General features: G+C 72.1%; 112 protein-coding genes, 4 tRNA genes, 4 pseudogenes and 1 riboswitch (2 of these 121 cut by a window edge). Of the genes and pseudogenes, 65 read left to right on the top strand and 55 right to left on the bottom strand.

Translation table 11 applies throughout. The features are described 5' to 3' along the window. The 6 genes from SM611_RS27640 to SM611_RS27615 all read right to left on the bottom strand — a co-directional run. A protein-coding gene (locus SM611_RS27640) for a NucA/NucB deoxyribonuclease domain-containing protein (RefSeq protein ID WP_371953075.1) crosses the window boundary here: on the bottom strand, nucleotides 1-1,164 show its 5' portion. It extends 234 nt beyond the left edge of the window; only the first 1,164 of its 1,398 coding nucleotides appear in the window; its start codon is at nucleotides 1,162-1,164; its stop codon lies beyond the left edge, outside the window. 71 nt (nucleotides 1,165-1,235) lie between these two features. Then, on the bottom strand, nucleotides 1,236-2,057 hold the full coding sequence (locus tag SM611_RS27635) for a hypothetical protein (RefSeq protein WP_371953073.1): 822 nt from the start codon (nucleotides 2,055-2,057) through the stop codon (nucleotides 1,236-1,238). A 1,262-nt stretch (nucleotides 2,058-3,319) separates the two neighbouring features. Next, nucleotides 3,320-3,643 carry a N,N-dimethylformamidase beta subunit family domain-containing protein gene (locus tag SM611_RS27630; protein WP_371953095.1) on the bottom strand — a complete coding sequence of 108 codons (324 nt, stop codon included), beginning with the start codon at nucleotides 3,641-3,643 and terminating at the stop codon, nucleotides 3,320-3,322. 371 nt (nucleotides 3,644-4,014) lie between these two features. After that, nucleotides 4,015-6,006, bottom strand: coding sequence for an APC family permease (locus SM611_RS27625; RefSeq protein ID WP_371953071.1), 1,992 nt, complete (start codon nucleotides 6,004-6,006; stop codon nucleotides 4,015-4,017). Further along, nucleotides 6,003-6,296 carry a hypothetical protein gene (locus SM611_RS27620; protein ID WP_371953070.1) on the bottom strand — a complete coding sequence of 98 codons (294 nt, stop codon included), beginning with the start codon at nucleotides 6,294-6,296 and terminating at the stop codon, nucleotides 6,003-6,005. The genes SM611_RS27625 and SM611_RS27620 overlap by 4 nt, the downstream gene beginning before the upstream one ends. A gap of 216 nt (nucleotides 6,297-6,512) precedes the next feature. After that, nucleotides 6,513-7,022, bottom strand: coding sequence for a COG4315 family predicted lipoprotein (locus SM611_RS27615; RefSeq protein ID WP_371953068.1), 510 nt, complete (start codon nucleotides 7,020-7,022; stop codon nucleotides 6,513-6,515). A 325-nt stretch (nucleotides 7,023-7,347) separates the two neighbouring features. On the opposite strand from SM611_RS27615, the gene SM611_RS27610 reads away from it, so the two are divergent. From SM611_RS27610 to SM611_RS27590, 5 genes are all read left to right on the top strand, one after another. Then, the gene (locus SM611_RS27610; RefSeq protein ID WP_371953067.1) at nucleotides 7,348-7,728 is read left to right on the top strand and encodes a BlaI/MecI/CopY family transcriptional regulator; all 381 of its coding nucleotides are present in this window, start codon (nucleotides 7,348-7,350) and stop codon (nucleotides 7,726-7,728) included. Between the two features lie 4 nt (nucleotides 7,729-7,732). Beyond that, complete coding sequence (locus tag SM611_RS27605; RefSeq protein ID WP_371953065.1) at nucleotides 7,733-8,668, top strand: M56 family metallopeptidase; 936 nt, start codon at nucleotides 7,733-7,735, stop codon at nucleotides 8,666-8,668. 156 nt (nucleotides 8,669-8,824) lie between these two features. Then, nucleotides 8,825-8,973: riboswitch (cyclic di-AMP (ydaO/yuaA leader) on the top strand. A gap of 3 nt (nucleotides 8,974-8,976) precedes the next feature. Beyond that, nucleotides 8,977-10,020, top strand: coding sequence for an NlpC/P60 family protein (locus SM611_RS27600; protein WP_371953063.1), 1,044 nt, complete (start codon nucleotides 8,977-8,979; stop codon nucleotides 10,018-10,020). A 499-nt stretch (nucleotides 10,021-10,519) separates the two neighbouring features. Further along, nucleotides 10,520-13,036 carry a heavy metal translocating P-type ATPase gene (locus SM611_RS27595; protein ID WP_371953061.1) on the top strand — a complete coding sequence of 839 codons (2,517 nt, stop codon included), beginning with the start codon at nucleotides 10,520-10,522 and terminating at the stop codon, nucleotides 13,034-13,036. A gap of 397 nt (nucleotides 13,037-13,433) precedes the next feature. After that, nucleotides 13,434-14,054, top strand: coding sequence for a DUF305 domain-containing protein (locus SM611_RS27590; RefSeq protein ID WP_371953059.1), 621 nt, complete (start codon nucleotides 13,434-13,436; stop codon nucleotides 14,052-14,054). A gap of 179 nt (nucleotides 14,055-14,233) precedes the next feature. On the opposite strand, the gene SM611_RS27585 is transcribed toward SM611_RS27590, so the two are convergent. Both SM611_RS27585 and SM611_RS27580 read right to left on the bottom strand, forming a co-directional pair. After that, on the bottom strand, nucleotides 14,234-14,521 hold the full coding sequence (locus SM611_RS27585) for a hypothetical protein (protein WP_371953058.1): 288 nt from the start codon (nucleotides 14,519-14,521) through the stop codon (nucleotides 14,234-14,236). A 177-nt stretch (nucleotides 14,522-14,698) separates the two neighbouring features. Next, on the bottom strand, nucleotides 14,699-16,063 hold the full coding sequence (locus SM611_RS27580; RefSeq protein ID WP_371953056.1) for an MBL fold metallo-hydrolase: 1,365 nt from the start codon (nucleotides 16,061-16,063) through the stop codon (nucleotides 14,699-14,701). 310 nt (nucleotides 16,064-16,373) lie between these two features. Between SM611_RS27580 and SM611_RS27575 the strand changes: the two genes are divergently transcribed. The 3 genes from SM611_RS27575 (at nucleotide 16,374) to SM611_RS27565 (ending at nucleotide 18,932) form a co-directional block, all read left to right on the top strand. Then, nucleotides 16,374-16,643, top strand: a complete 270-nt coding sequence (locus SM611_RS27575; protein ID WP_371953054.1) for a metal-sensitive transcriptional regulator — start codon at nucleotides 16,374-16,376, stop codon at nucleotides 16,641-16,643. Nucleotides 16,644-16,930: 287 nt separating this feature from the next. Further along, nucleotides 16,931-18,295 (top strand): wax ester/triacylglycerol synthase family O-acyltransferase, encoded by a 1,365-nt coding sequence (locus SM611_RS27570; protein WP_371953052.1) that lies wholly within the window; start codon nucleotides 16,931-16,933, stop codon nucleotides 18,293-18,295. A 139-nt stretch (nucleotides 18,296-18,434) separates the two neighbouring features. Beyond that, the gene (locus SM611_RS27565) at nucleotides 18,435-18,932 is read left to right on the top strand and encodes a hypothetical protein (RefSeq protein ID WP_371953051.1); all 498 of its coding nucleotides are present in this window, start codon (nucleotides 18,435-18,437) and stop codon (nucleotides 18,930-18,932) included. A gap of 309 nt (nucleotides 18,933-19,241) precedes the next feature. Here SM611_RS27565 and SM611_RS27560 read toward each other — a convergent pair whose 3' ends face one another. From SM611_RS27560 to SM611_RS27550, 3 genes are all read right to left on the bottom strand, one after another. Further along, a complete protein-coding gene (locus tag SM611_RS27560; RefSeq protein WP_371953050.1) occupies nucleotides 19,242-20,285 on the bottom strand; it encodes an Acg family FMN-binding oxidoreductase in 1,044 nt (347 codons plus the stop codon). Nucleotides 20,286-20,436: 151 nt separating this feature from the next. Then, entirely contained in the window at nucleotides 20,437-20,640 is a 204-nt protein-coding gene (locus SM611_RS27555; RefSeq protein WP_371953048.1) for a DUF1918 domain-containing protein, read from the bottom strand. Nucleotides 20,641-20,680: 40 nt separating this feature from the next. After that, a complete protein-coding gene (locus SM611_RS27550) occupies nucleotides 20,681-21,421 on the bottom strand; it encodes an SRPBCC family protein (RefSeq protein ID WP_371953047.1) in 741 nt (246 codons plus the stop codon). Between the two features lie 110 nt (nucleotides 21,422-21,531). Between SM611_RS27550 and SM611_RS27545 the strand changes: the two genes are divergently transcribed. After that, entirely contained in the window at nucleotides 21,532-22,227 is a 696-nt protein-coding gene (locus SM611_RS27545) for an Rv1733c family protein (protein ID WP_443112145.1), read from the top strand. Nucleotides 22,228-22,319: 92 nt separating this feature from the next. Here SM611_RS27545 and SM611_RS27540 read toward each other — a convergent pair whose 3' ends face one another. Next, a complete protein-coding gene (locus SM611_RS27540; RefSeq protein WP_371953044.1) occupies nucleotides 22,320-23,195 on the bottom strand; it encodes a universal stress protein in 876 nt (291 codons plus the stop codon). A gap of 289 nt (nucleotides 23,196-23,484) precedes the next feature. Here SM611_RS27540 and SM611_RS27535 point away from each other — a divergent pair, with 289 nt between their 5' ends. From SM611_RS27535 to SM611_RS27510, 6 genes are all read left to right on the top strand, one after another. Then, on the top strand, nucleotides 23,485-23,844 hold the full coding sequence (locus SM611_RS27535) for a hypothetical protein (protein WP_371953042.1): 360 nt from the start codon (nucleotides 23,485-23,487) through the stop codon (nucleotides 23,842-23,844). A gap of 76 nt (nucleotides 23,845-23,920) precedes the next feature. Then, a complete protein-coding gene (locus SM611_RS27530; protein ID WP_371953040.1) occupies nucleotides 23,921-24,772 on the top strand; it encodes a universal stress protein in 852 nt (283 codons plus the stop codon). Between the two features lie 142 nt (nucleotides 24,773-24,914). Continuing rightward, nucleotides 24,915-25,367, top strand: a complete 453-nt coding sequence (locus tag SM611_RS27525; RefSeq protein WP_371953038.1) for a pyridoxamine 5'-phosphate oxidase family protein — start codon at nucleotides 24,915-24,917, stop codon at nucleotides 25,365-25,367. Between the two features lie 106 nt (nucleotides 25,368-25,473). After that, the gene (locus SM611_RS27520) at nucleotides 25,474-25,914 is read left to right on the top strand and encodes a universal stress protein (RefSeq protein WP_371953036.1); all 441 of its coding nucleotides are present in this window, start codon (nucleotides 25,474-25,476) and stop codon (nucleotides 25,912-25,914) included. A 27-nt stretch (nucleotides 25,915-25,941) separates the two neighbouring features. After that, on the top strand, nucleotides 25,942-26,628 hold the full coding sequence (locus SM611_RS27515) for a CBS domain-containing protein (RefSeq protein WP_371953034.1): 687 nt from the start codon (nucleotides 25,942-25,944) through the stop codon (nucleotides 26,626-26,628). Between the two features lie 132 nt (nucleotides 26,629-26,760). After that, on the top strand, nucleotides 26,761-27,441 hold the full coding sequence (locus tag SM611_RS27510) for a response regulator transcription factor (protein ID WP_371953032.1): 681 nt from the start codon (nucleotides 26,761-26,763) through the stop codon (nucleotides 27,439-27,441). Here the strand turns inward: SM611_RS27510 and SM611_RS27505 are convergent. The 3 genes from SM611_RS27505 to SM611_RS27495 all read right to left on the bottom strand — a co-directional run bounded on the left by SM611_RS27505 (nucleotide 27,410) and on the right by SM611_RS27495 (nucleotide 30,280). Next, nucleotides 27,410-28,324 (bottom strand): universal stress protein, encoded by a 915-nt coding sequence (locus tag SM611_RS27505; protein ID WP_371953031.1) that lies wholly within the window; start codon nucleotides 28,322-28,324, stop codon nucleotides 27,410-27,412. The two genes, SM611_RS27510 and SM611_RS27505, sit on opposite strands and share 32 nt — an antisense overlap. A 220-nt stretch (nucleotides 28,325-28,544) precedes the next feature. Next, the gene (locus SM611_RS27500; protein WP_371953029.1) at nucleotides 28,545-29,405 is read right to left on the bottom strand and encodes a universal stress protein; all 861 of its coding nucleotides are present in this window, start codon (nucleotides 29,403-29,405) and stop codon (nucleotides 28,545-28,547) included. 41 nt (nucleotides 29,406-29,446) lie between these two features. Further along, a complete protein-coding gene (locus SM611_RS27495; protein WP_371953027.1) occupies nucleotides 29,447-30,280 on the bottom strand; it encodes a universal stress protein in 834 nt (277 codons plus the stop codon). Between the two features lie 522 nt (nucleotides 30,281-30,802). On the opposite strand from SM611_RS27495, the gene SM611_RS27490 reads away from it, so the two are divergent. The 4 genes from SM611_RS27490 (at nucleotide 30,803) to SM611_RS27475 (ending at nucleotide 34,789) form a co-directional block, all read left to right on the top strand. Then, nucleotides 30,803-31,654 (top strand): universal stress protein, encoded by an 852-nt coding sequence (locus tag SM611_RS27490; RefSeq protein WP_371953026.1) that lies wholly within the window; start codon nucleotides 30,803-30,805, stop codon nucleotides 31,652-31,654. A gap of 244 nt (nucleotides 31,655-31,898) precedes the next feature. Beyond that, nucleotides 31,899-32,948, top strand: a complete 1,050-nt coding sequence (locus SM611_RS27485; RefSeq protein WP_371953025.1) for an NAD(P)-dependent alcohol dehydrogenase — start codon at nucleotides 31,899-31,901, stop codon at nucleotides 32,946-32,948. 145 nt (nucleotides 32,949-33,093) lie between these two features. Then, nucleotides 33,094-33,939, top strand: a complete 846-nt coding sequence (locus tag SM611_RS27480; RefSeq protein WP_371953024.1) for a universal stress protein — start codon at nucleotides 33,094-33,096, stop codon at nucleotides 33,937-33,939. 196 nt (nucleotides 33,940-34,135) lie between these two features. Then, a complete protein-coding gene (locus SM611_RS27475) occupies nucleotides 34,136-34,789 on the top strand; it encodes a CBS domain-containing protein (protein ID WP_371953023.1) in 654 nt (217 codons plus the stop codon). Nucleotides 34,790-34,961: 172 nt separating this feature from the next. On the opposite strand, the gene SM611_RS27470 is transcribed toward SM611_RS27475, so the two are convergent. Beyond that, nucleotides 34,962-36,236, bottom strand: coding sequence for an MFS transporter (locus SM611_RS27470; protein ID WP_371953022.1), 1,275 nt, complete (start codon nucleotides 36,234-36,236; stop codon nucleotides 34,962-34,964). Then, entirely contained in the window at nucleotides 36,233-36,592 is a 360-nt protein-coding gene (locus SM611_RS27465; RefSeq protein ID WP_371953021.1) for an MBL fold metallo-hydrolase, read from the bottom strand. The genes SM611_RS27470 and SM611_RS27465 overlap by 4 nt, the downstream gene beginning before the upstream one ends. Nucleotides 36,593-36,685: 93 nt before the next feature. Here SM611_RS27465 and SM611_RS27460 point away from each other — a divergent pair, with 93 nt between their 5' ends. The 7 genes from SM611_RS27460 (at nucleotide 36,686) to SM611_RS27430 (ending at nucleotide 44,864) form a co-directional block, all read left to right on the top strand. Beyond that, entirely contained in the window at nucleotides 36,686-37,363 is a 678-nt protein-coding gene (locus SM611_RS27460) for an ArsR/SmtB family transcription factor (protein WP_371953019.1), read from the top strand. 400 nt (nucleotides 37,364-37,763) lie between these two features. Then, a complete protein-coding gene (locus SM611_RS27455) occupies nucleotides 37,764-39,149 on the top strand; it encodes a hemolysin family protein (RefSeq protein ID WP_371953017.1) in 1,386 nt (461 codons plus the stop codon). Then, nucleotides 39,146-40,177, top strand: a complete 1,032-nt coding sequence (locus SM611_RS27450) for a CNNM domain-containing protein (protein WP_371953015.1) — start codon at nucleotides 39,146-39,148, stop codon at nucleotides 40,175-40,177. The genes SM611_RS27455 and SM611_RS27450 overlap by 4 nt, the downstream gene beginning before the upstream one ends. Before the next feature lie 390 nt (nucleotides 40,178-40,567). Then, entirely contained in the window at nucleotides 40,568-41,155 is a 588-nt protein-coding gene (locus SM611_RS27445) for a rhodanese-like domain-containing protein (protein ID WP_371953013.1), read from the top strand. Next, complete coding sequence (locus SM611_RS27440) at nucleotides 41,152-43,434, top strand: TSUP family transporter (protein ID WP_371953011.1); 2,283 nt, start codon at nucleotides 41,152-41,154, stop codon at nucleotides 43,432-43,434. The genes SM611_RS27445 and SM611_RS27440 overlap by 4 nt, the downstream gene beginning before the upstream one ends. A gap of 708 nt (nucleotides 43,435-44,142) precedes the next feature. Further along, entirely contained in the window at nucleotides 44,143-44,550 is a 408-nt protein-coding gene (locus SM611_RS27435) for a YidH family protein (RefSeq protein WP_371953009.1), read from the top strand. Beyond that, a complete protein-coding gene (locus SM611_RS27430) occupies nucleotides 44,547-44,864 on the top strand; it encodes a DUF202 domain-containing protein (protein ID WP_371953007.1) in 318 nt (105 codons plus the stop codon). The genes SM611_RS27435 and SM611_RS27430 overlap by 4 nt, the downstream gene beginning before the upstream one ends. A gap of 223 nt (nucleotides 44,865-45,087) precedes the next feature. Here SM611_RS27430 and SM611_RS27425 read toward each other — a convergent pair whose 3' ends face one another. After that, on the bottom strand, nucleotides 45,088-45,363 hold the full coding sequence (locus tag SM611_RS27425) for a metal-sensitive transcriptional regulator (protein WP_371953005.1): 276 nt from the start codon (nucleotides 45,361-45,363) through the stop codon (nucleotides 45,088-45,090). A 12-nt stretch (nucleotides 45,364-45,375) separates the two neighbouring features. After that, nucleotides 45,376-45,744: a thioredoxin family protein gene (locus tag SM611_RS27420; RefSeq protein WP_371953003.1), complete on the bottom strand. Its 369-nt coding sequence runs from the start codon at nucleotides 45,742-45,744 to the stop codon at nucleotides 45,376-45,378. 116 nt (nucleotides 45,745-45,860) lie between these two features. Between SM611_RS27420 and SM611_RS27415 the strand changes: the two genes are divergently transcribed. The 3 genes and pseudogenes from SM611_RS27415 to SM611_RS27405 all read left to right on the top strand — a co-directional run. After that, nucleotides 45,861-46,493 carry a PIG-L deacetylase family protein gene (locus tag SM611_RS27415; RefSeq protein ID WP_371953001.1) on the top strand — a complete coding sequence of 211 codons (633 nt, stop codon included), beginning with the start codon at nucleotides 45,861-45,863 and terminating at the stop codon, nucleotides 46,491-46,493. A 27-nt stretch (nucleotides 46,494-46,520) separates the two neighbouring features. Then, nucleotides 46,521-46,898 carry a DUF302 domain-containing protein gene (locus SM611_RS27410; protein ID WP_371952999.1) on the top strand — a complete coding sequence of 126 codons (378 nt, stop codon included), beginning with the start codon at nucleotides 46,521-46,523 and terminating at the stop codon, nucleotides 46,896-46,898. Nucleotides 46,899-47,168: 270 nt separating this feature from the next. Then, nucleotides 47,169-47,339 (top strand): annotated as a pseudogene (locus SM611_RS27405) (transposase); the annotation flags it as partial. Between the two features lie 113 nt (nucleotides 47,340-47,452). Here SM611_RS27405 and SM611_RS27400 read toward each other — a convergent pair. The 3 genes from SM611_RS27400 to SM611_RS27390 form a co-directional block, all read right to left on the bottom strand. Further along, nucleotides 47,453-47,674 carry a hypothetical protein gene (locus SM611_RS27400; RefSeq protein ID WP_371952997.1) on the bottom strand — a complete coding sequence of 74 codons (222 nt, stop codon included), beginning with the start codon at nucleotides 47,672-47,674 and terminating at the stop codon, nucleotides 47,453-47,455. A gap of 230 nt (nucleotides 47,675-47,904) precedes the next feature. Further along, the gene (locus tag SM611_RS27395) at nucleotides 47,905-49,737 is read right to left on the bottom strand and encodes a protein kinase domain-containing protein (RefSeq protein ID WP_371952996.1); all 1,833 of its coding nucleotides are present in this window, start codon (nucleotides 49,735-49,737) and stop codon (nucleotides 47,905-47,907) included. 386 nt (nucleotides 49,738-50,123) lie between these two features. Next, nucleotides 50,124-50,309, bottom strand: coding sequence for a hypothetical protein (locus SM611_RS27390; protein ID WP_371952995.1), 186 nt, complete (start codon nucleotides 50,307-50,309; stop codon nucleotides 50,124-50,126). Nucleotides 50,310-50,741: 432 nt separating this feature from the next. Between SM611_RS27390 and SM611_RS27385 the strand changes: the two are divergent. Then, nucleotides 50,742-50,999 (top strand): annotated as a pseudogene (locus SM611_RS27385) (dihydrofolate reductase family protein); the annotation flags it as partial. A gap of 111 nt (nucleotides 51,000-51,110) precedes the next feature. Here SM611_RS27385 and SM611_RS27380 read toward each other — a convergent pair. The 4 genes from SM611_RS27380 to SM611_RS27365 are packed head-to-tail and all read right to left on the bottom strand — an operon-like array spanning nucleotide 51,111 to nucleotide 55,590. After that, complete coding sequence (locus SM611_RS27380) at nucleotides 51,111-52,748, bottom strand: NAD(P)-binding protein (RefSeq protein ID WP_371952994.1); 1,638 nt, start codon at nucleotides 52,746-52,748, stop codon at nucleotides 51,111-51,113. Continuing rightward, nucleotides 52,748-53,755 carry a thiamine pyrophosphate-dependent enzyme gene (locus SM611_RS27375; protein ID WP_371952993.1) on the bottom strand — a complete coding sequence of 336 codons (1,008 nt, stop codon included), beginning with the start codon at nucleotides 53,753-53,755 and terminating at the stop codon, nucleotides 52,748-52,750. Before SM611_RS27375 ends, SM611_RS27380 begins: the two co-directional genes overlap by 1 nt. 7 nt (nucleotides 53,756-53,762) lie before the next feature. Next, nucleotides 53,763-55,016 carry a pyruvate ferredoxin oxidoreductase gene (gene porA, locus SM611_RS27370; RefSeq protein WP_371952991.1) on the bottom strand — a complete coding sequence of 418 codons (1,254 nt, stop codon included), beginning with the start codon at nucleotides 55,014-55,016 and terminating at the stop codon, nucleotides 53,763-53,765. Then, nucleotides 55,009-55,590: a 2-oxoacid:acceptor oxidoreductase family protein gene (locus tag SM611_RS27365; protein WP_371952990.1), complete on the bottom strand. Its 582-nt coding sequence runs from the start codon at nucleotides 55,588-55,590 to the stop codon at nucleotides 55,009-55,011. The genes porA and SM611_RS27365 overlap by 8 nt, the downstream gene beginning before the upstream one ends. Before the next feature lie 108 nt (nucleotides 55,591-55,698). Here SM611_RS27365 and SM611_RS27360 point away from each other — a divergent pair, with 108 nt between their 5' ends. The 17 genes from SM611_RS27360 (at nucleotide 55,699) to SM611_RS27280 (ending at nucleotide 72,116) form a co-directional block, all read left to right on the top strand. Further along, entirely contained in the window at nucleotides 55,699-56,820 is a 1,122-nt protein-coding gene (locus SM611_RS27360; RefSeq protein WP_371952989.1) for an NAD(P) transhydrogenase subunit alpha, read from the top strand. Continuing rightward, nucleotides 56,817-57,137 carry an NAD(P) transhydrogenase subunit alpha part 2 gene (locus SM611_RS27355; RefSeq protein WP_371952988.1) on the top strand — a complete coding sequence of 107 codons (321 nt, stop codon included), beginning with the start codon at nucleotides 56,817-56,819 and terminating at the stop codon, nucleotides 57,135-57,137. The genes SM611_RS27360 and SM611_RS27355 overlap by 4 nt, the downstream gene beginning before the upstream one ends. Further along, nucleotides 57,134-58,519, top strand: a complete 1,386-nt coding sequence (locus SM611_RS27350) for an NAD(P)(+) transhydrogenase (Re/Si-specific) subunit beta (RefSeq protein ID WP_371952987.1) — start codon at nucleotides 57,134-57,136, stop codon at nucleotides 58,517-58,519. The genes SM611_RS27355 and SM611_RS27350 overlap by 4 nt, the downstream gene beginning before the upstream one ends. 404 nt (nucleotides 58,520-58,923) lie before the next feature. After that, nucleotides 58,924-61,608: a GNAT family N-acetyltransferase gene (locus tag SM611_RS27345; protein ID WP_371952986.1), complete on the top strand. Its 2,685-nt coding sequence runs from the start codon at nucleotides 58,924-58,926 to the stop codon at nucleotides 61,606-61,608. A 339-nt stretch (nucleotides 61,609-61,947) separates the two neighbouring features. Beyond that, nucleotides 61,948-62,175 carry a HypC/HybG/HupF family hydrogenase formation chaperone gene (locus SM611_RS27340; RefSeq protein ID WP_371952984.1) on the top strand — a complete coding sequence of 76 codons (228 nt, stop codon included), beginning with the start codon at nucleotides 61,948-61,950 and terminating at the stop codon, nucleotides 62,173-62,175. Then, nucleotides 62,172-63,110 (top strand): DMT family transporter, encoded by a 939-nt coding sequence (locus SM611_RS27335; RefSeq protein ID WP_371952983.1) that lies wholly within the window; start codon nucleotides 62,172-62,174, stop codon nucleotides 63,108-63,110. The genes SM611_RS27340 and SM611_RS27335 overlap by 4 nt, the downstream gene beginning before the upstream one ends. Beyond that, complete coding sequence (locus SM611_RS27330; RefSeq protein ID WP_371952982.1) at nucleotides 63,107-63,874, top strand: DUF6390 family protein; 768 nt, start codon at nucleotides 63,107-63,109, stop codon at nucleotides 63,872-63,874. Before SM611_RS27335 ends, SM611_RS27330 begins: the two co-directional genes overlap by 4 nt. Nucleotides 63,875-63,890: 16 nt before the next feature. Further along, nucleotides 63,891-64,373 carry a Crp/Fnr family transcriptional regulator gene (locus tag SM611_RS27325; RefSeq protein ID WP_371952981.1) on the top strand — a complete coding sequence of 161 codons (483 nt, stop codon included), beginning with the start codon at nucleotides 63,891-63,893 and terminating at the stop codon, nucleotides 64,371-64,373. Then, entirely contained in the window at nucleotides 64,370-65,197 is an 828-nt protein-coding gene (locus SM611_RS27320; RefSeq protein ID WP_371952980.1) for an FAD/NAD(P)-binding protein, read from the top strand. Before SM611_RS27325 ends, SM611_RS27320 begins: the two co-directional genes overlap by 4 nt. Before the next feature lie 2 nt (nucleotides 65,198-65,199). Continuing rightward, complete coding sequence (locus SM611_RS27315; RefSeq protein ID WP_371952979.1) at nucleotides 65,200-65,988, top strand: NADH-quinone oxidoreductase subunit B family protein; 789 nt, start codon at nucleotides 65,200-65,202, stop codon at nucleotides 65,986-65,988. Continuing rightward, a complete protein-coding gene (locus SM611_RS27310) occupies nucleotides 65,972-67,267 on the top strand; it encodes a Ni/Fe hydrogenase subunit alpha (RefSeq protein WP_371952978.1) in 1,296 nt (431 codons plus the stop codon). Before SM611_RS27315 ends, SM611_RS27310 begins: the two co-directional genes overlap by 17 nt. Further along, nucleotides 67,264-67,779, top strand: coding sequence for a hydrogenase maturation protease (locus SM611_RS27305; protein ID WP_371952977.1), 516 nt, complete (start codon nucleotides 67,264-67,266; stop codon nucleotides 67,777-67,779). Before SM611_RS27310 ends, SM611_RS27305 begins: the two co-directional genes overlap by 4 nt. Then, entirely contained in the window at nucleotides 67,776-68,933 is a 1,158-nt protein-coding gene (locus tag SM611_RS27300; RefSeq protein ID WP_371952976.1) for a 4Fe-4S dicluster domain-containing protein, read from the top strand. The genes SM611_RS27305 and SM611_RS27300 overlap by 4 nt, the downstream gene beginning before the upstream one ends. Nucleotides 68,934-68,983: 50 nt before the next feature. Beyond that, nucleotides 68,984-69,766: a site-2 protease family protein gene (locus tag SM611_RS27295; RefSeq protein WP_371952975.1), complete on the top strand. Its 783-nt coding sequence runs from the start codon at nucleotides 68,984-68,986 to the stop codon at nucleotides 69,764-69,766. Nucleotides 69,767-69,792: 26 nt separating this feature from the next. Then, a complete protein-coding gene (locus tag SM611_RS27290) occupies nucleotides 69,793-70,122 on the top strand; it encodes a CBS domain-containing protein (protein WP_371952974.1) in 330 nt (109 codons plus the stop codon). A gap of 367 nt (nucleotides 70,123-70,489) precedes the next feature. Next, nucleotides 70,490-71,695, top strand: coding sequence for an NAD(P)/FAD-dependent oxidoreductase (locus tag SM611_RS27285; RefSeq protein WP_371952972.1), 1,206 nt, complete (start codon nucleotides 70,490-70,492; stop codon nucleotides 71,693-71,695). Nucleotides 71,696-71,723: 28 nt separating this feature from the next. Continuing rightward, entirely contained in the window at nucleotides 71,724-72,116 is a 393-nt protein-coding gene (locus SM611_RS27280; protein WP_371952971.1) for a proteasome activator, read from the top strand. Between the two features lie 686 nt (nucleotides 72,117-72,802). Here SM611_RS27280 and SM611_RS27275 read toward each other — a convergent pair. The 3 genes from SM611_RS27275 to SM611_RS27265 all read right to left on the bottom strand — a co-directional run bounded on the left by SM611_RS27275 (nucleotide 72,803) and on the right by SM611_RS27265 (nucleotide 74,384). Next, nucleotides 72,803-72,874: transfer RNA gene (locus SM611_RS27275), tRNA-Val, on the bottom strand. 62 nt (nucleotides 72,875-72,936) lie between these two features. After that, complete coding sequence (locus SM611_RS27270; RefSeq protein ID WP_371952970.1) at nucleotides 72,937-73,929, bottom strand: ABC-2 transporter permease; 993 nt, start codon at nucleotides 73,927-73,929, stop codon at nucleotides 72,937-72,939. Nucleotides 73,930-73,955: 26 nt separating this feature from the next. After that, complete coding sequence (locus SM611_RS27265) at nucleotides 73,956-74,384, bottom strand: TIGR02611 family protein (RefSeq protein WP_371952969.1); 429 nt, start codon at nucleotides 74,382-74,384, stop codon at nucleotides 73,956-73,958. A gap of 277 nt (nucleotides 74,385-74,661) precedes the next feature. Here SM611_RS27265 and SM611_RS27260 point away from each other — a divergent pair, with 277 nt between their 5' ends. Beyond that, the gene (locus tag SM611_RS27260) at nucleotides 74,662-75,075 is read left to right on the top strand and encodes an SsgA family sporulation/cell division regulator (RefSeq protein ID WP_067640416.1); all 414 of its coding nucleotides are present in this window, start codon (nucleotides 74,662-74,664) and stop codon (nucleotides 75,073-75,075) included. Here the strand turns inward: SM611_RS27260 and sthA are convergent. Then, complete coding sequence (gene sthA / locus SM611_RS27255; protein WP_371952967.1) at nucleotides 75,072-76,475, bottom strand: Si-specific NAD(P)(+) transhydrogenase; 1,404 nt, start codon at nucleotides 76,473-76,475, stop codon at nucleotides 75,072-75,074. The genes SM611_RS27260 and sthA overlap by 4 nt on opposite strands. A 68-nt stretch (nucleotides 76,476-76,543) precedes the next feature. Then, nucleotides 76,544-77,176 carry a TetR/AcrR family transcriptional regulator gene (locus SM611_RS27250; protein WP_371952966.1) on the bottom strand — a complete coding sequence of 211 codons (633 nt, stop codon included), beginning with the start codon at nucleotides 77,174-77,176 and terminating at the stop codon, nucleotides 76,544-76,546. Nucleotides 77,177-77,278: 102 nt separating this feature from the next. On the opposite strand from SM611_RS27250, the gene SM611_RS27245 reads away from it, so the two are divergent. After that, nucleotides 77,279-77,599 (top strand): DMT family transporter, encoded by a 321-nt coding sequence (locus SM611_RS27245; RefSeq protein WP_371952965.1) that lies wholly within the window; start codon nucleotides 77,279-77,281, stop codon nucleotides 77,597-77,599. A gap of 29 nt (nucleotides 77,600-77,628) precedes the next feature. Then, nucleotides 77,629-78,471: a polyphosphate--glucose phosphotransferase gene (ppgK, locus tag SM611_RS27240; RefSeq protein WP_371952964.1), complete on the top strand. Its 843-nt coding sequence runs from the start codon at nucleotides 77,629-77,631 to the stop codon at nucleotides 78,469-78,471. Here ppgK and SM611_RS27235 read toward each other — a convergent pair. The 4 genes from SM611_RS27235 to SM611_RS27220 all read right to left on the bottom strand — a co-directional run bounded on the left by SM611_RS27235 (nucleotide 78,468) and on the right by SM611_RS27220 (nucleotide 83,883). Then, complete coding sequence (locus SM611_RS27235) at nucleotides 78,468-81,203, bottom strand: glycoside hydrolase family 38 N-terminal domain-containing protein (RefSeq protein ID WP_371952963.1); 2,736 nt, start codon at nucleotides 81,201-81,203, stop codon at nucleotides 78,468-78,470. The two genes, ppgK and SM611_RS27235, sit on opposite strands and share 4 nt — an antisense overlap. Then, nucleotides 81,194-82,051 (bottom strand): CehA/McbA family metallohydrolase, encoded by an 858-nt coding sequence (locus tag SM611_RS27230; RefSeq protein ID WP_371953093.1) that lies wholly within the window; start codon nucleotides 82,049-82,051, stop codon nucleotides 81,194-81,196. The genes SM611_RS27235 and SM611_RS27230 overlap by 10 nt, the downstream gene beginning before the upstream one ends. A gap of 64 nt (nucleotides 82,052-82,115) precedes the next feature. Beyond that, nucleotides 82,116-82,952, bottom strand: coding sequence for an aminotransferase class IV (locus SM611_RS27225; RefSeq protein WP_371952961.1), 837 nt, complete (start codon nucleotides 82,950-82,952; stop codon nucleotides 82,116-82,118). A gap of 226 nt (nucleotides 82,953-83,178) precedes the next feature. Further along, a complete protein-coding gene (locus SM611_RS27220; RefSeq protein WP_371952959.1) occupies nucleotides 83,179-83,883 on the bottom strand; it encodes an ArsR/SmtB family transcription factor in 705 nt (234 codons plus the stop codon). A 125-nt stretch (nucleotides 83,884-84,008) separates the two neighbouring features. Here SM611_RS27220 and SM611_RS27215 point away from each other — a divergent pair. The 3 genes from SM611_RS27215 (at nucleotide 84,009) to SM611_RS27205 (ending at nucleotide 84,298) form a co-directional block, all read left to right on the top strand. Beyond that, a tRNA-Gly gene (locus tag SM611_RS27215) sits at nucleotides 84,009-84,080 on the top strand. A gap of 39 nt (nucleotides 84,081-84,119) precedes the next feature. Continuing rightward, nucleotides 84,120-84,190 (top strand) — tRNA-Cys (locus SM611_RS27210). Between the two features lie 33 nt (nucleotides 84,191-84,223). Further along, nucleotides 84,224-84,298: transfer RNA gene (locus tag SM611_RS27205), tRNA-Val, on the top strand. A gap of 104 nt (nucleotides 84,299-84,402) precedes the next feature. On the opposite strand, the gene SM611_RS27200 is transcribed toward SM611_RS27205, so the two are convergent. From SM611_RS27200 to SM611_RS27180, 5 genes and pseudogenes are all read right to left on the bottom strand, one after another. Beyond that, a complete protein-coding gene (locus tag SM611_RS27200; protein ID WP_371952957.1) occupies nucleotides 84,403-85,227 on the bottom strand; it encodes a maleylpyruvate isomerase family mycothiol-dependent enzyme in 825 nt (274 codons plus the stop codon). Beyond that, complete coding sequence (locus tag SM611_RS37650) at nucleotides 85,227-86,066, bottom strand: RNA polymerase sigma factor (RefSeq protein WP_504230287.1); 840 nt, start codon at nucleotides 86,064-86,066, stop codon at nucleotides 85,227-85,229. The genes SM611_RS27200 and SM611_RS37650 overlap by 1 nt, the downstream gene beginning before the upstream one ends. Beyond that, nucleotides 85,979-86,227: a hypothetical protein gene (locus tag SM611_RS27190; protein WP_371952954.1), complete on the bottom strand. Its 249-nt coding sequence runs from the start codon at nucleotides 86,225-86,227 to the stop codon at nucleotides 85,979-85,981. The genes SM611_RS37650 and SM611_RS27190 overlap by 88 nt, the downstream gene beginning before the upstream one ends. Before the next feature lie 16 nt (nucleotides 86,228-86,243). Next, nucleotides 86,244-86,348: pseudogene (locus tag SM611_RS27185) on the bottom strand (AMP-binding protein); the annotation flags it as partial. 37 nt (nucleotides 86,349-86,385) lie between these two features. Then, nucleotides 86,386-86,898 (bottom strand): DoxX family protein, encoded by a 513-nt coding sequence (locus SM611_RS27180; RefSeq protein ID WP_371952952.1) that lies wholly within the window; start codon nucleotides 86,896-86,898, stop codon nucleotides 86,386-86,388. Between the two features lie 176 nt (nucleotides 86,899-87,074). Here SM611_RS27180 and SM611_RS27175 point away from each other — a divergent pair, with 176 nt between their 5' ends. Both SM611_RS27175 and SM611_RS27170 read left to right on the top strand, forming a co-directional pair. After that, complete coding sequence (locus SM611_RS27175; protein ID WP_371952951.1) at nucleotides 87,075-87,557, top strand: alpha/beta hydrolase family protein; 483 nt, start codon at nucleotides 87,075-87,077, stop codon at nucleotides 87,555-87,557. An 84-nt stretch (nucleotides 87,558-87,641) separates the two neighbouring features. Further along, nucleotides 87,642-88,052, top strand: a complete 411-nt coding sequence (locus tag SM611_RS27170; RefSeq protein WP_371952950.1) for a VOC family protein — start codon at nucleotides 87,642-87,644, stop codon at nucleotides 88,050-88,052. 147 nt (nucleotides 88,053-88,199) lie between these two features. On the opposite strand, the gene SM611_RS27165 is transcribed toward SM611_RS27170, so the two are convergent. Beyond that, on the bottom strand, nucleotides 88,200-89,009 hold the full coding sequence (locus SM611_RS27165) for a helix-turn-helix domain-containing protein (RefSeq protein WP_371952949.1): 810 nt from the start codon (nucleotides 89,007-89,009) through the stop codon (nucleotides 88,200-88,202). Nucleotides 89,010-89,097: 88 nt separating this feature from the next. On the opposite strand from SM611_RS27165, the gene SM611_RS27160 reads away from it, so the two are divergent. Further along, nucleotides 89,098-89,715 (top strand): LysE family translocator, encoded by a 618-nt coding sequence (locus tag SM611_RS27160; RefSeq protein WP_371952948.1) that lies wholly within the window; start codon nucleotides 89,098-89,100, stop codon nucleotides 89,713-89,715. 162 nt (nucleotides 89,716-89,877) lie between these two features. Here SM611_RS27160 and SM611_RS27155 read toward each other — a convergent pair whose 3' ends face one another. After that, a complete protein-coding gene (locus SM611_RS27155; RefSeq protein ID WP_371952947.1) occupies nucleotides 89,878-90,375 on the bottom strand; it encodes an RNA polymerase sigma factor in 498 nt (165 codons plus the stop codon). Between the two features lie 107 nt (nucleotides 90,376-90,482). Next, nucleotides 90,483-91,418, bottom strand: coding sequence for a MerR family transcriptional regulator (locus SM611_RS27150; RefSeq protein WP_371952945.1), 936 nt, complete (start codon nucleotides 91,416-91,418; stop codon nucleotides 90,483-90,485). 145 nt (nucleotides 91,419-91,563) lie between these two features. Between SM611_RS27150 and SM611_RS27145 the strand changes: the two genes are divergently transcribed. Beyond that, the gene (locus SM611_RS27145; RefSeq protein ID WP_371952944.1) at nucleotides 91,564-92,061 is read left to right on the top strand and encodes a TspO/MBR family protein; all 498 of its coding nucleotides are present in this window, start codon (nucleotides 91,564-91,566) and stop codon (nucleotides 92,059-92,061) included. A gap of 29 nt (nucleotides 92,062-92,090) precedes the next feature. Here the strand turns inward: SM611_RS27145 and SM611_RS27140 are convergent, their stop codons facing one another. Further along, nucleotides 92,091-92,414: a DUF3140 domain-containing protein gene (locus tag SM611_RS27140; protein ID WP_371952942.1), complete on the bottom strand. Its 324-nt coding sequence runs from the start codon at nucleotides 92,412-92,414 to the stop codon at nucleotides 92,091-92,093. Between the two features lie 274 nt (nucleotides 92,415-92,688). Here SM611_RS27140 and SM611_RS27135 point away from each other — a divergent pair, with 274 nt between their 5' ends. The 3 genes from SM611_RS27135 to SM611_RS27125 are packed head-to-tail and all read left to right on the top strand — an operon-like array spanning nucleotide 92,689 to nucleotide 96,061. Then, nucleotides 92,689-94,161 (top strand): phytoene desaturase family protein, encoded by a 1,473-nt coding sequence (locus SM611_RS27135; protein ID WP_371952940.1) that lies wholly within the window; start codon nucleotides 92,689-92,691, stop codon nucleotides 94,159-94,161. Beyond that, complete coding sequence (locus SM611_RS27130) at nucleotides 94,158-95,069, top strand: phytoene/squalene synthase family protein (RefSeq protein ID WP_371952938.1); 912 nt, start codon at nucleotides 94,158-94,160, stop codon at nucleotides 95,067-95,069. The genes SM611_RS27135 and SM611_RS27130 overlap by 4 nt, the downstream gene beginning before the upstream one ends. After that, complete coding sequence (locus SM611_RS27125) at nucleotides 95,069-96,061, top strand: phosphate acyltransferase (RefSeq protein WP_371952937.1); 993 nt, start codon at nucleotides 95,069-95,071, stop codon at nucleotides 96,059-96,061. The genes SM611_RS27130 and SM611_RS27125 overlap by 1 nt, the downstream gene beginning before the upstream one ends. Before the next feature lie 5 nt (nucleotides 96,062-96,066). Here SM611_RS27125 and SM611_RS27120 read toward each other — a convergent pair whose 3' ends face one another. Further along, the gene (locus SM611_RS27120; protein WP_371953092.1) at nucleotides 96,067-96,720 is read right to left on the bottom strand and encodes a spheroidene monooxygenase; all 654 of its coding nucleotides are present in this window, start codon (nucleotides 96,718-96,720) and stop codon (nucleotides 96,067-96,069) included. Between SM611_RS27120 and SM611_RS27115 the strand changes: the two genes are divergently transcribed. Beyond that, nucleotides 96,719-97,372, top strand: coding sequence for a glycerol-3-phosphate acyltransferase (locus SM611_RS27115; RefSeq protein WP_371952935.1), 654 nt, complete (start codon nucleotides 96,719-96,721; stop codon nucleotides 97,370-97,372). The genes SM611_RS27120 and SM611_RS27115 overlap by 2 nt on opposite strands. On the opposite strand, the gene SM611_RS27110 is transcribed toward SM611_RS27115, so the two are convergent. The 6 genes from SM611_RS27110 to SM611_RS27085 form a co-directional block, all read right to left on the bottom strand. Beyond that, entirely contained in the window at nucleotides 97,323-98,447 is a 1,125-nt protein-coding gene (locus SM611_RS27110; RefSeq protein WP_371952934.1) for a glycosyltransferase family 2 protein, read from the bottom strand. The genes SM611_RS27115 and SM611_RS27110 overlap by 50 nt on opposite strands. After that, nucleotides 98,444-99,895 (bottom strand): phytoene desaturase family protein, encoded by a 1,452-nt coding sequence (locus SM611_RS27105; protein ID WP_371952932.1) that lies wholly within the window; start codon nucleotides 99,893-99,895, stop codon nucleotides 98,444-98,446. Before SM611_RS27105 ends, SM611_RS27110 begins: the two co-directional genes overlap by 4 nt. Continuing rightward, nucleotides 99,883-100,608, bottom strand: coding sequence for a carotenoid biosynthesis protein (locus tag SM611_RS27100; protein WP_371952930.1), 726 nt, complete (start codon nucleotides 100,606-100,608; stop codon nucleotides 99,883-99,885). Before SM611_RS27100 ends, SM611_RS27105 begins: the two co-directional genes overlap by 13 nt. Nucleotides 100,609-100,853: 245 nt before the next feature. Beyond that, nucleotides 100,854-101,852, bottom strand: a complete 999-nt coding sequence (locus SM611_RS27095; RefSeq protein WP_371952928.1) for a CU044_5270 family protein — start codon at nucleotides 101,850-101,852, stop codon at nucleotides 100,854-100,856. Then, on the bottom strand, nucleotides 101,849-102,346 hold the full coding sequence (locus SM611_RS27090; protein WP_371952926.1) for a SigE family RNA polymerase sigma factor: 498 nt from the start codon (nucleotides 102,344-102,346) through the stop codon (nucleotides 101,849-101,851). Before SM611_RS27090 ends, SM611_RS27095 begins: the two co-directional genes overlap by 4 nt. A gap of 141 nt (nucleotides 102,347-102,487) precedes the next feature. After that, complete coding sequence (locus SM611_RS27085) at nucleotides 102,488-103,477, bottom strand: ArsR/SmtB family transcription factor (RefSeq protein ID WP_371952925.1); 990 nt, start codon at nucleotides 103,475-103,477, stop codon at nucleotides 102,488-102,490. Nucleotides 103,478-103,704: 227 nt separating this feature from the next. On the opposite strand from SM611_RS27085, the gene SM611_RS27080 reads away from it, so the two are divergent. Beyond that, nucleotides 103,705-104,691 carry an alpha/beta hydrolase gene (locus SM611_RS27080; protein ID WP_371952923.1) on the top strand — a complete coding sequence of 329 codons (987 nt, stop codon included), beginning with the start codon at nucleotides 103,705-103,707 and terminating at the stop codon, nucleotides 104,689-104,691. A gap of 75 nt (nucleotides 104,692-104,766) precedes the next feature. Here SM611_RS27080 and msrA read toward each other — a convergent pair whose 3' ends face one another. Beyond that, entirely contained in the window at nucleotides 104,767-105,273 is a 507-nt protein-coding gene (gene msrA, locus SM611_RS27075) for a peptide-methionine (S)-S-oxide reductase MsrA (protein ID WP_371952922.1), read from the bottom strand. 9 nt (nucleotides 105,274-105,282) lie between these two features. Beyond that, nucleotides 105,283-105,750: a peptide-methionine (R)-S-oxide reductase MsrB gene (gene msrB / locus SM611_RS27070; protein ID WP_371952920.1), complete on the bottom strand. Its 468-nt coding sequence runs from the start codon at nucleotides 105,748-105,750 to the stop codon at nucleotides 105,283-105,285. A gap of 880 nt (nucleotides 105,751-106,630) precedes the next feature. Between msrB and SM611_RS27065 the strand changes: the two genes are divergently transcribed. Together SM611_RS27065 and SM611_RS27060 are read left to right on the top strand one after the other, a co-directional pair. Continuing rightward, nucleotides 106,631-107,548, top strand: coding sequence for an NADP-dependent oxidoreductase (locus tag SM611_RS27065; RefSeq protein ID WP_371952918.1), 918 nt, complete (start codon nucleotides 106,631-106,633; stop codon nucleotides 107,546-107,548). A 110-nt stretch (nucleotides 107,549-107,658) separates the two neighbouring features. Next, nucleotides 107,659-108,291, top strand: a complete 633-nt coding sequence (locus tag SM611_RS27060) for a TetR/AcrR family transcriptional regulator (RefSeq protein ID WP_371952917.1) — start codon at nucleotides 107,659-107,661, stop codon at nucleotides 108,289-108,291. 108 nt (nucleotides 108,292-108,399) lie between these two features. Here the strand turns inward: SM611_RS27060 and SM611_RS27055 are convergent, their stop codons facing one another. Next, complete coding sequence (locus tag SM611_RS27055) at nucleotides 108,400-109,821, bottom strand: amidase (RefSeq protein WP_371952916.1); 1,422 nt, start codon at nucleotides 109,819-109,821, stop codon at nucleotides 108,400-108,402. A 183-nt stretch (nucleotides 109,822-110,004) separates the two neighbouring features. Between SM611_RS27055 and SM611_RS27050 the strand changes: the two are divergent. Next, a pseudogene (locus SM611_RS27050) lies at nucleotides 110,005-110,250 on the top strand (low temperature requirement protein A); the annotation flags it as partial. On the opposite strand, the gene SM611_RS27045 reads toward SM611_RS27050, so the two are convergent. Continuing rightward, on the bottom strand, nucleotides 110,202-110,367 hold the 3' portion of the coding sequence (locus SM611_RS27045; RefSeq protein ID WP_371952914.1) for an SAM-dependent methyltransferase. 83 nt of this gene lie beyond the right edge of the window; only the last 166 of its 249 coding nucleotides appear in the window; its start codon lies off the right edge, out of view; the stop codon is at nucleotides 110,202-110,204. The pseudogene SM611_RS27050 and the gene SM611_RS27045 overlap by 49 nt on opposite strands.

The following is a 110,367-nucleotide window of genomic DNA, read 5'->3' as shown; positions in this document are numbered from 1 at the left end:
GTGCTTCTGGCAGACCCTCCGGATCTTGCGGCGCGAGGCGATCTTGGAGCGGGTGGTGTCGTAGCGGGAGATGAGGCGGGTGAGTGGCCTTTCGCCGACCTTGCCGGGGACTTTCTTGCCGATGATGCCGGGTTTGGTGAGGGTAATGTCGGTTTGGGCATCCCGGATGAACTGGGCGGACTCGGCGAAGCGGGTGTCGGTGGCGCTCATACGGATCTCGGATGAGACGTGGTGAAACACGCAGCGGGGGGTGGTGGCGACGTAGTCGGCGACGTCGCAGCGGAAGAACTCGGGCGTGAAGTGGTCAGAGGTGCCGCCGAGGGGGCCGGTGAGGGTGAGTTCGACGGTGAAGGTGAAGTAGCCGCGTTTCTCGTCTTGATAGAGGTCGTCGGGTACACGGTGAGTGGTGCCGGTGCGGTGCGACCACAGCGGGGCGCCGCCGCGGTCCTGCCACTGCTGGATCGTCAGTTCGGTGCCGCCGGCGGGTTCCTGGGGGTCGCGGTCGCAGACGCTGTGGCGGGTGGTGTCGTGGTTGGCGCAGACCAGGTTGATCCGCAGCCGGTCGGTTTTGCGGGGGAGGTTGTGGTCGGCGAGGTGGCGTAGCCGGACACCGAAGTTGATCTGGGTCTGGCGGTGCTGGGCGACGCCGATGAACTCGATCGCCACCAGCGATCGTCCCTGCTCGTAGATGACGCCTTGCTGGTCGCGGGCCAGGTAGACGATGGGGCGCTGTTCCCGGTAGCACATGCTGAACCGGTTCTTGAACCAGTAGTGGTCGTTGCCGCCGTGGTCGGCGCACTCGTCGAAGGTGACGGGGTCGTCGGCGGGGCCGCGCAGGCGGCGGCCGGTGGGGGGAGGCGTGGTGACGGCCCGGTACCTGCCGTCGTGGGCCAGCCGGTGCAGCCGCGTCCCGGTGGGCCCGGCAGCGAGTCCGCGCTGGAGCCGCCGCCCGCGGCGCTGCGGCGGCTCGATGCGTTCGGCGGTTCCTAGCGCCGGGCTCGCGGCGTGGTGACCCGGCCCCGGCGGCCCGGCGACCCGAGCGGAACCCGCGGAGGGCCCGGCGGCCGGGCCCGGGTCCGCCGCGCCCGCGGGCACGGCGGGGATCAGCGTCAGGCACAGCCCCAGCACGATCACACCGGCGCGCCAGGTGGGGACGTCACGCATGAGCACTCCAACAGGGCTGGGACGACAGGCGGAAGGCGGAACGGGAGCGGCGGCCGCGGGCCGGCCCGGGATCAGGTGATCATGTCGAAGCTGCTCCAGCCCCACCCGATCGTGACCGGGGGCCGCAGGGTGGCGGCGCCGTCCATGCGGCGGGTGTTGAGGTAGGCCCACAGCTCCCCGTTGACCTGGCGGCTCAGCACGTCCTCGTAGCCGTCGCCGTCGGCGTCTGCGAGCAGCAGGTAGTCGACCTTGTCGTAGGTGAACCACTGGTCGCCGCTGACCTGGATCGGCGGCGCGCTGGACCAGGTGTTCTCCCGCGCGTAGGCACGGTTGTGCGGAGACAGGAACAAGGTGCCGAGTTCGAAGTCGTGGTGCAGCAGGTCCGGTGCGTCGTCACCGGACCACTCGGTGGCCATCAACCAGCTGTCCAAGGGGTGCTCACCGACGCGCTCGCGCTCACCCCACGTGCCGACCCCTTGGAAGGTCCGGCTGTGGACGTAGACGTAGGTGCTGTCGTCGCCGTCGCGGCCCCACCGCACCACCAGGTCGTCGAACCCGTCCAGGGTGACGTCCTGGACCACGATGGTGCGCAGTCCGCCCCACCCGTGCCCGACCACGACCGGGTCGCCCCACGTCCGGTCCCCGCGGAAGGCGCCGGTGTGCGGGTACACCAGCAGGACCCCGTCGTCGGCGCGGCGCGCGATCACGTCGACCCAGTCGTCGCCGGTGACCTCGCCCACCCCGATCCAGTCCATGATCTGCCATCCGTGCCCGGCCACCACCGGTGTCGGCCAGCTCCCCGCGCCCTCCCAGCGGCCTACATGCGGGTAGACCAGCAGCTCTCCGGTCCCCGCCTGCCGCGCCACCAGGTCGGGCCACTGGTCCCCAGTCACGTCCTGGGCACGCGACCCGGTGTTCTGCACATGCGCCCCCACACGACCATTGGGCCCCATTCCCGGTACTTGTCCTAATTCTGATCTGTGCGGCGCAGCCTGCTCCAGCAACGATGTCCGCGCCTGGACGGCCTGCGCCGGCGCGGCCGCCGCGACGACGCACAGAACGCAGCAGACCAGGCCAGCGGCGACCCATGACCGAACTCTTCGCATGGCAATACCCACCTGTCCCAGGCCGCGTTTCGCGGCTCCCACACTGCGATTACCGAAAGTTAACACACAAACACTGTCGGCGTTAGTAGCGGTGGTGGGAGTAATGGTGCGGCGCGGGTGTGGCCACCAGGCGGACTATGAGTCGCTTTCGCCCATCCAAAGGCGAGGCGACCCCCGACCAGACCTCAACGATTTCGACCTATTACATCCCGAAAAGGCGCGTCCGGGAATGCTGCCGGCCGGCCGCTTACCCCCAGTGGCCAGCATGACGACGATGTCCGCACCTACCTGAGCATGGTCGGCATCATGCCCTCAACGAAGCCGGCGTGACCAGGAAGTGACCAAGACGATAGTGGGACTGGGCACCATAGGCAGCGTCTGAAGTCAGCCGAATCGCAAGATCGGAGGTCACGATGCATAAAGCCGAGCGCCACCGCACCGCGAGGTCTGGGTTCGCCATCCCTCTGACCGGCGCAGCGCTGGTCTTTGCGGCCGTCCTGGCAGGTCCCGCGTCCGCCGCCGGGACGCCCGGCCGTGCAGCGTCCACCCAGGCGGCGTCTCCAGCGGCGCACACCCGTGGGTCCGCCGCAACGCCCGCAGCGGCGGACCCCTGTATCAGGACGGTCCGCGTGTATCGGGACGATGAGGGGTTCTGGCACGGGGTCGGCTATAACTGCTCCCTGTACGGCGGAAATCGCTCTCTGCGGTACGCCGACGGCATGAACTACAGCCAGTGCGCTTATGTGGAAGGAAAGTCCTTCCATGATTGGATCATTCCTGACTGGGCGGCTCGGGGGCCGATCACGATCGTCGCCTACTGCATCTGAGCCCTCTGCGATCGCGTAGCCTGGGCCGACCACCTGATTCCATCGATATGGGTCACGGCCACTATCCGATACTGCACACCTACCGGCCACGGACGTTGCCGGATGGCTCGGCCATGGCCAGCAGAATCGGCCTTGCTTATCCTTCCGGAAACCTCGTCCGGGTGGCAGAGGGATGTTCGTACTGCACGACGACGCGTCCTGCGGCGCTGGGCGATCGGACGGTCACCGGCACGTACCGCCGGGCCCCGAGGCGGCGGTCAGCATGATCAGGTAGCTGCCCTCGGGCCACCCGGAGGTGGGCACGGTCAGCGACGGCCGCCACGGAGCCGACACCGTCCGGGTCGCCTTGTCGACATGGGCGCCCGGCTGCCGGACCCCCGGGGTGAGCCCAGACCGCCATACCCGGCGTGCCTGCGCGCCGCCGTACCAGCCCATCCTGAAGGCCTCGGCGGTGAACCCGGAGGTCGTGGTGAAACGAACAACCGGAAGCGCTCGCCCGGCAGCGCGCTGACGTGATCGGCATAGCCCTCGATCTCGTGCTCGGATCCCATGTCCCTGCGGATGATGCGCCAGTCCGCGTCACCGCGTTTCCCGTTCTCGGCCGGCGAGGCCGCGGCATTCACCGCCTCCTTCCCCTCGGCCCCCCGGAATCGCGGTGGTGAACGCTGGAGGAACAGGCCCCGACCAGGGTGACCGTCAAGACCAGCGCTGGCAGGACGCGTCCCCGAAGCGCACGCCGTGCCGCTGCGGGACGCCCGTTGGCGGCCCTGCGTCCGCCGGGTTCGATCCTGTCGCGTGCGCGGCTTTCCACGACTCCCCCGATGGTCGACTGCTGAGGGACTCCTCCCCGTCCCGGCGGGCTGGAAGCCACAGCGCCGATCAACGGACCCGAAACAGATGGTCATCGACCGCGGGGATCAGGACCGGTGGTCGCGGCGGCCGGTGAGTTCGGTGTGCTCGGGACGCTGGGCGAGCGCTTCGGCGGAGCCGAGCTGCCAGGGGACGCTGGTGACCATGACGCCCGGCCGGAAGAGCAGCCGTGCCGTGAGCCGCAGCGCGCTCTGGTTGTGCAGGAGCTGCTCCCACCAGTGGCCGACGACGTATTCGGGGACGAACACGCAGACCACGTCGCGGGGGCTTCTCCGGCGGATCCGGCCGACGTACTTCAGGACGGGCCCGGTGATGTCCCGGTAGGGGGAGTCCAGGACGGTCAGCGGCACGGGAACGCCGTAGCGGTCCCACTGCTCTTCGAGTTCCTCGGTCTCCCCGGCGGACGTGCGGACGGTCACCGCGGTGAGGGTGGACGGGTGGGTCGCGCGGGCGAAGGCGATGGCGCGCAGGGTGGGGGTGTGCAGCTTGGAGACCAGCACGACGGCGTGCACGCGGCTCGGCAGCGAGACGGCGTCCTCGGACGGCGCCAGTTCGGCGGCGACCTGCTCGTAGTGGCCGTGGATGGCCTTCATCATCATGAAGACGAGGGGCATCGCGATGACGACGATCCATGCGCCGTGGGTGAACTTGGTGACCAGGACGACGATCAGCACCGCCGCGGTGAGGACCGCGCCGACCGCGTTGATCAGGCGGGCGCGATGCAGCCGGGCGCGGTGCCGCCAGACTGTCCGCGGCCCGGTTTCGCCGCCCGGCGCGGGTCCTTGCCTCAGGAGTGCCGTCCAGTGCCGGACCATGCCGGTCTGGCTGAGCGTGAAGGAGACGAAGACGCCGATGATGTAGAGCTGGATCAGGCGGGTCGTGCTGGCGTTGAACGCCCAGATCAGCACGCTGGCGAGCACGGCGAGGATCACGATGCCGTTGCTGAACACCAGCCGGTCGCCGCGCCGGGAGAACTGCCTGGGCAGGAAGCCGTCCTCGCCGAGGATGCTGGCGAGGATCGGGAAACCGTTGTAAGCGGTGTTGGCCGCCAGCACCAAGATCGCGGCTGTGAACCCGGCGACGAGGTAGAACAGCACCGACCCGGAGCCGGAGACCGCGGCGGCGATCTGGGTGATCACGGTCTTCTGCTCGTAGCCGGCGGGCGCGCCGGTCAGCAGCCGGGGGTCGGCCGCGATCCGCACGTGCGAGGCCAGGGCGAGCCCGGTGATCCCGGTGAAGATCGTGATGGTCAGCGCACCCATGATCGTCAGGGTGGCGGCGGCGTTCGCGCTCTTGGGAGGCTTGAAGTTGGGGACGCCGTTGCTGACCGCCTCGACCCCGGTGAGCGCCGTGCAGCCCTGGGAGAACGCGCGCATGAGCAGCGCGACGGCCAGCAGACCGGTCGTGCCGTGCGAGGGCTGGACGCCGAAGTGCGCGGACTCGGCCTCCGGTGTGTGACCGGCCAGCACGCGCCCGGCGCCCAGAAGGATCATGATGCCCACCGCGGCGACGAACCCATAGGTCGGGATCGCGAAGACCGTCCCGGACTCTCTGATCCCGCGAAGGTTGATGATCGCCAGCAGCGCGACCAGGCCGATGCAGATCTGCACCGAGTGGGGCGCCAGCGCGGGCATCGCCGACGCGAGGTTGGCGACTCCGGCGGCCACCGACACCGCCACGGTCAGCACATAATCGACCAGCAGGGCGCTGGCGGCGACCAGCGAGGCGTTGACGCCCAGGTTCTCCCGGCTGACGACGTAGGCGCCGCCGCCGTTGGGGTAGCCGTAGCAGGTCTGCCGATAGGACAGAACGACCACGGCCAGCAGGATGATGACCGCGGCGGCGATCCACGGCGTGAGATGGATCAGCGCCAGCCCGCCCAGGCTGAGCGCCAGCAGGATCTCCTCGGTGGCGTAGGCGTTGGACGACAGCGGATCGCTGCAGAACACCGGCAGCGCGAGCTTCTTGGGCAGCAGCGTCTGGCCGAGTTGCCCGCTGCGCAGCGGCCGGCCGAGCAGGAACCGCTTCGGAAGGCTCATCCCGCGTCAGTTGCCGGACGCCTCCGCGCCGGGCGCATGCCGAGGGCCGCGAAGCCGAGTAGCACCGCGACGGCGGCGCCTTCCAGGGCTGGCGCGAGCACGAAGCCCGTCCGGTGGCCGTACTCGTGGAACCCGAACGGGCCGTCCTGGTCGCTGATCAGCAGGCCGACGATCGTGCCCAGCGCGAACAGGGCGCCGATGGTCGGGATGACCCGGTACTGGTCGGCGAGGTACTCGTGCGGATGGACGGCGCCGATGCCGAACAGCAGCACGCCCAGGTAGCGCGGCACAGGAGGCAATGCGATCACCCGCCCGGGACCGGGGAGCCGCCACTCACTCCGCTCTCGGCCTGCTGGCCCCGGGGTGAGACGGCGTACCATTCGGCGCCGAACCGGATGAGCCGGCCGGGGTATGGCGAGTTCGTCGCCGCCGCGCAGCCGGCGGCCACGCTCACCAGGATGGCGGCAGGCGCACCTTGGAGCCGGGCCGTGCACCGACGGCCCATGTCAGTAGCCGCCGCCGGTCGACTGGACCTTGTCGCCGGACGCCGACAGCACGTACCACGCGGCGCCGAACTGGTTGAGAGCCTGCCCCTTGGCGCTTCCGGGGGTGGTGCCGTCGGGCGCGTAGTAGTAGACCGGATGCCCGCTGTAGGTGACCTGCGTCGAGCCGTCCGGGCGCTTGGTGGTGCCCGGCTTCGCCGCGTCCGCCCCCGTCCCGGCCTTGGGCTTCGCCGAGGCGGTGACCGGGGGCCACACCGCCGCGCACGATCCGGTGCAGGACGACGTGCCGCCCTTGTCCTTCTCGAACAGGTAGACCGTCCGGCCTTGACCGTCCACCAGGATTTGCCCCAGGTTCCCCACGGTCGCCGTCTTGATCGTGTCACCGGAGGCCGCACCGGACGGAGGCGCGGACGTGGGCGCCGTCCGAGTGGGGGACGACTTGCCTCCCCCTCCCCCGCCGCACCCGGCGACCGCGAGGACGGCCGCCGCAACGACGGCCGGCGCCCCTGTCATCACTCCCGGTCGGCGCCGCCGTGACCGCGCGACCGGAACAGTCGCGCCGGCCGGGCCGGCCACCTGAGTCTTGGACATTCGCGAACCCTTCCCCGAAACGCGGTCCGGCGGGCCGATTTCGCTCGCTCCCGCCGCCACATACCCGCCGGCCCGGCTCGCGAACTGTCAGTTCCCAGCCATGACCCGCTCTTTCCTTACGGTCGTGATGACAGTTCCACACGACCTGCGGGGCCGAACCCCGGGTCACCTGCCGATAAGCACGAAAGCCTCCGTTCCCTCCCACAGCCGGTTGTCCGGCACAATGTGCGCAGGACGGAGGTGGCGCATGGCGGGACTGGGCGGAGCACTCGAGCGGTCCATCATGGACCTGCTCTGGGACGCCTCCGGTCCGCTGCGGGTGCGTGAGCTGCTCGCCAAGTTGAACGAGGACGCGGACAGGGCCCTGGCCTACAACACCGTCCAGACCGTGGCCGAAAGGTTGGCGCAAAAGGGTCTGCTGCGGCGCACCCCGGACGGGACGGCTTTCCGCTACGCCCCCACCTGTGCGCGGGAGGAGTACGCGGTCGAGTTGATGCTCGACGCGCTCACCGAGTCCGACGATCACGGCAGCATCCTGGCGAGATTCGCGGAAGCCGTCCCACCGGAGGACGCGCGCCGGCTGCTGGACGCCCTGCGGCGCCGGACGTCCGGCGGCCGAGGGGCGTGACGCCGTGATCTATTTCTTGATCAGCCTGGTCTCCACGGCGGTCGTGCTGAGCTGCCTGGCGGGGCCCGCGCTCGATCGGCTCCACCGCCCCGCCGCGCATCCGCTGATCGCCGCCGTCTGCTGGTTCGCGGCCTTGGCCGGCACCTTCATCGCCGACATCGGGCTCGTCGCGGTGGCGCTGCTGGCGCCGCCGGCGCCCGGCCACGGTCTTCTGGAGGGGCTGCGCGACTGCCTGCCGCACCACGGCGACGAGGCGATCATCCTGGCGGCCGCCGCCAGCCTGGCGCTGCTGGCGGCCTGCTGCTCCAGGCTCGCCCGCGGCCTGCCCCGGCTCGGACGAGCCGTGCGGCACCGGCGCCGGCACCGGGAGATGCTCCGGCTCGTCGCCAGGGAGCACGGACGGCACCCCGACGTGCTCGTCCTCGACCACCCCGTGCCCGTGGCGTACTCGTTGCCCGCTCGGGGACGCGCGATCGTGGTCAGCACCGGCGCCCAGGAGACGCTCACCCCCGAAGAGTTCGGCGCGGTTCTGGTCCACGAACGGACCCATGTGCGTCAGAGGCACCACATGATGCTGCTCGTGCTGGACCTCGCCTACGCGCTCCTGCCCTGGTCGCCGACCGTCCGGCGGGCCAAGGCGACCCTCCCCTCGCTGCTGGAGATGGCCGCGGACGACGCCGCGGCCCGGGCATGCGGAAGGCGGACGCTCGCCGACGCCCTGTGCCGGCTCGCGGCAACGCCGGGTGTCGCGGGCGCCCTCGGGGCGGCAGGCCCCTCCGCGGAAGCGCTGACGGAACGAGTGCGGCGTCTGGAGTCCGCCGAGATGGGGAAGCCGCGCCGGGCCGCTCGAGCGGCTGCCTCCACCTTCGTCACCCTCGCCGTCGCCGCACCTCTCCTGGTCGCCGCCGCCACCATCGTGCAGCTGTCCGACGTCTGCTGAGGCCGTCCTCACCAGACGCCGAAGTGACCGGCCGTTTTCCGAGGACGTCCTGAGATTGCTGAGGCTGTTTGTCGCAATCGCCCACTTGGGTGGCGTATGAGACCGCTATCTCCTACGCTCCGTAGGAGCCAACGCGCGGTGTCCCCGCCGGGGACAGCGGTGGCCACGCCGAATCCCGCGGACCTGCACCGTCCCGGGAACCGGGGAACCGTTCTCCATCTGGGGTGAATCCGCTCGGCATGAGCGGTAGGGCAACTCCGGCCCGAACCCGGCAGCTCACCCGGTAGGCGTAGAGGAGAGGACAGTGCATGCAGCGACGGGCTGCCGGAGAAAGAAGGCCGATCCACCGACGGCTCATCGTCAGCACGGCGTGGACGGCATCGATCGCCGTTTCCGCGACGCTCGTGGCTCCCCCGCCCGCCTGGGCCGAGCCCAAGCCGACCCGCAAGGAGCTGACCGCCCAGCAGAAGAAGCTCGCCGACGAGGCCGAGAAGCTCAGCGAGCAGTACAACGGGCTGCGAGTGCGCCTCCAGCAGGCCCAGCGGGCCGCCAAGGTGGCCGAGGGCAACGCCGCCCGCCAGAAGAAGGCGCTGGACGACGCGCGGGCCAGGATCGTCAAGCTCGCCGCGGACAGCTACAAGAACGGCCCGGTGGACCCGGCGGTCGCCTTCGCGTCAGCGGACGACCCGCAGTCCGTCCTGGACAAGTCGGCCACCCTCAACTACTTCGCCCGCCAGGACAGCGCGCGCGTCGCCCAACTGCTGCAGACGATGCAGGCGGCCGAACGCGCCCGTAAATCGGCCGGAACACGCGCGCAGGAGGTGCGCGAGCTCACCGACGAGGCGAAGAAGAAGCGCAAGGAACTCCAGACCAAGCTGAAGAAGGTCCAGGCCAAGCTCGGCGCCATGCCGGGCGGTCGCACCAACGCGGGTCCCGCCCCGAACGTGGACCCGGGCGGCGCGTCGGCCAAGGCCCTGGGGGCGCTCAGGGCGGCCCTGAGCCAGCGCGGTGTCCCGTACTCGTGGGGCGGCGGCAACGCCTCCGGCCCGTCCTACGGCACCGCGCAGGGCGCCAACATCAAGGGCTTCGACTGCTCGGGCCTGACCCTGTACGCCTACGCCCAGGTCGGCATCAGCCTCCCCCACTACACCGGGGCCCAGTACAACGCCGGCACCCGCGTCTCCCAGAGCCAGCTGAAGCCCGGCGACCTGGTCTTCTTCTACAGCGACCTGCACCACATGGGCATGTACGTCGGCAACGGCAACATGGTCCACGCCCCGCAGACCGGCGACGTCGTCAAGATCGCCCCGATCGCCGGCCGCCCGTTCGCCGGCGGCGTCCGCGTGGCCTGATCCGCGCCGCACCGGACTCCCCGAACCACGTCCCCGTCGCCCACTTGCTAGGGCGGCGGGGACGCTGTTTGGGATTTCGCTCCCGCGCTGGCACGAGTTGCGCGGCCGGACCCGCACGAGTGCCGCCCCCACTTGCACCCATGGCCATGGCCGGCGTCCGGGCGCCCGCGACGGCCACCAGCGCGGCCGTGATCACGGGCGGGCACGTCGGCCGGCGACTCCAGCAGTTCGGGGACCTCCGTCCGGGCCGCGCAGGAGCGGAACGACCGGACGCTCATCGGTCTGGCCCTGGACGTTCACCGTCCTCGCCGACGCCCGCTGAAACAGCCGTGTCGCGACGCGGGCCGACGCCGCGGCACAGCCTGCCCGGGCCTGCAGTCACGCGGGATACTGGGGAGGGGTCGTTGACGTCGCCTGGCGTGCGCATGAGGTGGCCCCGGCGGCGCCGCTCACCGCCGGCGGGCGGGAGGCCGGCGATCGCAGAATCGGGAGGCTTTCCATGCACGACGCCGAAAGCGGCCACGCGACTCTTCCGGAGGATTCGGAGGAGCGTCGGGGGCGCGGCCCGGGCAAGGACCGCAGCGTCGCCGTTCTCGACGTGGGCGGTCTGAACTGGGCATCGGAGAAGAACATCGTCGAGTCCGTCCTGGGACGCCGGCCAGGAGTGCTGGCGGTCGAGGCCAATCCCGTCTCGCAGACCGCGACGGTCGTGTTCGACCCGGCGCGTACCTCGCTGGCCGAGCTCAGACGCTGGGTGACCGAGTGCGGCTATCACTGCGCCGGGCAGTCGGTGCCGTCGCACATCTGTGATCCGATGGCCGGACCGGCCGCCGCTCCCCCACCGGAGGCCGGCACGGCCGTCGATCGGACCGGGCACCGCGCCCCGGCACCGCATTCCGCCGATGCCGAGGCGGCGAAGGCCCGGTCGCCGCATGAGGCGATGGGGCACGGCGGGCACGGGGCCTTGTCGATGGCGGCGATGGTCGCCGACATGCGGAACCGGTTCCTGGTCGCGCTCCTGTTCTCCATCCCGATCGTGATCTGGTCACCGATCGGCGAGGAGGTGCTCGGCCTGCACGTGCCCGCTCCGTTCGGGATCCGGCAGGACGTGTGGGCGCTGCTGCTGAGCCTGCCGGTGATCTTCTACTCGTCCTGGATCTTCTTCGACGGCGCCGTCCGGGCGCTGCGGGCCCGAACACTGGACATGATGGTGCTGGTCGCCGTCGCGGTCGGAGCCGGCTGGCTGTACTCCCTGGTGGTCACGCTCACCGGCGGGGGCGAGGTGTTCTACGAGGCGGCCACCGTCCTGGCGGCCTTCGTGCTGCTGGGGCACTGGTTCGAGATGCGCGCCCGGGGCGGCGCCAACGACGCCGTCCGCACCCTGCTCGACCTCGCGCCGCCCAAGGCCGTGGTCATCCGCGACGGCGAGCCGGTCGAGGCGCCCACCGCCGAGGTGGCCGCCGGGGACCTCCTGCTGGTACGTCCGGGAGCCAAGATCGCCGTGGACGGGGTGGTCGAGGACGGTGAGAGCGAGGTCGACGAGTCGATGGTCACCGGCGAGAGCCTGCCGGTGCACAAGGCGCCCGGGGACACCGTCATCGGAGCCACCATCAACGCCAACGGCACCTTGCGCGTGCGCGCCACCAGGGTCGGCGCCGACACCGCCCTGGCACAGATCGTCCAGCTCGTCCAGGAGGCGCAGAACTCCAAGGCCCCCGGCCAGCGGCTCGCCGACCGGGCGGCGTTCTGGCTGGTGCTCGTGGCCCTCCTCGGCGGCGGGGCGACGCTCGCGACCTGGCTGCTGACCGGCAGCGCCTTCGCGACCGCGATGCTGTTCGCCATCACCGTGGTGGTCATCACCTGCCCGGACGCCCTCGGCCTGGCCACTCCCACCGCGATCATGGTGGGTACCGGGCTGGGCGCCAAGCGCGGCGTGCTGTTCAAGAACGCCATGGCCCTGGAGGCCTCCGCCCGCATCCAGACGGTCGTGATGGACAAGACCGGCACGCTCACCAAGGGAGAACCCGAGGTGACCGACGTCATCACGGATGGGGCGGACGAGCCTGAACTGCTCCGCCTCGTCGCCGCGGTGGAACGCGAGTCCGAGCATCCCCTCGCACAGGCCATCGTCCGGCACGCCGCCGAACGCGGCCTGGACGTCACGCGGGCGGAGCGTTTCCAGAACGTCCCCGGGCACGGTGCCATCGCCGAGGTCGGCGGGCGGCGCGTTGTGGTCGGCAACCGCCGCCTGGCCGAACGCGAAGGCGTCGATCTCGGCCCGCTGGCCGACCGCCGCGATGAACTGGCCGCCACCGGACGGACCGCCGTGATCGCCGCGATCGACGGCCGGGCGGCCGGCCTGATCGGCATCGCCGACGCCCCGCGCGAGACCTCGCAGCCGGCCGTCGCCGCCCTGCACGACCTGGGCGTCCAGGTCGTCATGCTGACCGGCGACAACCGCGCCACGGCCGAACGCATCGCCGAGCGGCTGGGCATCGACACCGTGATCGCGGAAGTGCTGCCCGGCGACAAGGCGGCCGAGATCGCCGAGCTTCAGCGCGACGGGCGCAAGGTCGCCATGGTCGGGGACGGCGTCAACGACGCACCCGCACTGGCCCAAGCCGACCTGGGCATCGCGATCGGCGCCGGCACCGACGTGGCCATCGAGACCGCCGACGTCGTGCTCATGCGCTCCGATCCACTGGACGTGCCCACCGCACTGCGCATCGGCCGCGGGACGCTGCGCAAGATGCGGCAGAACCTCGGCTGGGCCATCGGCTACAACGCCATCGCCCTGCCCATCGCCGCCGGAGTCTTCGAACCCGGTTTCGGCCTCGTCCTGCGCCCTGAGATCGCCGCGCTGTCGATGTCCGGCTCCAGCCTCATCGTCGCGGTCAACGCCCTCGCTCTGAGGCGCTTGCGACTCCCCACCGCAAGCCCCGAGCCGGCACAGGGCATGCCTCAGTCCCCGTCTGTACCGGCCCGGGAGGGGGATCGGACCGGATTTTCGCGGTAGAGCCGACGCGTCCGGTTAGCGCGTGCGGCGGCGGTGCGTGCGGCGGCGGCCAGGTGTCGCAGCACCGTGTGGCGCAGTTGATGCAGCGTCCGGCCGCGGCCGTGCGGGCCGAGGTCGCTGGCGGCGGTTTCGTAGCGCATCCGCCACGGCACCCGCTTGCGCGGCGTCGGCCGTTCTGAGTCGCACCGGTGCCTCCGGTCAGCCGGTGCGTGCTCCGCGGGGTTCGGCGCGCAGGATGTCGATGGCGGTCTGGGCGCAGTTGCCGCAGATCCACACGCCGGGGCCGGCGGCCAGAGGGCCGAGGTCGGTGCAGCCGCAGAAGGAGCAGGCCCGGCCCGTGCTTTTGCTTCTGCCGACGCCGGACGTCACAGACACTCGACACGAAAGGTTCACGACCATGAAGCGCGCACTCGCGCTCGTCGCCGTCCCCGCCCTGGCGATCAGCCTGGCCGCCTGCGGCGACGACGGCTCCGACGACGCCAAGGGCCCGATGTCCGGCCGCTCGATGCCGGCGAGCGCTTCGCCGTCCGACGGCGGCTCGCAGGCACGGCACAACGACCAGGACGTCATGTTCGCCCAGATGATGATCCCGCATCACCGCCAGGCGGTCGAGATGGCCGATCTGGCCGCCACCCGCGCCGCGTCCCCTGAGGTGAAGCAGCTCGCCGCCGAGATCAAGAAGGCGCAGGACCCGGAGATCGAGCAGATGTCCGCCTGGCTGACCGGCTGGGGGGCTCCGGTGCCCTCGCCCGGGGTGAGCGACCCGGGCCACATGGGCCACGGCGGCATGGAGGGCATGATGACCGACGAGCAGATGAAGGACCTGGAGGGAGCCGAGGGCGCGGCCTTCGACAGGGCGTTCCTGACGATGATGATCAAGCACCACGAGGGCGCCGTGGCGATGGCCGGGACCGAGCAGACCTCCGGGCGGTCTCCCGAGGCCAAGAAGATGGCCGCGGACATCGTGACCTCGCAGTCCGCCGAGATCACCAGGATGCGGAAGCTGCTCAAGCAGTAGTAGCAGCAGGCGGCCGCGGCGGGCGGGGACTCCGCGAGCCCCGCCCGCTCCGCCGCGCGATCGCCCGCCACGCCGAAATGGGTACGTCGGTGCGGGCGGCGCGATCGGGACGCCCTACACGCGCCGAGAGCACCGCCGGCTCGGCAAACGCGATAGTCCCTCGCTCATGGAGGGGCCGGTCATTGCCTCACTCGATCCCGCGGGGTCGCGGGGTTTACCGGCCGGCCTTCAGGGGCTTTGCGCCTGTGCTTCAGGAGTGCGACGGTCGCGGCCAGCGCGGCGGTTCCCAGTGCCGCGTAGCCGCCGGGCGTGCCGAACAGGGCGTGGCGCGGTGCGGCCGGGTTGGTCTCGACTCCGGCCACGTAGACGAGGATCGGCACGGTGAGGATGGACCCTCCGCCGCCGAGCAGGCCGAGCGAGACGCCGACGGCGAGCATGGCGAGGAGGGTCAGGGCGAGTGTCATCATGACCGCCGTTCCCGCAGCGGCGCGACCGTGTTCTCGGTGTCGCGGGCCGGTGCCCGCAGGGACGCCGCGTCGATCTTCGAGGACAGGCTGGGCATATCGACCTTTCGTCTGGGCCCGGGGCGGGCCGGGTCCGGAAGCGGAGACCGGTGGTTCGGGCGGACGGCGGCGGGCCCGGGGTCAGGCGGCGGACGCGACGACCGGCAGGCCGGCAAGGGCGCCGGCGTCGTACGCGTCGTCGACGGCGACCACGCGGCGCCCGGCGGCGGCCAGGAACGAGGCGGCCACGGAGGCGCGGTAGCCACCCTGGCAGTGGACCCACACCTCTCCGCCGGGCAGCTCGTCCACGCGCCGCGGCAGGTCCTGCAGAGGGATGTGCACGGCGCCGTCGATGTGCGAGGCGGCCCACTCGTTGGCACGGCGCACGTCCAGCACCACGACCGGCCGGTGATGCCGCACGGCGGCCAATTCGTCGAACGACGCCCGGGGGAAGGAGGCCAGGCGCTCCTCACCGGCCCAGCGCTCCGGGCCGCCGGTGGCCGACGCGGCCGGGCGGTCGATGCCGATGCGGACCAGTTCGCGCTGGGCGGCGGCCACGTCCTCCGGCGTCTCCCCCAGCAGCGTCAGCGGAGTGCCCCACGGGACGAGCCAGCCGAGGTAGGTCGCGAAAGCGCCGTCCAGCCCGAAGTTGAGCGTTCCGGCCATGTGCCCGGCGGCGAACGCCGTCCGGGTCCGCAGGTCGACGACCCACTCCCCCGCCTCGATCCGCCGCCGGAGTTCGGCGGCGTCGGCCCGGCGCGGTTCCGAGAGGTCGGGCGCCTCCGGGCCCGCGCTGTTGGCCGGCCCCATCTGGGCGTAGTAGGCGGGCCAGGCGTCCAGCCCGGCCAGCAGCGTCTCCACGTACTCCTTCTCCTCGAGGGTGAGCACGGGATTGGTGCGCCTCTCCCGGCCGATCGTCGACGCCTCGGCCTCCGACTGGGTGGACGAGCAGAAGCTTCCGAACCCATGGGTGGGGAAGACCTCGGCGTCGTCGGGAAGCTCGCGCGCCAGCCGGTGCGCCGAGCCGTACTGGGCGGTCACCAGCTCGTGGGTATGAGCAGGTCCGAGCAGGTCCGGCCGTCCGGTGGACCCGTACAGCAGCGAGCCGCCCGTGAAGACGGCGGGTGCCCGCCCCGGAGCGTCCAGGACGTAGGCCAGATGCGTGAAGGTGTGGCCGGGGGTCGCCAGGGCTCGCACCCGCATCCGGGTACCGACGCCGACGACGTCGCCGTCGGCCACCGCGCGATGTTCGAACGCCACCGGATCGGCGGCATTGACGTGGTAGGCGGCCCCGGTGGCGCGGGCGAGCGCGAGCCCGCCGGTCACGTAGTCGTTGTGGATGTGGGTCTCGAAGACGTCGAGGATCTCCACGTCCCGTTGTTCGGCCAGTTCGAGCACCCGGTCGATGTCGCGCTGCGGGTCGATGACGAACGCGACCTCGCCGTCGGTGACGAAGTAGCTGCGGTCCCCCAGCGTGGGCGTGTCAATGGCAACGATCTCGATCATTGAACTGCCTCTCTCCAACTCGTCGTCAGGCGGCGGTCTCATGGAGCGCTCCGGCCGCCGGGCGCGTGTCGATGCCGGCCGCCGCCGTCCCCCCGGCGGCGGGCGTGCGGACATCGACCTCACCATCCATCTCCTAGATACCCTAGGGGGTATCCACGAAGCAGCGTAGGCGATGAGCGAGAGGCTGCGCAAATACGGGCGGGGGTATCCATGAGGGCGTCGCGCGAACGAGGTCCGGATGCGGACCTTCCGCCCGTCTGGGCCGATCCCGGCGCGGGCCCTATACCCTGGTAGGTATGAGGAGGACAATGTGAAATTCGAGGCGGACTCGCTGGCCGACGTCCTCGTGCGCCTGCGGCGCGCGCAGGGGCAGCTCGGAGGCGTCATCCAGATGATCGAGAACGAGCGCGACTGCAAGGACGTGATCACTCAGCTCGCGGCGGTCTCCCGTGCGCTGGACCGTGCGGGATTCAAAATCATCGCAACGGGCCTGGAGAAGTGCGTGCAGGAGGGCACGGACCCCGGACAGGCCGAACTGGACCGCGCCCAGTTGGAGAAGCTCTTCATGAGCCTCGCCTGACCGCGACTGCGGCAGCGGGATCCAGCGAACGGTCACCCCCTCGCGCGCTCCCCCTCACCGCGGAACGACGCGGAACCGGCGGCCTTACGGCTGCTCGTCCACGACGTCCACGCGCGGGGGTTCCGGCATCGCCGCTCCATCGTGGTTCGCCTCCGGTGTTCGCCTTCGCCCGGCACGGCGGGGCGGGACCTTCGGCCCGTCTCCGGGGGACGAACGCCGGATGGGACGGCGGCGCGCCCCGAGGTTGGCTCGAAGGAGACCTCACAGGGCGGTGCACGATGCAACGGATGAACGCGCTGGACGCCGGAATGTTCTTCGCCGAGAACGACACGAGCCCGCTCCAGATCGGGACGGTGACCGTGTTCGAAGGTCCGGCGCCCGACTACCCGGACCTCGTGCGGCAGGTGTTCGCCAGGCTGCGGCTCGCGCCGCGCTGCCTGCAGCGCGTGCGGACCGTCCCGTTCAACCTGGCGCACCCGGTCTGGGTGGACGACCAGCGCTTCGCGATCGGCGACCACATCCTGCACACGACCGCGCCCGAACCCGGCGGCCCGGAGGAACTGCATGAACTGGCCGGCCGGCTGCTGGCCCCGCCGCTGGATCTCGGCCGGTCACCGTGGCAGATGTGGCTGGTCGACGGGCTCGCGGACGGCCGCTGGGCGCTGATCTGCAAGGTGCACCACTGCATGGTGGACGGGCTGGCCGGAATCGACCTGCTCGCGGTGCTGCTGGACACCGACCGGGACTGGGCGCCCGAGACGCCGCGGGTCTGGCTGCCCGAGCCGGAACCGTCCGCCGCGGCCGTGCTCCGCGACGGGGTCGTGGACGGGCTGAAGGGCGTGGGACGGCAGGCCACCCGGCTGTTCCTGCCCGTCCTGCGCGACGCGCTCACCGTCGCGGGTTCGCTGCCCGGGTACGCGACGCGGCTCATGGGGACCGGCGCGTCGGCGCTCAACGGACCGACCGGTCCGCGCCGGCGCTGGACACGGGCCTACGCCGGGATGGACGAGATCGACCGGATCCGGCGCACGTTCGGCGGGTCGGTCAACGACGTGGCGCTGGCCGCGACCGCCCGCGGTTTCCGCGACCTCCTGGAGGCGCGGGGCCTGCTCGGCGAGGAGTCGGTCGTCCGCGCCCTGGTGCCGGTCTCGGTCCGGTCGGCGGACGAGCGCGGCGTCCCGTCGAACCGGGTGTCGGCGGTGCCGGTGGACCTGCCGTGCGGGGAGGCCGATCCGCTGCGGCGCCTGCACCTCGTCAGGGAGCAGATGGACGGGCTGAAGAACCGCGGCCAGGCCGCCGGCCTCGACGCCTTCGTCCAGCTCTTCGGCGGCGCCCCGACTCTGCTGGCCGCGGCCGCGCACACGGCGCTGCGGCTGCGCCAGCCGCTGATCCACACGATCGTCACCAACGTCCCGGGCCCGGCGTTCCCGCTGTACGCGATGGGCCGGCGGATGCTGGAGATCGACCCCTACATCCCGATCACGGCCGGCCTGCGCACCGCCGTCGGCATCGTCTCCTATAACGGCGCCCTGTCGTTCGGGCTCACCGCCGACCACGATGCCGTCCCCGACCTGGAGACCCTGTGCGCGGGAATCCGCGAGGGCATCGATGAACTCCTCAAAGAGGCGGCGCAGACCGCGCCGACCGCCTGAAATGCCTTTTCCCGGATGACGAACGTCCCTGCCGGGCGGGACCTTCGCGCGTACCGGTAAGACGCACCGGCCGGGACGCTGGAAGTGTCAACCCGCCCTGAGGTCCGGTGCCTCCCACCCGTGATAGCGAGGGACCGAAATGACCATACGGAGAGAGCCACCTCGACCGTACGGCCGGGGAGGCGCGGCGTCCGGCCCGTCGGGCCTGATCGTCGTGATCGGTGACGCCGAGGAGTCCCGCAGAGGCTACGAGGTCACCTCGCCCACGCGGCTCCTGCGCGCCTGGCGCCTGCTCACCGCCGTGAACGAGGAACTGCACGCCGACGGCGCCGACGAGGAGGGGGCCCGCCGGGCGGCCAAGATCTTCAACGCCGTCCGCGACGAGGCGGTCCACTCGATCTCGGCGCCGCTGGCCGAGGAGGTGCGTGTGCTGCTCCCGCCGCTGGACGAGGACGCCGGCCTGGCCGCCGCCCGCGTCACCTGCTCAAGCGCGCTCGGCTGGCTCGACGGCCTGATGGCCTCGATGCTCACGCAACTCGCCGGGCAAGGCGACCGGCTCGCCCACGACAACCTGCTGCCGCCCGGCGATCGGCCCCCGGGACGGACCTCGCAGAGCCGACCCGCCCCAGGCCGCTGAATTCGCCGGCTCGCACCGCGTCCGCGTCCGCCGATTCCCGGTCCGGGAGCCGGCAGGCCGAAAGCGGGAGAAGTCCTCCGCCGCTTAGGCAGCGTTTCGAGCTGGACGGTGCGCGGTCTCCCGCTTCTCCGTCCCTTTCCTTGGGCTTCTCCCGCCCGATTCCATTACACCCCACGGCTGCCGGGGACGGCAGGGACCAAGGTCCCGGGCTCGGAAAGGTGCGGCTCATGAGGCGGATAGCGGGAGCGTGACGGCGAGGCACGGGCCGAACTGATCGTTGGCCGCCCCTCGCCGGGGTCGCCGGCCGCCTCAGCGGCCCTGCCGCTCGGGCCGCCGGGACAGCCGGCCGGGCTCTCGTTCACCGCTGAGGACGTCCGCGACCGGGCGCCGCCGGCTCTGCAGGCGGCGGGCCGCGTGGCCGAGGCGCACCACCATCTGCGGGTGCCCGTACACCAGGTCGCGGCGTACCGCCGCCCGCAGGTAGGGCAGTTCCAGCGGCTGGGTGTGGAAGGCCGCGCTCACGTCCAGTGTCGTCGCGTGCAGGAGGACATGCTGGAGTGCCTGGCCGGCGAGCAGCCAGTCCACCCGCCTGTCCTCCCGGGTGGTCAGCACCGCGACCATCCCCTCGGCGGCCTCGCCCCCGGTCGGCCTGCCGCCCGCACCGTGCCGGAGCTCCCATGGCGCCCCGGCGTCCGCGTTCCGCGAGGGGAACCTGAGCCCGTCCGCGGGGGACGGGTCGGAGCCGGACGCGAGCCCGTCGGGACGCTCGCCTCCCGGCGGGACCGTCCAGGCCAGCAGCTCACCGGCGATGCGGGGGTCACGGAGCCGGACCGCCTCGGCGGCCTGGACGTGTTCGGCCAGCCGCCGGCGCTGCGCTCCGTCCTTGACGACGTGGAGGTCGGCGCCCTCGCAGCGGGCGATGCCGGCCAGCACGATCGCCAGCATGGGCGGCAACGGGGTCGCCAGGAACCGGCCGCGATGGGTGTGGCGGCGCGGGATCGTCCGGTACAGCAGCTCCTCATACGGACGCGGGGCCGTCCTGGTCCCCCAGGTGATCCGGGCCAGCAGGTCGGGATACGCCGGATCGGGCAGCAACCGCACCCCCGAGGTGAACCCCAGGCGCCGGACCGCCAGCCGCGCATTGAACAGCGCCGCACCACAGCTGATGAACAGCTCACGACCGGACGGATCGGCGACCGGCAGCAGCCGCGCACGATCGGCCCACAACTCCAGCCCGTCGGCACGCTCGACGAAACGCCACGGCTGGGTGTTGTGGACCGACGGCGCCAGGACCGCCGCCCGGACGACGAAACACGCCGCCAGATCAGCCCGATCCGCTCCGCGAGGTTTCACGGTCGCGTCCCGGCGCTCCGCCGTGAATCGTGTGGCGCTGACCATCTCGATTCGCCTCCGCTCAAGGCCGAATATCTTGTGCGCGAACTATGGGGCCTCCGTGCGGAGACGCCGCCCTCGCCGCGCCTTCCGCACACCGGTCCGGCGGGTGTCAGTTCAGGGAACGGGCCGCCGGGTGCTGTTCGATGACGGCGTCCGAGGACGGGTAGAACGTGCTCGTGTGCCCGTCGTCCCATTCGACGACATAGGGCGGCGCGCCGTCCCGGCCGTGCACCTCGGTGATCAACGCCTTGCGGTCCGGTTCGCCGACCTGGTGGCCGCGGACTATCACCCAGTCGCCCTTCTTCGCCTTCATCGGAATCCCTCCTGGTATCTCGTCCCTATCACCAGCCTCGTCAGGCGGAGCCCTCCCCGGCAGGGCCGAAGGTCCCCGCACCGGCCGGCTGTTCGACGTCCCGCAGGGCCGTCCGGGCGGGCCCGCCGTCCCGGCGGACGCGCCGGCGAAGGTTCCGGAACTGCCGGTGCTGCATGATGAAGTGGGCGGGTTCGCCGAAGAGGCGCGCCATGAGCCGGTCGGCGGCGGCCGGCTCTCCGCGGCCGCGGGTCCGGACGATCAGGCGTGTCCCGCCGTCGGGCAGCGGCCTCAGGTGGAAGGCCCAGATCCCGTCGGTGTACGCCTCGGGCACCGGGCCGCGCGGGTCGAACGGCCGTCCGGACGGCAGTTCCAGGTCGGACCTGAGCACCAGGGTCCGCGCGGGGTCGAGCAACTCGACGACGAAGTACAACGCGCCGCTGGGCACCGCGGGCAGGCGGGTGCCGACGGTCACGTCCTGCCATTCGGGAACGATCTCGCCGGAGCTGCGCCGTCCTCGGTTGTCCAGGAGGTCCCAGCTGTACCAGCCGGCCCGCTCGCATCCCATCTGGACCAGCCACGGCCAGACCTCCTCCGGCGGCGCGGGCAGCGAGACCGCCATGGTCGACTGCGCGGTCGCCCCCTGAATGAGATCGTCACCGGGATAGGACGTGCTCGCCTCTTCCCGAGTCGCGCCCCAGCGCAGCAGGCGAGGACGGACCAGGGCCGCGTAGGCGCCGGCCGTCAGAACGGCGAGCGCGGTTCCGCGGAGGGTTCTTCTCATTGTTCTCATCTCCTCTCGGCTGTCCCCTTCACGCTTCCCGTCCGTCCTTTGCACTTTCAGGGGCTTCCGCCCTGTTGAAAGACGGACCTTTGACCCTGACCGGGCGGGACATGGGTCGGTGGCCTTCGTCACCGGCATGGGAGATCCTGAATGCATTGCGGACCGGCTTCTGCGGCCCGGAATGGACTGTCCGCCGCCCAACGTCGCCTTGGAAGGGGGACGGTGTCATGAAGCCTCCGAGGATCCGGACGCGTCTGAGCCGATGGCGCCGCAGTTGGGGTTTCGACAGAAATGATCTACGTCGCGACGTGGACCGGGCCCAGATGTTCTACGGCCTGCTCCTTTTGATGATCTTCATCGCGGTCACTCCGCCCATTTCCATCCGCGCCGTCCAGGCCGTCCACCATTCCGGAGTCAAGGCCGAACGGTACGAGGCCGCCACACGTCATCGGGTCGACGCCACCGTGGTCAACATCGAACGGCGGCACACCGGCCGTGAAGTGACGGTGACCTGGATCGCCTCGGACGGAACGCTGCACAGCGGGCGCTACACCAGCTGGCGCGGAGCGAGCCTGGGCGACCGTCCAGCGGTCTGGGCGGGCCCCGGCGGCGTGGGCGAGGATCCCCCGCGCCCGCACGCCCGCACCATCGGCGACTGCGTGGCGACCGCGGTCACGGCGGTGGCGGCGACGGGGCTGGTGCCCGGGGGCGTCTACCTGCTGCTGCGCCGCCGCCTCGACAAACGCCGGTACCGCATGTGGGACGAGGCCTGGGCCGGCTTCGACCGCCGCCGCATCGGCCCCTGACACGACGGCCCCTGACGCGGCGCTCCGAGGACCACTGCCCCGCCGATCAGACGAGCAGCGCTCGGTCGCGATCGCCGGCGTCCGGACAGGCCCTAGTCACCGGTGTTCCGGGACGCGTGGACGACCGCTACCGGGCAGGGCGCGTACTGGACCAGGGCGTGGCTGACCGACCCCAGCAGGAGGCCGCGGAAGCCGCCCATTCCCCGCGAGCCGACGACGAGCAGGCGCGCGCCCTGCGCGGCCTCCAGCAGGACCTCGCGCGGCGGGCCGACCATGATCTCGGCCTGCGCGTCCACTCCCGGGTGAAGGTCACGCAAGGGGGCCATCAGCTCGTTCAGCCGCGCCGTGGCCGCTCCCCGCATGCCGACCTCGTCGACCAGCGGCGGAAGGTCCTGCACCGGCGCCGGCTCCCAGGCCGCCACCGCGTGCACGGACAGCCCGTGCAGGTCGGCTTCGGTGAACGCCATCTCCAGCGCGGCCCGGGACGCCGGTGAACCGTCCACGCCGACCACGGCACGCCCCGGTTCCGTCCCCGGGCGCCCGTCCGTGCCTCGGGCGATCACGACGGGACACGCCGCGTGCGCGACCACCTGGGCGCTGACCGACCCGAGGACCAGACCGGCGAACCCGCCGAGGCCCCGCGGGCCCAGCACGATCAGGGCGGCGCTCCTTCCCGCCTCGATCAGCTTCGCGGCCGGCCGTCCGCATTCGAGCACGCCCTGCACCGGCACGTCCGGCGCTTCCTTCCGGACGTGTTCGACTCCACCGTCCAGGGTCTGCTGCGCGATGGAACCGAGGTCCACCGTCGGCATGGCCATCGAGCCGCCGATAAAGGCCTCCCACGCGTGCATGACCGTCAGCGGCAGGCCCCGCACCCGAGCCTCGCCGGCGGCCCAGTCCAGGGCTTGGACGCCGTTCTGCGAACCGTCGTAACCGGCGACGACACCGGTGATCGCCTCTGTGCTCATGCCTTCTCCCCCCTCGCGCGTACCCGTCGGGTCCATACATCCCCAGCCTTGCCCCCGGTTCCCCTCCCGACAGGGAGCATCGGTCCTGAACCGAGGGGACTTCCGGTCCTCGCGACAGCCATTGAGCGGGCGTAGCAGAAGACGACCAAGAGCTCGGAACACGGCCTCGCCGGACGTGGACGCCAAAGCGGGTCGAACGGCGGCGCGGAGGAGGGCGAAGGTCCCTGGAGCGGACATCCGCCCAGGTCGACCCTGGAGGCACTGGTCCTTTCGCACAAGGAGGTCGACGTTGTCCCACACGGTCGCTAACCAGATCGACGTCAAGGTCACCACCATCCAGGACGTGCCTCAGGCGGACGTAAAGCGCGCCCGCGAGGTCATCGCCCGGGTACTGGCACACGCCCCACGTCCGGTCCTGTACGCCAAGGCCACCCTCAACGTCCTGCCCGACCCCGCCGTGGCCCGGCCGAACCTGGTCTCCCTGCGCATCGACCTCAACGGAGTCCCCGTGAGCGCCCACGCCTCGGCGACCACGATGCCCGAGGCCGTCACGCTCGCCGCCGCCCGCCTGCGCGCCCGGATGGAGCACACGACCCGGTACTGGACGACCCACCGGAAGGGGGACCGAACGAGCGCGGCAGCCGGCTAGCCCGGCATCGAGCCTCGCGGCGACGAGGCAGATCACCTCGCTTCCCCGTCGAAGCCCACCCCCAGAGGAGAGAGCAATGTCCACGCAACGATCAATGATCCTCGCCGGAGCCGACGGCTCCGCCCCGTCCGACCACGCCATCGACTGGGCCGCGGACGAGGCCGCGCGGTTCGGGAAGACGCTGGCCCTCGTGCACGTCGTCGAGACGGCCACACTGGACATACCCGGACACACGACCGACGTCATCTCCGAGGAACTCGCCGCGGCGGGGAGGCGGATCCTGGAGGACGGGCGGGCACGGGCGCTGCGGCGGCGGCCGGACCTCACCGTGGAGACCATCGTCGTCCACGAGCGGAGCGTGCCGGCCGGGCTCCGGCAGTACGCCGGCGACGCCGCCGAGGTCGTGGTCGGGCATCGCGGCCGGGGCGGTTTCGCGGGGCTGCTGCTCGGTTCCACCGCCCTGCGCCTGGCCGGGCACTACCCCGGCCCGGTCACCGTCGTCCGCGACCAGGCCGACGCCGCGGACGGCGAGATCGTGGTCGGGCTGGATTTGGTCCACGATGCCGAGGCCGTGCTCGACCACGCGTTCACCGCGGCCGGCGCACGCGACGCGCGGCTGCGGGTGCTGCACGCCTGGCGTCCCGCGCCGCTCGCCATGGAGGTGGGCATGGACCTGCAGATCACCGCCACCGCCCTCGCCGAGCACCTGGCCGCCGCCCTGGCGCCCTGGCGCAGCCGGTACCCGGACGTCAAGGTCACCGAGGACGTCGTCATCGGCCACCCGGTCGAGGCGCTCAGCGCGGCGTCCGCCGGGTCCTCCCTGCTCGTCGTCGGCTCGCGGGCACGGCCGGTGCCGCTCGGCTCGGTGAGCCACGGCGTGATCCACCACGCCCGCTGCCCCGTCTCCGTCGTCCGCTCCTACGAGTGATCGCCGGCCCCGAGCCCGCCCACCCCGCCCGCACCTAATCCGCCCGCTACCGGGAACCTTCCAGAGCATGGCCCGCGGCGCTCCGCCCGGAAGGTCGCGGAGGACGCGGGCACCGGAGAACAGCGACACGAACGGAGGGCTCATGAGCGGCGAACTGCAGGAGCTCGACCTGGCCACCTGCTTGGCCCTCGTCCGGCAGGTGGCCGTCGGCCGGATCGCGTGGGCCGGCGAGGACGGGACCGTCACCGTCCTGCCGGTCAACTTCGTCCTGGACGGTGAGGCCCCCGTCTTCAGCACGGCCCCGGGCGCCAAGCTCGACGCCATCCGCGGCGGGCGCCCGCTCACCTTCGAAGCCGACGACCTCGAACCGGCGCTCAGGACCGCCTGGAGCGTCCTCATCACCGGCCACGCCGAAATCGTCACCGACCCGGGCGAGATCGAACGCCTCCGGCAACTGCCTCTCACCCCGTGGATCCGTTCTCCCAAGGACGTCCTCATACGGTTGGCGCCGCGCCACATCAGCGGACGCCGCATCCCCCTGCACGCCGGCGGAGTCACAACAGAAGAGATCGACCCCACAGACGAACCCACGTGACGCCGGGCGCCCCATGGGGTCCAAGGTCCCGCGCCTGCGGGACGGTCGGCTCTGACCTGCGGGCGGTCCCCCGGGACACACTGGAGGTGACTCAGGGAGGTCACCGATGTGGGTCATGCCAGAGCACCGCTCGGTCGTCGCCGGGGTGGACGGCTCGCCCAACTCCATGGCCGCGCTACGCCGTGCCGCCCGCGAAGCCCTCGAACGCCACGCGCGGCTCGACGTCGTCCGCGTAGTGGAGGCCGACGGCGAACCCGGGCCCCGCCTGCTGCGCACCGCGCGCGAATGGCTGCGGCTGCGGCGACTGACCGCCGACGCCATCCCCCGAACCCAGCACCTGAACACCCGGCTCCGCGTCGTGCGCGGCGCCCCCGGCCAAGCACTCGCCCAGGCCGCCGAGCACGCCGAACTCCTGGTCATCGGCGCCCGCCTGCACTCCGAACACGGCAACCCACTCGGCGGAGACACCGTCCCGACAGTGCGCGAGCACGCACGCTGCCCGGTCGTGATCTGCGCCGACCACACCACCACGTCCGAGACCCCCTGAACCACACGAAAACCCCCGGAGGAAGCCATGAAACGCCGCACCGTCCAGGACGTCATGACCAAGAGCGTCGTGACGGTCACCGAAGAGACCCCCTTCGCCGAGATCGTCGACACGATGGCCGAGCACCGCATCAGCGGGGTGCCCGTCCTGGACGTCGCGCGCCGCGTCACCGGCATGGTCACCGAGGCCGATCTGCTGCGCAAGCAGGAGTACAAGGACGGCGGCGCCGGTCACGGGTCACTGCGGGCCAGGCTGCGGCGCCATGCCGACGCCGAGTCCAAGGCCGCGGCCGTGGACGCCCGGGGGCTGATGAGCGCCCCGGCCGTCTCCGTCGCCCCGAACACCCCGATCGCCGAGGCCGCCCGGCTGCTGAACGCCCACGGCTTCAAGGCCATGCCCGTCGTCGGCGAGGACGGGCGGCTCGCCGGCATCGTGGCCCGCCGCGATCTGCTGAGCGTGTTCCAGCGTTCCGACGCCGACATCCGCGACGAGGTCATCTCGGACGTTCTCATCCACAAGCTCTGGCAGGACCCCGCGGAACTGCACGTCCGCGTCCAGGAAGGCGTCGTCCACCTCACCGGGCGCGTCGAGGTCAAGAGCCTCATCCCGATCATCGTCCGGCTGACCGCCGCCACCGAAGGCGTCGTGGACGTCGTCCACACCCTCGCCTACGACCACGACGACGCCCGCCCCAGCGCGTATCCGAGAGCGTGAGGCCCCGCGCAGACGCCGCAGCCAGGGAGACATGAACATGCGCGTCCGTGCTCCCTGCGCCCGGTCCCCGCACCCTCTGCGATGATCTTCACCGGTAACGTCCAGGCGTTACCGGGAGATGAGGGTGATGAGATGACCGACCCGAGCCGTCAAGTCACCGGGCCCATCCGGGTGTTCCTGCTGGACGACCACGAGGTCGTCCGCCGCGGGGTGGCCGCGCTGCTGTCCGCCGAGGACGACATCGAGATCGTCGGCGAGGCCGGCACCGCCGAGCACGCGCTGGCGCGCATCCCCGCCGCCCGTCCCGACGTGGCCGTGCTGGACGTCCGGCTCCCCGACGGCGACGGCGTCAGCGTCTGCCGCGAGATCCGCTCCCAGATGCCCGACCTGGCCTGCCTGATGCTGACCTCCTTCGACGACGAGGACGCCCTGTTCGAAGCGGTCATGGCGGGCGCGTCCGGATACGTCCTCAAGCAGATCCACGGCTCGGACCTGGTCGGCGCCGTCCGCACCGTGGCCACCGGCCAGTCCCTGCTCGACCCCCGCTCCACGGCCCGGATGCTGCAGCGCCTGCGCGACCGGCAGGGCAAGCAGGACCCCCTCAAAAGCCTCACCGAGCAGGAGCGCCACATCCTCGACCTCATCGGCGAGGGCCTGACGAACCGGCAGATCGGCGAGCGCCTCTTCCTGGCCGAGAAGACCGTGAAGAACTACATCTCCAACATCTTCGCCAAGCTCGGCATGAGCCGCCGCACCCAGGCCGCCGCCCTCGCCGCCCAGCTCAAGGCCGACTCCATGAAACGGCACGTGTAGGGCTCTCAGGGGCGGCCTGCCGCGACCGCGGGACGATCGCCACCGCGCACGGAGCGTGGTGCAGCATGGTCGAACTCGTCGCGCCCAGCAGCAGCGGATCCAGGCTCCCGGTGCCGCGATCGCCGACCACCAGCAGATCGGCGTCCCTGGCCGCCGTCAGCAGGGCGTCGCGGGGACGCTCCAGCAGGAGCGATACCTGCACGCGGACCTCCGGAAAACGCTGCTTCCATGGCTGGACGGCCATGTCCAGCATGGCGGCGCGCGTCTCGCGCAGCTTGTTCTCGTCGGTGAAGAGGGGCAGTTCGAAGTCGGGGACGGCCCCGGGTTCCCAGGCCCCGTAGACCACGCGCAGGTCGAAGCCGCGGAGGGCGGCCTCTTCGATCCCGAAGCCGAGCGCCGCGTCCGCGCCCGCCGATCCGTCGACGCCGACGACGATCAGCCCGTACCGTCCGCCGGCGTCACGGACGGCTACCACCGGACGACGCGTCCGCGCCGGCAGTTGCACTGCCGTGGACCCGACGGGCAGCCGGTCCCGCTCATGGGAACCCACGACGATCAGTTCCGCGGCGCCGGACTCGTGCACGAGCGTCTCGGTGACGGGTTCGCGTCTGAGCAGCGTGGACACTGTGCCGCCCGCGCCCAGCCGGCGCGCCCGCCGAGCGCCTTCGCACAGCAGGTTCTCGCCCGCTCGCTGGACGATCGCCTCGACGCGCGCATCCACATGCCCTGGCGGGTAGGGCCAGCGCCAGCAATGGCACATGACAAGGTCGAGTTCACGTAGCCGGGACTCCTCGACCGCCCAGCGCAGCGCGGACTCATTCTCCTTGGTCCCGTCGTAGCCGAACAGGATGTTCGGCCGCTGGGCCCGTGCCGGTGCAACCATCTGGCCGCCCCCCTCCTCGCCCCGGGTGCTCACTTCCAGTCTCGGCAGGGCCGTGCACGTCTCGCTGGGGCCGAAGGTCCCGGAGCCGCCGGGTCTCGTCCGGCGCTGACCGGAAGGGCCGGCTGGTGAGAACGCGGCGCGGTAAGGGAACGCCTTCACGACGCCGGCCTCGGACGACGACTGTCCTGAGGCGGCGGACCGCGCCTGTTTCGCGTACCCCTTACGTCTCGGACGTAACCGGGACGACTGCGACCGGGCAGTGCGCGTGGTGGATGAGCGCGTGCGTCACGGCGTGGCTGCGCGGAGCCGTCAGCCCTGTGTGCGGGCGCGTGCCGGCGATCACGAGATCGACGTCCCGGGACGCGGCGACGAGGGCGGCGGCGGGGTTGTCCTGGACGATGTCCTCGGCCACGTCCACGCCGGGGAAACGTTTGCGGATCGGCGCGTGCGCCTCGATGACGCGCCACCGTGCCCGCTCCTCGATGCGCCGCAGGTCGGCTCCGGCGCCGGGCTCGTCCAGCGCTTCGGGGAACGGCCAGGCGTGCACGACCCGCAGCCCGGCGTTTCGCGCCGCGGCCGCCCGGAAGGCGTACTCCAGGGCCGCGGAGTCGTCCCCGAGGCCGACGCCCACGGCGATCTCGGCCCGCTCGGCCTTCGGCTCACCGCGTACCAGCACCACCGGACAGGCGGTGTTCCGGACGATTCCCAGCCCGACCGACCCCAGCAGGAGCCCGGCGAAGCCTCCGAGGCCGCGGTGCCCCACCACGACCTCGTACGCCTCCCTGGAGTGCTCGGCCAGCACTTGGACGGTCCGTCCGGACGCCAGTTCGATGCTCACCGGCACTTGCGGACGGCGGGCGTGCGCGACGCGCTCGGCGCTCGCGAGCACTTCGCTGCCCGCACGCGACAGCGAACTCGCCTCACCGGGCGCGAGGGTCAACGGGACGTCGAACGGCCACTTCTCCACGGCGTGCACGATTCTCAGGTCGCGCCTGTACCGGGCCGCTTCATCGGCCGCCCACGCTAGGGCGTGCTCGGACGGCACCGAGCCATCGGCACCGACCACAATCGGATCGGACATGGTCAGTTCCCCTTTCTCCCGGCTGCGACGGCTGTCGAACCTCAGTCGCTGTTGGGGACGACGACGACCGGGCAGCGCGCGTGGTGCAGCACCGTGTGGTTGACCCGGCCCAGCGCCATCGCGGTCAGCGGGCCGCGCCTGCGGCGAGCACCGATGACGACCAGCCCCGCGCTCTGCGACGCCTGCACCAGCGCCTGGGCGGGAGTCCGGTCCGACACCAGCCGGTCGACCGTGACGTCGGGGTAGTGCTCCCGGTAACCGGCCAGGGACTCCGACATCTCAAGGTCCTCGATCACCCGGCGGCGCGGGGAGAACTCACCGCCCACCGCGTGCAGCGCCAGGACGCCCGACCCCCGAGAGGCGGCCTCCTTGAACGCCCAGTCGATGAAGGTCCCCTCGTCGTCCACGCCCTCGACACCGATCACGATCTTCTTCGGCGCGTCCGTGGGGTAGGGGGCCGAACGCGAGACCACCAGCACCGGGCACCGGGCGTGCGCGGCGGTGTAGAGGCCCACCGAGCCGAACAGCAGTCCTTCGAAACCGCCCAGTCCGCGCGACCCCACCGTCACCAGGTCCGCGTCCTCGCTCTGCTCCACCAGGGCCCGTCCCGGATCGGCCGGTACCAGCCGCGTCTCCACCTCCAGCCCAGGCTGGAGCTTCAGGGCGTACTGGCGGGCCTCGCCGAGCAGATCCTCGCGTTCGGCGATCAGCCGGCGCAGCGCGTCCGGCGGGATCGCCCCCTCGTCCAGGAGGGCACGCGAGGCATGCACCAGAAGCAGCGGAAGACGCTGACGGTGGGCACGGTCGGTCGCCCAGTCCAGGGCCCGCCAGGCGTGCGCGGAGCCGTCGATCCCCACGACGATCGGAGCCGACATCGGTCATCCCTCCTAGGCTTCGTTCACGTTCACTCATGACGCTAAAGCGAAGCTCTCTGGATTTCTCCGGCCGAAGGTCCCGCCCTGAGCGGACGACGGTCATCCGCTCTCGGCGCCCTCGCGGTCCATCAGACGCAGCGTGGCCGCCGCGCCGTGCACGCCGGCTCGATCTGGACCGTCGGCTCCGCTGCGCCCATGCCCAGCCGGAACGTAGATACCGGTCGGTCATCAGGAAGGCATGGGCGGCCACCCGCTGCGCTCAGCGGTTCATGCCCATAACCAAGTCGAAGACACCGGGCGGGTAACGCGCGGTGAACAGCAGCGCGACGGCGGCGATGAGGACCAGCACCCCGACCAGGCCCGAGCGCTCCGGCCTCTTTCGGGGCCCAGGTCGTCGCGCACTCCTGGGGACGTTGGTCCCCGGTCCAGCCGGACCAACGGGGGTGGAGGGAGGGGCCGGCGGCGGAGACATTTGATAAGCCGGGAAGGACATCCATCCTGGCGAGCAGGAACGGCGGACGCATGATGAGAGCTGACCTGGACACCAGGCCCTGGAAAGATCCCGGCCTACTCGTCGGCTACGACGACTCCGACGACGCACGTTTCGCGCTGGGATGGGCGCTCGCCGAGGCACAGGTGCGGCACTGCGCGGTCACCATCTGCGACGTGTGGAGCCCGCCGTGGGACGCGGGCATCGACGACCTGACCGCCAACCTGTTCCGCAGCGGGGAGAGCCGCATTCTCGGCGAGGCCGTCGCCCTGGCCCGGCGCTGGCAACACGGAGTACCGGTGCGTCCCCTCCTCCTCCGAGGGTTCCCGGTGACCGAGCTGAGGCACGCGAGCTCGCAGGCGGACCTGCTCGTCGTCGGATCGCGCGGGCACGGCGCGATCGGCCACGTGCTGGGCTCGGTGAGCGCCGGTGTCGCCGCGCACGCGCTGTGCCCGGTCGTGATCGCCCGTCCTCCCCTGGCGCACCGCCCCGGCGCACCCATCGTGGCGGGGTTCGACGGCTCCAGGCTGGCGCGGGAGGCGCTCGAGATCGCCTATCTGGAAGCCGAACTGCACAGCGCCCCGCTCACCGTCCTGCGCGCCCTCCCGCCGGGCACCGGCCGCGACGGAGCGGCGGAACCCGGACCGGACCTGGAGATCGACAGGCTCGGCGCCAGGTATCCCTCGGTCCGGTGCAGGGTGGAGACGAGTTCCGGGAAACCCCGCGACGTGCTGCTGGAGGCCGCCCAGAACGCGAGGATGCTGGTCGTCGGATCACGCGGCGCCGGCGGAGTACGCGGTCTGGTGCTCGGCTCGGTCAGCCAGTACCTGGTCCAGCATGCGCCCTGCACAACGATCATCGCTCACCTCCGCGGCACGCCCTAGCGTGCGACGAAGATGCCTGGGAGTCGAGATCCCCGGGTAGGAATCAATGGATTCGGGCGCGAGATCTCATCACCGGCTGCGGATTCCAGCACTATCGCGGCCTTTCCTCGGCAGGAAGGCATGCGAGCCGCGCAAGGGGGCAGGTGGACGGCAACTCGCCACCGGGTTCCAGGCGGGACCTTCGTCCGTTGCGTACACGGTCTGCGACGTATTCCCTGGTAAGTAAGGGGAAGGAGCAAAGACGATGCGAGCATTGCGACTGCGGGAATGGAAGTCCGATCCGGTGTTGGTCGATGTCCCCGATCCCGAGCCCGGCCCCGGGCAGGTCGTCATCCGGGTCGGCGGCGCGGGGGCATGCCACTCGGACCTGCATCTGATGCACGAGTTCGAAGGTGGGCAGCTCCCCTGGGGGCCTCCGTTCACCCTGGGACATGAGAACGCCGGATGGGTGGTCGCCCTCGGTGACGGCGTGTCCGCCCTGCAGGTCGGGCAGCCTGTCGCGGTCTACGGGCCGTGGGGCTGCGGGAGGTGCGCGCGCTGCCGCCCCGGCGCGGAGAACTACTGCGAGGACCCGGCGAACGCCCCCGTGCCGTCCGGCGGCGGCGGGCTCGGCCTCGATGGCGGCATGTCCGAATACATGCTCGTTCCTGACGCGCGCCTCCTCATCCCGCTGCCCGACGGCCTCGACCCGGCGAGCGCGGCGCCGCTCACCGACGCCGGTCTCACCCCTTACCACGCCATCCGCCGATCCTGGGCGAAACTGCCGCCCGGCGCGACCGCGGTCGTGATCGGCGCCGGCGGGCTGGGGCACCTGGCCATCCAGATCCTCAAGGCCACCACCGCCGCGACGGTCATCGCCGTCGACACGCGCACCGAGGCACTCGATCTCGCGCTGAAGAACGGCGCCGACCTCGCCATCCCGTCCAACGACGGAACGACCGCGAGCATTCGGGACGCGACCGGGGAGCACGGCGCGGACGTCGTTCTGGACTTCGTCGGGACGGATGCGACCCTCGCCATGGCGGCGGCCGCTGCCCGGACGCTCGGGGACGTGACCATAGTGGGCCTTGGTGGGGGAACCCTGCCGCTGTCCTTCTTCTCCGTCCCTTACGAGGTGTCACTGCAGACCACCTACTGGGGCACCAGGCCCGAGCTCGTCGAGGTCCTCAACCTGGGTGCGCGCGGGCTGCTGCAACCCGAGATCGTCCAGTTCCCCTTGGAGGAGGCGATGGAGGCCTACCGGCAGATGCAGGATGGGAAGCTCGCCGGGCGGGCCGTGATCGTTCCTTCATGACGCCCGTGACGAACGCGCGGACATGCCGACCAGCATGGTGGCCGCCGTGGGCTGCCGGTCCATCCGTCCTCGGGCAGGTCCGGAGGAACTGCCCCCGATGAAGGAAGCTCGGCGGTCGCCGCGAAGATCGAATGAGGAGATCTCGTTGTCCGCACCGATCGTCGTCGGCACTGACGGTTCCGATGCGTCGGCACGTGCCCTCGAATGGGCCGCCGCCGAAGCCACCTTGCGGAAACGTCCACTGGAGATCGTCCACTCCGTCGCGAGCCGGCCGTACGAGAGGGCGCGCGTCTCACAAGGCGAGGCCGCCGGGGCCATGACCCGTGCAGGCCGAACGGTTCTGACGGCCGCCCTCGAACGCGTCCGGGAAAAGTGGCCGGACCTCGCGACGACGACCACTCTGGCGAGCGGCGAGCCTTGGAAGGCCCTGAGCACGCAGTCGGAGAAGGCGTTCGAGCTCGTCCTGGGAAATCGTGGTCAGGGCGGTTTCGCCGGGATGCTGCTGGGTTCCACAAGCCTGCGCTTGGCCGAGCACTCCGCCATCCCGGTGGTGATCGTGCGCGAAGGCGCCCCCGAAGAGGGCGAAATCCTGGTGGGCATCGACCCGGTGCGGGACGTCGGTGCGATCCTCGACTACGCCTTCGACGCCGCCGAGTCGCGCCATGCCCGACTCCGCGTCGTCCACGCGTGGCAGACGCTCGCGACCTTCATCGAGGCCGGTTACGCCGACGCCGAGGAGATCGAGACGGAGCTGAAGAAGGAGGTCGTGGCCGCCTGCCGGCCGCTACGACGTCGATACCGGGGAGTCGACGTAGTCGACGAAATCGTCCTGGACCACCCGGTGGCCGCGTTGTCCAAGGCCTCGCGCAGGGCCCGCCTGCTGGTGGTCGGCGCCCACGACTGGCGCTGGAGCTCGCCCCGACTCGGTTCCGTCAGCCACGGAGTCGTTCATCACGCGCAGTGCCCGGTGGCGATCGTTTCCGCCCGCTGATCAGCAGCCCGCCGCCCCGCGTTCGGTTCGCCCGCATGCCAGCACCTCGCGGGCCGCCCTCGGCAGGACTTTCGTCCAGGGTTTCGGGACCTCCATCCTCTGGTACGGCTAGTACGGTCCGATCAGGCTCGATCACGAAGGGTAGATTTTGGAGGAAGGGCCAGGCCAGATGAAGCGCCCGACAGTGGAGACGGTCATGACGTCCGATGTCGTTACGGTGCCGTCCGACGCCCCGTTCAAGGACGTGATCACAACTCTCGCCGATCATGCGATCAGCGGAGTCCCGGTTGTCGATGGGGAGAGGCGTGTCATCGGCGTGGTCACCGAAGCCGATCTGCTCCGCAGGGCGGCTGCCGACCGGGACGTCAGGCCGGGTCCGGGGCATCACCCCGTGCCGGAAGGGTCCGAGGCCCCCACGGCTGGGGAAGCGATGAGTTCGCCCGCCGTCACCACGTCCGCGGACACCACGGTCACCGAAGCGGCCCGATCGATGAGCCGCCACGGCTTCAAACGGCTACCGGTCGTGGACCCCGATGGCCGGCTTGTGGGCATCGTCAGCCGCGCCGACCTGCTGACCGTCTTCCTGAGAACCGACGCGCAGATCCACAACGAGGTGACCCACGAGATCGTCATCCAGAGTCTCTGGCTCGACCCCGCCGAGGTGGAGGTCGACGTGCGCGACGGTGTGGTCACCCTGCGGGGCCGCGTGCCGCTGGCCAGCCTGGTCCCGATCGCCGAACGCCTGACGGCCTCCGTCTACGGCGTCGTCCAGGTGGTCAACGAGCTCGACTACGACGAGGACGACAGCGCACATCCGCACCCGCGCCGCGCGGGCCCGGCCGCATTGTAGGCACCCCGCAGCGGGCAGTGCTTGCCGCAGTGTGGTCGGCGTTCCTGACATCGAGTGGCGCATCGTATGACGGTCCCGTGCTCCTCTCTCGAAGCGGCGGCCCTGGTCCTCGGCACGGCCGTTGACGGTGTTCACGGCAGGTGGATGGGGTGGAGTGTCCACTGGTTCGGTCTCATCCCCGTCGTTGCGGGGCGGGTACGGGCTGGTGGGTTTCGTACATGCGCACGGCCACGGTGATCGCGGAGACGGCGCTGACGGCGGCGGTCGCCCAGACCGCGGCGTGCAGTCCCAGCGCGTCGGCGACGATGCCGCCGACGACCGCGCCCACGGCGTAGCCGAGGTCGCGCCACACCCGGTAGACCCCTACGGCGCGGCCCCGCCAGATCGGATGCGCCACGTCCCCGATCACGGCGAGGAGCGTCGGGTAGACCATCGCGGTCCCGACGCCGAGCAGGGCGGTGCCGGCCGCCCACACGGTGAAGCCGTCGCCGAGGGCGATGACGGCCAGTGCTGCTGCTTGGGTCGCCATCCCGGTGGTGATGAGGTGTTTGCGTCCGATCCGGTCTGACAGCGCTCCTGTCACCAGTTGTCCGGCACCCCATACGGCCGGGTACAGCGCGAACAGCAGCCCGATCTGGCCGACGGACAGGTCGGCGGTGGCGAACAGCAAGGGGAACAGTCCCCAGGAGAGTCCGAAGTTGAGGTTGTTGACCAGGCCGGCCTGGCTCGCCGACGACAGTGCGGGTTCCTTCAGGCTGGTCTGGGTGAGGATCTCCCGGTTGGACAGTTCGGCGTGGAGGTGGTCGTGCAGGCCGTCGGCCCGTGCCCCGTGCCGTCCTGCGTCGAGCAGTGCGTGACCGCGGGTCTCCCTGACGAGGATGCCTGACAGCAGCAGCGCCAGAGCGGTGTAGCACAGGCCGAGGAGGAACGGCGCCGGGCGGAGTCCGTACTGTTCGGCGAGGTATCCGGCGACCAGTGAGGTAACGGCCACCGCGCCGTATCCGGCCGCCTCGTTGAGGCCCATGGCCAGCCCGCGCTGCCTGGGGCCGACGAGGTCGATCTTCATCACGACGGTGGTGGACCAGGTCAGACCCTGGTTGATGCCGAGCAGGACGTTGGCGGCCACGACCCAGCCCCAGTTCGGTGCCCAGATGAGCAGGAGCGGCACCGGCACCGCGAAGAGCCAGCCCGCCAGCAGCACCGGTCTTCGTCCGTACCGATCGGAGAACGTGCCCGCGACGTAGTTCGCGATCGCTTTGGTGACACCGAACGCGGCCACGTAGGTGAAGATGAACGTGTATCCGGTCAGCCCGAATACGTCGGTGGCCAGCAGGGGCAGCACGGTCTGCTGCTGGCCCACCATGCCGCCGACCAGCGCGTTGATCGCCACCAGGAGAGTGAACTGGGCGGCGTTGGCGCGCAATCCCAGCTGGATCGGCCGGTTCACCGGGGGTCGCCCTCAGGGCCGGCCACGAGCCGCTCGCCGCGGACGAAGGTGTCCTCGTCAGGTGCGACCGGCAGTGGATTGGTGCGCTTCTGGGCACCGATCACGATGGTGCGTTCGGCACCGGGCGGGGCCGAGCAGATGAGCTGGACGGCGCCGGAGACGGAATCGGCGTGCGGACGGGTGTCGGCGGCGTACGCGACCGTCAAGCCGCGCCGCTCGGCCGCGTCACGCGGGCCGCGCAGATCGCGGGCGGCGTCCACGGCCAAGGCGCGGCCATCGCCCGAGTCGAGCGGGTAGGCGCTGTTGCCCAAACCGTCATCGACCAGCGGAGTCAGATGCACGTCAGCGAAGCCCACGACACTCCTCCAAGATCCGGGTTGAGTCACGGCGGCGAGTGGTCACATCGTCGACCAGCCCCTACACTATTCCATGGATTTATGGAGGATGTCATGACGGAGAGCACCGCCGCGCACTCCAAGACGCGGTTGTACGAGGCGTTCGCGGTCGGCGGCAAGGCACTGGCCAGCGGAAAGCGCCTGGAACTGCTGGACCTGCTGGCCCAGGGCGAGCGCACCGTCGAGGCGCTGGCCGCGGCGGCCGGGCTGAACCTGACGACGGCGTCGGCGAACCTGCAGACCCTCAAGCGGGCCGGGTTCGTCGCCACCCGCCGCGAGGGGGTGCGCATCCACTACCGGCTCGCCGGCGACGACGTCGCCCGGCTGCTGGCGCTGCTGCGCAAGGTCACCGACGCCCACCAGCCCGCCGTCCCGGCCGCCCGCGACGCCTATCTGGGCAAGGACGGCGGCGCCGGGATCACCCGCGAGGAGCTGCGCGCCCGCGCCGAGGCCGGGGACGTGGTGGTGCTGGACGTCCGGCCGGCGGCCGAGTACCTGGCCGGGCACATCCCCGGCGCCGTCTGCATCCCGGTCGCGGAACTGGCCGACCGGATCAACGAACTGCCCGAAAGCGCCGAGATCGTGGTCTACTGCCGCGGCGAGTACTGCGTGCTGGCCTACGACGCCGTCCGGCTGCTGACCGACCGCGGCCGCCGCGCCGTCCGCCTCAACGACGGCATGCTGGAGTGGCGCCTGGCCGAGATGCCCGTCCACGCCGGAGACCTCGCATGACCGATTCCCCGCCGCCCGCGCGTCCGGGGCTCGCCGGCGGGCCGGTCCACCTGGACTACTGCGCCACCACGCCCGTGACCCGCGGGCGGCCGAAATGATACTGCCGCCCCTGGCGCCCCTGTTCGGCAATCCCTCCAGCGACCATCCCCACCGCGGGCACGGGATCTGCTCCAGGCGCGGCAGGCAGCGTCCGCCAGGCCGAATCCGGCGTCGGGCGACGCTCCACCGTCTACGCCGCATGGCCCGAGATGCCTTGGCACGCTCGCCGGGAGAGGTTTGAGCAGGAACCTGACCAGGTAGTTCGTCGTTGGGAGAGTTGATCCGTCCCATCAGAGAGGCCCATGGACCACCATCTCCCCGCTGAGGCGGCCGTTGCCGATGATCCGCGGGCGGGGCACAGTTGATCACTCTGTTGTCGCTCGTCCTGGGTGTGGTGGTGATCTTGCTGATCACCGCGCTGACGGGGTACTTCGTCGCCCAGGAGTTCGCCTACATGGCGGTGGACCGGTCGCGGCTGCAGGTACGGGCGGGAGCCGGTGACGGCGCCGCGGGTCGCGCCCTGCGGGTCACCCGCCGCACCTCGTTCATGCTGTCGGGCGCGCAGCTCGGCATCACGGTGACCGGACTGCTGGTCGGCTACGTCGCCGAGCCGCTCGTCGGCCGGGCATTCGGGGACGTTCTCGGCGGGGCCGGCGTCTCCACGGGCGTGGGCGTGGCGGCGGGCACGGTGCTGGCGCTGATGCTGTCCACCCTGGTGCAGATGGTGTTCGGCGAGCTGTTCCCCAAGAACCTGGCCATCGCGCGGCCCGAGCCGGTGGCCCGGTGGTTGTCGCGGTCGACGCTGATCTATCTGAAGGTGTTCGGCTGGCTGATCTGGGTGTTCGACCAGTCGTCGAATCTGCTGCTGCGGGTGCTGCGGATCGAGCCGGTGCACGATGTGGAGCATTCGGCGACCGAGCGGGACCTCGCGCACATCGTCGCCGACTCCCGGCGCAGCGGTGACCTGCCCGCGGACCTGTCGATCCTGCTGGACCGCATCCTGGACTTCCCGCGCCGGGACGTCGAGCATGCCATGGTCCCCAGGTCGCAGGTCGACACCGTGGACGACATCACCCCGATCGGTGAGGTCAGGCATGCGATGAGCACCGGCCATTCGCGCTATCCCGTCCTGGACGCCGACGAGCATGTGGTCGGCGTCGTGCACCTGGACGACGTGCTGACCGCCGCCGATCGCGCGGTCCCGGTCGCGTCGATCATGCGTCCGGCCACGGTCGTGCCCACGCTGATGACGCTGCCGACCGCGCTGGACCGGCTGGCGGAGGACCGCACCCAGCTGGCCTGCGTGATCGACGAGTTCGGCGGCTTCGCCGGCATCCTCACCCTGGAGGACCTGGCCGAGGAACTCGTCGGCGAGATCACCGACGAGCACGACGACGGCGCCGCCGAACCGGCCGCGCTCGCCACCGGGGAGGCATGGATCATCCCGGGCGGGTTCCACATCGACGAGGTCGAGCGCACCATCGACCACCGGTTGCCCGAAGGCGACTATGAGACCATCGCGGGCCTGGTGATCGCCGCGTACGGCGCGCTGCCCGAGATCGGCGCCGAGCTGGACATCGCGCTCCCGCCCGACCCGGCGGACCTCGCGCATATGGACGACCCGTCCGTCCGGTTCGTCCATATCGAGGTCTTGGAGGTCGACAACCACGTGCCCTCGTCCATCCGCCTTCAGGTCACCACCGGGCCCACCAGGGCCACGGCCGACCGCGAGGAGACGGATCGATGAGCAACCCGTGGGCGGTGTTGGTCGCCACCGTCGCCATCATCGCGTTCAGCGCCTTCTTCGTCGCTGTGGAGTTCGCGCTCATCGCCGCCAAACGCCATCGGCTGGAGGACGCGGCGCCCCGCAGCCGGTCGGCACGGGCGGCGCTGCGCAGCGCCTCGGAGCTGACGGTGCTGCTCGCCGGCGCCCAGCTCGGCATCACGATCTGCACGCTGGCCCTGGGGGCGATCACCAAGCCGGCCGTGCACCACTGGCTCACTCCCCTGATCAGCTCATGGAACGCACCGCTGTGGCTGGCCGACGCGGGGGGCTTCGCCTTGGCACTGATCATCGTGACGTTCCTGCATCTGGTGGTCGGAGAGATGGCGCCCAAGTCCTGGGCCATCGCGCATCCGGAGCGGTCGGCCACGCTGCTGGCGCTGCCGATGCGCGGCTTCATGCGGCTCACCCGGCCGATGCTGCGCGCGCTGAACGCATCGGCGAACTGGTGCCTGCGCAAGGTCGGCGTCGAGTCCGCCGATCAGGTGGAGACCGGGCAGGACCCGGACGCCCTGCGCCATCTGGTCGAGCACTCGGCCAACGTCGGCGCCCTGGACGCCGGGTACTCCGCCCAGCTCTCGGAGGCCCTGGACCTGCGCAACCTGCGGATCGGCGATCTCGTCGAGCGGGACTCCGAACCGACCGCCGTGACCACGGACGCGACCGTCGCCGAAGTCCAGGCCGCCAGCCACGCCTCCGGCCACCTGCGCATCCTGGTGCCCGGGCCCGGCACCGCTTGGCGAGTGGTACACGTACGGGACACCCTCACCGCGCCCGAGACCTCCGGCATCGCGCACATGACCAGGCCCGCCTACCTCATCGAGGCCGACACGCCCGTCTACACCGCGCTGACGCGGATGCGAGAAACCGGCAACCAACTCACGCTGGTCACCCAAGGAGAATCGGTTCTGGGCGTCGTCACCATCACCGACATGCTGCGGCGCTTGCTCTACCGGCCCCAGGGCGGCACACCCGCCCCTGCCCCATGGTGATCCGCGCGTCGCACGGATGATCAAACCCGGCGGTGAGTCTTCTTCAGCCTGGTCTCGACCGCCGATGGTGCCGGCGACGCTGCGGACGAACTCCTGTGCGACCTCCCCAGGGTTGTTGATCTACCTTCGGCCGACTGCCGGCCGAGGGTGGACGGCAGGAGGAGCGGAAGGGACGCCCCGGCGCAGGCGAGGGTGATCGTGTTGGTCACTGATGTGACGCAGGCGCGTCCCACCAGGTGATCCCGCCGCGCTGCGCCGACGGTCCGAAGTACCCCCGGGGGCATTTGTCGGATGGCCCGCCCATCGGCTACCTTTGGCACGAAAGGATACCCCCAGGGGTATTCACATGGCCCGGATGGCCATGTTCCGAATCCAGTGGAAAGAGGCCCGATGAACGACATGCCCACGCGACTCGACGCCGCGAGCCTGCGCGCCCGGCTGGACGGCCCCACGCCGCCCCGCCTCCTCGACGTGCGAACGCCGGGCGAGTTCGCCACGGCCCACATTCCCGGCTCCTACAACGTGCCGCTCGACATGCTCCGGGAGCACCGCGACGAACTGTGCCGGCACCTCGACGAGGATGTCGTGCTGATCTGCCGCTCCGGCGTCCGCGCCGGACAGGGGGAGCAGGCGCTGGCCGAGGCGGGCCTGCTCGGCACTCGCGTGCTGGAAGGCGGGATCACGGCCTGGGAGGCGGCCGGGGCGCCCCTCAACAGGGACGGGCGCAACCGCTGGGATCTGGAGCGCCAGGTCCGGCTGGTCGCCGGGGCGATCGTGCTGGCGGCCGTCGTGGGCAGCGTGGCCGTGCCCGGATTGAAGTGGGTGGCGGCCTTCGTCGGCGGCGGCCTGACGTTCGCGGCGCTCACCAACACCTGCGCGATGGGCATGCTGCTGTCGAAGCTGCCCTTCAACCGCGGCGCCGGCTGCGATCTCCGCACGATCAGCGCCCAGTTGGCGAGCGAGGAGCGACCGGCATGACCCTCGCGCTCACACTCGCCGCGGCGGTGCTGATCGGGGTCACGCTGGGGGTGTTCGGCGGGGGCGGCTCGATCCTCACCACCCCGGCGCTGATCTACCTGGCCGGCGTCGACGCCAAACCGGCGATCGCCATGTCGCTGTTCGTCGTGGGCGTGACGAGCGTGGTGGGGGCCGTCCCGCACGCACGGGCCGGGCGGATCCGGTGGCGCACCGGCCTGCTGTTCGGTTCCGCGGGCATGGCCGGCGCCTATGCCGGAGGCAGGCTCGCCGCGTTCGTCCCCGCGAACGTGCTGCTGATCGCCTTCGGGATCATGATGACCGTCACGGCCGCCGCGATGCTGCGCGGCCGCAAGGAGCCCGAACCCGGTCACCGCACCGGGAACAGGCCGCTCGCCAGAATCCTCCTGGAGGGCGCGGCCGTCGGCCTGGTCACCGGGCTGGTCGGCGCCGGCGGCGGCTTCCTGGTGGTGCCCGCCCTCGCCCTGCTCGGAGGGCTCTCGATGCCGATCGCCGTCGGCACCTCCCTGCTGGTCATCGCGATGAAGTCCTTCGCGGGACTGGCGGGCTACCTGCAGAGCGTGCACATCGACTGGACGCTCGCCCTCTCGGTCACCGCGCTGGCGGCCGTCGGCGGCCTGCTCGGCTCCCGGCTCGCCGGAAGCATCGACCCCGAACGCCTGCGCAAGGCCTTCGGCTGGTTCGTCCTGGTGATGTCCGTCTTCGTCCTCGCGCAGGAACTCCCCGCGCAGGCACGGACGATCTTCCTCGCGGCCGTCGCCCTCGCCGCCCTCATCGGGGCCGTCACCGTCACCGTCCGGTGGTCCCGCAACAGGACCGCCGCGCTCCCGACCCATGATCCGCGAAAGGAAACCGCAACGATGCAGACGCCGATGTACTTCGCCCAGCACTACCTGGAGTGCCTGTCCCAGGCGTCCTACCTGATCGGCGACAAGCGGACCGGACGTGCCGTCGTCGTCGACCCGCGCCGGGACGTCTCCGAGTACCTCGACGACGCCGCGGCCAACGGCCTGCACATCGAGGGCGTGATCAACACCCACTTCCACGCCGACTTCATCTCCGGCCACCTCGAACTGGCGGCCCGGACCGGGGCGTGGATCGGCTACGGCGCGCGCGCCGAGGCGGAGTTCCCCATCCGGAAGCTGCACGACCGCGAGCGCATCAGCCTCGGCGATGTGACCCTGGAGATCCTGGAGACCCCCGGGCACACTCCCGAGTCGATCAGCGTGCTCGTCTTCGAGCACTCCGGCGACGACACGCCCTACGGCGTCCTGACCGGGGACGCCCTGTTCATCGGCGACGTCGGCCGCCCGGACCTGCTGGCCTCCATCGGCGTCACCGCCGACGAGCTCGGCAGGATGCTCTACGACACCGTCCAGCACAAGCTGATGGCGCTGCCCGACCAGACCAGGCTCTTTCCCGCGCACGGGGCCGGCTCGGCCTGCGGCAAGAACCTGTCGACCGAGCTCCAGTCCACCATCGGCGCGCAGCGGCTCGGCAACTACGCCTGCGTGCCCATGGGCGAGCGCGAGTTCGTCGACATCGTCACCGAGGGCCAGCCCCCCGCCCCGAGCTACTTCGTCTACGACGCGATCCTCAACCGCAAGGAGCGGGAACTGCTGAAGATCGAGGAGCACCTGCGGGAGCTGCCGCTCGGCGACGTCCTGGCGCGCCGCGACGCCGGCGCGGTGGTCGTCGACGCCCGCGACCCCCAGGAGTTCGCCGCCGGCCACCTCGTCGGCTCGATCAACGTCCCCGCCGACGGCCGGTTCGCCGAGCAGGCCGGCATGCTCATCGAACCCGGACGCGAGATCGTCGTGATCGCTCCCGAGGACCGCGCGGAGGAGATCATCACCCGCCTCGCCAGGATCGGCCTGGACACGGCGGCCGGCTACCTGGCGGACCCCGAGGACGCCTTCCCGCGGGCGCCCGAGGGGAACATCGCCCTGGCCGAGCGGGTCACCTTCGCCGAGCTGCGCGACGAACTCGACGGCGCCGAGCCGCCGTTGCTCATCGACGTCCGCAACGCCGGCGAACTGGCGGCCGGCGCCATCGAGGGAGCGGTCAACATCCCGCTGGCCGAACTGCCCGAGCGCCTGGACGCCATCCCGGCCGCCCGGCGGATCGTCGTCCACTGCGCGGGCGGCGCCCGCTCCTCGGCCGCCGCGAGCCTGCTGCGCCGATCCGGCCGCACCCAGGTCGCCGACCTGATCGGCGGCTACGGCGCCTGGGCCGCCGCCTACGCCCCGGCCGAGAGCTGATCGGTGCCCGCCCCCGTCCTGCCGGGCCCGCCCCGGCAGGACGCCGTTGCGGGAAGGGAGTTCCTCATGTCCTCCACCTCCCCGAACCGATGCGGCGTCCCACCTGGCTCACCGACGGATCCGCGCCCCGCCCGGCTCCCCGAAGATCAACGGGGAGGCACCGGTGCGGGGCAGGTCCGGCGGCACGCGTCACCTCCTCGTGGGGGCTCCGGCCGGCGGCTCGTGCCCCAGGGCTGGCGGGCGACGGCCAGACCGCAGATCTGTCCCGCGATCGGGGCCGCGCACACGGGACGGCCGAGGAGGGGCGGAGTCCCCGTCGTCCGCGAGAACGCGTCCATGACGACGGGCAGGACGATCTCGCCGGCCGGCCGCATACCCGACTCGCCCGCCATGGCGACTGCGCAGCAGCGCCTCGGTGGCGGCAGCGCATGATGGACGACGGCCCTGAACAGCCGTTCCTTCATCCCGAAGTGGGTAGTGGATCACGGCGGGTCCACGTCAGCCAATGCTGCGATCCGCCGGCTCAAACGCCACCGGGGACCGGCCACCAGGGTCGACGAGCTCGCCGTCCGCGACCAGGCCACCGTCCCCATCGCCGTCGTCAACGAATGGCTCTGATCCACTTGATACAGGCCCTGGGCCGACAATGACGAGATACTGACTCAGGAGAGCAGGACGGCGTGTTCTCCTCTACGTCCGGAAGGCCGCATGAGCGAAGATCGTTCTCCATCTCCCGGCGCGCAAGGCGGAGGGAGCGCGTCGGAGGGTCCGCCCGAAAGGGAGCCGGACGCGCGATTCACTTTCGCCAACGAACGGACGTTCCTGGCCTGGAACCGGACGGCGCTCGCGCTGGTCATCGGCGGGCTGGCCGTCGGGCAGCTGCTGCCGCCGTTCTCCGGACTGCCGTGGGGCCGGCACCTGCTGGCCGTTCCACTGATCGTCTTCGGCGCCGTCCTGTCGATCGGCAGTTTCGTCGAGTGGGGCCGCAACCAGCGCATGCTGCGCCGCGGTGAGCCGCTGCCGCGATCACCGCTGCCCCGGATCCTTTCGATCACGATCGCCGCGGTGGCGGTGGCGGCCGCGGTGCTCGTCCTCCTTTCGGAGGCGCTCGATTGATCCCCGAGGACGTCGAGGACCTGGATCGCGGCCTGGCCCGGGAGCGCACGGAGCTGGCCTGGTTCCGCACCGCCATTTCCTTCGCGGCCGTCGGCGCCACCATGCTCAAGACGGCCCCCGTGGTCGGCGGGCTCGTCCTGGGCGTGAGCGTGCTGGTCTACCTACTGGGCCGCGTGTCGCGTCCGGACGAGCGCGTGGCCGAGCGCACGCGGCGCCCCGCCCTGCTGCTGATCACCGCCGCCGTGACTCTGGTGTCCGCGGTCGCCCTCATCACGGTCGTCTTCGCCTCCGACAGCCTGTTCCCGCTGCGCTGACCGCATCGATGACCGCGCGCGGTGGACGACACGGCCGGTCCTGGGGTCCGCCGACACCGCATGCAAATCGTCGCCGTCGCGGGCCGGGACGAGCAGCCGCCCGGCGGCCGCGGGTTCCGGCCCGCCGGCCAGACCGGTTGGCCGCTGGGGCACGGCGATCTCGCGCGGCCCGCCCACGGCCTCCTCTTGCGCTCTTGGAGCGAACCAGGGCTCGGCCGCCGCGTCAGGCGAGCGTCAGGAACAGTTTCTCCAGCTGGGCCCGGTCCAGCGCGGTCTGCTCCGGCCCCGCGTCCTCCTGGCGTGCCGCGCACTGTTCCAGGCCGCTGGCGATGATCTTGAAACTGGCGCGGTGGAGTGCGTGGGAGGCGGCGGCGAGCTGGTTGATCAGGTCGGCGCAGTCGCGCCCCTCCTCGATCATCCTGATGACGCCGCCGATCTGCCCCTGCGCGCGCCGGAGCCGCACGGCGACCTCGGCCAGTGATTCCTTGTCGAGTTCCACGCCGCGTCCTTCTCAAGCGCTGTGCTGGTGCTCGGCGGCGCGGCGGCGCACCTCGTCCATGTCCACGGCCCGCGCTTCCTCGATGAGCCTCTCCAGTTCCGGCTCGCGCAGCGCGCCGGGCTGGGCGTACAGCACGACACGGTCACGGATGATCATCAGGGTCGGGATCGAGGAGATCCGGAAGGCTCCGGCCAGCTCCTGCTGGGCCTCGGTGTCGACCTTGCCGAACACGATGTCGGGGTGCTTCTCGGAGACCCGCTCGTAGACGGGCGCGAAGAAGCGGCACGGCCCGCACCAGCCGGCCCAGAAGTCGATCAGGATCATGCCGTCTCCGGCGAGCACGTCCTCGACGTTCTCGCGCGTCAGTTCGGTCGCGGCCATGGCCGTCCCTCCTCGTCGATGGATACCCCTATGCGTATAAAAACAATCCCGTCCCCTCGCTGATTCCAGTGCTCTTGCATACGGGGTTGGGTATCGTGGAACCCGAGGGAGGGATCGTGACCGCTGGACGTCGAAGCCACCCGGACGCGCCCATGGATGGACGGGCCGTCCTCGCCGTGGTGGCCCATCCGGATGACGAATCCTTCGGGCCGGGCGCCGTCCTGGACCATCTGATCGAGGCCGGGGGGCTGTACTTCACTCACGGCGAAGCCTCGAACCCGCACCCGACCGCCGGTGTTCTGGCCGAGATACGGTCCGCCGAACCGGGTTCGGCGAGCGCCGTCCTCGGGGCCCGGCACACGGAACTGCTCGACTGCCCGGACGGGCGGCTCGACCAGGTGCCGCTGGACGACTCGGCCGAGCAGGTGCGCCGGTTCGACCAGACGGTGGAACCGAGCCGGCTGCCGGCCTTCGACCTCGGTGGCGTCACCGGCCACCCCGACCACGTGCCCGCGACCCGTGCGGCGGTGCGCGCCGCCGACGATCCAGGACCGCCCGTCCTCGGGTGGACGATCCCGCAGGACGTGGCCGAGGCGCTGAACACCGAGTTCGGCACCGGCTTCATCGGGCCCCGAGGCCGGCCGACCGGGCAGCGGCTCGCGGTCGATGCCCCCGTCAGCCAGAGAACCCGGCTGACAGGAAGCCGTCCGGGAAGACGACCACCCGGCACCTGCACAGACCGCCGATGAGGAAAGGACGATCTTATGAACTACGGCATGTCCATCAGACTGCGCCAGCCGTTCGCCGAGACTGTCGAACGGGTCAGGACAGCGCTCAAGGAGCAGGGGTTCGGCGTGCTCACCGAGATCGACGTGCGCGCCACACTGCAGGAGAAACTCGGCGAGACGATGGAGGACTACCTCATCCTCGGCGCCTGCAACCCGCCGCTCGCCCACCGGGCCCTGGAGGTCGACCGGCGGATCGGCCTGCTGCTGCCCTGCAACGTCGTCGTCCGATCCGAAGGCGGCGACACCCTGGTCGAAGCGCTGGATCCCCAGGTCATGGTCACGGTGAGCGAACAGCCCGGCCTTGGACCGGTCGCCGACGACGCCGCCGGGAGGCTCACCGCGGCGCTGGAGTCCCTGCGCCGCTGAGCCCGCCGGTCACCGCCGCGACGGTTCCGGCGGGTTCGCGCGCCCGCCGGAATGCCTCTCCATTCGTCAGGAGGCACTCTCTCGCAGCCCGTGAGCCACCGGCCCGCCGACCCGCGCCTCGTCGGCGGGACGCGGGACCGGACCGGGCAGCCGCCTGTCCCACCAGGTCCGGCGCGTGGAGCAGCGCGCCCTCATCCCCCGCGCCCCCAACCCCGACGACGCCCGCAGCTCCCCGCTCGCCCTGACCCCCGAGGGCCGCGCCGGCACCGTGAGGCGTTGCGGACCTGGATCCGGCAGGTCGAGGTCGATGGCGGGCAGCGTCCAGGGACTACGACCAGCGATGCGCAAAGGATCGCCGAGCTGGAGCGCGAGAACCGCGAGTTGCGGCGGGCGAACGAGATCTTGAAGGCCGCCGGCGCGTATTTCGCCCGGGAACTCGACCCGAAACTGCCGCGCTAGTCGAGTTCATCGATTCCCACCGGGAGCTCGTCCCCGCCGTCCTGGGGTCAAGGGTCCTGGGTTCAAATCCCGCCGTCCCGGCAATAGAGACCAGCTCAGAGGACGTTTCTCCACCACGGATAACCGGCCTCTTGATCGTTTATTTGCCGTTCGCCCCTTCCGTGGCAGCGGTGCTTGGCCGAGTAGTACGGCCGGTCGGACCGCACACGGTCGCAGGCGATGAGCGTGCCGTCCAGCACCAGCAGGTGCAGCCCGTCGTCCTTGGCCTTGCGCAGCGCCGCTCGCAGCTTCGGCGACCGCGCCGACAGTAGCGCCACCGCCTCCTGGACGTACCGCCAGGCCGTGCTCGTCGATATTCGAACCCGACCCTGACCTGGGTGAAGGTGTCGCCTTTGCGCAAGTGGGCCAGTACAAGCAGGGCCCGCTGCCGGGGTTGAGCAGCCGCCCGGCCGACCTGCTCGGCATGCACGTCGAAACCGCAGTTCGCCGGGTCGGCTCGCGCGCCGGGACCAGGTCGACTACGTCAGAGCCCCGAGTTTCAGTCGGTCTACGATGTGATCCGCATCTGGGGGTCGTCTACCCATGTCACCGGAACCTGCTGCTCGGCCAGTATCTGGCCATCGCCTGCAGGAGGAAGGAGGACAACGCTCAATTCGGCTGCAACGGCATGTCCCGTGGGGCGACCGGGGGGCGTTGTTACCGATAGGTGGTACTCACGCGTCTCGTTTCCCCAGACACCGATGGGGTATTCACCAACGTCCGGGCCGACAGGATATCGCCGATCGGATAGGTCTTTGATATCCGGTACCAACTCCTTGAGAAAGCGGAGCCGCCCTCCGGGCGTGGAGATCCGCAGGGCGAGGTCGCGAGGAAGCGCCAAACGCATCCTTTCGACGCGCGAGGTCAGTTCCCGCATAAGCTCGGGCCCAGAGGTAACGATCTCCAGGGTCCCGTTGAGCGCCGAGGTGATCGACCTCAGCTGGATCGGTTCCCAGTCAGTGCCGATGCCGAGGGCGTCGCAGGAGAAGCGGCCGGCACAGGCGCTCAGGACTGCGTTCAGGTCCTTGAGGCTCTCCGAGTCGGCGCGTTGGTCCGTCAGCAGAATCGCGTGCCGCACCGCGTCAGGATGGGCCGTGAACAACCGGTCGAGGAGTCGCAGCCAGCGGCCGAAGGCCGCGTTCTGGCAGGTGGTCAGGCCGGCCAGGGCGGTGCGCGCCTGCGCCTTGGTCGCCGCGGTCGCTTTGACCAGGCGCAATGTGTCGGGATAGACCATGTGCGCGTACTCCGAGCCCGCTACGACAGCAAAGGAGACTTGGTCCTCAAGGCGCTCGATCGCCTCAGCGACCGCATCCCTGACGATCGCGAGGTGCGCATTGTCGGACTCGCCGGACAGGCCGATGACGAATATCGCCGCACGGGGCGCTCCGGTGGCGAGCGAGGGCGGGACCTCGCCGGCTACCGACACCATCGCATGGACTTCACTCTCACCAGGCGGAAGATATTGGTTGTAGTGCAGGGTCAGGGTGAGCCCGGACGTTACCGAAGAGGCCACCTTGATGGGCGCCCCATCACGCAATGCTCGGAGTTTGTCCGCGACATCGCCTGCCCGGCTGGGACGATCCGCGGGATCCTTGGCGAGCAGCCACTCTATGAGCTGGTCCAGGCCATGTGGGAGGTCGGATCTTAGTGAACTCATGCGAGGAGGCGGCGAGTGGAGGTGATGAGCCATAACGGCCCGGAAGTCTTCCTCTGGCGGGAACGGCGGTCTTCCTCCAAGAAGGGCGAACAACACGCAACCGAGAGAATAGAGATCGGCTCGTTCGTCGACGCGTAGTCCCCGGCACTGCTCAGGTGCCATGTAGGCGGGGGTTCCGAGGACGCTCCCCTCGTAGGTGAGGTTCGAGTCGATCTGAGTAAAGCCGGCGATGCCGAAGTCGCAGAGCTTGACCTTGTCTCCGGGGAGCAGCATGAGGTTGGCGGGCTTGATATCCCGGTGGACGATGCCCTCCTGATGAGCCCGGGACAGGGCATCGGCCACCTGCGCCACCAGATCCAGAGTCCGGTGAACGGAGAGTCCTGAGGGGTGGTCAGCCAGCACCTTGCTCAGATCCCGCCCCTGGAGCAGTTCCATTACCAGGAACAGGTGCCGCTCATACTCCCCGAAGTCGAAGGCCCCGGTGATGCCTGGATGCTGCAGGTTCGCAGTGACCTGTGCCTCCCGATAGAACCTCTGCACTCGCTGCCTGTCGCCGCCCGGACGCGCCGGAAGAAGCTTGATCGCGACCGCACGCCTCAGTTGCGGGTCGAAGGCGCGCCAGACCTCTCCCATCCCACCGCGTCCGAGCAGTTCTTCCAGCTGGTAGCGTCCGGCGATCCGCATCCCCGCAACACTCACGTGCACACCACCTCTCGCTCGAAATGCTCCCCAGCGGGCGCAGAAAGGTCACGCCCACCACGATCCCACGAGTGGGTTAGGTCGTGCAGTCCCATAGGACGGTCATCAATGGGACGGTTACCAACTACAGCGGGTGACCCAATCCCCAATGTTCGACGAGGAGCTTGTAGCTCGAAGGGCTTTGTTGCATATTCGGTGGTGACGGAGAGTGGTGTCAGTTGAGCAGGATCCGGTGTCCAAGGAGCGGGAAGCCTGCGCGTCCGTGCATATGACGCTTGATCATTTTAGTCGTGGTGCTGACGCCTTCGGCAACGGCTCGCACCAGCCCAGGCAGGTCCTGGCCTCCGCCGGGGCGATAGAGGGGAAGGCCCCTACGTCGACCTCTGCCGCAGCACCGACTGGAGCGCCATCACCACCGCCGGGAACTGGGTTCCCTTCACCGGCGGCATCGCCGGGTTCCTCTTCGCCGGCCTGACGTTCCTCCTCAGCGCGACCCCAACCCACCAGCCCGCCGCCCGCGGATTCAAGCTCCTCCTCACCGCGTTCTTCGCGTTCATCGCCCTCGCCTACCTGTCCGCCGGGATCTCAGGCGACCAGGTCTGCCTACGCGCCCGCACAGCACACACCATCATCGGTGAGATCCTCGGCACGGCCATCATCGCGCTGTGTGTCGCGCTGTCCTGGGTCCTGGTCTCCTTCGGGAAGTACGCCCAGGATGCACTCACCTTCCTGACCGCCCTCATCTACTTCGCGCTCACCCTGACCGCAGTGATGATCACCATGTCCGCTCGGTCATCCACACCTCAGCGTGGGGCGCCCTCATCTTTCCGCTTATGGTTCTGCTACCTGCGGACGGAGCGATCGCACACCACGTCCCCGCCGGGGCACCGGCCTCAAGCAGTGAGCGAACCCCTGCGCCGGATGTCCCCGGCGCGACGAAGCCAGAGGAGACCGCCAGCAACAGGGGATCCGCCGACCAGCAAGCGACGGTCGACTGGAACACCCGCCTGGTCACCGGCGACGCGGTCACCGAGATCACCCGGCTCAAGACCGAGGACGGCGGCCCCATGGACATCGGCGGCGCCACACTCGCCGCGGCGGCGATGCGGGCCGGGCTGATCGACGAGTACGTGCTGGTCACCGCACCGGTCTTGGCGGGCGGCGGCACGCCGTCCTTCACCGCGCTGGACAGCCGGGCGAACCTGCCCCTGTCCGAATTCGGATGCGGCCTCTTCAGCTTCGGTTGACTAACTGAACGACTACGGGGCGTCGGCCACCCGGCGCGCACCGCGCCTCGACAGCGCCCGGCTGCCGCGGGGTCGCCGACGGGCGGCACGAGGGCGCGCCTCCGGAGGGTGTCAGGTTTCCTCGGGTTCCATCTTGATCGAGCCGCTCGGGCATTCGGCGACGCAGAGACCGCAGCCTTTGCAGTAGTCGTAGTCGATCTCGAACCGCTTGCCGGGCCCGAGCTTGATGACGGCGTTGTCGGGGCAGACGCCGAAGCAGTTGTCGCATTCGAAGCAGTTGCCGCAGGACAGGCAGCGCCGCGCCTCGAAGAGCGCGTTCGACTCGTCCAGGCCGCCGTGGACCTCGTCGAAGGTGGACGTGCGGCGAGCCAGGTCGAGCTGAGGCCGCACCGTTGCGGGCGCGTCGCTGTAGTACCAGGGGTTGAGCAGGTTGTATTCCGCGAGTTCGAGCCGCTCGCCTTTGGTGTAGGTTCCGCCTCGCAGATAGGCGTCGATGTGGCGGGCGGCTTTCTTGCCGTGCCCCACGGCCACGGTGACAGTGCGTTCGGCGGGCACCATGTCGCCTCCGGCGAAGACGCCGGGACGTCCGGTCATCAGGTCTGGCCCGACCTTGACGACGCCGTCGGCTAGCTCGATGCCGGGGAGGCCCTCCAGGAGGGCGAGGTCGGCTTCCTGGCCGAGGGCGAGGACGACGGAGTCGGCGGCCAGTTCCTCGAACTCTCCGGTCGGCTGTGGGAAGCCCTTCTCGTCGAGGGCCATCTTCTCGATGGTGATGGAGCCGCCGTCGGCGTGCGCGATGGTGGACAACCACTTCATCCGCACGCCTTCCTCGACGGCCTCCTCGACCTCGAAATCGTGGGCGGGCATGCGCTCGCGGGTGCGCCGGTAGACGACGACGGCGTCGGTGGCGCCGAGCCGCCGGGCGGTCCGGGCGGCGTCCATCGCGGTGTTCCCGCCGCCGTAGACGACGACGCGGCGGCCGAGCCGAGGGGCCTCCGTGCCCTCCATCCCCCGCAGCACGGAGACGGCGTCCAGGATGCGCGCCGAGTCCCCGGCCGGGATATAGGCGCGGCGGCCGATGTGCGCGCCGACCGCGAGGAAGGCGGCGGCGAAGGGCCCGTCGAACCCCTCGCCGCGCATCGCGGCGGGCAGGTCGGTCACCTTCCGGCCGGGGACGAAAGTGACGCCCATGTCGAGGATGCGGCCGGCCTCGGCGTCGAGCACCTCGCGGGGCAGCCGGTAGCGCGGGATGCCGTAGCGCATCATGCCGCCGGGAACGGCGCCCGCGTCGGCGATCGTGACGGCGTGCCCCATCCGGGTGAGGTGGTAGGCGGCCGACAGCCCCGAGGGCCCCGCCCCGATGACCAGGACGCGCTTCCCGGAAGGCTCGGCGGTGACGGGCACCGTCCAGCCGCGCCGGATCGCCTCATCGCCGAGGAACGCCTCCACGGAGTTGATGCCGACCGCCGCGTCGAGCTTCGCCCGGTTGCAGGCCGTCTCGCACGGGTGGTAGCAGACCCGGCCCATGATGGCCGGGAAGGGGTTGTCCTCCATGATCTGCCGCCATGCCTTCTCGTACGAGCCGTCCTCGGCGTCGTAGAGCCAGCGCTGGATGTTCTCGCCGGCCGGGCAGGCGTCGTTGCACGGCGGCATGCGGTCGACGTAGACGGGACGTTCGGTCCGCCACGCGCCGGTTTTGTTGGCCAGGCTCGACCCGGCGTCGAGCGTGATCGCGAACGGCTTTTCCATCACTGCGCCGCCTCGTCGTCTGCCAGGAGGCCGAACCTCCGGATGTTCTTGTCCGCCGTCGCCTGGATGCGGGCGATGACGTCGGTGCGGGGATGCTCCCCGAACAGGTGCGCGTAACGGCTCTGCAGCCGCAGGTAGTCCTCGACGGGAACGCGACGGCGGATCTTGGACACGCCGGTGATCTCGCCGCCCTCGGCCTCGAACACCGGGAACAGCCCAGACTCCTTGGCGAGCCGCGCCACCCGGATCGTGTCGCAGGCCGCGCTGCCCCAGCCCAGCGGGCAGGGCACCATGATGTGCAGGTAGCGGGCCCCGCGGAACTCCATGGCGCGCCGCACCTTGTACTCCAGGTCGCGCAGCTCCGCGACGGTCGCGGTGGCGACGTACGGGATCTCGTGCGCGAGCGCGATCAGCGGGACGTTCTTGCCCTGCCCGAAGGCGTTGCCCGGCTCGGGGCCGACGGCCTGCGTGGTCGTGGTCCGCGCGGCGGGCGGCGTCGCGCCGGACCGCTGCACGCCGGTGTTCATGTACGCCTCGTTGTCGTAGCAGATGTAGAGAACGTCGTCGTTGCGCTCGAACATCCCCGACAGGCACGCGAAGCCGATGTCGACCGTCCCGCCGTCGCCGCCCTGGCCGACGACGCGCACATCGGTGCGGCCCTTGGCCTTGAGCGCGGCGGCGACGCCGGTCGCGACGGCCGGGGCGTTGCCGAACAGGGAGTGGATCCACGGCACCTGCCAGGACGTCTCGGGATAGGGCGTGGAGAAGACCTCCAGGCATCCGGTGGCGTTCACGGCCACCATCTGCCCGTTCGTCGCCCGCATCGCGGCGTCCAGGGCATAGCGCGCGCCGAGGGCCTCACCGCAGCCCTGGCACGCGCGGTGCCCGGAGTTGAGCGAGTTGGTGCGGCGCGTGTCGGCCTGCACGGAGCGCTGCGCGGGGTCGAGCAGGCGGTTCCCGACCGCGAAGCTGCCGGTCTGGTAGAACTTGATCGGTTGGACGGGCATGGGATCCTCACACGGGTCGTGCGGCGACGGCGCCGACGTCGCGCAGGATGTTCTCGGCGGTCGGCCCTGACCGGCGGGTGGCGCGGGTCCGCTCCAGCTCGCGTTCGACGAGCCCGTGGTCGAGGTCGAGGAAGGTCAGCGGTTCGAGCCTGTCGGCGGCGGCGTCCTCGAAGAGCCGGTGCAGCGACGCCTTGGTGATGGGACGGCCGCCCAGCCCCGCGATGACGGTGTAGCCATGCAGGTGGACGCCGGACAGCGCCATCCGCACGTTGGCGGACACGATGCCTCCGATGCCGACCGCCAGCGCACGCTCCAGCACGACGACGCGCCGGGCGTGGCCGAGCGCGGCCCGCACCTGCTCCAGCGGGAAGGGCCGGAACGAGGTGATGCCCAGCGCGCCGATCTTGACGCCCTGCTCGCGCCGCTCGTCGACGACGTCCTTGACGGTGCCGAGGACGGAGCCGAGCGCGACGACGATGGTCTCGGCGTCCTCGGTGCGGTACGCGCCTGCGAGCCCGCCGGACCGGCGGCCGAACGCCTCGGCGAACGACGCGGCGACCTCGGGGATGAGTTCGAGCGCCCGCATCTGCCGGGCGTGCGCCAGGTAGCGCACCTCGGTGAACGCCTCGGGGCCCACCATGGCGCCGATCGAGACGGGCTCGTCGGGATCGAGGACCTGGCGCGGCGCGTAGGGCGGCAGGAACGCGTCGACCTGCTCCTGGGACGGGGTGTCGACCCGTTCCCAGGCATGGGTCAGGACGAAGCCGTCCATGCACACCATCACCGGCAGCGACAGTTCCTCGGCGAGCCGGAAGGCCTGGATGTGCAGGTCGAGCGCCTCCTGGTTGGTCTCGGCGTAGAGCTGGATCCAGCCGGAGTCGCGCTGCGACATCGAGTCGCTGTGGTCGTTCCAGATGTTGATGGGCGCGCCGATCGCACGGTTGGCGACCGTCATGACGATCGGCAGGCCCAGCCCCGAGGCGTTGTAGAGGGCTTCGACCATGTACAGCAGGCCCTGGCTCGCGGTCGCGGTATAGGTCCGCGCCCCGGCCGCGGACGCGCCGATGCCCGCGGACATGGCCGCGAACTCCGACTCGACGTTGACGTACTCGCAGGGCGCGAGCCGCCCCGCCTTCACCAGCCTGCTGAGCTCCTCGACGATGTGGGTCTGCGGTGAGATGGGGTAGGCGCAGATCACCTCGGGGCGGCACAGCGCCACCGCCTCGGCGACCGCCTTGGACCCTTCGGTCTGCTTAAGCATCGGCTGCCTCCCGGAGCCGTCCGGTCACGAACTGGTGGGCGCGCGCGGCGGCGGCGAGATTGCCGTCGGCGACCTTGCCGGCGAAGCGGTCGCCGATCGCCGCCCGCACCGATTCCAGCGACACGGCGCCGCTCAGCGCGGCGAAGCCGCCGAGAAGGACCGCGTTCGGCACCGGCCTGCCGAGGTGCTCCATCGCCAGCTCCGTCGCCGGTACTGTCAGGAGCCGCTCCGGCCGGAACCCGGTGGTGAACTCCGCCAGCCCGAGCTCGCCGAACCCGCGCGAGGAGTTGATGAGCAGGTAGCCGTCCGGGCCGAGGCCGCTGAACACGTCGACCTGGTGCAGCAGCGTCGCGTCCTGGACGATGAGGGCGTCCGGGGCGACGATGGGCTCGCGAACCCGGATCGGCCGGTCGTCGATGCGGCAGAACGCCACCACGGGGGCGCCGGTGCGCTCGGAGCCGAAGGTCGGGAACGCCTGGGCATGCCGTCCCTCGGCGAAGGCGGCGACCGAGAGCAGCTCGGCCGCCGTCACGACGCCCTGCCCTCCGCGGCCGTGCACGCGTACTTGGAACATGTCCCCTGTCTAACGGGCGCCGGTGGCGGTGAGGCAGGGCCAATCGACACCGCAGCGCGGGACCTTCGGTCCTTCGCACGACGGTGCGCGCGGCGGATCCTGGTGTGCATGAGCCCCCTCACCGTTGGCGTCATCAAGGAGGCCGCTCCGGGCGAGCGGCGCGTCGCACTGATTCCCGACTCGGTGGCCAAGCTCTCCGCGGCGGGGCTGCACGTGCTGGTGGAGCACCGCGCCGGAGCCGGCGCCTGGTTCGCGGACGAGGCGTACGCCGCGGCGGGCGCGGAGAGCGTGTCCGCCGCGGAGGTGTACGAGCGGGCCGATGTCGTGGTGGCCCTGGCCCGTCCCCGGATCGAGCTGCTGCACAGCGGGCAGGTCGCCGTGGGGATGCTCGCGCCGCAGGCCGACCCCGGTTACGTCCGGGATCTGGCCGCGGCGGGTGTGACCGCGGTCAGCCTGGACGCGCTGCCCCGCACTCTCAGCGCCGCGCAGGCGATGGACGCCCTGACGTCCCAGGCCAACGTGGCCGGGTACAAGGCCGCCCTGGTGGCGGCCGACACCTACGAGCGTTTCTTCCCCCTCCTGGTGACCGCGGCCGGGACGGCCCGGCCCGCCCGTGTACTGGTGCTCGGCGCGGGCGTGGCCGGGCTCCAGGCGATCGGCACCGCGCGGCGGCTCGGCGCGATCGTCTCCGCCTACGACGTCCGCCCGGCGGCGCGGGAGGACATCGCCTCGGTCGGGGCTGCGTTCCTGGAGCTGGACCTCGTCGCGGACGCCGCCGGGGAGGGCGGGTACGCCCGCGAGCTGACCGCCGATCGGCAGCGGGCCGAGCAGGACAGGCTTGCGGGGCGGATCGCCGAGCACGACGTGGTCATCACGACCGCGCGGGTGCCAGGCCGCCCCCCGCCGGTCCTCGTCACCGAGACCGCGCTGAAACGGATGCGGCCCGGCTCGGTCGTCGTCGACCTGGCTGCCGGAGACCTCGGCGGCAACGTCGAGGGCTCCCGGCCGGGCGAGACCGTCGTGACCGGCGGGGGCGTCACCGTGATCGGCGCGGACAACCTGCCCGCGACGATGCCGGCCGCCGCGTCGGCCGCCTACTCCCACAACATCTGCGCGCTGCTGCTCCACCTGACGCGCGACGGGGAGCTCGCACTGGACCTGGACGACCCCGTCCAGGCCGCCGTGGTCACCCTCCCGGAGGCCCCGGACGGGCGGGGAGGCACGTCATGATCGCCGATGTCACCGTCTTCGTGCTGAGCCTGCTGGTCGGCTTCGAGGTCATCAGCAAGGTCCCCACGACCCTGCACACCCCCCTGATGTCGGCGGCCAACGCCATCCACGGCATCGTGCTGGCCGGGGCGCTGCTCATCGCCGCCACCGCCGACGACCCGGCCGGGTACGCGCTGGCCTTCGCCGCGTGCGCGTTCGCCGCGCTCAACGTCGTCGGCGGCTACACGGTCACCGACCGGATGCTGGAGATGTTCCGGCCGCACCGGGAGACGCCCGAGAAGGCCCGTGAAGGGTCCCGTCCGGAGGAGCGGCCGTGAGTGCGTTCGACACGTCCGTCAGGCTCGTCTACCTGCTCGCCGCGGTCTGCTTCGCCCTGGGGCTGCACCTGCTGAACTCGCCGCTGACCGCCCGGCGCGGCAACGCGCTGTCGGCCGCCGGGATGATCGTCGCGCTCGGCGCCACCGTCGCCGTCCTCGTCCACGGCGGTTCCGTGCGGGCGGGCGCGTGGATCGCCGCGGCGGCCGGTGCGGTCGTGGGCGGGGCCGCCGGGCTGCGGGCCGCGCGGCGGGTCGCCATGACGGCGATGCCCCAGCTCGTCAGCCTGTTCAACGCGGCGGGCGGCGCCGCGGCGGCGCTGGTCGGCGTGCACGACTTCGCGCGCTCCGGGAACGCCTCGGCGGCCACTGCCCTGGACGTGGCGATCGGCTCGGTCACCTTCTCCGGCTCGCTGATCGCGTCCGGCAAGCTCCAGGGGCTCGTGCCGGGACGCCCCGTGGTCTTCCCCGGGGCCCGGAGCGTCAACGCGGCGCTCGGCGCGGCGATGCCCGTGGCCGGAGGGCTGCTGGTGTCCGGCCGCGGCGGGACGCCGCTCATGGTCCTGCTCGGCCTCGCCGCGCTGGCGTTCGGCGTGACGATGGTGATGCCGATCGGCGGCGCGGACATGCCGGTCGTCATCTCGCTGCTGAACGCCTGCACCGGCACGGCGGTGGCGATGGCCGGGTTCGTCATCGACAGCACCGTGCTCATCATCGCCGGAGCGCTGGTCGGCGCGTCCGGCGCGATCCTGACCAAGCTGATGGCCGACGCGATGAACCGCTCGGTCGGCGCGATCGTCGTGGGCGGCTTCGGCACCGGCGACGGTCCCGCGGAGGCGCCGGCCGGCGGGCAGGTGAGGTCGCTGTCGGCCGACGACGCCGCGATCCAGCTCGCCTATGCCGCGCGGGTCGTCGTCGTCCCGGGCTACGGGCTGGCGGCCGCGCAGGCACAGCACCAGCTGCGCGAGCTGTGCGAACTGCTGGAGCGGGGCGGCGTCGAGGTCTGCTACGCCGTCCACCCCGTCGCCGGGCGGATGCCCGGGCACATGAACGTCCTGCTCGCCGAGGTCGACGTGCCCTACGACCAGCTCAAGGAGATGGAGGAGGCCAATCCCGAGTTCCCGCGCACCGACGTCGCGCTGGTCGTCGGCGCCAACGACGTGACCAACCCGGCCGCCCGCCGGCCCGGCAACGCGATCTCCGGCATGCCCATCCTGGACGTCGACCGCGCGAAGAACGTCATCGTCATCAAGCGGTCGATGGGCCACGGCTACGCCGGCATCGACAACGAGCTGTACACCGCCCCCTCGACGGGCATGTACTTCGGCGACGCCAAGAAGGCCCTGTCCGAGATCACGGCCGCGGTGAAGGTGCTCGTCCGGTGAGCGCGGACCGGACGCCCCGGCCGCGCGGCCGAACTGGCTGGCGCGGGGCCGGACGCACCTGCCGGGACCGCCGGTTCGGTCCGCCGGACCTCACCGCCAACCTGCTGCCCGTCTCGCAGAAGTCGTGCAGCGCCGCGCGGCCCTCGCGCCGACGCAGGCTCGGTCGCGCATCGTAGCGGGCTCTCGCCATCCGAAGAGGTCAGTTCCCCCGACGGCAGGCCCGTGGCGGCCTTCTGGCACGCCCCGCAACGTCCCGTGTCCATGGGACCTCGGCCCCCGCTCCCGTATGGCTGCCCTGTCGGTGTGGGTGACCTTCTTCGTGGGTGGTGGGACCTTGGCCCCTCCTGCCGGGACGGCGCGGCTGGTGTCGTGGGGCGTGGTTACGGCTACTCCTGGAGGCAGGGATGTCGGCTTCTGACACCGGTATGACCGGCGCCGGTGAACACGCGCTGCTCCGTGACGGGGAGATGGTGCACATCCGTCCGCTGGTCCCGTCCGACCGCCCGGCCCTCCACGCGATGGTCGACCGGATGTCCCAGCACTCCGCGTATATGCGCTTCTTCACCGGAGGGTTCAGGACGCCGCACGCCTACGTCGATCGGCTGACCGGCGGCGAATGGCCGGGGCACGCGCTGTTGGCCCTCGCCGGGGACGAGGCGATCGGGATGGCGGAGATGATCCCCGCCGCCGACGGCGGCTCCGCCGAGATCGGCGTGCTGATCGACGAGCGCATGCACGGCCGGGGCCTCGGGACGCTGCTGCTGGAGCAGTTGGCGATCGAGGCGACCACGCGGGGCATCGGCGAGTTCACCGCCACGGTCCTTTGGGAGAACAGGGCGATGATGGACGTGCTGGCCTCGGCCGGTTTCGGGGTCGAGCGCAACATCTCCGACCGCCAGTTCGACCTCCGCTTCCCGCTGCACTGCACCGGCACGCTCATCCAGACGATCGAGGCCCGCGAGCACACCGCGGAGGTCGCCTCGCTGGCGCGCGTCCTGCGGCCGTGGTCGGTGGCGGTGATCGGCGCGGGGCGCCGCCCCGGCGGGGTGGGGCACACCATCCTGCGCAACCTGCGGGACGGCGGGTACCGGGGGCCGATCTACCCGGTCAACCCGCACGCCCGGAAGATCCTCGGCATGCCGGCGTTCCCCGGCATCGCGGCGGTCCCCGGCGCCGTGTGCCTGGCGGTCGTCGCCACCCCCGCCGCAACGGTGCTGGACGTGGCGCGCCAGTGCGCCGCCAAGGGAGTGAAGGCACTGGTCGTGGTCACGGCGGGGTTCGCCGAGACGGGCGCCGAGGGCGCCCGGCGCGAGGCCGAACTGCTGGCCGTCTGCCGGGAGGCGGGCATGCGCCTGGTCGGGCCGAACTGCCTGGGCGTCGTCAACACCGCGGAGGGGTTCAACGCCAGTTTCCTGCCGGCGATGCCCGCCGCCGGGCGGCTCGCGGTCATGTCGCAGTCCGGGGCGGTCGGCCTGGCGCTGCTGGACCAGGCCGGTGCCACGGGCCTCGGGGTCTCCAGCTTCGTGTCCGTGGGCAACAAGGCCGACATCAGCGGCAACGACCTGCTGCAGTACTGGGAGGACGATCCGGGAACCGCGGTCATCGCGCTGTACCTGGAGTCGTTCGGCAATCCCCGCAAGTTCGCCGCCCTGGCCGAACGCGTGGGGGCGCGCAAGCCCATCGTGGTCCTCAAGAGCGGACGGTCGCAGGCGGGGGGCCGGGCCGTCCGCTCGCACACCGCCGCCGCCGCCACCTCGGACATCGCGGTGGAGGCGCTGCTGCGGCGCGCCAGGATCGTCCGTGCCGAGACCGTCCGCGACCTGGTCGACACCGCACGGCTGCTGGCCCACCAGCCGCTCCCGCGCGGCCGGCGGGTCGCGGTCGTCGGCAACTCCGGCGGGCCGGGCGTGCTGGCCGCCGACGCCTGCGCCGCCAACGGCCTCCAGATTCCCGAGCTCGCCGCGGCGACCCAGGCGGCTCTGCGCACGGCGCTCGGACCGGCCGCGGCCGTGGCCAACCCGGTCGACCTGACCGCCGACGGCGGCGCGCCGCAGATGACCGATGCGCTGCGCGCCGTGCTGGACGACTCCGGCGTGGACGCGGTCATCGCCGTCTACACGCCGCCGTTCGGGTCCGGCGCCGCGGCGACCAAGGCGGCGATCGCCGCCGCGGCCCGCGAGTCGGGCAAGCCGGTGCTGGCCTGCGTGATCGGCGAGGACGGGCTGATCGACCACGGGGCGGCGCGGGTTCCGTACTACGCCTCCCCCGAGCAGGCGGTCACCGCGCTGCGGCACGCCGTGGACCAGGCCGAACGGCGGCACCGCCCGGCCGTTCCACCGTCCGCGCCCCGGGGCGTCGAGAGGGACCGTGCGCGGGCGCTGATCAAGGCGCGCCTGCGGTACGACCCGCCGCGGAGCTGGCTCGACCCGACGACGACCCAGCGCCTGCTGCACTGCTACGGCATCGCCACCGTCGAGACGATCAGCGTGGACGGCGCGGACAGCGCCGTCGAGGCCGCCTCGCTCACGGGATACCCGGTGGCGTTGAAGGCCGTCGGCCACGACCTGGTGCACAAGAGCGACGTCGGCGGCGTCCGGCTGGGCCTGCGGACCCCCGGGCAGCTCCGCGCCGCCTACCGGGGCATGGCCGCGAGCCTGGGTGGGGCCATGAGCGGCGCCGTCGTCCAGCGGATGGTCGGCGAGGGCGTCGAGATGATCATCGGTGCCCTGGAGGATCCGGCGTTCGGGCCGCTGGCCATGGTGGGCATGGGCGGCATCGCCGCGGACCTGCTGGGCGACCGGGTGTTCCGGACGGCGCCGCTGGGCGAGGGCGAGGCCGGCGAGATGGTCCGGTCGCTGCGCTGCGCCCCGCTGCTGTCCGGCTACCGGGGCCGCCCGCCGGTCGCCGTGTCCGCCCTGGAGGAGCAGCTGGAGCGGGTGGCCGCCCTGGTGGCCGACAATCCCGAGGTCGCCGAACTGGATCTCAACCCGGTGATCGTCACGCCGAACGGGGCGGTCGCGGTCGACGTGCGCCTCCGGCTCGCCCCGCCGCCGCCCGCCCCCTCCCCGATCAGCCGCGCACTCGGCTGACGGCCGGGCCGCCCCACGCGCGGGCCGTCCATCGCGCGGGCCGTCCCACACGCGGGCCAGGCCGTCCCACGCGATGCGGCGACCGGGGATCCGTGCCTGCCCCATGAGGGCCCATGAGGACCCCGGTCCGTGGGCGCGGGCGGCGGGCGGGCCCGCGCGGGGAGGCGGTGGCCGGGAGGTGGACGCCGGCGCAGCCAGACAAGGCACTCGGGGGCGCCGAGCAGATCCAGCGGGCGCGGCCGGCGGCGGCTCGGGGACCTTGGTCCCTATGCGGCGCGATGAAGCGGGGTTATCAAGAGGTAGTCCGCCGAAGTGAGCGGGAGGAGACCGCCGATGTGCATGGAACGGGTCGGTGAGGTGGTCGCCGCCGAAGACGGCACGGCCCTCGTGCACTCCGGGCGGACGCGGTTCCCCGCGTCCTTGGTCATCCTCGAACTGGAGGACGTACCGGTCGCCCCCGGGGACTGGCTGGTCGTGCACAGCGGGATAGCGGTCCGCAAGATCACCGCGGACGAGGCGGCCGGAAGGCTCTCAGCACACCGCGACGGGCCGGGGGCCCGGCCGTGAGCGGGCACGCGCGGGGCATCGCGTTCGCGGCCGGCACCGCCGCGATCAGCGGCCTGGCGATCTTCCTCAACGCGCGGGGCGTGCGGGCCGCCGGCGACGCGACCGTATACACCACGGCCAAGAACCTGATCGCCGCGGGGGTGCTGCTGGCGGCCGTTCTCGTGGGGACGAGCCGTTCCGGAACGACGCCCCGCAAGGGCCCGGCATTGCTCCAGCTGAAAGGAACGGTGATCTCAGGAGTCCTCGCGGTAGCGGTCATCGGCGGCAGTGTCCCGTTCGTGCTGTTCTTCGAAGGGTTGGCCAGGGAGTCGTCCACCCATGCGGCCTTTCTCCAGAAGACGCTGGTGGTCTGGGTGGCGCTGCTCGCGCCGCTGCTGCTGGGCGAGCGGCTCCGCTTCCCGCACGCGGTGGCGATCGCGCTGCTGGTGGCGGGCCAGGCGTTCGCGGACGGGGGTCTCTCCGGCTTCCGGTTCGGCTCGGGCGAGGTGCTGATCCTCGCGGCGACGCTGCTGTGGTCGATCGAGGTGATCGTGGCGAGGTCGCTGTTGCCGCACGTGGCGCCGCTGCTGCTCGGCACCGCACGGCTGGCCTTAGGGGCGGCGGTGCTGGTGTCCTGGATCGCGGTGAGCGGCCGGTGGTCCGCCCTGACGGGTTTGGACCGGCAGGGCTGGCTGTGGGCGGCGGTGACCGGGGTGGTGCTCGCCGGGTATGTCGCGGGCTGGTTCACGGCCCTGTCGCTCGCGCCGGCCGTCGACGTGACGGCCGTGTTGAGCCTGGGCGCTCTGGTGACCGCGGTGCTGTCGGCCGTGGACACCGGCACCCTTCCGTCCGCCGGTGAGGCGGGCGGCCTGGCGATGCTGTTCGCGGGAGCGGCCCTGATCGTGATGGCGGCGCTCCGAGCGCGGGGCCGGGCGGCGGAGGGGGCCGCGCCATGATCTCAGGTCCCGTGCTGTTCGCCCGGTTCGCCTACCCGCCGAACGTCCTCGGGTACTGCGGCCCGAGCGACAGCGCGGCCGTGCGGGACTACGCCGCGGCCGGGACCTCCGACCGCGGGCTGGCCGAGCTGGCCCGCAGGTTCTCCGGTGCCTGGCCTTATCTCCAGCTCATCGCCGCGGCGTCGCGGATCACGGATCCGCTGGACGCGAGGGTCGTCCGCGCCTACTGGGTCGGCGGGCCCCCGCTCGAACGGGTGGGGCCGTCCCTGCTGGCGGCCCATCTGACCGGGCGGTTCGAGCACAGGCTCGGCGGTCGGCGGGCCGATCTGGCGTCCCTCGCCATGGCCGGCGCCCGCCCGCACCACAACTTCCATGTCTTCGGCGTCTATCCGTGGGTGGGTCTGCTCAGGGCCGGGTTCGTGGAGGAGCCGCTGAGGGTGCTGGACCGCTGCCGCGTCCGATGGGGGCGCGTCGTGTCGGTGCACGGGGACACCGTGACGGTCCGATCGCGGCCGCTGGAGTGGGACGGTCTCGGCCTCGGTCTCGGCGAGCCCCGCTTGGAGACGGCGCGGCCGGGCCCTGGAGTACCCGTGGACGCAGGGGACGTCGTCGCTCTGCACTGGGACTGGATCTGCCACCGGCTCGACCCGTACGGCGCGGCCATGCTGCGCCACTACACGATGAGCCAGATGACCGTCGTCAACACCGCGCCGCGGCCCGCGCCTGCTCTTGACCGCGATTCCCGTGTCCGAGCGTTGTCTTGAGGGGAGGTTACGCCAGGTGGACGATACGAACGGCGTCACAGCGGACGGCTTGGGGAAAGAGCGCTTCTTCGCCGGCATGCCCGAGCCGCATCGTGCGGCCCTGGCGGCCACGGCCGAGATCGTGGAGGTATCGGCCGGGCACCGCTTCTTCGAGGAGGGCGGCCCCGCCCAGGGTTTCTGGCTGATCCGGTCCGGGACGGTCGCCCTGGACCTGCAGATCCCCGGACGGGGCGCGGTGGTGGTGGAGACTCTGCCGGCCTCCTCGGTGCTTGGCTGGTCATGGCTGTTCCCCCCGCGCCGCTGGAGGTTCGGCGCCAGCACCACCGAACCGGTGACGGCCTTCCGGTTCGACGGGCCCGGGGTGCGGGAACTCTGCGCCGCCGATGTGAGGCTCGGCTACGACCTCGCCCTCCGGTTCGGGGCGGTGATGCTGCAACGGCTCGAAGCCACCCGGGTCCGGATGCTCGACCTGTACGCGCATCCGGAGGGACTGCGATGACGCCGGCGGCCCCGCTCACCCCGATGAGCCCGGTCCCCTACCGGGTGACGAACCGGCGCGCCGAGGCCCCCGACACGGTCACGCTGACGCTGGAGCCCGTCGGGATGCCGCTGCCCGAGCCGCTGCCCGGCCAGTTCGTCATGGTGTACGCGTTCGGCGTCGGCGAGGTCCCGATCTCCGTCAGCCGGACCGTCCCGGTCCTGGAGCAGACCGTGCGCGCTGTCGGCGCCGTGACCCGGGCCGTGTGCGCCACTGGTCCGGGGAGGCAGCTCGGGCTGCGGGGCCCGTTCGGAACCGGATGGGACCTGGACACGGCGCGTGGCCATGACCTGGTCCTGGCCGCTGGCGGGATAGGACTGGCCCCGCTGCGGCCGCTGATCCTGCGCGTCCTGTCCGAGCGGGACGACTTCGGCCGGATCGCGATCCTGATCGGTGCCCGGACCCCGGACGACCTCCTGTTCACCGGCGAGCTGGACCGCTGGCGGGAACGCGGCGCCCAGGTCGCGGTCACGGTGGACCGGCCCGCCCCGGGCTGGACGGGCCACGTCGGGCTGATCACGGCCCTGGTGGGCGCCGCCGACGTCGATCCCGCCCGAGCCGTCGCGTTCGTCTGCGGGCCGGAGGTGATGATGCGCGTCACCGCCGAGGCGCTCATCGGGCGCGGAATGCGTCCCGCGGACGTCCGGCTCTCGTTGGAGCGCAACATGCGCTGCGGGCTCGGCTGGTGCGGGCACTGCCAGCTCGGGCCGCTGCTGGTCTGCCGGGACGGCCCCGTCGTGCCGTATGAGAGCGCGCAGCCGCTCATGACCGTCAGGGAGCTGTAGCGATGGGACGCCCGACGCTGGCCGTGTGGAAGTTCGCCTCCTGCGACGGCTGCCAGCTGACCCTTCTGGACTGCGAAGACGAGCTGCTCGCCCTCACGGGCGTGATCGAGATCGCCCACTTCCTGGAGGCGTCCAGCGCCGCCGGGGACGGCCCCTACGACGTGTCCCTCGTGGAGGGATCGATCACGACGCCCGCGGACCTGGACCGGGTACGGCACGTGCGGGAGGTGTCCCGGACGCTCATCACGATCGGCGCGTGCGCGACGGCCGGAGGGGTCCAGGCACTGCGCGACTTCGCCGACGTCGAGGAGTTCGCTTCGGTCGTCTACGCGCGTCCCGAGTACATCGCCACGCTCGCGCGGTCCACCCCGATCTCCGCGCACGTGCCCGTGGACTTCGAGCTGCGCGGGTGCCCGATCGACCGCCGGCAGCTTCTGGAGGTGCTGTCCGCCCACCTCACCGGACGCAGGCCGGACGTGCCCGGCCACAGCGTGTGCTTCGAGTGCAAGAGCCGCGGGAACGTGTGCGTCATGGTCGCCCGCGGCACTCCCTGCCTGGGCCCGATCACCCACGCGGGCTGCGGTGCGATATGCCCGGCGTACGGGCGGGGCTGCTACGGCTGCTTCGGCCCCTCCCCCGCGTGGAACGGCGCCCGGCCCAACACACGCGGGCTGCTGCCGTGGCTGGACATGACCGACGGCGAGGCCCGGCGCGTGCTGTCCACCTTCAACGTCTCCGCATTCCGCGAGGACGCCCGGCCGGAGGAGGCGGGCGATGACGCACCGCAATGACAGGACGCTGAAGGTCGGGGCCCTCGCACGGGTCGAGGGCGAGGGCGCGCTGTACGTCCGTGCGCGCGGCACGGAGGTCGAGGAGGTGCGGCTCGACATCTATGAGCCTCCGCGGTTCTTCGAGGCGTTCCTGCGCGGCCGCGCCCACACCGAGCCCCCCGACATCACGGCCCGGATATGCGGCATCTGCCCGGTCGCGTACCAGATGAGCGCCTGCCAGGCCATCGAGGCCGCCTGCGGCGTGACCGTGGACGGCACCCTCGGCGAACTGCGCCGACTCCTCTACTGCGGCGAGTGGATAGAGAGCCACGCCCTGCACGTCTACCTGCTGCACGCGCCCGACTTCCTCGGTTATCCCGGGGCGGTCGAACTCGCCCACGACCACCGCGCCGTGGTCGAGCGCGGCCTGCGTCTGAAGAAGACGGGCAACACGCTGCTGAAGGTCCTCGGCGGCCGGGAGATCCATCCGGTGAACGTCCGCGTCGGCGGGTTCTACCGGACGCCGGCGCGCACCGAGCTGACGGCGCTCACCGAGTCCCTGCGGGAAGCACGCGATGACGCGCTCGCCACCGTGGAATGGGCGGCGGGGTTCGAGTTCCCCGACTTCACCCACGACCACGAGTACCTCGCCCTGTCCGCCGACCGGTACCCGCTGGAGGGCGGCACCCTCCGCAGCAGCGGAGGACGATCCTTCCCCGCCGCCGGGTTCGAGCAGAACATCGTCGAGGAGCAGGTGCCCCACTCGACCGCCCTGCACGCCCGTTTCGCCGACGGCGACATGTACCTCACCGGGCCGCTCGCCCGCTACGCCCTCAACCGCGACCGGCTCTCGCCCCTCGCGCTGGAGGCCGCCGAACGGGCCGGGCTCGGGGCGGAATGCCGCAACCCGTTCCGCAGCATCCTCGTCCGCGCCGTCGAGATCGTCTACGCGGTGGACGAGGCGCTGCGGATCATCGCCGGCTACGAGCCGCCGCCCCGCCCGTCCGTTCCCGTCCCACCGCGGGAGGGGACCGGCCACGGCGTCACCGAAGCCCCGCGCGGTGTGCTCTACCACCGTTACGACCTCGGCCCCGACGGTCTCCTCACGGGCGCCAGGATCGTCCCGCCGACGTCGCAGAACCAGGCCGCCATCGAGGACGATCTTCGCCGCTTCGTCGCGACCCGCCTGCACCTCGACGACCACGCCCTGACCCACCAGTGCGAGCAGGCGATCCGCAACTACGACCCCTGCATCTCCTGCTCCACCCACTTCCTCGACCTCACCGTGGACCGGTCATGACCATCGTCATCGGCGTGGGCAACGACTTCCGCCGCGACGACGGCGCCGGCCCGGCGGTGGCCGAGGCCCTGCGCGGGCGGGTACCGGCGACGCTCGCGGTCACCGACGGCGAACCCGCCCGGCTCATCGCGCTGTGGGCCGGAGCCGACCTCGCGATCGTCGTGGACGCGGTGCGCGCCGACCCGCCCGAGCCCGGCCGGGTCCACGACCTGGGCGCGGACGCGGCGGAGCTCTCCGCCCGGTCCGTCTCCGGGCACGCGCTCGGCCTCGGCGACGCCGTGGCGCTCGGCCTCGCCGTCGGGCAGATGCCCGGGCGGCTGCGCGTCCTCGCGATCGAGGGAGCCGACTTCGGGTTCGGGCACGGACTGACCCCGCGCGTCGCCGCCGCGGTCGACGCCGTCGCCGACCTGTTGACCATCTCCTTGAACACGGAGGAACAGCCGATGTTCGCCTCAGCGATACCGCCCGCTCCCGACGTCTCACGCCGGCAGGGGGAGGACCGTGCGCCATGATCTCTCTGGAACTGGCGAGCCTCACCCCCTTGTGCGACGCCCTTCACCGCGCCGGATACACCGTGATCGGCCCGACCGTGCGCGACGACGCCATCGTTCTCGCCGAACTGGACTCGGCCGAAAGGCTGCCGTACGGATGGGGCGTCAGGCTCGCCCCTGGCGGCTACCGGCTTCGCCGTCGAGAGGACGGCGCGGCCTTCGCCCACGCCGCGGGGCCCCAGTCCTGGAAGCCCTTCCTGCACCGCTCCAGGGTCAAGCTCTGGGAGGCGGACCGGACGGAGGACGGCTTCGAGGTCCAGGAACGCACGCCGGACCCCGCAAGGCTGGCGCTGCTCGGCGTCCGTCCCTGCGACCTGCGCGCCATCGCGATCCAGGACCGCGTGCTCACGGGCGGCCGGCACGTCGACCCGTCCTACGCGGGACGGCGGCAGGGCGCCTTCATCGTCGCGGTCAACTGCACCGAGCCCGGCGAGACCTGCTTCTGCGTCTCCATGGGCACCGGCCCGCAGGCAGGCCCCGGATACGACCTCGCACTCACCGAACTGATCGGCGAGGACGGCCCGCGATACGTGGTGGAGGTGGGCACCGACGCGGGCGCCGCCGTGATGGACGATCTGGAGGCGAGGCCCGCGGCGCCCGAGGACGTGGACCGGGCCGGCGCCGAGGTCGCGGCGGCGGCAGGCCGGATGGGCCGGGAGATGCCCGCGGTCGGACTTCACGACCTGATGGCGGGGAGCCTGGACGCCGCCCAGTGGGACGATGTCGCCGAACGCTGCCTGAGCTGCGGCAACTGCACGATGGTGTGCCCGACGTGCTTCTGCACGAGGGTCACCGACACCACCGACCTCACCGGCGATCACACCGAACGCTGGCAGCTCTGGGACTCCTGCTTCGATCCGGACTTCTCCCACCTGCACGGCGGAGACGTCAGGGCGTCCGCCAAGAGCCGCTACCGGCAGTGGCTCACCCACAAACTCGGCACCTGGCACGACCAGTTCGGCTCTTCCGGGTGCGTGGGCTGCGGCCGGTGCATCGTCTGGTGCCCGGTCGGGATCGACCTCACCGCCGAGGTCGCGGCACTGCGCGCCGAATCCGCGGAGGGCGGCCGGCCACGCGGGCCCAACGGCCCGGCGGGATGGGCACTTCGGCCCTGACCACGGGACGGCCGCCGTGCCAGCGTGAGGACAGCGGCAGGAGGCACGCGATGAAGCGGACGTTCACGCTCGGCACGGTCCGGGGGATCCCGGTCGGATTGCACTGGTCGGTGCTGCTGATCATGGTGTTGATCGCCGAGATCCTCGCCCGCTCGGTGCTGCCGGCGGCCGATCCGGGCGCGTCCGCGGACGCACGCTGGGCGGTGGCCGCCGCGACCTCGGCCCTGTTCGTGCTCTCGCTCGCCGCGCACGAGTTCGCGCACGCGCTGGTCGCGCGCCGGCACGGCGTGCGGGTCGGCTCGATCACACTCTGGGTGCTCGGCGGCATCGCGGAACTGGACGACGATCCCCCAACCGCCCGCGCCGATCTGCACATCGCCGGTGTCGGCCCGCTGACCAGCGCGGCCGCCGCCGCGGTGTTCGCCGCGGCCTGGACGGCCGGGAGCGCGCTCGGCGCCCCGATCATCGTCACCGCCTCGCTGAGCTGGCTCGCCGCCACCAACGCTCTCATTGCCCTGTTCAACCTCCTTCCAGGAGCGCCGCTGGACGGCGGGCGGGTACTGCGCGCGCTCCTGTGGCGTCGGCAGGGGGACCGGGCGGGCGCGACACGCACCGCCCAGCACGCCGGGCTGACGCTCGGCCGTGTGATGATCGGCGCCGGTCTGCTGACGCTGCTGGTGAACTGGTTCAGCGGGCTGTGGCTGGCTGTGGTCGGATGGTTCATCCTCAGTTCTGCCCGAGCCGAGGAGCGTTGGACGGATCTCCGCCAGGCGGCAAGGGGCCTGCGGGTAGCCGACATCATGACGCCCGACCCCGACCACGGCTGGTCCTGACAGGCCGCGGCCCGTTCATCGAGGCCGTGGCCATGCGGTCGCGCCAGTCAATCTTCCCCGTCCTGGACATGACCGGGGACCCGGTCGGCGCCGTCACGATGGACCGGCTCGCCCGGCTCCCCTCCCGTGACGCCGGGATCGCGATCGGCGCCCTCGGCGTCCCATTGGACCCCGCCCGGACCGTCGCCCCCGAGTCTCCCGTGACCGCGCTACTGTCGAAGGCGCCCGTCGCGGACGGGCTCATCGCCGTCGTCGTCGCCTCCGGGCACGGGCTGGTCGGCATCGTCACCACCGAAGACGTCAGGCGCCTCCTGCAGTGCAGCGGGGTCCGTCTCGGCAGGCCCGCCACGGCCTGACGGAGCCGCGCCGGCAATGCGGAGGGGCCATTCACAGGCATGTTTGCGGGTGAGAGAAGCCCTCCGCCGCTTAGGCAGCGTTTCGAGATGGACGGTGCACGGCTCTCCGCTTCTCCGTCCCTTCCACTCGACTTCTCTCACCCGGCCATATTCCACCGCACCGGCCACACCCATGACAGGGACCAAAGTCCCCGAGCCGCCGCTGGCCAAATGGTCGAGGATTCCACAGGCTGAACCGCTGTGGCCGCCTTCTCCCTACCGCGGGGACGAAGGACCGAACGTCCTTGCCGGACAGGACCTTCGCGTCTGACGCGCCCGCCGGACCGGCGCAAGTCTGGAGACGAGCATCTTGGAGAAGGTGAGATCGATGCGCAAGAAGGTCCTCGTGCTCGGCGGCAACTTCGGCGGCCTGACCGCCGCACTCAGCGTCAAACACGCGCTGGACGGCGATGTGGACGTCACGGTGATCTCGGCGTCCGACCGGTTCCTGTTCAACCCGTCACTCATCTGGGTGCCGTTCGGCAAGCGCGCCGAAACCGACATCACCTTCCCGCTGGCGCCGACCTTCGAGGCGCACGGCGTCGAGTTCGTCCACGCCGAGGCCCAGGCGATCACGCCCCTCGCCAAGCGGGTGAGCACCGCGGCGGGAACCTACGGCTACGACTACCTGATCGTGGCCACCGGATACCGCACCGACATGACCGTTCTGCCCGGACTGGAGCCGGCGAACGGCGTCCACACGATCACCACTCTGCCGGACGCCGTGGAGGCAGGCCAGGGCTGGCGCCGGTTGCTGGACGATCCCGGCCCGGTCGTCATCGGAGCCACCCAGGGCACCGGCTGCTTCGGCGCGGCCTATGAGTTCCTCTTCAACACCGCCTACCAACTCAAGAAGGCCGGGCTGAAGAAGCGGGTCCCGCTCACCTACGTGACCGCCGAACCGTTCCTCGGGCACTTCGGCATCGGCGGGCTCCCCGGCGGCGAACGCCTCCTCAAGCTGTTCTGCAAGAAGGAGGGCATCCAGACCGTCACCGGAACCGCGATGGCCGAGGCGTCCCCCGGCAAGCTCCTGCTCGACGACGGCGGCGCGCTCGGCTTCTCCTACGCGATGATCATCCCGCCGTTCCTCGGACAGCAGGTCGTGGCCGCGACCCCGGGCCTGGCCGACGGCAAGGGCTTCGTCCCGGTGCACGACACCTACCAGTCGGTCGCCCACCCGGACATCTACGCCGTGGGCATCGCCGCCGCCGTGGCCGTCCCCTGGACCACCGCCGTCCCGATCGGCGTCCCCAAGACCGGATTCCCCACCGAGGTCCAGGCACGTGTCGCCGCCGCCAACATCGCCGCGCGCATCCGCGGTGAGGAGCAGCCGCGCCGCAAGGCCTTCGGGGACATCCCGGCCGTCTGCGTCATGGACGCGGGCAACAACGGCGTCATGATCATTGCCGACCGCATGTTCCCGCCGCGCAAGGCGGGGGTGCTCCTTCCCGGCCCCCAGGCCCACGCGGCCAAGCTCGCCTTCGAGAAGTACTTCCTCTGGAAGGCGCGCAAGGGCCACGTTCGCCTGCCCTGAACCCGTCCCCCAAGAGCGAGGAATCGACATGACCACGCAGCAGGGGTTCGGCCGCCAGCTTGGAACGGCGGCCGGCCCGGTGAACCTGACCGTCGTCATCGGTGCCGCCGGCGAGGAGGTACAGAAGGACTATGTAGTGACGGCTCCCACGCATCTGATGCGGGCGTGGCGCCTGCTCACCGCCGTGAACGAGGAACTGCACGCCGAGGGGGCCGATGACGCCGAGGCCCACCGGGCGGCCATGGTGTTCAACGTCCTGCGGCACGAGGTGATCAACTCGGTCTCCCCGGCTCTGGCCGAGGAGATGCGCGAGCTGCTCCCGCCACTCGACGAGAACTCCGGAATCGCCGGAACCCGCGCGTCCTGCTCCGCCGCGCTCGGCTGGCTCGACGGCCTGATGACGTCGAGCATCCCGACGTAGGCGGAGCACACCGTGGGCGCGCAGTTGCGCGTCCTGGAAGACCGGTACCGGCGATGGAGCGTCGAACGCGCCTGCGCGGGCCGTCCGATAACCCACCGAGTTGGGGATCCCCTCCCGGACCAGCACTCCGGTGGCCAGATCCAGCGCGCCGCGCTCGCCGCGGCGTTCGCCTTTTCCCGGTGCCGAGGGTGGAGACCGGACGCGCGGGCCTGAAGATCGGTATCAGTCTGCTTGTGAGACTTCCTCGGATTTGTGGATCGTGGTCGCATAGGTACCGAGCAAGCGTTCGGGGGATCAATTCGGAGCGCTGAGCGAGGGAGTGCCGGATGGGCCCGCGGTTTCTGAGGAGGTTGTGGGTGCCCCTGGCAGCCGCGGCCGTGCTGGTACTCGGCATGGTGCAGGCGGTGCAGGCGCACATCGAGCGGCCGTCGTACTGGCCGGGATCCAGCCCGCGGTGACCGATTCGGGGAACAACGACCGGGTCGTGGTGCTGCCGGGTCTCTACACCGAGCCCACGGCGCGCCAGAAGCTCGAGCCCCGCCGAGACTATGAACACGGTCTGCGGTCAGAGCAAGTCCGCGTAAGTCTGGGAGCGGTGGCTCCCCGTTTGGCTCCTGGAGGGGCCTCAAGATCGAAAAAGGCCTCGGAATGATCTCCGAGACCTAGTCTGACCTGCTACAACGGGGTGGGCGATACTGGGTTCGAACCAGTGACCTCTTCGGTGTGAACGAAGCGCTCTCCCACTGAGCTAATCGCCCCGGGTGTTTCCGGCTTCGGAAACTCTAGCGCATGTCGGGGGGTGGTCGCGCGTCCGTTGCGGTCAGGCGGGGGCGGCCGCCGGGCGGCGGCGCTGCGAGAGGAGGTAGATCGCCAGGCAGACCAGGGCCCAGGAGGCCAGGATGATGAAGGGCCGGGCGTGCTGGTGGTCGCGGAAGTAGATGGCGGTGTGCTGGGCCTCCACGGACGCGCCGGGCGGGAGCCAGCGGCCGACGAGGCCGAGGGGGGACGGGAGGAGGGGCCAGGAGACGGCGCCGCCGGAGGACGGGTTGCCGATCACGACCATGAGGCCCCAGGTGGGGACCATGGCCCAGCGGCCGATGACGGCGTTGAACATGGTGAAGACCATGCCCGTGCTGAACATGGTGAGCGAGGAGATGGTCCAGGACTCCCCGAAGGGGAGGTCGAGCACGCCCAGCAGGTGGTCGATGACGGAGCAGATGGCGAAGCCGCCCAGGACGGCGTAGGCGGCGGTGAAGGCGACCCGCTCGACGGGATCGAGGCCCTTGGCGTGCACGTTGAGCTGGACGGCGCCCACGAAGCCGACGATGACGGCGGCCAGGGACATGTAGAAGATGGCGAGGCCCTGCGGGTCGGTGGGCTGCAGGGGTTTGATGTCGCGGACGGTGACGGGGACGCCGGCGGCCTGGCCTGCGGCGGGGGCCGCGGCGGCGAGAAGGCGGGCCACGGAGGCGCCGGACGCGGCGGTCGTGTCGAGGGTGGCCTGCCGGCCGTCGAGGGTGATGATCGCGAAGGCGCGCTGCTCCTCGACGGCGGCGTCGGCCTCGGCGTACGTCGGGTAGCGGTGGACGCGGAGGGAGGAGTCCAGGTGGTCGTCCAGGGACTGCACGAAGGCGGTCGACCGGCCCTGGCCGGTCACGGCGACGGGGAGGTAGCGCGGGGCCGGGTTGGCCATGGCGTAGCAGTAGGAGCCGGCGAAGAGGCCGGCGGCGGCGGCGAGGATCAGCAGCAGGACGGTGGCCGGAAGGTACGCGGAGGCGCCGGCGTCGACCCGGCGGCCACTGATGCGGTTCACATGGTTACGCTATGTGAGGGGGTGGGTCAGGTCCAGAAGGTGGGGTCCTCGATGTCCCAGGGGAGGGTCAGGCCGTAGACGCCCAGGTAGGCGGCCACGGCGGCGGCCACCAGGACGGTGGTGAGAGCGCCGAGGACGGTGTTGCGGCGGCGCTTGCGGGGGTCGAGGGCCTTCTCCTTGGCGCGGTCCGCGGCGGTCTTGGCGCGGTGGAGGGCGCGCTGGGCCCAGGCGAACTCCGTGGCGAGGATCGCGAGGCCGACGACGATGCCGACGAGGCCGGGGCCGGGGGTGACCATCATGATCAGGCCGCCGGTGAGGACGGCGGCGCCGACGGTGAAGACGGCGGCGCGCCAGGCGGTGTTCAGCAGCGGGTTGCGCCGTACCCGGTCCCGGAAGCGGTGGAACAGTCCGGGTTCCTCCGGAGGGTGGGCGACCTTTTCCTCATTGATTGCCACGGATTTACCTTAAGCCAGGTGTCGGGCGTGCGGCGACGCCGGGGAGTGTGCGGATCGTCCCGCATTATGGGTGCCCGGGACTCCGCAAGATCCCTTTTGCGCAGGTCAGACGCAGGTTTTGCTACGGTGAGATGGATCACAAACGCCGGGGACGCCGGAATGTTCGGCCGAGATCAGGCAGTTAGGCGTCATAGATCGCGGGGATGTCGGTGAGTGGGAGAACCACCCCACCGGAGCACCCCGCGAGCCAGCGGGACCGACGTAAGAGGGAATGGCCATGAACAGCAGCACCACCGTCTCAGCACAGCTGGGCCTTCGTCTCGTCGTCCCCGACCGCACGACCGTCCCCCTGCTCGCCGGGCTCGAGTACGCGGCCGACGACCCGTACGCGATCCGGATGGCCTTCTACGTGGGCGACGACGAACCGGTGGAGTGGATCTTCGCTAGGGAGCTTCTCACGGTCGGCATCGTGCGCAGGGTCGGAGACGGGGACGTCGAGGTCTGGCCCGCCGACGACGACGGCTCGCTCAACATCGCGCTGTCGTCCCCGTTCGGGGACGCGCTGTTCGAGGTGCCGCTGTCGCCGCTCGCCGACTTCCTGCACCGGACGTACCAGGCCGTCCCGGCGGGCGAGGAGACCGAGTTCATCGACATCGACGCCGAACTGGAGAACCTGCTCTGGCCGTCCTAGCCCGACAGGCGGGCGATGTGGCGCATCTTGTTCATCGCGTCCAGGGCGGCGACCTTGTAGGACTCGGCCAGGGTGGGGTAGTTGAAGACCGCGTTGACCAGGTAGTCGACGGTGCCGCCGCAGCCCATCACGGTCTGGCCGATGTGGACGAGCTCGGTGGCCCCGGTCCCGAACACGTGGACGCCGAGGAGCCTCCGGTCGTCCGGTGAGACGAGGAGTTTCAGCATCCCGTAGGAGTCCCCGATGATCTGGCCGCGCGCGAGTTCGCGGTAGCGGGAGACGCCCACCTCGAAGGGCACCTTGGCCTCGGTGAGGGCGTCCTCGGTGCGGCCGACGAAGCTGATCTCGGGGATCGTGTAGATGCCGATGGGCTGGGTCTCGTGGATCTCCGAGACGGGCTCGCCGCAGGCGTGGTGGGCGGCGAGGCGGCCCTGCTCCATCGAGGTGGCGGCGAGGGACGGGAAGCCGATCACGTCCCCGACCGCGTAGATGTGCGGGACCTCGGTGCGGTAGTCGTCGTCGACCTTGATCCGGCCGCGGTGGTCGGCGGCGAGGCCGGCGGCGTCCAGGCAGAGGTCGCCGGTCATGCCGTGCCTCCCGGCCGAGTACATGACGGTGTCGGCGGGGATGCGCTTGCCGCTCTCCAGGACGGTGATCGCGCCGTTCGGCATGCGCTCGACGGACGCGACCGACTCGCGGAACCGGAACGTGACGGCCAGGTCGCGCAGGTGGTACTTCAGCGCCTCGACGATCTCCAGGTCGCAGAAGTCGAGCATGCGCTCGCGGCGCTCCACGACGGTGACCTTGGTGCCGAGCGCGGCGAACATGGAGGCGTACTCGATGCCGATCACGCCGGCGCCGACGACGACCATGGTCTCCGGGATGCGGTCCATGTTGATGATGCCGTCGGAGTCGATGATCGTCCGGTCGTCGAAGTCGACCGTGTCGGGGCGGGCCGGGACGGTGCCGGTCGCGATCACGATGCGGTCGGCGGTGACCTTCTGCTCGCGGTCGCCGGTCCCGGTGACGCCGATCGTGTTGGGCTCCAGGAACCGTCCCGTGCCCGGCAGCACGGTGACGTGGTTGCGGGCGAGCTGGCTGCGGACGACGTCGGTCTCCCGGCCGATGACGTGCTGGGTCCGCATCCCGAGGTCGGCGACGGTGATGTCGTCCTTGACCCGGTAGTTCTGCCCGTACAGCTCGCGCTGGTTGAGGCCGGTCAGGTACAGGACGGCCTCGCGCATCGTCTTGGACGGGATCGTCCCCGTGTTGATGCACACGCCGCCGATCATGTCGCGGCGGTCGACGATGCCGACCTTGCGGCCGAGCTTGGCGGCGGCGATGGCCGCGCGCTGCCCGCCGGGCCCGGATCCGAGCACGAGGAGATCGAAGTCGTTCACTCCCCCAGTCTGACGGCTGGTCTGCGCCCCGTTAAGGCTTTCGCCGGACCGATCATGATCCGTCCAGTTCAGGACGGCTCCGGGGCCGCGATCAGCGCCCCGGCGAGCGCGTCCAGGCCCGCCTTCACGCGCTCCAGCGGCATGCCGCGGACGCGCCGCTGGTGGAGGAACAGGTTGGCGGCGAGCGGGGCGAGGAGCGCGTCGGCGAGGTAGGCGGTGTCGGCGCCGGGCCGGATCCGGGCGAGGAGCATGGCCAGGTGCATGTGGTAGAGCGCGTACGAGCCGTCCCGGAAGCGGGCGCCGGGCGGGTCGGCCTCGGCCATGAGCAGCAGCTCGGCCTGGGCCTCGGTGCGGTCGGCGAGGGCGTGCAGGAACGCGCGGAGGCGCTCGGGCGGGGCCGCGCCGGGGCCGAGGGGCGGCGGGCCGTGGATGAAGGCGTCCTGGAAGTCGCGCTCGCGGTCGTCGATCACCGCGTAGACGAGCCGGGCGCGGTCGCCGAACCGCCGGTAGACGGTGCCGACGCCGACGCCCGCGGCCCGCGCCACCTCGTCCATGGAGACCGCTGCGGGGCCGCGGGCGGCGATCACCTCGGCGGCGGCGCGCAGGATGCGGCGGCGGTTGAGGGCGGCGTCCGCGCGTTCGGCGGGCGGACGGCCCGCGACCGGCAGCTCCCGCATGTCCGCCTCCGTCCGGGGGATCACTCACCGGCAGGTTACCGGAGAGGGCTCCGCTTCACGGTTGTATCCGGAGGATCCTCCGGATAACGTCATGCGGAGACATTTCCGGTTAGTGGGGGGTGGGTCGTGGCCTGGGTCTTCCTGGTGATCGCTTCGCTGATGGAGCTGGTGTGGGCGGCGGCGCTGAAGGAGTCGGACGGCCTGACGAAGCCGTGGCCCGCCGCCGTCGGCCTCGCGGTCGCGCTGCTCAGCGTCGTCGTGCTGTCGCTGTCGCTGCGCGACCTGCCGGTCGGCACCGCCTACGCCGTCTTCACCGGCCTCGGCGCCCTCGGCGTGGCGGCGGTCGGCATGATCGCGTTCGGCGAGAGCACCGCGCCGGCCCGCGTCGCGTTCCTGGCGCTCATCGTCATCGGCGTGGTCGGCCTCCAGTTCGCGGAGAACTCTTAGCCCCGGCGGAGGTCGGGCAGAGTGAAGGCATGGCACGAGAGATGCTGGGGATCGACATCGGCGGATCGGGGATCAAGGGGGCTCCGGTCGACCTGTCCGACGGCGCGTTCACGCGGGCGCGGTTCCGGCTCGACACGCCGCGGCCCGCCAGGCCGAAGCCGGTCGCGAAGGTCCTCGCGGAGATCGTCGACCATTTCGGGTGGGACGGGCCGGTCGGCGTCACCTATCCCGGCGTGGTGATCGACGGTGTGGCGATGTCGGCGGCGAACGTCTCCAAGCACTGGCTCGGCGTGGACGCGGCGCACCTGTTCGCCGAGGCCACCGGCCGGGAGGTCACGGTGCTCAACGACGCGGACGCGGCCGGGGTGGCGGAGATGCGGCTCGGCACGGGACGCGACCGGCGCGGCACCGTCGTCCTGCTGACGCTCGGGACGGGCATCGGCAGCGCGCTGTTCACCGACGGCGTCCTCGTCCCGAACACCGAGTTCGGGCACATCCAGATCGACGGGATGGACGCCGAGCTGCGCGCGTCCGCGAAGGCGCGCACCGAGGAAGGCCTCGGCTGGCGCAGGTGGGCGAAGCGGCTCAGCGTGTACATGGCGCATCTGGAGGCGCTGATCTCGCCGTCGCTGATCATCGTGGGCGGCGGGGTGAGCCGCAAGTCCGAGCACTTCCTGCCGCTGATCGAGGGGGTGCGGGCGGAGGTCGTCCCGGCCCGGCTGGTGAACAACGCGGGCATCGTGGGCGCGGCGATGGCGGCGGACGCCGCGCATCCGGCGGAGAAGGCCGCGCCGGCGGCGCGCCGGGTCCGGGCGTCCGGGAGGACCGGCGGGCCGCAGCGCGAGCCCGGCGCCGCCGAGGCCGCCCGCTAGCGCATCCTGAGCCGCACGGTCGCGATCTCCCAGGGGCGCAGCGCCAGCGTGGCCGTCCCGCCGTGCACGTCGAGCGGGATGCCGGGGCGCCCGCGCAGGTCGACGCGGACGGCCTCGGTGAAGCCGCCGCTCAGCACGGCCGTGACGGGCTGCTCGCTCTGGGCGGCCATCCGGGTCTCCACCCAGCCGTCGCGGGCGCGCAGCGAGGTCATGACCACGCCGTCACCGCTGATCGCGATGCCCTCCCTCGACGCGGGGGCGGGCACCGACATGTGCCCGTATCCGGCGGCGGTGAGCAGGTCGTGCCGGTACTCCTCGGCGGCGCGGACGACGCCCGCGCCGGGCCGTTCGCCGTCGTAGGGCATGATCGCCATGCCGACCGCGCGCTCGCCCCGGCACTGGGCGCCCGGGGTCGGCAGCTGCGGCCCGGCGGGCTGGTCCCGGTAGGCGTTGCGGTCCCGGGACAGGTACCCGACCGCGCGCAGCAGGGTGAGCGCCATCTCCCGCCCCGCGCCGGCGATCTCGTACTCGGTGGCGTGCTCCAGCAGGACGGCGAGGCCGCCCGCGGCGACGAACCCGGACGCGGGGTACGTCGGCACCGGACGCTCCCCGAAGCCGCCCTCCGCCGTCAGCCCCCGCTCGGTGATCGCGAACTGGCCCTCGGCGAAGGACGAGTGCGCCTGCCGCGGCAGCGACAGGTGCAGCCGGACGCGGTGGTCGTCGGAGCGGTTGTCGAAGGTGACGCGCAGCCGCAGGAACGGCTCGCCGGCCCGCAGTTCGGCGCGGGTGACGACGGTCGCGTCCTCCTCGGCCTCCGAGCGCGCGTCGCCGGGCAGGTCGCCGGACGCGGGCCACCGGTAGGTCCGGACGATGTCGAGCGCCGCGACGAGCGGCCCGCCCGACACGGGCTCGACGTCCACGGTCAGCGGGTCGCCGACGATCCGGTCGCGGGCGGGCGGCGCGTAGTTGTAGGAGTCGCCCAGGTCGCCGCCGTCCACGATGCGGCCGACGCCCTCGACGACGTGCCCGGACGGGGTGCGCAGCCCGAGCGTGCCGTCGGCGTGCACCTCGGCGCGCAGCAGCCCGTTGTCGAGGACGTTCCGCTCGGCGCGCACCGGGCCGTCCGGCTCCCCGGCGCCGGGGACGGGCCGGACGGCGGTCAGCCCCAGCGCGGGCACGTCGACGAGCGCCGCGACGGTGCGGCGCGGGTCGGCGAGGATCCGGACGCGCCACTCCCCGTCCGCGTCCCGGAGCGCCTCCCGCACGTCGCCGATGTCGAACGGGACGCCGGCGCGGGACGTCACCTGGAAGGTGAGCGTGCGCTCCTCCCGGGACACCGACCAGTCGCGGATCTCCTGCCCGAACAGCACCCGCCCGTACACCCGCTCCAGCAGGACGGGCAGCTCGGACGCGGGGTGGACGGCGTCGTCCAGGACGGTCGGGGCGATGTCGAGCGTCTGCACCGGCACGGGCCGCCCGTCCCCCGTGACCAGCCCCGGCTCCCCTTCGCACGGGATGTCCAGGGTGACCAGGCCGGTGCGGCGGGCCGGGGAAGGGTTGAACACCAGGTGCGAGCCGAGCGGCACGGACGCGGCCCGCTCGGCGGTGACGAGGTCGCAGACGGCGCGCCCGAGCTGGTCCGCCTCCGCCATGTGCGCCGCGACCTGCTCGGCGGTCTCGTCGCAGCCGCAGCCGGTCACCGAGTCGTGGCAGCTCGCCTCGACGAGCCGCCGCCACGCCAGGTCGAGGAACCGCTGCGCGTCGCCCGCGTACCAGAGCGCGGTCAGCGGCTCGGCGTACCGTTCGACGCGCCGCTCGGCGCGTCCCATCAGCTGCTTGAGCCGGACGCGGGCGGAGATCACCCCGGGCAGGATGTTGGCGCGGGCGTGCGAGCGCAGCTCGCCGCGCACGTGCGGCAGCCCGTCGACGGACGGCCGCTCCCCGGCGAAGTAGCCGGCGAGGGTGTCCAGCCGCATGGCGAGCCCGGAGGCGGCGACGCGGTCGGCGAGGTCGGGGGCGGGCGCGGTGTGGTCGGCCCCGTACATGGCGAGCAGCGGGCCGCCGCGCGGGTACCAGCGGCCCATCGCCTCGGCGAACCCGGCGACGCGGCCGGCCAGCGGCGGCGCCCCCGCTGCGGGCTCCTCGAACATGGACGCGGCGTTGCCGTAGCCGCCGCCGGGGAGGTAGTGGGCGCGGACGGCCGTCCCGTCCGGCGCCTCCCAGGCGAACGCGCAGGTCCGCACCCGGTCGGGGACGCCGCGCCACACGCACGCGTGCTCGATCCCGGCCAGCCTCAGGATCTGCGGCATCTGAGCGCAATGCCCGAACTGGTCGGGCAGGTAGCCGACCATCATGGCGGCGCCCAGTTCCTCCGCGCGCGCCATCCCCATCTGCAGGTTCCGGACGATGTTCTCCCCCGAGCACAGGAACTCGTCGTGGAGGATCTGCCAGGGACCGACGGCGAGCCGGCCCTCCCGGACGAGCGCGGCCACCCGGTCGCGCCGTTCGGGACGGATCTCCAGGTAGTCGTCGACGGCCGCCATCTGCCCGTCCAGCGTGAAGTGCCAGCGCGGATCGGCCTCCATCCGGTCGAGGACGCCGTCGAGCAGCGACACCAGCCGCAGCCGGAAGCGCTGGAACGGCAGGTACCACTCGCGGTCCCAGTGGGTGTGGGGGACGACGACGATCTCCCGCTCCGGGCTCCCCGCCCGCTCCGCGTTCCCTACCCGCACAGTGCGATCACCTCGTTCTCATCGGTCTCCAGACGGTGCATTCCCGGACGGTCGGCCGGTATCCGGACGTGGTCACCGCGGACCGCGGTGCGCCGCCCGCCGGGACGGACGAGAACGGTCCCCCCGGCGCCGATCGCGATCAGCTCGTCCTCGACGCGCAGCAGGACGGGCGCGTCCCGCCCGGCGGACACGGCCGTCCGGCCGGCGAGGAGCCCGCCGAGCACATCGGCGTCGCCGGGCCCGCCGCCTGCGGTCTCGGCGAGGACCCAGGTGACGGGTTCTCCGAGGGTCTTGTGCTGGGCCGGGTCGTGGAAGTCGCTGCCGCCGAGCGGGACGACGCCGCCGGGGCGCCACACGTCCGCCCAGGCGAGCGGGGCGCCCCAGCGCCGGTCCCACCAGGAGGAATGCCAGATCTCCGCGTACCTCGGCCGGTGCTCCGGCGGCAGCGGGCGGCGCCAGGCGCAGTCGCCGATCAGCGGACGGTTGATCGACATCAGCCCGCCGCGCACGGCGGCGAACGCGGCCCAGTCGGCGCTCGGCCGGCGGAAGTCGACCCAGCCGGTGCCGCCGAGCACGTTCGCGTGCCCGAGGTCGGCGGTGACCTCCTGGCCGGGCAGCAGCAGGACGCCGGCGTGCGCCCCCGCCTCGGCCAGCCCGGGATGGTGGCTGACGGTGTTGTGGTCGGTCACCGCCAGGTAGTCGAGGCCGCGGGACGCGGCGAGGCACGCGAGTTCGCGGACGGTGAGCGTCCCGTCGCTGTGGACGGTGTGGGAGCGCAGGTCGCCGGCGAGCCACCGCGTCCCGTGCGGGGCGGGCGCTCCCCCGCCACGTCCAGCGTGACCTGAGATCAGGCGTCACCTCGAACGTGAACGCAAGAACCGATCACGTAAGACCCAGGACGCCACTCTCCGATCAAGGGTCCATGAGCTCGGCCGCGCGCGCCGCGAACGCCTCCATGGCCTTCGCGGTGATCGGGCCGGGCGCCGCCGGGAGGACCGTGCCGTCCACGGCGCGGATCGGCTGGACGTCGCGGGTCGTGGACGTCAGGAACGCCTCGTCGGCGCGGTACAGGTCGTCCAGCGCGAGGTCCTCCTCCTCGCCGCCGCACCACTCCAGCGTCAGCGCCCGCGTCACCCCCGCCAGGCAGCCGGACGACAGCGGCGGCGTGACCAGCCGGCCGCCGAGGACGACGAAGACGTTGCTGCCCGTCCCCTCGCACAGGTTCCCGGCCGTGTTCCCGAAGATCGCCTCACCGCCGCCGCGCTCCTTGGCGTACGCGAGGGCCAGGGCGTTCTCCGCGTACGACGTCGTCTTCAGGCCGGACAGCGCGCCCCGCTCGTTGCGCGGCCACGGCACGACCGTCACGTCGGCCGCCGGCGGGAACGGGTCCTGCGGCTCGACGATGATCGACACGGTCGGCCCGGCGTCGCCGCGCACCGAGCCGAGCGGGCCGATCCCGCTCGTGTAGGTGATGCGGATGCGCGCCAGCGGCCACTTCGGCGCGGCCGCCAGCACCTCCAGCACGCCCTGGGCGAGGGCGTCGTGGTCGGGTTCCGGCAGGCCGAGTCCCGCCGCCGAGCGGGCCAGCCGGCGCAGGTGGCGGGTCAGCGCGAACGGCTCCCCGTTCGACGCCTTCACCGTCTCGAAGATCCCGTCCCCCACCAGCATGCCGTGGTCGAAGACCGACACCACCGCCCGCTCGGGGTCGATCAGTTCCCCGTTCAGCCAGATCCTGGCCTGCGCCGTCACCGGAGCCACCTCCATTCGCCGAGCCGCCTCCGACCCGGTCTCGCGCCGTTTTCGCGAGGTGGACCGGAGCCGGCGGCCGTCGTCCGGAAGCCCGGATGCCCACCGCCGGGACGCCGCGCCGGAGGTCCGCGCCCACCCAGCCGATGGCCCCACAGTACGGCCCGCGCGGGACGGCTTCGAGTCCTTCCCGCCGACGCGCCCGGGTTATGCGAAGTTCATACCGGGTTCACGGCAGGACGCACCCGAACGCGTCCGCGAGCCCCGCCAGCCCCCGCTCCGTCACGACCAGCGCCCGCCGCGTGCTCCCCCGCTCGAACCAGCCCAGCTCGATCATGCGGCCGGTCAGCGCCGCGCCCAGTGCGCCGTTCAGATGCGGGCGCCGCTCCGTCCAGTCGAGGCACTGCCAGGCGAAGCTGCGCCGCGCCCGCCGCAGCGCGGGCACGTCCAGGCCCAGACCCGCCAGACGCTCCTCGCCCTTCTCCGTCACCTCGTAGGCGTCCCCGTCGCCGGCCTCGATCAGGCCGCCGTCCACCAGCGCCGCGAACAGCGCGACACCCGCCGCCCCCGCCAGGTGGTCGTAGCACGTCCGCGCCTCGTGCAGCCGCCGCGCGTCCCGCGACTGCCGCAGGCTCCGCACCTCCATCGGCGGCGCGATCCGCGACAGCGCCTCGATGACCTGCGCCACCTCGCTCCCCCGCAGCCGGTAGTACCGGTGCCGCCCCTGCTTCACCACGGTGACGAACCCGCCGTCCAGCAGCCGCCCCAGATGCGCGCTCGCCGTCTGCGCGCTCACCCCCGCCGTCCGCGCCAGCTCCCCCGCCGCGAGCGGCCGCCCGTCCAGCAGCGCCGTCAGCATCGCCGCTCGCGCCCGATCCGCCAGCAGCGCCGCCACCGGCGCGAAGTCCACGCCCACGCCATGTCCCGAGGCCATGCACCGACCTTAGACGCCGCACCCTTCGACGCCCGCCGAAGCATCCCGACGCGCCCCGCCCCGAAACCCGGTTTGGGGAACGGCCCTCGACGCGCTAAGGTCTTACCCGTCGCCGCAGGGCGCACGCGGAAGTGGCTCAGGGGTAGAGCATCACCTTGCCAAGGTGAGGGTCGCGGGTTCAAATCCCGTCTTCCGCTCTGAGGGGCCTTGAGGCTATGACCAGAAGGTCTCGTTCTGGTGGAGTGGCCGAGAGGCGAGGCAACGGCCTGCAAAGCCGTGTACACGGGTTCAAATCCCGTCTCCACCTCAACGCCGTACCTCCCCCGGAGGGCACGGAAACGGGCGATTAGCTCAGTGGGAGAGCGCTACCTTGACACGGTAGAGGCCACTGGTTCAATCCCAGTATCGCCCACCATGAGATCCCCGAGCCGGACGGCATGTCCGGCCCGGGGATTCTGCGTTTCCGGCCCCGTCGCCGACCCGGTCCTCGGGTGCTGACGCCCGAGGCCGGGTGGGGCGCTACGGCCCCGAGAACACCGAGGCGGCCGCCAGCACGTCGCGCGTGACGACCGGATCGCCGCTGGTCTCGGCACGGACGTTCGATGCGGTGCGGCGCCCGCCCGCCAGCAGGCAGAACTCGACGACGTCCATCCTGACCTGCGCGGACGGGACGTTCCCTGCCGCCGCCGCGCCGAGCGGGATCGTCCACTCGCCGCCGCCCGGACCGTCCAAGACCAGCCGCAGCACCCGGTCCGGGTGATCGCGCCCGGTCAGCGCGAGCGCCTTGGGCAGGTTCCGCGCGCCGAAGTCCGCGATCGCGAGCAGGTGCTCGGCGGGCGGCGGCGGCAGCGCGCGGCTCGTCGCCCGCGCGATGTCGGCGGCGTGGATCCAGGTCTCGAAGGCGCGCGCCGTCACGTGGTGCCTGAGACGCATCCGGATTCCGCCCACCTCGATCCGGCGGTCGGCGTCGGCATCGCCCAGCCGGTCGCACAGGCCGTCCGCCTGCCGCCGCCACGCCAGGCGCGCCTCGCCGGGCGCCGGGCGGCGGCCGATCGCCTCCGCGGTGCGGGCCGGTATGTCGCCGGCCGCCGACGCACCGCCCGCGATCGCCTCGCCGAGCAGCCCGTCGGTGGCGGCCAGGTGCACGACCAGGTCGCGCGCGTCCCAGTCTCCGGCGGCGGCCGCCGTCCACTCGGCCTTGCGGAGGCCGGCCAGCAGGGCGTCGAGCATCGCGACGACGGCGGCGTAGGGCCGGGCGAAGCCGGGCGCCGGGCGCGCCGGCGGACGCCGGGAGAGGGCGGCGTGGAGCGTACGAGCGCGCAGGTCCAGCGGAGACTCGGTCATCAGACGCTCTCCTCCTCAGCCAGGGTGTCGGCGATGCAGCGCAACCCGGTGCGGATGCGGGACTTGAGGGTGCCCTCCGGTAAGCCCAGCTCGATCGCCGCCTGCTGGTACGTCCGGCCACGGTAGTAGGCCAGCTCGACCGCCTCCCGCAGGCGCTGCGGCAGGGCCGCGACCGCATGCCGGACCCGGACCTCGGTCTCGTCGGCGATGATCACGTCGATGATGGGGACGGCCGGTTCCGCGTGCTCGACCGCGTCGAGCAGGCGCCGCCGCCGCTCCTCCTTGCGGACCCAGTCGACCGCGCGCCGATGGCTGAGCATGGCCAGCCAGGTGCGCAGGGTGCCGCGGCTCGGGTCGAAGGCGTAGGGGTTCTCCCACAGGTGGACGAACACGTCCTGCGTTATCTCCTCGGCGACCTCGCGGCGTCGCGTCACCTGCAGGGCGAGCGTGTGCACCAGGGACGAGAAGTGATCGTAGGCTTGCCGCAGCGCGCCGTCGTCCCCCGCCGCCAGCCGCTGCCTGAGCCGGATGTCCCCGTCCATCGAACCCCTCTCCCGTGGGCCGGACGACATGGTCGTCGTACTCAGGGTTCGCCTGTCGGGGACGACCGGATGACCGCCTGTCCGGCTTCGGCCGTTCTCAGGATGTTCGTTTCCGGGGCCGGACCTGGGCGGCATAATGCACGGCTCGATCGGCGATGCCTGCCGGGCGGGGGGCGTGCGGGGACGCCACTCGCATCCGGCCCGCCGCGTCAGTCGGAGGCCGGGAGCGGTTTGGCCGCCTTGCGCGTCATGGGGGAGCCGTCGCAGGTCAGTTCGCCCGTGCCGGAGGCGGTGCACAGGAGTTCCACCGTCTCCGCGGCGTTCACGTAGCGCTTGCCGATCTGGGTGGCGGCCTCGCCCTTGAAGGGCGGGGGCGGCGGTCCCTCCGCCGGGATCAGCGGGGCGCCGCCGCAGGCGATGTCCGGGCCCTCCCCCGCGGGCGCCCGGACGACGATCACGCGGGTGGTGCAAGCGCCGGTGCCGCAGCACCGCCGGTTTGGGCTCGGACGTCGTGCCGCTCGTGTAGAGGATCACCGTCACGTCGTCGCCGTCCGCCGCAGGCGCTCCCCGGCCACGGATCCGAGAATGGCATTCTCCGAACTCGGAAGTTAAAGTCTCACACCTGCTGTTCGGCCGTCTTCGGCGCGGGCCGCCAGAACGTCGCGAGCAGGCCCGCCGTAGCGGCCACCGCCACGCCGAGCGCGACGCCGCCGCCCGCCCAGCCGTCCAGCACGATGCCGGCGGCGTCGTCCACCGACCACCGCCCGGGGCCGAGCAGCGCGAGGGCCAGCGAGGCCACGGCCAGCACGAGCACGTACTCGTAGCCCTCCTTGAAGACGAAGAACCCGTTGGGCCGGTGCGCGAGGATCCCCGCGACCAGCATCACCGAGATGACCGCCGCGCAGGCCAGCGGCGTGAGCAGGCCGATGACCAGCAGCGCGCCCGCGCCGATCTCGGTGACCACGCTCATCCACGCCTGCAGCGTCCCGTGCCGCAGGCCGAGCCCGGAGAACCAGCGGGCGGTGCCCTCGATGCGGCCACCGCCCCGCCAGTGGTTGAGCCCGTGCGCGATCATGGTGATGCCCACGACCACCCGGACGAGCAGCAGCGCGGCGACTTCGGCGTCCATGTATCCCTCACACCTTCCCGGACGTCACGCGTCCGTCCTGAGCAGCATCACTCCGCTGGGGGTGAGACCGCCGCCGCTGACCGCGGCGACCCGTGCACCCGGCACCTGTCTCGCTCCCCCTCGCCGCGCAACTGTACGACGGCCTCGTACACCAGTCCCATCCCGTGGGTGCGCCCGTGCGAGAGCTGGCCGCCGTGGGTGTTCAGCCGAAGGATGCCGTCGCGCGCGACGCCGACCGGCTCGCCCGGTTCAACGGCGAGGCGCCGGCGATGATCCCCCTCGTCACCGCGCCCCCCGGTGAGCCCGCCGCGATGGCCGACCGGGAGACCTACGAGTGGTACCGGACGATCGAGCCAAAGCGCCTGGCGACGTGGCGCAACGAGGTCACGCTCCGGTCGGTGGAGGCGATCGCCGGCTACGAGCCGGGCGACTACATCGCCCGCATCTCCCCGACACCGCTCATGCTCGTCGTCGCCCAGCACGACGTCCTCACTCACAGCGACCTGGCCTTCGCCGCCTACGAACGGGCCCTGCACCCCAAGCAGCTCGTCACCCTGCCCGGCGGCCACTTCGTCGTCTTCGACCAGGAGTTCAAGAACACGCTCACCCTCATGACCAGGTTCTTCCTCCAGCATCTGGCCTCCCGGACAGCCGCCTGACCGGCGGCCCACGGCCCCGGCGAGGCAGCCGAAGATGGCGGATAGCGGCACCATCACCGTCGGGCGGTCCCTACGCTCACAAGGATGCGACTGGACCTGATCGCGATCATCGTGGAGGACTACGACCCGGCCATCGAATTCTTCACCCGGGCTCTCGGGTTCGATCTGGTCGAGGACTCGCCCTCACTCACCAACGACGGCCGTCCGAAACGATGGGTCGTCGTCCGGCCGCCCGGCGCTCAGACCGGCGTCCTCCTCGCCCGCGCGGACGGCGGGCACCAGACCGCCGCCATCGGAGACCAGGCCGCCGGCCGCGTCGGCTTCTTCCTCCATGTGGACGAGTTCGACGCCGCCTACGAACGCATGACGGACGCCGGCGTCGAATTCGTCACCCGGCCTCGCACCGAGCCCTATGGACGGGTCGCGGTGTTCCTCGACATCGCCGGCAACCGGTGGGACCTGCTCGGCCCTGCCGACCGACCGAACCAGCAATAGCCCCTCACACCGCGCGGTAACCGGAGATTTCGCCAAGCGTGCGGTCCCTTGCCGGCCACCGCACCCGCCTGCCGGCCTCAGCACCCTGAAACCCTTCCCGCCCAGCCCTGGAGGACGAGCCTGCGGCCATCCCTCAAGCGGCGCTCGTCATGGCTCCGGGTCCAGACCTGGCGCTCTGCATAGCCGGGCGTAGCGTCCGGGTGTCATGCCGAAGGCCGCCTTGAACATTCTGGTGAAGTGGGCTTGGTCCGCGAAGCCGGTCGCGAGGGCGGTCTCCGCCAAAGGCCTGCCCGCGCACAGCTTCTCGCGGGCGAGGTCAAGGCGGCGCATGACCGAGTACCGGTAGGGGCTGGTGCCGCACAGGGCACGGAACTGGCGTGCGAACTGGTAGCGGTCGAGGCCCGTGACCGCCTCCAGTTCGCTGGAGCGCACGACCGCCGGCCGGTTCTCCAGGAACTCTCGGCCGCGCTGGAGAGCGGGCAGGTCGAGACGGCGGGGCCGGTCGGGAGCGCGGGCGGCGGCCGTGCACCGGAGCAGGCCCTCGGCGAGCTCCAGGACCAGGGCGTCGAGCGCCAGCGGCTCGGCCGCCGCTGCGAACGCCGCCCGTATCGTGCGCGCGAGGACCGGGTCGTCGGTCACCGGGGCGGCGAAGGGCAGCGGAGCCGGTCGCCCGGTGATGGCCGACAGCGCGCCGGCGATCCGGGCCGGTGCGACGTAGATCTGCGCGTAGCCGAGGAGGTCCGGCCCGTCGGCCCAGCCGTCGTGCGGCTCGTCCGGATGCAGCACGAAGACCTGCCCGGGGGCGCTGCGCCGCACCGCGCCCCGATAGTGGAATGCCTGGGCCCCCGCTTCGGTGACCCCGACGGCGTACACGTCGTGCCGGTGCCGGCCGTACGGGTGGCCGCGCAACCCGGCGCGGAACAGTTCCACGCCGTCCACGGGTCCGCTGGTCTCCATCCACTCGCCCGCGTCACACGAACGTTCAAGACCGCTGCGACGCGGTCCGGCCACGCTGGGTGCCATATGCGGAGTCTAAGGAGAAGCCATGGAGGTCTCCCTCTCACCGGCCCAGGCGATCGCGTTCATGGCGTTCGTCGCCGTGGCCGCGGGAACTCCCGGTCCCGGCAACGTGCTGCTGGCCGCCGCCGGCGCCAGGGGCGGGCTGCGGCAGGGTCTGCCGAGCCTGTTCGGGCAGGTGGCCGGGATGAGCACCTTGCTGCTGGCCGTCACCCTGGGAATCGGCGGCCTGCTCCTGGACCGCCCATGGCTCCTGGAGACCCTCAAGTGGGGAGGCGCGGTGCTGCTGTGCTGGATGGCCTGGAGCATCGCGACCGCGACCCGTGCTGAAGGGGAAGCAGACGCCGCTGCCTGGTCCGGCTTCCTCGGCATGGCCGCCTTTCAGTGGGCCAATCCCAAGGGCTGGCTGATCAGTGTCGCGGCCAACGCCACTTTCCTGGACGGACACGGCGGCATCCTCAGCCGCTCCCTCACCCTCACGGCCCTGTTCATGCTCATCGCGCTGCCCAGCTGCCTCCCCTGGCTGGCGTTCGGCGCCGCGCTCCAGCACTCCCTCCGCACGCCGCGGACCTGGCTCGTCTACCGCTGCATGACGGCAGGTCTGCTGGTGGCGTCGGTCGCCCTCTTCATCTGGCCCCACGACTGATTCGGGCTGCCGAAGGGATCCGCCTACTCCCCCTCGGCGGCGGGATAGAGCCGGAAGTCGATGACGACGCAACTCATCTGTCCGCTCTCGGTGCGGCCGATCCAGACAGGGCAAGACTGCCCACGAACCGTACCGCGCGCTCGTGATACGGCTCGGGAGGGGTCACAGGAGATGTTTCAGGCGGCGCAGCCCCCGGGTGGTGCGTGCCTTGACGGTGCCGAGCGGGATCGAGAGCCGGTCGGCGATCTCCCGCTGGGTCAGCTGCCCGAAATGGGCGAGCACGATCGCCTGCCGCTGCGGGACCGGCAGCCCGGCGAGCGCGTCCCGGACGTCGCAGGCGGCGTCCACGGCGGAGGTGGCGTCGGGCACGCCGACGGTGTCCTCCAGCGGCACCGACCGGCGGGAGTGCCGCGCCTCCGCCCGGAGCTGGTCGATGGCCCGCCTCCTGGCGATGGCCAGGACCCACGGCTCCAGGCCGCGCGAAGGGTCGAAGCGCGCGCGTGATCGCCAGACCTCCATGAAGACCAACTGGACGACGTCGTCCACCGCGTGGTCGGGTACCAGCCGTCCGGCGTGGCGGCGGACGAGAGGGCCGAGTGCGGCGTAGCACTCGCTCAACGCCGCCTCGTCGCCTTGGGCGAGCCGTTGCTCCAGGGTCATGCGGTCCCGATGCCCGTGGAAATCGCTTCAAAACTTGTTCATAGTTAAGGCAAGGTGAAGCCGTGACAGGGGCAGCGCAAAGCGGACGAGCCCGGTACCGGGTCGGCTCAGAGCGCTCCGAGCGGGGACGTGAGCCGGGTGACGGCTTCGGCGAGGGCGGACACCGGAGCGGCGTTCGCCGGCAGCCGGTCGTGCGCCCAGCCGGGTCCTCCGACGAGGAGGCGGTAGGGCGGACGCGCCGCCGGCAGCGCCGCCAGCCATGCGGGATCGCCGGTCTCGGCGGTCTGCGACCAGACGAAGACGGCGTTCGGCCCGGCCTTGCGGATCGCGGCGGCCAGCGCCGTCGGCGGCACGCGCGCTCCCAGGACCAGCGCGTCCACACCGGCCTCGGCCAAGGCGGCGGCCAGCGCGTGCACCGGCAGGCTGTGCTGTTCCTCCGGCGCGCAGGCGAGCAGCACCGGACGCGCGTTGAGCGGCCGGCCGGGCGGCGCCGTCTCCGCCAGGGATCCGAGCAGCACCGTGGACAGCAGGTGCTCGACCTCCACGCAGTCGCCCGCTGCGGCGTGCTTGCGTCCGATGCCGGCCAGGACGGGCACGATGAGACCGTCCCACGCCCGGACGACACCGTCCCGGCGCAGTGCGGTCCGCACGAGGTCGGTCATCGCGGGCCGGTCCAGCGCCATCGCCGCGCGGGCCAGGCCCCGCACCGCCGCGGCCTGCCGCTCGTCCCGCCCGGGGGCGGTCACCGGTACGCGGTTGCCGCCGGCGCCGTGCGCGCGGGGCGGCGGAGGCGTGCCCGGCGGCGCGCCCAGCGCGACCCGGGCGGCTTCGCCCGGCGGTGCGCCGGCGAGGATCCGCCGCTGCATGATCTCCAGCCGCGCCAGGTCGGCGGACGTGTAGCGGCGGTGGCCGCCCGGGCTGCGGCCGCTCGGGCCGATGCCGTACCGGCGGTCCCAGGTGCGCAGGGTGGACGGCGCCACCCCGAGGCGCTGCGCCACCGCGCCCACGCCCAGGCCCGCATCCCCCTCCGCCGGCCCGCCCATGTGTCCGCTCCCCCTCGTCCCGCCCGAGCGTACGATCTGCCAGGTCTTCGCCGGAACCCCGGGCGCCGGTTGCACCTCGGCCGCCTCCCGGGCGTGCAGACGCCGCCGCCCCGGGAAGGGGCAGGCCATGAGGTTGACGAGGAACATGAGGCGACGGCCCGCGGCCGGCGGGTGGCGGACCTACGCGGCGACGAGCGCGGCCGTGACGGCGACCGCGGCCATCGGGTCCAAGGCGGTCAACGCCGGCAGCTCCTGGTACCGGTCGCTGGCCAAGCCGCCGTGGCAGCCGCCGTCCGGGACGTTCGGAGTGGTCTGGCCGCCTCTGTACGCATCGATCGCGTGGGCCGGCGGACGTGCCCTGCCGCGGGCACGGGGACGCCGGCAGCAGGCGCTGGCCGCCGGCCTGGGCGTCAACCTGGTGCTGAACGCCGCCTGGAGCCGGCTGTTCTTCGGCCGGCGGAGCACGAGGGCGGGGCTGGTGGGGACGGTGCTGCTCGACATCAGCAACGCCGACCTGATCCGCCGCACGGCCGCCGTCGACACCGCGGCGGCCGGCGCCCTCGTCCCGTACGCGGCATGGTGCGCGTTCGCGACCGCGCTGACCGCCGACATCGCTCGCCGCAACCGTCAGGGCCCGGCTTGACGGCCGCGATGCCGATCGTGCGGCGCGCCTTACTTGAGCGGGTCGTGGCCCCAGTTCATGAGCGAATAGCGCCATCTGGTGTCGGTGACGTCACCGGACGGGCGCTGGGCTAGATGGCGATGGACGTATCCGACCACCTTGCGCATGTGCGCGTAGTCGTCCTCGCTCATGTCCGCTCTCCTCGTCCGGAGCAGCTCCACGATCCGGCGCCCGGACGCGTGGCCCGTCGACTCCCCGCCGCCGTCCTTCTGGCCGACCGACCGCGACTCCTCGGTGTCCAGCCACCGCTCCAGTTCCTTGGCCGTCATGTTCACCGCCTTGCCGAACTCGGCCGCCGCCTCCTGGTCTCCCATGCGCGTCGCGGTACCCGTACCCGGGCACAGGTAGTCACCGCGAAAGACCTGGTCAACGAAGATTGATTGCGGCGGAACCCGGCGGAGCGGAGCCATCGCCGCGTGCCGGGCAAAATCCATCTCAGGCGCGCTTGTGCAGGTCAGAGGGGGGTACGGGCGGATCGTGCAACCGATCGGCCGCTCGGTTCCGAAGAACGGCGCAGAACCCTTCGGACAATGATGGAGGAACGGTGTACCCCGGACATCGTGTGCACGGTCCGCGTGGCGGGCGCTGATGGCGGCGGGCGGTCCGGCCGTCGTGATCGGCGCGGGTCTGGCCGGGCTCTCGGCGGCGGTCCATCTCGCCGCGCGGGGCCGGGAGGTCGTGGTGGTCGAGGCCCGCGACGAGCCGGGCGGATGCTGCGGATCCGCGCACGCCGGCGCCTACCGGTTCGACACGGGCCCTTCGGTGCTGACCATGCCGCAGGTGCTGGCCGACACGTTCGGCGCGGCGGGCGAGGACATGGATAACGTGCTGCCGCTCCGGCGCCTGGACCCGTTCTACCGGCTGTCCTTCCACGACGGCTCACAACTCGACGTGGTGGCGGGCGCGCAGCGGATGGCGGAGAACGTCCGCGCCCTGTGCGGGCCGGAGGAGGCGGCCCGGTACCTGCGGTTCCGGCGGCGGCTCGGGGCGATGTTCGAGGCCGAGTGGTCGTCGTTCATCGACGCGGACATGACCCGGCTGCGGAGCATGGCCCGTCCCGTCGCGCTGCTCAGGCTGGCGGCGGCGGGCGGGTTCCGGCGCCTGGACCGGTTCGTGGCGGGTCAGCTGACCGACGAGCGGCTCATCAGGGCGCACACGTTCCAGGCGCTGTACGTCGGGCTCCCCCCGGCCAAGGCGCTGGCCATCTACGCGGTCGTCGCGCACATGGACACCGTCGGCGGGGTGTACTTCCCGGCGGCCGGCGGTATGCACGCCGTGCCACGGGCGCTGGCCGCCGTGGCCGAGAAGGCGGGCGCCGTGCTCCGGTACGGCGTGCGCGCCGAGCGGGTGGAGACGGACTCCCGCGGGGTCGCGGCGGTACGGCTGGAGGGCGGCGAGCGGCTCGCCGCCGGGGCGGTCGTGGTCGCCTGCGACCTCGACCGGGCCCACCGGGGGCTGCTGCCCGCCGCGGCGGGCGACTGGCGGCTGCGCCGGCCGCGGTACGCGCCGTCCTGCCTGGTCATGCACTTCGGGATCGGCCACCGCCCGGCCGGCCGGGCACACCACACGCTGCACTTCGGCCGGGAGTGGGCCGGCACCTTCTCGGCCCTGGCCGCCGGGCGTCCGCAGCCCGATCCGAGCCTGCTGGTCACCTGCCCCGAGGCGGACGGCGCCTCGGCGCCGCCCGGCCACGCCACGCTCAGCGTCCTGGAGCCCGCCCCGAACACGGCGAGCGGAACCGACTGGGACCGTCTCGGGCCGCGGCTGGAGGAGCGCCTGCTCGGCCGCCTGTCCGACCTCGGCTACGGCGACCTGTCGGCGGCGCCGCGGCGGACCTTCGATCCGCGGGTCTGGGCCCGCCTCGGCCATTCGGCGGGCACGCCGTTCGCCCTGGACCACCGGTTCACCCAGACGGCCTGGTTCCGGCCCGCCGGCCGCAGCCGCCGCGTGCCCGGCCTGCACTTCGCGGGGATGTACACCGCGCCCGGCGTGGGCGTCCCACCGGCTCTGATCTCCGGACGGCTCGCCGCCGCCCGCATCCTGGAAGGCCGCCGCCCATGACGCTGACCGCGAGCTACGAGCACTGCCGCCGTCTCAACGCCCGCCACGGACGCTCTTTCTATCTGGCCACCCTGCTGCTGCCGGCGTGGAAGCGCGGGCACGTGCACGCGCTGTACGGGTTCACCCGCCACGTGGACGACATCGTGGACGCCTGCGGCGAGGACGCCGCGGACGCCACCGGACGGGCCGGAGCGCTCGACGAGGTGACCCGGCGGCTGACCGCGAGCCTCGCGGGCGAGGCGATCGAGGACCCCGTGCTGCCCGCGTTCGTGCACACCGTCCGCTCCTTCGGCATCGAACGCGCCGACATCGACGCGTTTCTGCGGTCCATGCGCACCGACCTCACCGTCACCCGGTACGCCGGCTACGACGACCTGCTCGTGTACATGGAGGGCTCGGCCGCCGCGATCGGGCTGATGATGCTCCCCATCCTGGAGACGGTGCCCGGCGCCGGGCGCACGGCCCGCGAGCCCGCGCGCGAGCTGGGCCGGGCGTTCCAGCTCACGAACTTCCTGCGGGACGTCGCCGAGGACCTGGCCCGAGGCCGGGTCTACCTTCCGCAGGAGGACCTCGCCAAGTTCGGGGTCACCGAGGACGACCTCCGCGGCGGCGGCCGTGATCGGGCGCTGCGCGAACTGGTCGCCTTCGAGGCCGACCGCGCCCGGGACCACTACCGCCGCGCCCTCGACGGCGTCGAACTGCTGACCCCGTCCTCGCGTCCCTGCATCCGCGCCGCGTACGAGCTGTACGGAGGCATCCTGGACGAGATCGCCGCGTCCGGCCACGACGTGCTGACCGCGCGGGCCCGGGTGCCGCGCCACCGGCGGGCCGCGATCTTCGCACGTCACATGCTGGCCGCCTCCGCCGCCGGCCGCGCCGAGCGGCGGCGGCCCGCCGGGGTGCGCTGATGGGCGGGTGCGCCCGGCCGGGCGGGACGCCGCGTCCGGTGGTGCTGGACGCGATGGGCGGCGACCACGGGCCGGCGGAGACGGTGCCCGGAGCGCTGGCGGCGCGGCGCGAGCACGGCGTTCCGGTCCTGCTCGTCGGATGGGCCGAGGACGTGCGCCGGGAACTGCGGCGGCACGGCGGCGACGGCGAGGTGGAGGTCGTGCACGCCGACGATGCGGTGCCGATGGCCGAGCGCGGCTCGGCAGCAGCGGCCCGGCCGGATTCGAGCCTGATGGTGGGGTGCGTCCTCGCCCGGCGGCGGGGCGCCTCACTGGTCTCGGCCGGGTCCACCGGCGCGGTCGTGACGTGCGCGGTCCGCGCCTTCGGGCGGCGGGAGGGCGTGCTGCGCCCGGCGCTGGCCGTGGCGCTGCCGACCTCGGCCGGATCCACCGTGCTGGTCGACGCCGGCGGAACCGCCGACCCCACCGCGGAGATGCTCGCGCAGTTCGCCCTGCTGGGCGTCTCCTACGCGCGGAACGTCCTGGGCGTGGCCGACCCGTCGGTGGGCCTGCTGTCCATCGGCGCCGAACCGGGGAAGGGCAACCGGCTCGCCCGCGAGGCCGCCGGGCTGCTGCCGGGCATGCCCGTCCGCTTCCACGGCAATGTGGAAGGGCACGACGTCCTGGCCGGAACGGTCGACGTGGTCGTGACGGACGGCTTCACCGGCAACGTGGTGCTGAAGAACATCGAGGGCTGCGTCCGGACCACCCTGGACATGGTCGCCGGAGCCGGCATCGCGCCGCCGGGGCGGCTGGCGGAGGTCGCACGGCTCTACGCGGCGGACACGCACGGGGGCGCCGCCCTGCTGGGCCTGACCGGCACGGTCGTCGTGGGGCACGGCTCCTCACGATCCGCCGCCATCGCCCGCGCGTGCGTGGTCGCGTCGGAGCTCGGCGCGGAGGACGGGCCGGTGCCGGTGGGCGGCCGCGCCAGCGCGGGGCCGGTCGCGTGAGGCGCTCACCGCGTCCCGGGAGCGTCCAGCGGGTCGCGCCCGTCCCAGGTGCCCCGGCTCTCGTAGGGGGCGAAACGGGCGAACAGCTCCTCGGAGTACCAGTCCTCGCCGCGCACGCGGTCGACGACGGTGCGGTGCGCGCCCGTCCGGTAGGCGAACCGCGCGACCGCGGTCTCGTCCCGCCAGAGCGAGAAGGTCGCCTGCCGGGCCAGCGGCCACTCCCCCACCCCGACCGAGGCGAGGCAGCCCTCCTGGCGGCGCAGCTCCCGGTCGACGTCCGGCACCGACCGGTAGAAGGGCACCAGCCGGCCGGGACGGATCGACGCCCTGGTCAGCACGGCCACCGGCCCGCCGCGGCTCGTCCGGGCGGGTCCGGCCGCGGCGAGAGGGTCGCGTCCGCCCCAGCGGCCGCGGGAGGCCAGCGGCGCGAGCCGGACGTGCCACGACTCCTCGGCCTCCTCCCGCCACCGCCGGGCCACCGGGGAGCGCGCGAGGAACTGCTCCAGCGCGGGCTCCCCGTCCCACACGGCGAACAGCGCCCAGCGCCGCAGGTCGGCGCCCAGGCTCATGGACCGGCCGCGGCCCGTGCCCAGCAGCCGCCAGAACGACAGCCCGCCGGTGCGGCGCAGCGGCGGCCGGTCGAACGCCATGTGCCGCATGGCGTCCACACCCGCGTACCTGATGAGGTGGAACGAGGCGATGACCCTGGTATCGGTGGCTCCCGTGCTCGGCGCGGCCATCGGCGGCTACCTGCTCGGCTCGGTGCCGGTCGCGGTGCTCGTCGGACGCGCCCACGGCTTCGACCCGCGCGACGTCGGCGACCGCAATCCCGGCTTCTGGAACATGATGGAGCAGCTCGGCTGGAAGGCCGCCGCCCCCGTGTTCGCCGGCGACCTGCTCAAGGGCACCGCGGCGGGCCTGGTCGGGCTGGCCGCGGGCGGCGGCGAGACCGGCGCGCTCGGGACGGTCGCCGGCGCGAGCGTCCTGCCCGTGTACGCGGCGGTCGGCGGCGCGATGGCCGGGCACGCGTGGCCGGTGTTCGCGGGACGGCGGGGCGGCCGCTCGATCCTCGCGTTCGCGGGCGGTTTCGCGGTGATCTGCCCGCCGGCGTTCACCGCCGGCGTCGCGCTGCTGACCGGGGTGGGCCTGGCCTCGCGCTCGTTCGCCTGGGGCACCCGCGCGGCCGTCTTCTCGCTGCCGGCGCTGCAGCTGCTCTTCGCGCCCGCCGAGCACGTGGCGGCGACCGGGGCGCTGATGTGCCTCATCGGGCTGCGCTTCGGTCAGGCCGCCGCGGCGGAGCGCCGCACCTGACCGCCGGACGGCCGTAAGTCCGTCCCCGCCAGGTACGAAGCGGCCGCAGCACCGACCATGTCAGGCGCGCCGCCATCGGGACGTCGAGGAGCGGCGAGATCGCCAGGCCCACGCCCGGACGCGCGTAACTGCCGCGCAGGGCCGTCGCCAGGAGCAGCCGCTGGACGAGCAGGCCGAGGTCCAGCGGAGTCGGGCGACCCGTCGCCAGCCGCGCCACCGGCAGGGCGAGGGTCAGCCAGACGACCGCGAGATCGGCCGCCAGCCTGCCGGTCCCGGTCACGTCCCGCAGCGCGATCGACCGTCCCCACTCGCGCCACACGTCGGCGGCCGACTCGTGCATGTCGACCTCCAGCAGGGCTCCGGCGTCCCGGAAGGCGATCCGCCAGCCGTCCCCCGCGAGCAGCCGGCCGAGAGCGACGTCGTCGGTGAGGTGGCCGCGGACCCGCGCGAACCCGCCGGCCCGCAGCATCGGCCCCTTGCGGAAGGCCATGCACTGGCCGTTGAGCAGGAGGCTCCCGGGGGACGCGGCGGCCGGTCCGATCGGCCCGAAGCGGTAGACGAGGCCGGCCAGGAACGAGGCGTGCAACGCCTGCTCGGCCACGCCGTCGCAGACGAACCGCGGCCCCGCGGACACCAGGTCGAACCTGTCGAGCAGTGCGACGAGTTCGGCGCACAAGCCCGGCATGGGGCGGGTGTCGGCGTCCAGCAGCACCACGATCGGCCCGGCGGCGGCGCGCACGCCCTGGTGCAGCGCCCACTGCTTGCCGACCCAGCCGTCCGGCAGCGGCGCCCCGTGGACGACCGTGGCGCCCAGCCGCGCCGCGAGTTTCGCCGTGCCGTCCCGCGACTCGTCGTCCACGACGATCACCTCGGACACGTCGGGGGCCGCGAGCAGGGGCCGCAGGCAGTCCTCGATCCGCGACTCCTCGTCCCGCGCCGGGATCACCACCGAGACCGGCTGTGGTGGCGGGCCGGAGTGGCCGGGCACGAAGGGCGCGGGACGGTTCCGGCCGCGCGCCAGCCGGGCGGCCGCCACTCCGGCGGCCACCGCCTGGAGCACCGTCAGCGGCCTCATCTCACCCGTACCCCCGCCCGTGCCGGAAAGTCCCGCTCGACGAGCGAGGCGACGATCCGGCCGCCCATCGCGACCAGCGGCAGCCCGCCGCCCGGGTGCGCCGACCCGCCCACCAGGTACAGCCCGCGGCGCGGCCCCCTGTTGGCCGGTCTGCGGAACGGCGCGAGCGCGCCCCGGTAGGCGGTCCCGTAGATCGCCCCGCCCCACGCGCCGTACCGGTCGCGCAGGTCGGCGGGGGTGAACGTCTCCACGAACCGCAGCCGTCCCGACAGGTCGCGCCCGCGGCGCGCCAGCCGTTCCAGGACGAGGTCGCGGTAGGCGTCCGGGGTCATCGGCCAGCGGCCCGGATCACCGGCCGGGACGTTGACCAGCAGCACCCAGTTCTCCGCCCCGGCCGGCGCCCGGGACGGGTCGTCCACCGCCGAGCATCCGATGTAGACCGTCGGGTCCTCCGGTGGCACGCCGCGCTCGAAGATGTCGCCGAACTCCCGCCGGTAGTCGGCCGAGAAGACGACGGAGTGGTGCGCCAGCCCGTCGGTGCGTCCGTCCACGCCGGCGAGCAGCAGGAACGCCGACGACGACGGGCCCAGGCGGCCGATCCGGCGCAGCCTCCGCCGGTCCGGCAGCAGCCGGCCGTACAGCGCCGCGGCGTCGGCGTTCACCACCACCGCGTCGGCGCCCACCCGCTCCCCCGAGGCCAGCACCACGCCCTTCACCGCCGACCGGTCGGCGACCACCTCCGCCACCTCGCTGCCGGTGCGGACCTCCACACCCGCTTCGCTCAGCAGGCGGGTCAGGTCTTCGGCCAGCCGGGGCAGCCCGCCCGGCACGTACCAGCCCCCGTCCCCGTGCTCGATCGCCGGGACGCAGCCGAGCGCGGCCGGCGCCCGGTACGGGCTCGACCCCGCATACGTCGCGTACCGGCCGACGTACTGGCGCAGCCGCGGGTCGCGGAAGAACCGGCGGGCCAGGCCGTCCAGCGTCCGGCCCGGCGCGACCGCGAACAGGTCACCGATCCGCGCCTCCTCGGGTCGGCGACCCAGCGGCCCAGCGAAGAACGTCCGCCGGGACGCCTCCAGGCAGCGCGCGGCCCAGCCGTGGAAGGCGCGCCACGACTCCCCCTCCCCCGGCGCCAGCCGCTCGACCCGCGCCGCCATCCGATCCGGATCACGGCAGGCGCGCAGCTCGGACCCGTCGGCGAAGCGGTAACGGCACAACTCGTCCAGCTCCACCAGGTCGCGCCGCACGCCCAGCTCCCGGAAGATGCCCGGAAGGGTCAGCAGCGACGGCCCCACCGAGAAGGCGAACCCGTCACGCTCGCGTTCGGCGAGCTTCCCCCCGAGGCGGTCAAGCCGCTCGTCCAGCCTGACGCGGTGCCCGCCCCGCGCCAGCAGCAGCGCGGCGACCATCCCGCCGACCCCGCCGCCGACGACGATCACCTCGGCCATCGACGCCTCCACGCCAGGACGGCGAACGTCCCCATCGCCGCCCCGCCCGCCAGGGCCACCACCCGGTCCGGCGGCTCGAACACCGCCGCGAACGCCAGCGTCTCCATCGCCGTCATCACTCCGTAGATCGCGATGAGGCCCCCGGACGCGGCCGCCTCGGACCTCCCGACGATCGCGTCGATCGCCGCCATGACCACCAGTGACACCGCCAGCCATCCCGCGAAATTGCTGACCGGCACTCCCCGGTAAGGCCCGTCGTCCGCCCACGTCCACAGCCCCATGCGGAGCATCTGCGGGTCCAGGAACAGATCCCACGCCGTCAGCGCCAGCGCCCCCGCCGCCCACCGCCTGAACCCGGCCTCCGGGACGATCGCGGTGGCGACCGCGTGCGCCGCCAGCCCCATGCCGCCCCACGCCACGGCCACGATCACCGGCACGCCGCCCAGCTGGGGCCGCAGCAGCGACGTGTAGGAGTACTCCCCGAACGGCACGCCCGCGCGGACACCGACCCACTCCGCCGCGTACCCCACGGCCACCGCGGAACCGAAGGCCCCGACCGCGCGACCGGCACCGTCCCGCCCGGCGGCGAAGGCCACGGCGCTCGCCGCCAGCAGCACCACGACGACGCCCGTCAACCGGATCGGCTCAGGACGCACCCCCGACAGCACCTGCGCCACCGCCATCGTGCCCAGGCAGCCCGCGCCTGCCAGCACCCACGCTCTCGACCGCCGCCCGACAGCCCACCCGCGCCGCCGGGCCCGAACCCGCCTCATACCTGACCTTCGCAACCGACCACCGCCACGGATGCAGCGCACGCGGCACGGCCCGCGCCGCCGTCGGCGGCGCGGGCCCCGCGTCCGTGCCGGCCGGCGCCGCGACCGCCGGTGGAGCCGCCGCCACGGCCGCCACCGGCGCAGATCACGCTGCTCCTCCTGCCACGCGCGGGAGGACCTTCCGTTTACCGCTGGCCGGCCCGGTCGACGAGCTTGGTGACCACGCGGGTGAGGGAGTACATGACGGTCCCCACGGGGACGTCGTAGCGGGGGTCCTTGCCCTTGGTCCTGGAGATCGGGGCGTTGTGGCCGGTGTTGACCGTCCGCTGCGCGACCATCTGGTAGGTGGACGGGTCCAGCAGGAACTGCTCGCCGAACCCGTGGGACAGCGCGATGGCGGGCCGCCCCGCGCCGTCCTCGGCGTTCCGCTGGATCTGGACGCCGGGGATCGCGGCCAGCACCCGGTAGAGGGCGGCCTGCGTCGCGGGCGGCATGGTGACCGGGGCGTCCCACAGCATCTGGGCGGCGTCACGGAAGGCCTGACCGTCCCGATCCTTGATCATCCGGTCCTGGGCGAGTGTGGCGTCCACGTTCTCGTAGACCAGGGCGCGCAGCTTCCCGGGGTCGCTGGGCAGCGACATCAGGCGGTCGGTTTCGGCCCTGGCGCTCTTGGCCCCCTGGCCCGTGTGGTGGAAGAACACCAGCTTGCCGTTCAGCAGGCCCGCCTCCCGCGTGCCGTCCAGCTTGATCCAGTTCTCCGAGTAGTGCGGCTTGGGGCCGTGCTCGGCGGTGGGGCCCATCTCGACCGCCTTGGTGTACCACCACTGGCCGGGGCGCGGCGTGACGGTCGGGCGCGCCTCCGCCGTCCGCGCGGCCTTGCCCAGGACCTCTGCCGCGCCCACCAGCCGGACGGCGGGCGCCCGCGGCGGAACGGTCCCGTTCCCGCCGGCGCCGACCACGACCAGCGCGCCCGCGGCGACGGCCGCCGCCGTGGCCGCCGAGGCGGCGATGCTCGCACGGTTGCGGAGCCGGCGCCGCCGCCCCCGCGCGAGGCCCCCGCCGACAAGGTCGTCCAGCGGCGGCTCCAGTCCTTCGGCGGTGCGGCGCATCGCCTCGGCCAGCCGGTCCTCCACCGCGTTCGTTCCCGCTTCCCCGTGCATCCCGGTGTTCCCCTCCCGCGTCATCGGATGAGCTCCTCGAACTCCTCGCCCAGCGCTTCGCGGAGCCTGCCCAGCGCCCGCATGCTGCGGTTGCGCACCGCACCGCCGCTCAGCCGCAGCGCGGACGCCACGTCCTGCACGCTCATGTCCTCCCAGTACCGCAGGACCAGCACGGCGCGGTCCTGCGGGGGAAGCCGCGCGAGGCCGTCCAGCAGCGTCATCCGCAGCGCCTGGTCGGCGTCGGCGGCGGCGGTCTCGGGCAGCCGCCGCGACGGCGTCTCCTGGTTGCTCTGCTTGCGCACGTGCGACATGTAGGTGCGCATCAGCACCGTCCGCGCGTAGGCGGCGGGGTTGTCGGCGCGCTGCACGCGGCGCCACGACGCGTACAGCTTTCCGAGGGTCGTCTGCACCAGGTCCTCGGCCAGGTGCCGGTCCCCGCACAACAGGCAGGCGGTGCGGAACAACGCGGCGCCGCGCGCCGCGGCGAACTCATGAAATCCCTGCGGATCTTTGGCCATCGGGCCTTCCTCGCGTCGTCCGTCGCTTCCGTCCCTACAGACGCCGCGACCGGAGTGCCTTGTCACAAACGAAAAGGGGCGGATCCACCGCCGACGGGTCCGCCCCTCGTTCCGGGAGCTCGCTCAGCCCGGCCCGGACGGTCAGGGAGGTCTCAAGAGGTGCCGGCCCCGGCTGGTCAGGCGATGTATGACGTGGGCGCCGTCGCGTTCGCTGTGCACCAGACCCGCGTCGCGGAGCACCTTCAGGTGGCCGCTGACCGTGGACGCGGGCATGCCCAGGCGGACGGCGATGGACCCGGTGGTGAACCCGATCGCCAGGGCGCCGAGCACCCGGGCCCGGCCGGTGCCCAGGAGGGCGGCCAGGGCGTCCGCGTGCGGCACGGCGGTCCCGTCCGCCCGCGGTCCGCAGCGGACCGGGTAGACCACGACCGGCGGCAGGCTGGGGTCGGCGAGGGCGATCGGCGCGGTGTGGCAGAAGTAGGACGGGACCAGCCGGACGCCGCGTCCGAGCAGGTGCAGGTCGGCGTCCACCGGGTACGGCGCGGTGAGCACCGGGTCCCGCCATGCGAACGGGGTGAGGGTCTCCAGCATCGCCGCCATGCCGCCCTCCAGGGCCTCCATCCGCCTCTCCCGGTCGGCGGCGACGGTGGCCTCGACCTCGCTCCAGTCGGGCGCGATCAGCCGGGTGTGGAAGTGCAGGACGGCGTCGGCGACCTGGTCGAGAAGGGCGCGGTCGCCCGAGGCGAGCCGGCGGGTCCAGCCGGGGAGCGTCCGGTACCGCGCGGCCCGGCGCATCTCGCGGGACAGCCGGGCTCCGGGCGTGCCGCGCAGCGTCCGCAGGGCGGCCGCCATCCCCTCCTGCGACTCGGCGGGGGTCAGGAAGTCGGGGAAGTAGGCGGCGTCGGCGGGCGCCAGGTCACGCAGGAGCCGGGACGCCGCGCGCAGGTCGTCGTCCCGCAGCCGCTGGAGTGCGCGGCGCCGCCACGGGTGGAGCCGCCGGGGCAGCCGGGACAGGGACGTGGCGAGGACGTGGAGACCCAGGAACGCCTCCCATACCGGATCGGCGGATCTGGCGAGCTGCACGTGCCGGAAATCGCGGTCGCTGAAGTGGATGCGTAGGACGCCGCCCATCACCCGAAGGTTAGGCAGCGCCTGTCACGAGGGGATTTCGACTGGGCTCGAATACCCCTGCGGCTTTCCGTTCTCGGGGCTCTTACCATCCACTGCGTGCTGATTCGCCTCCTGCGCACCGACGCCGGACCGCGGCCGGAGGAGCCGAAGGGCGGCGGATGCCGGCACGCCCCGGAAGGGCGCCGACTTTCCTTTCCAGCGATGAGATCCCCTACCAGGAGGTCCGGGTGAGCCAGTCGAACATCTCCCGCCGGCAGCTGCTCAGAACCGCCGGCGGCGCGACCGCCGCGGCCGCGCTCGGCGGCGCGGGCGTCATCGGGTCCGCGACCGCCGCCCACGCGGCCGGCGACGGGTTCGGGCTGCGGATCGTCGACCGCGACGAGGGCGACCCGCGCATGAAGTACTACCGTTTCGCCACCGACGCGATCGGGTGGGACCCCGGGGTCAACGTCCTGCTCCCCAGCGACTACTCGAGCGGGCGGCGCTATCCCGTCCTGTACCTGTTCCATGGCGGCGGCCTCGACCAGGACTTCATCACCTTCGACCGCTGGGGCATCCGCCCCATGACCGTCGGAATGCCCGTCATCATCGTCATGCCCGACGGGGGGCACGCCGGCTGGTACGGCAATCCCGTCTCGTCGAATGCCGGCCCCCGCAACTGGGAGACGTTCCACATCGCCCAGCTCCTGCCATGGATCGACGCGAACTTCCGCACCTATGCCGAATACGACGGGCGTGCGGTCTCCGGATTCTCCATGGGCGGCTTCGGCGCGCTGAAGTACGCGGCGAAGTACTACGGCCACTTCGCGTCCGTCAGCGCCCATTCCGGTCCCGCGAGCCTGCGCCGCGACGCGGGCCTCGTCGTGCACTGGGCGAACGTCACCTCCGCGGCCATCGACCTGGCGGGCGGCACCGTGTACGGGGCGCCGCTGTGGGACGAGGCCAGGGTCAGCGCCGACAACCCGGTGGAGCGCATCCCCAGCTACCGCAACAAGCGGATCTTCCTGGTCGCCGGGACCAGCCCCGACCCGGTGAGCTGGGCCGACTACGTCCAGGAGACCCAGGTGCTCGCCGGCCAGCGCGAGTTCCGCGCCCGCCTCGGCGAGGCCGGGATCCCGCACGAATGGCACGAGGAGCCCGGCGGTCACGTCCTCCGCGAGGGCATGCTCCGCCGAGACCTCGAGGGCATCATCGGCCGGCTCCGCAAGGCCTGACCGGCCCGCTCCCCCACCGGACGTCCCGGCCCCTGCTCCCCCGTCCCTTACCTCATGGCGCCGGGTCCGCCGGCGTCAGGCCGTCGCCCGCTTCGGGAGCTTCCACCCGGGGCGGGGGAAGTGGCAGGTGTAGCCGTTCGGATACCTCTGCAGGTAGTTCTGGTGTTCGGGCTCCGCCTCCCAGAAGTCACCTGCCGGGGCGACCTCGGTGACGACCTTCCCGGACCACAGACCCGAGGCGTCGACGTCGGCGATCGTGTCCTCGGCGACCCGCTTCTGCTCGTCGCCGGTGTAGAAGATCGCCGAGCGGTAGCCGGTGCCGATGTCGTTCCCCTGGCGGTTCTTCGTCGAAGGGTCGTGGATCTGGAAGAAGAACTCGAGCAGCGTCCTGAAGTCGGTCTTCTCGGGGTCGTAGACGACCTCGATGGACTCCGCGTGGGTGCCGTGGTCGCGGTAGGTGGCGTTCGGCACGTCGCCGCCGCTGTACCCGACGCGGGTGGACACGACGCCGGGCTGCCTGCGGAACAGCTCCTCCATGCCCCAGAAGCAGCCGCCGGCGAGGATCGCCTTCTCCGTGGTCACGTGGTCTCCTTACTTGTCGTCGGCGTCACCCGTGAACAGGGTGCGGTACTCGCCGTACCCTTCCCTCTCCAGGTCGTCGAGGTGAATGAACCGCAACGACGCGGAGTTGATGCAGTAGCGCAGGCCGCCCCTGTCAGCGGGGCCGTCGGGGAAGACGTGGCCGAGGTGGCTGTCCCCGTGCAGCGAGCGGGCCTCCGTCCGGATCATCCCGTAGCCGGAGTCCTCGCGCTCGACGACGTTCGTGCCCGCGATCGGCTTCGTGAAGCTCGGCCAGCCGGTGTCGCTGTCGTACTTGTCGGCGGACGCGAACAGCGGCTCGCCGGACACGACGTCGACGTAGATGCCGGGCTCGTGGTTGTCCCAGTAGGCGTTGGCGAACGGACGCTCGGTGCCGTCCTGCTGGGTCACGCGGTACTGCTCCGGATCGAGCCGCGAAACGGCTTCGGGGCTCTTGTGGTACTGGGTCTGCCGGGGCACAGCTCTCCCTTCCCGGCCTAGCGGCGTGAAGGTGGGAAACCAGGTGAAGCGCACCTGGACGCACCTGTACAGACACTCCGCGGCCGGATTGTATTCCCGGCCAGATGGACTGAAAAGTCCATCTGAGCATACAGCCCGGACTGAGGCACGTCCGGGAGACCTCGGTGCCGCACGACACCCAAGACGATCTATCACCCAAGTTCTGGCGGGAGTCGGCCGGACAGAGACACCGAGCTTCAGCTCCTAGGAGGCGGCGCTCGCATGCCAGATCATCATGAGAGGTGGACTTGAAGGTCCAGCACGTTAGTGCCACGTTCCGGCATACCAGCCGTCGCCGCCGCCTCGCGGCGCAACCCGCCACGGCAGGTGCCGTGGCGGACGAGCTCTGCCGCATCCACCCCTCATGAACCAGAAGTGGACTGCATAGTCCTAATCAAGTTTGAGCAATCCCGAGGTCAAGTGGGGCGCTCCGATGTCCGATGACCCTACTCGGATCGATCCCGCCCCCCGGACGCGACCGACTTGTCGCGCGCCCACAGCAAGTACGCAGGTCAACACTGGAACGTGTGCCCGGTTCGCCGTCGAGGCACGGTGCGACCCCAGCGCACCACTCGACCGCTTTCGTGCGGCAAGTCCGGAGTTGGTTCAGATCAAGCTTGGGTCTAACCGTCCAAAGTGGACTTGACCGACCAGTTCCGCCCTGACTAAGTTCGAGGTCGTCCGGCTGCGTTCCTCCATTAGCGACCGACTGTCCGATATGGAGCAACTGCCGCCGGTGGGGCCGCGGAGGCCCCCGTGCCCGCGGGGAGACCGACGCCGGTGAAGCGGGATTGAAGCGGGATGTCGTGCAGGCAAGGACTGGATCGGGAGGGGACGTCTGATGAAGGCGATCGTGGTGACGGACGAGGCCGCGGGGACGGCCGGGATGACGCTTGCGGAGCGGCCCGAGCCGCCGGCGGCGATAAACGACGTCATCGTCCGGGTGCATGCGTCGGGATTCGTCCCGACCGAGTTGGAGTGGCCCTCGACCTGGACCGATCGCCGCGACCGTGACCGGACACCGTCGATCCTCGGGCACGAACTGGCCGGAGTGGTCACCGCCCTCGGCTACGGCACGACGGGCCTGTCCGTGGGACAGCGGGTGTTCGGCCTCACCGACTGGCACCGCGACGGCACCCTGGCCGAATTCACGGCCGTCGAGGCGCGCAACCTCGCGCCCCTGCCGGGCGACGTCGACTTCACGGTGGGAGCGAGCCTGCCGATCTCAGGCCTGACCGCGTGGCAGGGACTGTTCCAGCACGGCCGCCTCCAGGCGGGGCAGAGCGTCCTCGCGCACGGTGCCGCCGGCGCGGTCGGGTCGATGGTGACGCAACTCGCACGTGAGTTCGGCGCCTACGTCATCGGCACCGGCCGTGCCGCCGACCGTCAGAAGGCGCTCGACTTCGGCGCGGCCGAGTTCGTCGACCTCGAAGCCGACGCGCTGGAGGACGTCGGCCCCGTCGACCTCGTGTTCGACGTCATCGGCGGCGACGTCCAGAAGCGGTCCGCCGGCCTGATCGGCGCGGGAGGAACGCTGGTGACCGTCGTCGGACCGCCCGAGGCACGGCCCGCCGGCGGCCTGGCGATCGACTTCGTCGTCGAGTCCGATCGCGCGCAACTGGCGGAGATCGTCCAGCGGGTGCGTGACGGACGACTGCGCACGAACATCGGCGACGTCGCGCCCCTCGACGACGCCGTGGCCGCCCTCAACCCGACCGAACGGCGCAAGGGGAAGACGATCATCCGCGTGCGCTCCTGAGGCGCGGCCGGGACCCGGTTCGGAGGAACGCCGCACCTGTCGGCCGCCGGTGGGCGTCCCATGCCGCGCTTGCCCGAGTCGACCGGGGACGGCCCGGTAGCCTTGCGTTCGTGACCGGGGCGGAAAGGACCGAACAGGGGCCGAGGCTGACACCTCGCGGCGCGGCGACGAGGCGGCGCATCATCGAGGCCGCGGCCGACCTCATGTACGTGCGAGGGGTCAGCGCGACCACTCTGGACGATGTCCGCGCCGCGAGCGGCACGAGCAAATCCCAGCTCTACAACCACTTCGCGGACAAGGAGCAGCTGGTCCGCGCGGTGGTCCGGCTCCGCTCGGAACAGATCATGGAGCGCGAGCAGGTCGCGCTGCGGCGCCTCAGATCGTTCAACGGCCTGGTTCGGTGGAGGGACGCGATCGTCCAGCGCAACGCCCTGCGGAAGGGTGCGTACGGCTGCGTCATCGGTTCGATCGCCGGAGAGGTCTCCGACCAGGACGAGGTTGCTCGCATCGCCCTCGCGGAGACCTTCGAGGAGTGGGAGGACCTCATCGAGGCGGGCCTGCGCCGCATGCAGGACGCCGGGACTCTCGCCGCCGGCGCCGACCCTCGGAAGCTCGCGATCGGGCTGATGGCGGCGCTGCAAGGGGGCTACCTGCTGGCCCAGGCCGCCCACGACGTCACGCCCATGGAGATCGCGCTCGACATGGCGCTCGATCACGTCAGGATGTATCTCTCGGCCCGGTAGGTCCAGCGCTCACCCGTCGCGCGCCTCTCCGAAGGCCCCCGCGTGTGGCCGAGCACCTCGTCGACACGCCCCTCGTCGGCCGGCCGGGAACGAGGAACCGCACGGTGGTCATCGTGGCGGGGTCCAGCCGCCGAGTGCGCGTTCGAGTTCGAGGGCGACAGCGATGGTGAGGTGGTCGTTCCTCGGGGCCGCGGCGACCTGGACGCCGAGCGGAAGCCCGTCCGGGCCGAGGCCCAGGGGTACGACGGTGGCGGGCACGCCCAGCAGGTTGAACACCGCCGTGGTCATGAGCGCGAACGGCCGGCGCACGGTCGCGCCGTGGCGCGGGGCGGGCACCGGGTAGGGCGGGTGCAGCAGTACGCCGTCGCCGATCATCCCCGCCATCTCGTCGACGAGGGCGTTTCCGGCGGCCAGTGCCCGCGTGCGGGCGCGCTCGGACGCGGGAACCCGTTCGGCGAACACTTGCAGGAGGGTGGGCAGCGTGTGCGGCCCCCCTCGGCGCAGCGCCGTGCGCACGGTGACGGGCGCGGAGCCGTTGGCGGTGATCACGTCCTGCAGTCCTTCGTCGGTGACCTCGTCGAGGGCGGCGAGGTACAGGACCGCGGCGCGCCGCAGGTCGCGCAGTTCCACGGAGGCCACCTTCGCCCCGGCGGCGGCCAGCGCCCCGGCGGCCCGCTCCCGTGCGGCCAGCAGCTTCGGGTCGAGCCGCATGCGGGTGAACTTCTCGCTGACGAGGACGCGGAGGCCGGTGAAGGAGACGGCGGCCGGGTCGCCGAGGGACAGGGGGCGGACGAAGTCGTCGCGGCCGTCCGGGCCGGCGATGATCCGCAGGATCGGCATGAGGTCCTCGGCGCGCCGGGCGAGGGGCCCCTTGGACACGAGCCGTCCCTCGCGCGGAGGGCCGGAGGGGAACTCGCCCGTGTTCGGGACGAGTCCCGCGGTGGCCTTGTGGCCGAAGACGCCGTTGAAGAAGGCCGGCAACCGGATCGATCCGGCGAGGTCGGAGCCGAGGCCGAACGGCGCGGCGCCCGATCCGATCGCGGCGCCCTCGCCGCCGGACGACCCGCCCGCCGTCCGCCGGGGATCGTAGGCATTTCCGGTCCGGCCGTAGAGGCGGTTGTCGGTCTCGATCCACATGCACAGTTCCGCGGTGTTGGTGACGCCCAGCGGGATCGCGCCCGCGTCCAGGATCCGCTGGACGACCGGGGCGTTCCCTTCGGCTCGGACACCGCGGCGGGACACCAGTCCGGCCGAGTTCGGCATGCCGGTCAGCGCCAGCGACTCCTTGATGGTGCAGGGCACGCCGAGCAGGGGCGGCAGCGCGTCCGGGGTGGCGGCGGCGGCTCTCTTCGCGTCGGCGGCGTCCGCTTCGGCGCGGGCCCGGTCGTAGCGTTCGGCGGCCAGCGGGTTGATCCGCGGCTGGATGCGCCGCATAACGGCGATGTGCGCCTCGACGACGTCGCGCGCGCTCACCTGTCCGCTGCGGATGAGGCGGGCCAGGTGCAGGGCGGAGAGCTCGGTCGGCTCCATTGGTCGTCTCCCGATGTGCATGACGCGTGCGTGGAGCAGGGGGCGGGAAGCGGGTCGGCGACCTCCAGGACAGCGCGGCGCCCAGCGCCTCGGCGCTCATCGTAATCCTCGTCCGGCGGCGGGCAGACGGGGACGCAGTGGTGAACGCCGCACGGCACGGCGGACCGCCCAGGCCACCGGCGTATGGGGGCCGACACGCTGCCGCGACGGCGGCGTCCGCTGACCGGCGGGCGCACATACGCATGCCTGTGGCTGCTCTATTTCTCGAGGATGGCGGACGCCGCCGAGCAGGCCCTCGAACGCGCGCACGGGACGCGCCGCGCCCAGATCGCCCGCGACGCCTACACGCTGATCCATTTCCCGCTCATCGCGAAAGCGGTCTACATCGCGCTGGGCGTCCACGAAGTCCTGGCGCAGTCGTCCGGCGACACCGCCGACAGGGGCGAGCCTCTGGAATGGACCTTCTTGAATGGCCCGGATCGAGCGGGGCCCGTCTCCGGCACGGCGGTGCGGGGGCGCCACCGGTGAAGCGGCACCAGGCCGGGA

This window comes from Actinomadura monticuli, assembly GCF_041463655.1.
Classification (GTDB): domain Bacteria; phylum Actinomycetota; class Actinomycetes; order Streptosporangiales; family Streptosporangiaceae; genus Spirillospora; species Spirillospora monticuli.
This window is presented reverse-complemented; position numbering and strand designations above follow the sequence as displayed.

Excerpts from the sequence above, each read along its gene's own strand:
- SM611_RS27625 (WP_371953071.1), bottom strand. The coding sequence starts at position 6,006 with ATGAGCCTTCCGAAGCGGTTCCTGCTCGGCCGGCCGCTGCGCAGCGGG.
- SM611_RS27615 (WP_371953068.1), bottom strand. The coding sequence starts at position 7,022 with ATGACAGGGGCGCCGGCCGTCGTTGCGGCGGCCGTCCTCGCGGTCGCC.
- SM611_RS27610 (WP_371953067.1), top strand. The coding sequence starts at position 7,348 with ATGGCGGGACTGGGCGGAGCACTCGAGCGGTCCATCATGGACCTGCTC.
- SM611_RS27600 (WP_371953063.1), top strand. The coding sequence starts at position 8,977 with ATGCAGCGACGGGCTGCCGGAGAAAGAAGGCCGATCCACCGACGGCTC.
- SM611_RS27595 (WP_371953061.1), top strand. The coding sequence starts at position 10,520 with ATGCACGACGCCGAAAGCGGCCACGCGACTCTTCCGGAGGATTCGGAG.
- SM611_RS27590 (WP_371953059.1), top strand. The coding sequence starts at position 13,434 with ATGAAGCGCGCACTCGCGCTCGTCGCCGTCCCCGCCCTGGCGATCAGC.
- SM611_RS27585 (WP_371953058.1), bottom strand. The coding sequence starts at position 14,521 with ATGATGACACTCGCCCTGACCCTCCTCGCCATGCTCGCCGTCGGCGTC.
- SM611_RS27580 (WP_371953056.1), bottom strand. The coding sequence starts at position 16,063 with ATGATCGAGATCGTTGCCATTGACACGCCCACGCTGGGGGACCGCAGC.
- SM611_RS27570 (WP_371953052.1), top strand. The coding sequence starts at position 16,931 with ATGAACGCGCTGGACGCCGGAATGTTCTTCGCCGAGAACGACACGAGC.
- SM611_RS27565 (WP_371953051.1), top strand. The coding sequence starts at position 18,435 with ATGACCATACGGAGAGAGCCACCTCGACCGTACGGCCGGGGAGGCGCG.
- SM611_RS27555 (WP_371953048.1), bottom strand. The coding sequence starts at position 20,640 with ATGAAGGCGAAGAAGGGCGACTGGGTGATAGTCCGCGGCCACCAGGTC.
- SM611_RS27550 (WP_371953047.1), bottom strand. The coding sequence starts at position 21,421 with ATGAGAAGAACCCTCCGCGGAACCGCGCTCGCCGTTCTGACGGCCGGC.
- SM611_RS27545 (WP_443112145.1), top strand. The coding sequence starts at position 21,532 with ATGGGTCGGTGGCCTTCGTCACCGGCATGGGAGATCCTGAATGCATTG.
- SM611_RS27540 (WP_371953044.1), bottom strand. The coding sequence starts at position 23,195 with ATGAGCACAGAGGCGATCACCGGTGTCGTCGCCGGTTACGACGGTTCG.
- SM611_RS27530 (WP_371953040.1), top strand. The coding sequence starts at position 23,921 with ATGTCCACGCAACGATCAATGATCCTCGCCGGAGCCGACGGCTCCGCC.
- SM611_RS27525 (WP_371953038.1), top strand. The coding sequence starts at position 24,915 with ATGAGCGGCGAACTGCAGGAGCTCGACCTGGCCACCTGCTTGGCCCTC.
- SM611_RS27520 (WP_371953036.1), top strand. The coding sequence starts at position 25,474 with ATGTGGGTCATGCCAGAGCACCGCTCGGTCGTCGCCGGGGTGGACGGC.
- SM611_RS27515 (WP_371953034.1), top strand. The coding sequence starts at position 25,942 with ATGAAACGCCGCACCGTCCAGGACGTCATGACCAAGAGCGTCGTGACG.
- SM611_RS27510 (WP_371953032.1), top strand. The coding sequence starts at position 26,761 with ATGACCGACCCGAGCCGTCAAGTCACCGGGCCCATCCGGGTGTTCCTG.
- SM611_RS27505 (WP_371953031.1), bottom strand. The coding sequence starts at position 28,324 with ATGGTTGCACCGGCACGGGCCCAGCGGCCGAACATCCTGTTCGGCTAC.
- SM611_RS27500 (WP_371953029.1), bottom strand. The coding sequence starts at position 29,405 with ATGTCCGATCCGATTGTGGTCGGTGCCGATGGCTCGGTGCCGTCCGAG.
- SM611_RS27495 (WP_371953027.1), bottom strand. The coding sequence starts at position 30,280 with ATGTCGGCTCCGATCGTCGTGGGGATCGACGGCTCCGCGCACGCCTGG.
- SM611_RS27490 (WP_371953026.1), top strand. The coding sequence starts at position 30,803 with ATGATGAGAGCTGACCTGGACACCAGGCCCTGGAAAGATCCCGGCCTA.
- SM611_RS27485 (WP_371953025.1), top strand. The coding sequence starts at position 31,899 with ATGCGAGCATTGCGACTGCGGGAATGGAAGTCCGATCCGGTGTTGGTC.
- SM611_RS27475 (WP_371953023.1), top strand. The coding sequence starts at position 34,136 with ATGACGTCCGATGTCGTTACGGTGCCGTCCGACGCCCCGTTCAAGGAC.
- SM611_RS27460 (WP_371953019.1), top strand. The coding sequence starts at position 36,686 with ATGACGGAGAGCACCGCCGCGCACTCCAAGACGCGGTTGTACGAGGCG.
- SM611_RS27450 (WP_371953015.1), top strand. The coding sequence starts at position 39,146 with ATGAGCAACCCGTGGGCGGTGTTGGTCGCCACCGTCGCCATCATCGCG.
- SM611_RS27445 (WP_371953013.1), top strand. The coding sequence starts at position 40,568 with ATGAACGACATGCCCACGCGACTCGACGCCGCGAGCCTGCGCGCCCGG.
- SM611_RS27440 (WP_371953011.1), top strand. The coding sequence starts at position 41,152 with ATGACCCTCGCGCTCACACTCGCCGCGGCGGTGCTGATCGGGGTCACG.
- SM611_RS27435 (WP_371953009.1), top strand. The coding sequence starts at position 44,143 with ATGAGCGAAGATCGTTCTCCATCTCCCGGCGCGCAAGGCGGAGGGAGC.
- SM611_RS27420 (WP_371953003.1), bottom strand. The coding sequence starts at position 45,744 with ATGGCCGCGACCGAACTGACGCGCGAGAACGTCGAGGACGTGCTCGCC.
- SM611_RS27410 (WP_371952999.1), top strand. The coding sequence starts at position 46,521 with ATGTCCATCAGACTGCGCCAGCCGTTCGCCGAGACTGTCGAACGGGTC.
- SM611_RS27395 (WP_371952996.1), bottom strand. The coding sequence starts at position 49,737 with ATGCGGATCGCCGGACGCTACCAGCTGGAAGAACTGCTCGGACGCGGT.
- SM611_RS27390 (WP_371952995.1), bottom strand. The coding sequence starts at position 50,309 with ATGAACGCGAAGAACGCGGTGAGGAGGAGCTTGAATCCGCGGGCGGCG.
- SM611_RS27380 (WP_371952994.1), bottom strand. The coding sequence starts at position 52,748 with ATGGAAAAGCCGTTCGCGATCACGCTCGACGCCGGGTCGAGCCTGGCC.
- SM611_RS27375 (WP_371952993.1), bottom strand. The coding sequence starts at position 53,755 with ATGCCCGTCCAACCGATCAAGTTCTACCAGACCGGCAGCTTCGCGGTC.
- porA (WP_371952991.1), bottom strand. The coding sequence starts at position 55,016 with ATGCTTAAGCAGACCGAAGGGTCCAAGGCGGTCGCCGAGGCGGTGGCG.
- SM611_RS27365 (WP_371952990.1), bottom strand. The coding sequence starts at position 55,590 with ATGTTCCAAGTACGCGTGCACGGCCGCGGAGGGCAGGGCGTCGTGACG.
- SM611_RS27360 (WP_371952989.1), top strand. The coding sequence starts at position 55,699 with ATGAGCCCCCTCACCGTTGGCGTCATCAAGGAGGCCGCTCCGGGCGAG.
- SM611_RS27355 (WP_371952988.1), top strand. The coding sequence starts at position 56,817 with ATGATCGCCGATGTCACCGTCTTCGTGCTGAGCCTGCTGGTCGGCTTC.
- SM611_RS27345 (WP_371952986.1), top strand. The coding sequence starts at position 58,924 with ATGTCGGCTTCTGACACCGGTATGACCGGCGCCGGTGAACACGCGCTG.
- SM611_RS27340 (WP_371952984.1), top strand. The coding sequence starts at position 61,948 with ATGGAACGGGTCGGTGAGGTGGTCGCCGCCGAAGACGGCACGGCCCTC.
- SM611_RS27330 (WP_371952982.1), top strand. The coding sequence starts at position 63,107 with ATGATCTCAGGTCCCGTGCTGTTCGCCCGGTTCGCCTACCCGCCGAAC.
- SM611_RS27320 (WP_371952980.1), top strand. The coding sequence starts at position 64,370 with ATGACGCCGGCGGCCCCGCTCACCCCGATGAGCCCGGTCCCCTACCGG.
- SM611_RS27315 (WP_371952979.1), top strand. The coding sequence starts at position 65,200 with ATGGGACGCCCGACGCTGGCCGTGTGGAAGTTCGCCTCCTGCGACGGC.
- SM611_RS27310 (WP_371952978.1), top strand. The coding sequence starts at position 65,972 with ATGACGCACCGCAATGACAGGACGCTGAAGGTCGGGGCCCTCGCACGG.
- SM611_RS27305 (WP_371952977.1), top strand. The coding sequence starts at position 67,264 with ATGACCATCGTCATCGGCGTGGGCAACGACTTCCGCCGCGACGACGGC.
- SM611_RS27300 (WP_371952976.1), top strand. The coding sequence starts at position 67,776 with ATGATCTCTCTGGAACTGGCGAGCCTCACCCCCTTGTGCGACGCCCTT.
- SM611_RS27295 (WP_371952975.1), top strand. The coding sequence starts at position 68,984 with ATGAAGCGGACGTTCACGCTCGGCACGGTCCGGGGGATCCCGGTCGGA.
- SM611_RS27285 (WP_371952972.1), top strand. The coding sequence starts at position 70,490 with ATGCGCAAGAAGGTCCTCGTGCTCGGCGGCAACTTCGGCGGCCTGACC.
- SM611_RS27280 (WP_371952971.1), top strand. The coding sequence starts at position 71,724 with ATGACCACGCAGCAGGGGTTCGGCCGCCAGCTTGGAACGGCGGCCGGC.
- SM611_RS27260 (WP_067640416.1), top strand. The coding sequence starts at position 74,662 with ATGAACAGCAGCACCACCGTCTCAGCACAGCTGGGCCTTCGTCTCGTC.
- ppgK (WP_371952964.1), top strand. The coding sequence starts at position 77,629 with ATGGCACGAGAGATGCTGGGGATCGACATCGGCGGATCGGGGATCAAG.
- SM611_RS27220 (WP_371952959.1), bottom strand. The coding sequence starts at position 83,883 with ATGGCCTCGGGACATGGCGTGGGCGTGGACTTCGCGCCGGTGGCGGCG.
- SM611_RS27200 (WP_371952957.1), bottom strand. The coding sequence starts at position 85,227 with ATGACCGAGTCTCCGCTGGACCTGCGCGCTCGTACGCTCCACGCCGCC.
- SM611_RS27180 (WP_371952952.1), bottom strand. The coding sequence starts at position 86,898 with ATGGACGCCGAAGTCGCCGCGCTGCTGCTCGTCCGGGTGGTCGTGGGC.
- SM611_RS27170 (WP_371952950.1), top strand. The coding sequence starts at position 87,642 with ATGCGACTGGACCTGATCGCGATCATCGTGGAGGACTACGACCCGGCC.
- SM611_RS27165 (WP_371952949.1), bottom strand. The coding sequence starts at position 89,009 with ATGGAGACCAGCGGACCCGTGGACGGCGTGGAACTGTTCCGCGCCGGG.
- SM611_RS27160 (WP_371952948.1), top strand. The coding sequence starts at position 89,098 with ATGGAGGTCTCCCTCTCACCGGCCCAGGCGATCGCGTTCATGGCGTTC.
- SM611_RS27155 (WP_371952947.1), bottom strand. The coding sequence starts at position 90,375 with ATGACCCTGGAGCAACGGCTCGCCCAAGGCGACGAGGCGGCGTTGAGC.
- SM611_RS27150 (WP_371952945.1), bottom strand. The coding sequence starts at position 91,418 with ATGGGCGGGCCGGCGGAGGGGGATGCGGGCCTGGGCGTGGGCGCGGTG.
- SM611_RS27145 (WP_371952944.1), top strand. The coding sequence starts at position 91,564 with ATGAGGCGACGGCCCGCGGCCGGCGGGTGGCGGACCTACGCGGCGACG.
- SM611_RS27140 (WP_371952942.1), bottom strand. The coding sequence starts at position 92,414 with ATGGGAGACCAGGAGGCGGCGGCCGAGTTCGGCAAGGCGGTGAACATG.
- SM611_RS27135 (WP_371952940.1), top strand. The coding sequence starts at position 92,689 with ATGGCGGCGGGCGGTCCGGCCGTCGTGATCGGCGCGGGTCTGGCCGGG.
- SM611_RS27130 (WP_371952938.1), top strand. The coding sequence starts at position 94,158 with ATGACGCTGACCGCGAGCTACGAGCACTGCCGCCGTCTCAACGCCCGC.
- SM611_RS27125 (WP_371952937.1), top strand. The coding sequence starts at position 95,069 with ATGGGCGGGTGCGCCCGGCCGGGCGGGACGCCGCGTCCGGTGGTGCTG.
- SM611_RS27115 (WP_371952935.1), top strand. The coding sequence starts at position 96,719 with ATGGCGTCCACACCCGCGTACCTGATGAGGTGGAACGAGGCGATGACC.
- SM611_RS27120 (WP_371953092.1), bottom strand. The coding sequence starts at position 96,720 with ATGCGGCACATGGCGTTCGACCGGCCGCCGCTGCGCCGCACCGGCGGG.
- SM611_RS27110 (WP_371952934.1), bottom strand. The coding sequence starts at position 98,447 with ATGAGGCCGCTGACGGTGCTCCAGGCGGTGGCCGCCGGAGTGGCGGCC.
- SM611_RS27105 (WP_371952932.1), bottom strand. The coding sequence starts at position 99,895 with ATGGCCGAGGTGATCGTCGTCGGCGGCGGGGTCGGCGGGATGGTCGCC.
- SM611_RS27095 (WP_371952928.1), bottom strand. The coding sequence starts at position 101,852 with ATGACGCGGGAGGGGAACACCGGGATGCACGGGGAAGCGGGAACGAAC.
- SM611_RS27090 (WP_371952926.1), bottom strand. The coding sequence starts at position 102,346 with ATGGCCAAAGATCCGCAGGGATTTCATGAGTTCGCCGCGGCGCGCGGC.
- SM611_RS27085 (WP_371952925.1), bottom strand. The coding sequence starts at position 103,477 with ATGGGCGGCGTCCTACGCATCCACTTCAGCGACCGCGATTTCCGGCAC.
- SM611_RS27065 (WP_371952918.1), top strand. The coding sequence starts at position 106,631 with ATGAAGGCGATCGTGGTGACGGACGAGGCCGCGGGGACGGCCGGGATG.
- SM611_RS27055 (WP_371952916.1), bottom strand. The coding sequence starts at position 109,821 with ATGGAGCCGACCGAGCTCTCCGCCCTGCACCTGGCCCGCCTCATCCGC.